96 protein-coding genes, 1 other RNA gene and 1 pseudogene (1 of these 98 running past the window's edge) are annotated in these 115,343 nt (G+C 70.6%); 36 read left to right on the top strand and 62 right to left on the bottom strand.

The window, feature by feature from the left end; all coding sequences use genetic code 11:
• The 10 genes and pseudogenes from AB0I32_RS11455 to AB0I32_RS11410 form a co-directional block, all read right to left on the bottom strand.
• Nucleotides 1-84: the beginning of a family 20 glycosylhydrolase gene (locus AB0I32_RS11455; RefSeq protein WP_357506006.1), read on the bottom strand. The gene continues 633 nt to the left of window position 1, outside the view; 84 of the gene's 717 nt are visible here — the first part of the coding sequence; its start codon is at nucleotides 82-84; its stop codon lies off the left edge, out of view.
• A gap of 115 nt (nucleotides 85-199) precedes the next feature.
• Nucleotides 200-1,051: pseudogene (locus AB0I32_RS11450) on the bottom strand (family 20 glycosylhydrolase); the annotation flags it as partial.
• 165 nt (nucleotides 1,052-1,216) lie between these two features.
• A complete protein-coding gene (locus tag AB0I32_RS11445; protein WP_357505912.1) occupies nucleotides 1,217-2,854 on the bottom strand; it encodes an alpha/beta hydrolase in 1,638 nt (545 codons plus the stop codon).
• An 89-nt stretch (nucleotides 2,855-2,943) separates the two neighbouring features.
• The gene (locus tag AB0I32_RS11440; RefSeq protein ID WP_357505910.1) at nucleotides 2,944-4,824 is read right to left on the bottom strand and encodes a propionyl-CoA synthetase; all 1,881 of its coding nucleotides are present in this window, start codon (nucleotides 4,822-4,824) and stop codon (nucleotides 2,944-2,946) included.
• An 883-nt stretch (nucleotides 4,825-5,707) separates the two neighbouring features.
• The gene (locus AB0I32_RS11435) at nucleotides 5,708-5,929 is read right to left on the bottom strand and encodes a hypothetical protein (RefSeq protein WP_357505908.1); all 222 of its coding nucleotides are present in this window, start codon (nucleotides 5,927-5,929) and stop codon (nucleotides 5,708-5,710) included.
• Between the two features lie 703 nt (nucleotides 5,930-6,632).
• The gene (locus AB0I32_RS11430; RefSeq protein ID WP_357505906.1) at nucleotides 6,633-8,318 is read right to left on the bottom strand and encodes a hypothetical protein; all 1,686 of its coding nucleotides are present in this window, start codon (nucleotides 8,316-8,318) and stop codon (nucleotides 6,633-6,635) included.
• Nucleotides 8,315-11,386, bottom strand: coding sequence for a glycoside hydrolase family 38 C-terminal domain-containing protein (locus AB0I32_RS11425; protein ID WP_357505904.1), 3,072 nt, complete (start codon nucleotides 11,384-11,386; stop codon nucleotides 8,315-8,317). Before AB0I32_RS11425 ends, AB0I32_RS11430 begins: the two co-directional genes overlap by 4 nt.
• 3 nt (nucleotides 11,387-11,389) lie before the next feature.
• Nucleotides 11,390-12,274, bottom strand: coding sequence for a carbohydrate ABC transporter permease (locus AB0I32_RS11420; RefSeq protein WP_357505902.1), 885 nt, complete (start codon nucleotides 12,272-12,274; stop codon nucleotides 11,390-11,392).
• Entirely contained in the window at nucleotides 12,268-13,215 is a 948-nt protein-coding gene (locus tag AB0I32_RS11415; RefSeq protein ID WP_357505899.1) for a sugar ABC transporter permease, read from the bottom strand. Before AB0I32_RS11415 ends, AB0I32_RS11420 begins: the two co-directional genes overlap by 7 nt.
• Nucleotides 13,216-13,240: 25 nt before the next feature.
• On the bottom strand, nucleotides 13,241-14,509 hold the full coding sequence (locus AB0I32_RS11410; RefSeq protein ID WP_357505897.1) for an extracellular solute-binding protein: 1,269 nt from the start codon (nucleotides 14,507-14,509) through the stop codon (nucleotides 13,241-13,243).
• Nucleotides 14,510-14,724: 215 nt separating this feature from the next.
• On the opposite strand from AB0I32_RS11410, the gene AB0I32_RS11405 reads away from it, so the two are divergent.
• The gene (locus AB0I32_RS11405; protein ID WP_357505896.1) at nucleotides 14,725-15,384 is read left to right on the top strand and encodes a hypothetical protein; all 660 of its coding nucleotides are present in this window, start codon (nucleotides 14,725-14,727) and stop codon (nucleotides 15,382-15,384) included.
• Nucleotides 15,385-15,418: 34 nt separating this feature from the next.
• Here the strand turns inward: AB0I32_RS11405 and AB0I32_RS11400 are convergent, their stop codons facing one another.
• The 4 genes from AB0I32_RS11400 to AB0I32_RS11385 form a co-directional block, all read right to left on the bottom strand.
• Complete coding sequence (locus AB0I32_RS11400) at nucleotides 15,419-15,760, bottom strand: metalloregulator ArsR/SmtB family transcription factor (RefSeq protein ID WP_357505893.1); 342 nt, start codon at nucleotides 15,758-15,760, stop codon at nucleotides 15,419-15,421.
• Nucleotides 15,761-15,834: 74 nt separating this feature from the next.
• Nucleotides 15,835-17,313: a hypothetical protein gene (locus AB0I32_RS11395; RefSeq protein ID WP_357505891.1), complete on the bottom strand. Its 1,479-nt coding sequence runs from the start codon at nucleotides 17,311-17,313 to the stop codon at nucleotides 15,835-15,837.
• Complete coding sequence (locus AB0I32_RS11390; RefSeq protein ID WP_357505889.1) at nucleotides 17,310-20,882, bottom strand: hypothetical protein; 3,573 nt, start codon at nucleotides 20,880-20,882, stop codon at nucleotides 17,310-17,312. Before AB0I32_RS11390 ends, AB0I32_RS11395 begins: the two co-directional genes overlap by 4 nt.
• 393 nt (nucleotides 20,883-21,275) lie before the next feature.
• Nucleotides 21,276-22,502: an MFS transporter gene (locus tag AB0I32_RS11385; RefSeq protein WP_357506004.1), complete on the bottom strand. Its 1,227-nt coding sequence runs from the start codon at nucleotides 22,500-22,502 to the stop codon at nucleotides 21,276-21,278.
• 506 nt (nucleotides 22,503-23,008) lie between these two features.
• Here AB0I32_RS11385 and AB0I32_RS11380 point away from each other — a divergent pair.
• Nucleotides 23,009-23,197, top strand: coding sequence for a hypothetical protein (locus AB0I32_RS11380; protein ID WP_357505887.1), 189 nt, complete (start codon nucleotides 23,009-23,011; stop codon nucleotides 23,195-23,197).
• Between the two features lie 86 nt (nucleotides 23,198-23,283).
• On the opposite strand, the gene ssrA is transcribed toward AB0I32_RS11380, so the two are convergent.
• From ssrA to AB0I32_RS11340, 8 genes are all read right to left on the bottom strand, one after another.
• Nucleotides 23,284-23,652, bottom strand: a transfer-messenger RNA (tmRNA) gene (gene ssrA / locus AB0I32_RS11375).
• A 122-nt stretch (nucleotides 23,653-23,774) separates the two neighbouring features.
• Complete coding sequence (smpB, locus tag AB0I32_RS11370) at nucleotides 23,775-24,248, bottom strand: SsrA-binding protein SmpB (RefSeq protein ID WP_116674061.1); 474 nt, start codon at nucleotides 24,246-24,248, stop codon at nucleotides 23,775-23,777.
• A 90-nt stretch (nucleotides 24,249-24,338) separates the two neighbouring features.
• Nucleotides 24,339-25,718 carry a peptidoglycan DD-metalloendopeptidase family protein gene (locus AB0I32_RS11365; protein ID WP_357505885.1) on the bottom strand — a complete coding sequence of 460 codons (1,380 nt, stop codon included), beginning with the start codon at nucleotides 25,716-25,718 and terminating at the stop codon, nucleotides 24,339-24,341.
• Nucleotides 25,718-26,629: a permease-like cell division protein FtsX gene (gene ftsX, locus AB0I32_RS11360; protein ID WP_357444885.1), complete on the bottom strand. Its 912-nt coding sequence runs from the start codon at nucleotides 26,627-26,629 to the stop codon at nucleotides 25,718-25,720. Before ftsX ends, AB0I32_RS11365 begins: the two co-directional genes overlap by 1 nt.
• 2 nt (nucleotides 26,630-26,631) lie before the next feature.
• Nucleotides 26,632-27,408, bottom strand: coding sequence for a cell division ATP-binding protein FtsE (gene ftsE, locus AB0I32_RS11355; RefSeq protein WP_357505883.1), 777 nt, complete (start codon nucleotides 27,406-27,408; stop codon nucleotides 26,632-26,634).
• Between the two features lie 146 nt (nucleotides 27,409-27,554).
• Complete coding sequence (gene prfB, locus AB0I32_RS11350; RefSeq protein ID WP_357505881.1) at nucleotides 27,555-28,664, bottom strand: peptide chain release factor 2; 1,110 nt, start codon at nucleotides 28,662-28,664, stop codon at nucleotides 27,555-27,557.
• A 69-nt stretch (nucleotides 28,665-28,733) separates the two neighbouring features.
• Nucleotides 28,734-29,138 (bottom strand): ankyrin repeat domain-containing protein, encoded by a 405-nt coding sequence (locus AB0I32_RS11345; protein ID WP_357505879.1) that lies wholly within the window; start codon nucleotides 29,136-29,138, stop codon nucleotides 28,734-28,736.
• 19 nt (nucleotides 29,139-29,157) lie between these two features.
• A complete protein-coding gene (locus AB0I32_RS11340) occupies nucleotides 29,158-29,682 on the bottom strand; it encodes a hypothetical protein (protein ID WP_357505877.1) in 525 nt (174 codons plus the stop codon).
• Nucleotides 29,683-29,898: 216 nt separating this feature from the next.
• Between AB0I32_RS11340 and AB0I32_RS11335 the strand changes: the two genes are divergently transcribed.
• Entirely contained in the window at nucleotides 29,899-31,215 is a 1,317-nt protein-coding gene (locus tag AB0I32_RS11335; RefSeq protein ID WP_357505876.1) for an endo-1,4-beta-xylanase, read from the top strand.
• 118 nt (nucleotides 31,216-31,333) lie between these two features.
• Here AB0I32_RS11335 and AB0I32_RS11330 read toward each other — a convergent pair whose 3' ends face one another.
• The 6 genes from AB0I32_RS11330 to AB0I32_RS11305 are packed head-to-tail and all read right to left on the bottom strand — an operon-like array spanning nucleotide 31,334 to nucleotide 35,521.
• On the bottom strand, nucleotides 31,334-31,774 hold the full coding sequence (locus tag AB0I32_RS11330) for a pilus assembly protein (RefSeq protein ID WP_357505874.1): 441 nt from the start codon (nucleotides 31,772-31,774) through the stop codon (nucleotides 31,334-31,336).
• Nucleotides 31,771-32,154, bottom strand: a complete 384-nt coding sequence (locus AB0I32_RS11325) for a TadE/TadG family type IV pilus assembly protein (protein ID WP_357505872.1) — start codon at nucleotides 32,152-32,154, stop codon at nucleotides 31,771-31,773. The genes AB0I32_RS11330 and AB0I32_RS11325 overlap by 4 nt, the downstream gene beginning before the upstream one ends.
• On the bottom strand, nucleotides 32,151-32,339 hold the full coding sequence (locus tag AB0I32_RS11320) for a hypothetical protein (protein WP_357505870.1): 189 nt from the start codon (nucleotides 32,337-32,339) through the stop codon (nucleotides 32,151-32,153). Before AB0I32_RS11320 ends, AB0I32_RS11325 begins: the two co-directional genes overlap by 4 nt.
• A 37-nt stretch (nucleotides 32,340-32,376) precedes the next feature.
• Nucleotides 32,377-33,294 (bottom strand): type II secretion system F family protein, encoded by a 918-nt coding sequence (locus AB0I32_RS11315; protein WP_357505868.1) that lies wholly within the window; start codon nucleotides 33,292-33,294, stop codon nucleotides 32,377-32,379.
• Nucleotides 33,291-34,148: a type II secretion system F family protein gene (locus AB0I32_RS11310; RefSeq protein WP_357505865.1), complete on the bottom strand. Its 858-nt coding sequence runs from the start codon at nucleotides 34,146-34,148 to the stop codon at nucleotides 33,291-33,293. The genes AB0I32_RS11315 and AB0I32_RS11310 overlap by 4 nt, the downstream gene beginning before the upstream one ends.
• On the bottom strand, nucleotides 34,148-35,521 hold the full coding sequence (locus tag AB0I32_RS11305) for an ATPase, T2SS/T4P/T4SS family (RefSeq protein ID WP_357505863.1): 1,374 nt from the start codon (nucleotides 35,519-35,521) through the stop codon (nucleotides 34,148-34,150). The genes AB0I32_RS11310 and AB0I32_RS11305 overlap by 1 nt, the downstream gene beginning before the upstream one ends.
• 179 nt (nucleotides 35,522-35,700) lie before the next feature.
• Here AB0I32_RS11305 and AB0I32_RS11300 point away from each other — a divergent pair, with 179 nt between their 5' ends.
• Nucleotides 35,701-36,948 carry an aminotransferase class I/II-fold pyridoxal phosphate-dependent enzyme gene (locus AB0I32_RS11300; protein ID WP_357505861.1) on the top strand — a complete coding sequence of 416 codons (1,248 nt, stop codon included), beginning with the start codon at nucleotides 35,701-35,703 and terminating at the stop codon, nucleotides 36,946-36,948.
• A 26-nt stretch (nucleotides 36,949-36,974) separates the two neighbouring features.
• On the opposite strand, the gene AB0I32_RS11295 is transcribed toward AB0I32_RS11300, so the two are convergent.
• Entirely contained in the window at nucleotides 36,975-37,592 is a 618-nt protein-coding gene (locus AB0I32_RS11295; protein ID WP_357505859.1) for a LysE/ArgO family amino acid transporter, read from the bottom strand.
• A 90-nt stretch (nucleotides 37,593-37,682) separates the two neighbouring features.
• Here AB0I32_RS11295 and AB0I32_RS11290 point away from each other — a divergent pair, with 90 nt between their 5' ends.
• Nucleotides 37,683-38,609, top strand: a complete 927-nt coding sequence (locus tag AB0I32_RS11290) for a LysR family transcriptional regulator ArgP (protein ID WP_357505857.1) — start codon at nucleotides 37,683-37,685, stop codon at nucleotides 38,607-38,609.
• Nucleotides 38,610-38,705: 96 nt separating this feature from the next.
• Nucleotides 38,706-39,314: a LysE/ArgO family amino acid transporter gene (locus AB0I32_RS11285; protein ID WP_357505855.1), complete on the top strand. Its 609-nt coding sequence runs from the start codon at nucleotides 38,706-38,708 to the stop codon at nucleotides 39,312-39,314.
• Between the two features lie 19 nt (nucleotides 39,315-39,333).
• Here the strand turns inward: AB0I32_RS11285 and AB0I32_RS11280 are convergent, their stop codons facing one another.
• The 4 genes from AB0I32_RS11280 to AB0I32_RS11265 form a co-directional block, all read right to left on the bottom strand.
• Entirely contained in the window at nucleotides 39,334-40,647 is a 1,314-nt protein-coding gene (locus AB0I32_RS11280; RefSeq protein WP_357505853.1) for an LCP family protein, read from the bottom strand.
• A gap of 179 nt (nucleotides 40,648-40,826) precedes the next feature.
• Complete coding sequence (locus AB0I32_RS11275; protein WP_357505851.1) at nucleotides 40,827-42,092, bottom strand: LCP family protein; 1,266 nt, start codon at nucleotides 42,090-42,092, stop codon at nucleotides 40,827-40,829.
• 54 nt (nucleotides 42,093-42,146) lie between these two features.
• Nucleotides 42,147-44,393, bottom strand: coding sequence for an esterase-like activity of phytase family protein (locus AB0I32_RS11270; protein WP_357505849.1), 2,247 nt, complete (start codon nucleotides 44,391-44,393; stop codon nucleotides 42,147-42,149).
• Nucleotides 44,394-44,457: 64 nt separating this feature from the next.
• Nucleotides 44,458-45,717 carry a multidrug effflux MFS transporter gene (locus AB0I32_RS11265; RefSeq protein WP_357505846.1) on the bottom strand — a complete coding sequence of 420 codons (1,260 nt, stop codon included), beginning with the start codon at nucleotides 45,715-45,717 and terminating at the stop codon, nucleotides 44,458-44,460.
• Between the two features lie 116 nt (nucleotides 45,718-45,833).
• Between AB0I32_RS11265 and AB0I32_RS11260 the strand changes: the two genes are divergently transcribed.
• Complete coding sequence (locus tag AB0I32_RS11260; protein WP_357505844.1) at nucleotides 45,834-46,589, top strand: SOS response-associated peptidase; 756 nt, start codon at nucleotides 45,834-45,836, stop codon at nucleotides 46,587-46,589.
• 110 nt (nucleotides 46,590-46,699) lie between these two features.
• Here the strand turns inward: AB0I32_RS11260 and AB0I32_RS11255 are convergent, their stop codons facing one another.
• Together AB0I32_RS11255 and AB0I32_RS11250 are read right to left on the bottom strand one after the other, a co-directional pair.
• Nucleotides 46,700-47,371, bottom strand: a complete 672-nt coding sequence (locus AB0I32_RS11255) for an HAD family hydrolase (protein ID WP_357505842.1) — start codon at nucleotides 47,369-47,371, stop codon at nucleotides 46,700-46,702.
• Between the two features lie 20 nt (nucleotides 47,372-47,391).
• On the bottom strand, nucleotides 47,392-48,132 hold the full coding sequence (locus tag AB0I32_RS11250) for an SDR family oxidoreductase (protein WP_357505841.1): 741 nt from the start codon (nucleotides 48,130-48,132) through the stop codon (nucleotides 47,392-47,394).
• Nucleotides 48,133-48,233: 101 nt separating this feature from the next.
• Between AB0I32_RS11250 and AB0I32_RS11245 the strand changes: the two genes are divergently transcribed.
• The 3 genes from AB0I32_RS11245 to AB0I32_RS11235 all read left to right on the top strand — a co-directional run bounded on the left by AB0I32_RS11245 (nucleotide 48,234) and on the right by AB0I32_RS11235 (nucleotide 51,808).
• Entirely contained in the window at nucleotides 48,234-49,070 is an 837-nt protein-coding gene (locus AB0I32_RS11245) for a helix-turn-helix transcriptional regulator (RefSeq protein ID WP_357505839.1), read from the top strand.
• A gap of 194 nt (nucleotides 49,071-49,264) precedes the next feature.
• On the top strand, nucleotides 49,265-50,977 hold the full coding sequence (locus AB0I32_RS11240) for a lysyl oxidase family protein (protein ID WP_357505837.1): 1,713 nt from the start codon (nucleotides 49,265-49,267) through the stop codon (nucleotides 50,975-50,977).
• A gap of 54 nt (nucleotides 50,978-51,031) precedes the next feature.
• Nucleotides 51,032-51,808 (top strand): crotonase/enoyl-CoA hydratase family protein, encoded by a 777-nt coding sequence (locus AB0I32_RS11235; RefSeq protein ID WP_357505835.1) that lies wholly within the window; start codon nucleotides 51,032-51,034, stop codon nucleotides 51,806-51,808.
• 34 nt (nucleotides 51,809-51,842) lie between these two features.
• Here the strand turns inward: AB0I32_RS11235 and AB0I32_RS11230 are convergent, their stop codons facing one another.
• The 3 genes from AB0I32_RS11230 to AB0I32_RS11220 form a co-directional block, all read right to left on the bottom strand.
• On the bottom strand, nucleotides 51,843-52,910 hold the full coding sequence (locus tag AB0I32_RS11230) for an adenylate/guanylate cyclase domain-containing protein (protein WP_357505833.1): 1,068 nt from the start codon (nucleotides 52,908-52,910) through the stop codon (nucleotides 51,843-51,845).
• A 66-nt stretch (nucleotides 52,911-52,976) separates the two neighbouring features.
• Entirely contained in the window at nucleotides 52,977-53,273 is a 297-nt protein-coding gene (locus AB0I32_RS11225) for a hypothetical protein (protein WP_357505831.1), read from the bottom strand.
• A gap of 130 nt (nucleotides 53,274-53,403) precedes the next feature.
• Nucleotides 53,404-54,252 carry a biotin--[acetyl-CoA-carboxylase] ligase gene (locus AB0I32_RS11220; RefSeq protein ID WP_357505829.1) on the bottom strand — a complete coding sequence of 283 codons (849 nt, stop codon included), beginning with the start codon at nucleotides 54,250-54,252 and terminating at the stop codon, nucleotides 53,404-53,406.
• A 119-nt stretch (nucleotides 54,253-54,371) separates the two neighbouring features.
• On the opposite strand from AB0I32_RS11220, the gene AB0I32_RS11215 reads away from it, so the two are divergent.
• Genes AB0I32_RS11215 through AB0I32_RS11205 form a run of 3 tightly spaced genes read left to right on the top strand, consistent with a single transcriptional unit; the run spans nucleotide 54,372 to nucleotide 56,773 of the window.
• Nucleotides 54,372-55,970 carry an acyl-CoA carboxylase subunit beta gene (locus AB0I32_RS11215; RefSeq protein WP_357505827.1) on the top strand — a complete coding sequence of 533 codons (1,599 nt, stop codon included), beginning with the start codon at nucleotides 54,372-54,374 and terminating at the stop codon, nucleotides 55,968-55,970.
• 42 nt (nucleotides 55,971-56,012) lie between these two features.
• A complete protein-coding gene (locus tag AB0I32_RS11210) occupies nucleotides 56,013-56,537 on the top strand; it encodes a hypothetical protein (protein WP_357505825.1) in 525 nt (174 codons plus the stop codon).
• Nucleotides 56,534-56,773 carry an acyl-CoA carboxylase epsilon subunit gene (locus AB0I32_RS11205; protein WP_357505823.1) on the top strand — a complete coding sequence of 80 codons (240 nt, stop codon included), beginning with the start codon at nucleotides 56,534-56,536 and terminating at the stop codon, nucleotides 56,771-56,773. The genes AB0I32_RS11210 and AB0I32_RS11205 overlap by 4 nt, the downstream gene beginning before the upstream one ends.
• Before the next feature lie 192 nt (nucleotides 56,774-56,965).
• Here AB0I32_RS11205 and AB0I32_RS11200 read toward each other — a convergent pair whose 3' ends face one another.
• A complete protein-coding gene (locus AB0I32_RS11200) occupies nucleotides 56,966-57,778 on the bottom strand; it encodes a hypothetical protein (protein WP_357505821.1) in 813 nt (270 codons plus the stop codon).
• A gap of 917 nt (nucleotides 57,779-58,695) precedes the next feature.
• Here AB0I32_RS11200 and AB0I32_RS11195 point away from each other — a divergent pair.
• From AB0I32_RS11195 to AB0I32_RS11170, 6 genes are all read left to right on the top strand, one after another.
• Complete coding sequence (locus tag AB0I32_RS11195) at nucleotides 58,696-60,378, top strand: DUF885 domain-containing protein (RefSeq protein WP_357505819.1); 1,683 nt, start codon at nucleotides 58,696-58,698, stop codon at nucleotides 60,376-60,378.
• A gap of 147 nt (nucleotides 60,379-60,525) precedes the next feature.
• On the top strand, nucleotides 60,526-61,242 hold the full coding sequence (locus tag AB0I32_RS11190) for a nucleoside triphosphate pyrophosphatase (RefSeq protein ID WP_357505817.1): 717 nt from the start codon (nucleotides 60,526-60,528) through the stop codon (nucleotides 61,240-61,242).
• A 176-nt stretch (nucleotides 61,243-61,418) separates the two neighbouring features.
• On the top strand, nucleotides 61,419-63,224 hold the full coding sequence (locus AB0I32_RS11185) for a biotin carboxylase N-terminal domain-containing protein (protein WP_357505815.1): 1,806 nt from the start codon (nucleotides 61,419-61,421) through the stop codon (nucleotides 63,222-63,224).
• 124 nt (nucleotides 63,225-63,348) lie between these two features.
• A complete protein-coding gene (locus AB0I32_RS11180; protein ID WP_357505814.1) occupies nucleotides 63,349-63,813 on the top strand; it encodes a hypothetical protein in 465 nt (154 codons plus the stop codon).
• A gap of 51 nt (nucleotides 63,814-63,864) precedes the next feature.
• Nucleotides 63,865-64,365 carry an NUDIX domain-containing protein gene (locus AB0I32_RS11175; protein ID WP_357505812.1) on the top strand — a complete coding sequence of 167 codons (501 nt, stop codon included), beginning with the start codon at nucleotides 63,865-63,867 and terminating at the stop codon, nucleotides 64,363-64,365.
• A gap of 9 nt (nucleotides 64,366-64,374) precedes the next feature.
• The gene (locus AB0I32_RS11170; RefSeq protein ID WP_357505810.1) at nucleotides 64,375-64,839 is read left to right on the top strand and encodes a hypothetical protein; all 465 of its coding nucleotides are present in this window, start codon (nucleotides 64,375-64,377) and stop codon (nucleotides 64,837-64,839) included.
• A 49-nt stretch (nucleotides 64,840-64,888) separates the two neighbouring features.
• Here the strand turns inward: AB0I32_RS11170 and AB0I32_RS11165 are convergent, their stop codons facing one another.
• Nucleotides 64,889-66,451 (bottom strand): NAD(P)H-quinone dehydrogenase, encoded by a 1,563-nt coding sequence (locus AB0I32_RS11165; RefSeq protein ID WP_357505808.1) that lies wholly within the window; start codon nucleotides 66,449-66,451, stop codon nucleotides 64,889-64,891.
• Nucleotides 66,452-66,540: 89 nt separating this feature from the next.
• Here AB0I32_RS11165 and AB0I32_RS11160 point away from each other — a divergent pair, with 89 nt between their 5' ends.
• Together AB0I32_RS11160 and AB0I32_RS11155 are read left to right on the top strand one after the other, a co-directional pair.
• Complete coding sequence (locus AB0I32_RS11160; RefSeq protein WP_357505806.1) at nucleotides 66,541-67,380, top strand: purine-nucleoside phosphorylase; 840 nt, start codon at nucleotides 66,541-66,543, stop codon at nucleotides 67,378-67,380.
• A 74-nt stretch (nucleotides 67,381-67,454) separates the two neighbouring features.
• Nucleotides 67,455-69,167 carry a phospho-sugar mutase gene (locus AB0I32_RS11155; RefSeq protein WP_357506002.1) on the top strand — a complete coding sequence of 571 codons (1,713 nt, stop codon included), beginning with the start codon at nucleotides 67,455-67,457 and terminating at the stop codon, nucleotides 69,165-69,167.
• Nucleotides 69,168-69,281: 114 nt separating this feature from the next.
• On the opposite strand, the gene AB0I32_RS11150 is transcribed toward AB0I32_RS11155, so the two are convergent.
• Entirely contained in the window at nucleotides 69,282-70,337 is a 1,056-nt protein-coding gene (locus tag AB0I32_RS11150; RefSeq protein ID WP_357505804.1) for an LCP family protein, read from the bottom strand.
• 20 nt (nucleotides 70,338-70,357) lie between these two features.
• Here AB0I32_RS11150 and AB0I32_RS11145 point away from each other — a divergent pair, with 20 nt between their 5' ends.
• Genes AB0I32_RS11145 through AB0I32_RS11100 form a run of 10 tightly spaced genes read left to right on the top strand, consistent with a single transcriptional unit; the run spans nucleotide 70,358 to nucleotide 82,133 of the window.
• Entirely contained in the window at nucleotides 70,358-71,788 is a 1,431-nt protein-coding gene (locus AB0I32_RS11145; protein WP_357505802.1) for a glycosyltransferase family 4 protein, read from the top strand.
• On the top strand, nucleotides 71,788-73,518 hold the full coding sequence (locus tag AB0I32_RS11140; protein ID WP_357505800.1) for a glycosyltransferase family 4 protein: 1,731 nt from the start codon (nucleotides 71,788-71,790) through the stop codon (nucleotides 73,516-73,518). Before AB0I32_RS11145 ends, AB0I32_RS11140 begins: the two co-directional genes overlap by 1 nt.
• A complete protein-coding gene (locus AB0I32_RS11135; RefSeq protein ID WP_357505798.1) occupies nucleotides 73,515-74,417 on the top strand; it encodes an ABC transporter permease in 903 nt (300 codons plus the stop codon). Before AB0I32_RS11140 ends, AB0I32_RS11135 begins: the two co-directional genes overlap by 4 nt.
• Entirely contained in the window at nucleotides 74,407-75,534 is a 1,128-nt protein-coding gene (locus tag AB0I32_RS11130; protein WP_357505796.1) for an ABC transporter ATP-binding protein, read from the top strand. Before AB0I32_RS11135 ends, AB0I32_RS11130 begins: the two co-directional genes overlap by 11 nt.
• A 14-nt stretch (nucleotides 75,535-75,548) precedes the next feature.
• The gene (gene wecB, locus AB0I32_RS11125; protein WP_357506000.1) at nucleotides 75,549-76,742 is read left to right on the top strand and encodes a UDP-N-acetylglucosamine 2-epimerase (non-hydrolyzing); all 1,194 of its coding nucleotides are present in this window, start codon (nucleotides 75,549-75,551) and stop codon (nucleotides 76,740-76,742) included.
• On the top strand, nucleotides 76,739-78,466 hold the full coding sequence (locus AB0I32_RS11120) for a DUF6270 domain-containing protein (protein WP_357505794.1): 1,728 nt from the start codon (nucleotides 76,739-76,741) through the stop codon (nucleotides 78,464-78,466). Before wecB ends, AB0I32_RS11120 begins: the two co-directional genes overlap by 4 nt.
• Nucleotides 78,467-78,470: 4 nt before the next feature.
• On the top strand, nucleotides 78,471-79,148 hold the full coding sequence (locus AB0I32_RS11115; protein ID WP_357505793.1) for a sulfotransferase: 678 nt from the start codon (nucleotides 78,471-78,473) through the stop codon (nucleotides 79,146-79,148).
• A 20-nt stretch (nucleotides 79,149-79,168) separates the two neighbouring features.
• Nucleotides 79,169-80,230: a GSCFA domain-containing protein gene (locus AB0I32_RS11110; protein WP_357505791.1), complete on the top strand. Its 1,062-nt coding sequence runs from the start codon at nucleotides 79,169-79,171 to the stop codon at nucleotides 80,228-80,230.
• Complete coding sequence (locus tag AB0I32_RS11105; RefSeq protein WP_357505789.1) at nucleotides 80,227-81,015, top strand: hypothetical protein; 789 nt, start codon at nucleotides 80,227-80,229, stop codon at nucleotides 81,013-81,015. The genes AB0I32_RS11110 and AB0I32_RS11105 overlap by 4 nt, the downstream gene beginning before the upstream one ends.
• Nucleotides 81,016-81,026: 11 nt before the next feature.
• Nucleotides 81,027-82,133 carry a hypothetical protein gene (locus AB0I32_RS11100; RefSeq protein ID WP_357505787.1) on the top strand — a complete coding sequence of 369 codons (1,107 nt, stop codon included), beginning with the start codon at nucleotides 81,027-81,029 and terminating at the stop codon, nucleotides 82,131-82,133.
• A gap of 85 nt (nucleotides 82,134-82,218) precedes the next feature.
• On the opposite strand, the gene AB0I32_RS11095 is transcribed toward AB0I32_RS11100, so the two are convergent.
• From AB0I32_RS11095 to AB0I32_RS11080, 4 genes are read right to left on the bottom strand one after another with little or no spacing between them, the layout of a single operon-like run.
• Entirely contained in the window at nucleotides 82,219-83,625 is a 1,407-nt protein-coding gene (locus AB0I32_RS11095; RefSeq protein ID WP_357505785.1) for a hypothetical protein, read from the bottom strand.
• The gene (locus AB0I32_RS11090) at nucleotides 83,622-84,683 is read right to left on the bottom strand and encodes a glycosyltransferase (RefSeq protein ID WP_357505783.1); all 1,062 of its coding nucleotides are present in this window, start codon (nucleotides 84,681-84,683) and stop codon (nucleotides 83,622-83,624) included. The genes AB0I32_RS11095 and AB0I32_RS11090 overlap by 4 nt, the downstream gene beginning before the upstream one ends.
• Nucleotide 84,684: 1 nt before the next feature.
• Nucleotides 84,685-86,238, bottom strand: coding sequence for a polysaccharide pyruvyl transferase family protein (locus AB0I32_RS11085; RefSeq protein WP_357505781.1), 1,554 nt, complete (start codon nucleotides 86,236-86,238; stop codon nucleotides 84,685-84,687).
• A complete protein-coding gene (locus tag AB0I32_RS11080) occupies nucleotides 86,231-89,149 on the bottom strand; it encodes a glycosyltransferase (protein WP_357505779.1) in 2,919 nt (972 codons plus the stop codon). Before AB0I32_RS11080 ends, AB0I32_RS11085 begins: the two co-directional genes overlap by 8 nt.
• A gap of 193 nt (nucleotides 89,150-89,342) precedes the next feature.
• On the opposite strand from AB0I32_RS11080, the gene AB0I32_RS11075 reads away from it, so the two are divergent.
• Complete coding sequence (locus AB0I32_RS11075) at nucleotides 89,343-91,778, top strand: polysaccharide lyase 8 family protein (RefSeq protein WP_357505777.1); 2,436 nt, start codon at nucleotides 89,343-89,345, stop codon at nucleotides 91,776-91,778.
• Between the two features lie 13 nt (nucleotides 91,779-91,791).
• Here the strand turns inward: AB0I32_RS11075 and wecC are convergent, their stop codons facing one another.
• The 3 genes from wecC to AB0I32_RS11060 all read right to left on the bottom strand — a co-directional run bounded on the left by wecC (nucleotide 91,792) and on the right by AB0I32_RS11060 (nucleotide 95,434).
• On the bottom strand, nucleotides 91,792-93,045 hold the full coding sequence (gene wecC / locus AB0I32_RS11070) for a UDP-N-acetyl-D-mannosamine dehydrogenase (protein ID WP_357505775.1): 1,254 nt from the start codon (nucleotides 93,043-93,045) through the stop codon (nucleotides 91,792-91,794).
• A 10-nt stretch (nucleotides 93,046-93,055) separates the two neighbouring features.
• Entirely contained in the window at nucleotides 93,056-94,864 is a 1,809-nt protein-coding gene (locus AB0I32_RS11065; RefSeq protein ID WP_357505998.1) for a glycosyltransferase, read from the bottom strand.
• Between the two features lie 354 nt (nucleotides 94,865-95,218).
• Nucleotides 95,219-95,434, bottom strand: coding sequence for a hypothetical protein (locus AB0I32_RS11060; RefSeq protein ID WP_357505773.1), 216 nt, complete (start codon nucleotides 95,432-95,434; stop codon nucleotides 95,219-95,221).
• A 138-nt stretch (nucleotides 95,435-95,572) separates the two neighbouring features.
• Here AB0I32_RS11060 and rfbA point away from each other — a divergent pair, with 138 nt between their 5' ends.
• On the top strand, nucleotides 95,573-96,436 hold the full coding sequence (rfbA, locus tag AB0I32_RS11055) for a glucose-1-phosphate thymidylyltransferase RfbA (RefSeq protein WP_357505771.1): 864 nt from the start codon (nucleotides 95,573-95,575) through the stop codon (nucleotides 96,434-96,436).
• A gap of 9 nt (nucleotides 96,437-96,445) precedes the next feature.
• Here rfbA and rfbD read toward each other — a convergent pair whose 3' ends face one another.
• Entirely contained in the window at nucleotides 96,446-97,318 is an 873-nt protein-coding gene (gene rfbD, locus AB0I32_RS11050) for a dTDP-4-dehydrorhamnose reductase (protein WP_357505769.1), read from the bottom strand.
• Between the two features lie 67 nt (nucleotides 97,319-97,385).
• On the opposite strand from rfbD, the gene rfbC reads away from it, so the two are divergent.
• Nucleotides 97,386-98,000, top strand: coding sequence for a dTDP-4-dehydrorhamnose 3,5-epimerase (rfbC, locus tag AB0I32_RS11045; protein ID WP_357505767.1), 615 nt, complete (start codon nucleotides 97,386-97,388; stop codon nucleotides 97,998-98,000).
• Between the two features lie 9 nt (nucleotides 98,001-98,009).
• Here rfbC and rfbB read toward each other — a convergent pair whose 3' ends face one another.
• Both rfbB and AB0I32_RS11035 read right to left on the bottom strand, forming a co-directional pair.
• Nucleotides 98,010-99,005: a dTDP-glucose 4,6-dehydratase gene (gene rfbB, locus AB0I32_RS11040; RefSeq protein ID WP_357505765.1), complete on the bottom strand. Its 996-nt coding sequence runs from the start codon at nucleotides 99,003-99,005 to the stop codon at nucleotides 98,010-98,012.
• Nucleotides 99,006-99,033: 28 nt separating this feature from the next.
• Nucleotides 99,034-100,200, bottom strand: a complete 1,167-nt coding sequence (locus tag AB0I32_RS11035; RefSeq protein WP_357505763.1) for a nucleotide sugar dehydrogenase — start codon at nucleotides 100,198-100,200, stop codon at nucleotides 99,034-99,036.
• Nucleotides 100,201-100,351: 151 nt separating this feature from the next.
• Between AB0I32_RS11035 and AB0I32_RS11030 the strand changes: the two genes are divergently transcribed.
• Nucleotides 100,352-101,155, top strand: coding sequence for a siderophore-interacting protein (locus tag AB0I32_RS11030; RefSeq protein WP_357505761.1), 804 nt, complete (start codon nucleotides 100,352-100,354; stop codon nucleotides 101,153-101,155).
• 48 nt (nucleotides 101,156-101,203) lie between these two features.
• Here the strand turns inward: AB0I32_RS11030 and AB0I32_RS11025 are convergent, their stop codons facing one another.
• A complete protein-coding gene (locus tag AB0I32_RS11025) occupies nucleotides 101,204-101,821 on the bottom strand; it encodes a DUF402 domain-containing protein (RefSeq protein WP_357505759.1) in 618 nt (205 codons plus the stop codon).
• Nucleotides 101,822-101,904: 83 nt separating this feature from the next.
• Between AB0I32_RS11025 and AB0I32_RS11020 the strand changes: the two genes are divergently transcribed.
• The gene (locus AB0I32_RS11020; protein ID WP_357505757.1) at nucleotides 101,905-104,661 is read left to right on the top strand and encodes a glycosyltransferase; all 2,757 of its coding nucleotides are present in this window, start codon (nucleotides 101,905-101,907) and stop codon (nucleotides 104,659-104,661) included.
• Nucleotides 104,662-104,748: 87 nt separating this feature from the next.
• Here the strand turns inward: AB0I32_RS11020 and deoC are convergent, their stop codons facing one another.
• From deoC to AB0I32_RS10970, 10 genes are all read right to left on the bottom strand, one after another.
• Nucleotides 104,749-105,501, bottom strand: coding sequence for a deoxyribose-phosphate aldolase (gene deoC / locus AB0I32_RS11015; RefSeq protein ID WP_357505755.1), 753 nt, complete (start codon nucleotides 105,499-105,501; stop codon nucleotides 104,749-104,751).
• Nucleotides 105,498-106,646, bottom strand: coding sequence for an adenosine deaminase (locus AB0I32_RS11010; RefSeq protein ID WP_357505753.1), 1,149 nt, complete (start codon nucleotides 106,644-106,646; stop codon nucleotides 105,498-105,500). Before AB0I32_RS11010 ends, deoC begins: the two co-directional genes overlap by 4 nt.
• 36 nt (nucleotides 106,647-106,682) lie before the next feature.
• Nucleotides 106,683-106,895, bottom strand: a complete 213-nt coding sequence (locus AB0I32_RS11005; RefSeq protein WP_357505751.1) for a hypothetical protein — start codon at nucleotides 106,893-106,895, stop codon at nucleotides 106,683-106,685.
• Nucleotides 106,892-107,785 (bottom strand): hypothetical protein, encoded by an 894-nt coding sequence (locus AB0I32_RS11000; RefSeq protein WP_357505749.1) that lies wholly within the window; start codon nucleotides 107,783-107,785, stop codon nucleotides 106,892-106,894. Before AB0I32_RS11000 ends, AB0I32_RS11005 begins: the two co-directional genes overlap by 4 nt.
• 152 nt (nucleotides 107,786-107,937) lie before the next feature.
• Entirely contained in the window at nucleotides 107,938-109,326 is a 1,389-nt protein-coding gene (locus tag AB0I32_RS10995; RefSeq protein ID WP_357505747.1) for a thymidine phosphorylase, read from the bottom strand.
• Nucleotides 109,323-109,766: a cytidine deaminase gene (locus AB0I32_RS10990; protein ID WP_357505745.1), complete on the bottom strand. Its 444-nt coding sequence runs from the start codon at nucleotides 109,764-109,766 to the stop codon at nucleotides 109,323-109,325. Before AB0I32_RS10990 ends, AB0I32_RS10995 begins: the two co-directional genes overlap by 4 nt.
• A complete protein-coding gene (locus AB0I32_RS10985) occupies nucleotides 109,763-111,061 on the bottom strand; it encodes an ABC transporter permease (RefSeq protein ID WP_357505743.1) in 1,299 nt (432 codons plus the stop codon). The genes AB0I32_RS10990 and AB0I32_RS10985 overlap by 4 nt, the downstream gene beginning before the upstream one ends.
• On the bottom strand, nucleotides 111,058-112,407 hold the full coding sequence (locus tag AB0I32_RS10980) for an ABC transporter permease (RefSeq protein WP_357505741.1): 1,350 nt from the start codon (nucleotides 112,405-112,407) through the stop codon (nucleotides 111,058-111,060). Before AB0I32_RS10980 ends, AB0I32_RS10985 begins: the two co-directional genes overlap by 4 nt.
• Nucleotides 112,404-113,927 carry an ABC transporter ATP-binding protein gene (locus AB0I32_RS10975; protein ID WP_357505739.1) on the bottom strand — a complete coding sequence of 508 codons (1,524 nt, stop codon included), beginning with the start codon at nucleotides 113,925-113,927 and terminating at the stop codon, nucleotides 112,404-112,406. Before AB0I32_RS10975 ends, AB0I32_RS10980 begins: the two co-directional genes overlap by 4 nt.
• 121 nt (nucleotides 113,928-114,048) lie before the next feature.
• Entirely contained in the window at nucleotides 114,049-115,125 is a 1,077-nt protein-coding gene (locus AB0I32_RS10970; protein WP_357505737.1) for a BMP family ABC transporter substrate-binding protein, read from the bottom strand.
• Nucleotides 115,126-115,343 lie beyond the last annotated feature (218 nt).

The following is a 115,343-nucleotide window of genomic DNA, read 5'->3' as shown; positions in this document are numbered from 1 at the left end:
CGACATCGCCTCGTCCCAGACGACGGCGCGGCGCCCGGCCTCGGACACGTGCTCCGCGAGCCGGGCGACGAACCAGCCGTGCAGCTGGTCGACGTCGGGGGCTCCGTCCTTGCCGACCAGGCCGAGCGCCTTGGCCCTTGGCCCGCTCGACGATCCGTGGCGACTCGCGCCAGAGGGTGGGCGGGACCTCGTCGCCGCCGAGGCCTATCCAGGGTGCGTCGAAGACGTCGAGCACCTCGTCCAGCACGTGCCGGAAGAACGCGAGCGAGCCCTCGGACGGGTCGAGCACGTCCTGGCTGATGCCCCACGTGGTGCGGACCGTGCTGCGGTCCTTGCGCGTGCCGAGCTCCGGGTAGGCGGCGACGGCGGCCTCGACGTGGCCCGGGACGTCGATCTCTGGGACCACCGTGACGCCCCGGTCGCGGGCGTAGCCGACGATCTCGCGCAGGTCGTCCTGCGTGTAGAACCCGCCGTGCGGCCGGCCGTCCTTCGAGCCGGTGCGCCAGGTGCCGACCGTGGACTCGTGGCGCCACGCGCCGGTCCGCGTCAGCTCGGGGTAGCGGTGGATCTGCACGCGCCAGCCCTGGTCGTCGGTGAGGTGCAGCTGCAGCACGTTGAGCCGGTGCGCGGCGGCGAGGTCGATGAACCGCAGCACGTCGTGCTTGGGCAGGAAGTGGCGTGCGACGTCGAGCAGCACGCCGCGCCACTCGAAGCGCGGGTGGTCCTCGATGCGGGCCACCGGCAGCTCGAGCGGGCCGGTGCCGCTGCGGCGGTAGGCGCCGGGACCGGCGAGCTGACGCAGGGTCTGGGCGGCGGCGTGGGCGCCCGCGAGGTCAGCGGCCTCGACCCGGACGAGGCCCGCCGGGTTCACGTCCACCCGGTAGCCACCGGCCAGCAGGTCGGCCGCGAGCGCGAAGACGACGGAGCTGCGGTCGGCCGCCGAGGGGACCAGGTCGAGGCCGAACGCCTCCTCCGTGACACGCCGCCACCAGCGCGCGGCGGGCCGCAGCGCGGGGTCGGCGGCGATGCCCGCGCCGTCTGTCAGCAGCACCGATCCGCCCGGCACCTGCGTCGACGCAGGTGCCGGGACGAGGCCAAGCTCTCCGGGGCGTTGCACGCGGTCACACTAGCGCGGTGCCGGTGCCGGTGCCGGTGCCCTACGGCGACGGGAGCACGCGATCCCGGAGGACCCCGCGCTCCCGCCTGCCACGACCCGTCAGCCCGCCGGGCAGGCGACGTCGCGCCGGGGCATCTTCCCCTCGACGAGGTAGGTCGTCCCGATGTTCAGGGCGCACGCGTTGTCACCCAACGCGTAGACGCCGTGACCGCTGCCGTCCACGGTCACGAGCCGGGACCGGTCGCCGAACTTCTCGCGCAGCCGCTGGCCACCCGCCAGCGGGGTGACCGGGTCACGGCGGTTCTGCAGGATCAGCACGTTGCGCGGGCCCTCGTCGGAGATCCGCACCGGCGGCTCGACCGGCTCGGACCAGTACGCGCACGGCAAGATGTTGGCCGACGCCGCGCCGAACATCGGGAACTTCTCGCGGTCCTCGGCCACGGCCCGGCGGTAGGACCTGAGGTCCTCGGGCCAGTCGCTGTCGTTGCAGGTCGAGGCGATGAACACCGACAGCGCGTTGGAGAGCGGCGACGCCACGTCCCCGGCGGCGGCGCCGTCCGACAGGACACCGTCGAGGAGGTTGCTGTCGAGCAGGCCGCGCACGGCAGCCGCGTCGCCGTCCCGGAGCGACTGCCAGGTCTGCGCCGTCCGGCCGTAGCTCAGCGGGCTGTAGAGCCCGCCGAAGACGACCTGGCGGAACAGCGCGCCGTCGATCCCCTGCACGGGGTCGCGGTCCAGCCGCTCGGCGGTCTCGAAGTACGTGGCGCGCACCTGCGCCGGTGTCCTGCCCAGCCCATAGGCGGTATCCCGCTTGGCCGCCCACTTCGCGAAGTCGGGGAACGTCTGCTCGACCCCCTGAGCGAACCTGCGCAGGCCTTCCTGGTCGAGGTGGGTGTCGCCCACGTTGCTGTCGAGCACCACCCGGTCCGCCGTCTCGGGGAACATCGACGCGTACGCGGCGCCCAGCGCGGAACCGTACGAGTAGCCGAGGTAGCTGGCCTTCTCCTCGCCCAGCGCCGCCCGGATGCTGTCCAGGTCGCGAGCCATGTTGGCCGTCGACACGTGGCGCAGCAGCCCGTTCTCGTCGTTGGCCGCGCACTGCTCGGCCGCGGCCTTGACGACCTCCGCGTGCTCGGCGACCGCGGCGTCGTCGACCGCGTACGGCGGGACGTTGCTGAAGTAGCCGCCGCCTGCGGTGAACCCGCAGTCGATACGGGTCGAGTGGCCCACCCCGCGAGTGTCCATGCCGATCAGGTCGTAGGCGTCCAGCACGCTGTCGGGGACGCCCCGCGACATCAGGAGCGTGGACTGCGTGAGCCCGGAACCGCCCGGCCCGCCCGGGTTGAGCAGGAGCACCCCGCGGCGCTCGGCCGGGTTGTCGCTGGCCAGCCGGGAGATCTGGAGCTGGATCTGCTCGCCGTCGGGTTCGGCGTAGTCCAGCGGCACGGGCACCTTGGCGCAGGTCAGGACGTACGGAGCCGCCTCGGTCGCGACGTCGGCGGGGCACTCGCCCCACTCGACCTGCGCCGCCGGCGCGCTGTCAGGATCGGCACCGTCCGGCCGGACGGCGGCCGCGGCGGGCACCATGAGCGCACCGGCCAGTGCCACGGCCAGCAGGGCGACACCCCCGCCGCGCGTTCGTAGTGGTCGGACGCGCTGCTGCGCGTCGTCGGACGTGCCGCGGTACGGCACGCCGGTCGGGTCCGGATGTGGGGAGCTGACGTGGGTTCGCCTCATGTACCCACCCTCGGACGACGCGCGTGTGCCGGTAAGTGTCGCCGATCACGACCTTGCCCGGAGGAATGCCCGGCGACGCATGACAGATGTCATTCCCGCCGCAGCACCGGCTCCAGGGCGGTCAGCACTGCCGGGTCCTCGATGGTCGACGGCACGGCCGGGTGCTCGCCGTCGGCCAGCTGGCGCATGGTGCGCCGCAGGATCTTGCCCGAGCGGGTCTTCGGCAGCCCTGCGACGATCTCGACGTCCTTGAACGCCGCGACCGGGCCGATCTGGTCGCGCACCGCTGCGACGAGCTCCGCCGTGACGCCCTCGGCGTCGGTCCCCGCCTTGAGCACCACGAACCCGCGCGGCACCTGGCCCTTGAGCGCGTCGGCGACGCCGATCACCGCGCACTCCGCCACGGCGGGATGGGCCGCGAGCACGCCCTCGATCACCCCGGTGGACAACCGGTGCCCTGCCACGTTGATGACGTCGTCGGTGCGGCCCATGACGTGGACGTACCCGTCGTCGTCGATGTAGCCGCCGTCGCCGGAGAGGTAGTAGCCGTCGTAGGCCGCGAGGTACGAGGCCACGTAGCGGGCGTCGTCGCGCCACAGCGTCTGCAGGGTGCCCGGCGGGAGCGGCAGGCTGATCGCGATGCTGCCCTCCTGCCCCGGCCCCGCGACGGTGCCATCAGGCAGCAGCACCCGCACGTCGAAGCCGGGCACCGGGACCGACGGCGAACCGGGCCGGGTGGGCATCGGGTCCAGCCCGCGCAGGTTGGCGACGATCGCCCAGCCGGTCTCCGTCTGCCACCAGTGGTCGATCACGGGCACGCCGAGGATGCTCCCCGCCCACTCGTACGTGCCGGGGTCGAGCCGCTCCCCCGCGAGGAACAGGTGCCGCAGGGAGGAGAGGTCGTGGCTCGCCACGAGGATGCCCTCCGGGTCCTCCTTCTTGATCGCCCGGATCGCCGTCGGGGCGGTGAACAGGGCCTCGACGCCGTGCTCGGCGACGACCCGCCAGAACGCCCCGGCGTCGGGCGTGCCGACGGGCTTGCCCTCGTAGAGCACGGACGTAGCGCCCGCGATCAGCGGCCCGTAGACGATGTAGGAGTGGCCGACGACCCAGCCGACGTCGGACGCCGTCCACCAGACCTGGCCGGCCCCGATGTCGTAGATGTTGCGCATCGACCAGGCCAGGGCGACGGCGTGGCCGCCGTTGTCGCGCAGGATCCCCTTGGGCTTCCCCGTGGTGCCCGACGTGTACAGGATGTAGAGCGGGTCGGTCGCCGCGACCTCCGTGCACGGCGCAGGGTTGGTCCGCCCGGCGTGCATGGCGGTGGCCCAGTCCAGGTCCCGGCCTTCGACGAGCGTCGCGACGGCCTGCGGCCGCTGCAGCACCACGCACGACGACGGCTCGTGGGTCGCCAGCTCCAGGGCCCGGTCGAGCAGCGGCTTGTACTCCACGACCCGGGTGGGCTCGATGCCGCACGATGCCGACACCACCACCTTCGGCTGCGCGTCGTCGATCCGCAGGGCCAGCTCGTTCGCGGCGAACCCACCGAACACCACGGAGTGCACGGCGCCCAGCCGCGCGCAGGCCAGCATGGCGACGACGGCCTCCGGCACCATCGGCATGTAGATCACCACCCGGTCGCCCTGCTCCACGCCGAGGTCGCGCAGGGCGCCGGCGAACGCCGCGACGTCCTGCAGGAGCGTGGCGTAGGTGATCGTCCGGGAGGTGCCCGTGACCGGGCTGTCGTAGATCAGCGCCGCCTGGTCCCCGCGGCCCGCGATGACGTGCCGGTCCAGCGCGTTGTAGCAGGTGTTCAGCCTGCCGTCGGGGAACCAGCGGTAGAACGGCGGGCTGTCGGCGTCGAGCACGCGGGTGGGCTTACGGAACCACGAGACCAGCGCTGCCTGCTCGCCCCAGAACCCCTCGGGGTCGGCGAGGCTGCGTCGGTGCACGTCCGCGTAGTCGGCCATGTGGTGCCCTTCCGCTCTAGCTGGCGGACCCCGGTGTCCCGCTCCGCTGCCACAGTGTGCCCCGGAGCTGCGGCGCCGTCGACCCGCGGCAGGCCGATCTCTCTCCCCGGCATCGGCTACGTACACGGCAAGCTACTCCGAGCGCGGGTGGCCTGCGCCGATCCAAGCAGCCCTCTTCGGGTCAGATCCACGTACACGCTCCCCAGGTCGGCCAGCCCGGTTAGCACATCCATGTCCCATGAGGGCGAATACCCGCGTTCGTACCGGGCTATCGCGTGGGCGGCGAGAGTGGAGTGCTGCCTGGTAGTGGCCCAGACCTGCGCGTTTACAAATCCGCGAGTTCCGAGCGCGAAGTGGGTTCACCGGGGCGCAGCCGCGAGGGTGTCGCCTCCCGCTGTTCACGGAGCACGTTGTTGCCCACCGCTGGAGTCCCCCTCGCAGACTTGGATTGCCCCGTTGACTCGCAGAGAACTCCAGTTCGTCCTGCAGTGGGACCACCTCCACGCGCTTGTGGCCTCCGATGAAGCGACTCCTTCGTCGGGTGAGAACGTAACGGCGGCAGAAGTAACCAACACCCCATTGACCACATTCGCCCAGTTCAAGGCCGGGGAATCGGCTTGACTTCTCAAGAACCACCTCCATGAGATGCCGGCCACACTCACAGCACAACGACAGCAAGACGGAGGACCTAGCTAAGACCCGATGGCTGTTTTGGCGTATGAACATCCTATCCAGGGTGTTACCCGGCGTTCGCTGGCGGTACAAATGGGGCTATCTTAATACGCTGAGACCGCGGCGGGAAAGTGTCTTGCCTCGGCCGTCTTTGATGCTGCTCTGATGGATTGCTGCAATCTGCCAGCGGGGCGAAGCAGGTCTGCCCTATTTATCTTTCATGGCGAACACTATTGCCATCATCGCGAATTCGACGAGTGTTTCGACGCGCGATGACCCCATAGGCCCCCATAAGCACCGCTACCGCCAAAATAGAGATGACGGTCGCGACAGTACCAAACTGCGATACCACCATCACCGCAGCCACTCCGATAACGAGCAGCAAGATTGGAATCAAGATTCGTACAATTTCCAGCATGGTTTCGCGACGCATGAATTCTCCTCATCGGCGTGAGTGTCGGTCGTGCGGCTCACAAGTGAGCCGCACGACCGACCTATCGGCACCCATCACCCCAGCATAAAGCTGGGTCTATCACTACGGGAACGTATAGGTGTTCACGACACACGTGCGCGGGTACGGTGTCGCGGTTCGGACCCTAAGATACGGCCTTGAACTCGGGCAGAGGCCGTAGCTGTCGAGGTACGAGCCAGCAACTGCGAGCATCACCGCAGCAACCGCGCAGAGCGGAACACTGACGGCACAGATTACCGCAGTTAGTGCTGCAATGTAGCCCGCATTGATTGCACGCTGGTCCGCCTGATTCAGGAAGAGATACGTCGCACAGACTCTCTGTCCGTTAGAGTTCCAGCAGTCCTGGCGAATAACCGCATTAGTGCAGTAGATCGGTAGCGGGATCGAATTCAGATTCGGTCTCGCCGGCAACGGCCGTCAGGGGGGTGACGGCCATTGCAAGCGCCGTGAAGAACGCTGTAGCGAGAGTCCCGAGGAGTGACCGGACTCGCTTCTGCTTCTGTGTGTCCATGAAAAGTCGCTGTCCAGCAGAGGGCACCGGGCGCCCAGTTCGCGCCGCAGCGCGGATCCAAGATGATGTGACACTCAGCGCATGCTGTCGCGATCACCGTGGTGGCGAGGCCGGACATCTGTTCGCCGCCCACCTGGACCTGCAGTGATGCCCTCAGACAGTGCGTATGAGAACCCGCACGACCCCAGGAGAGCTCCCGACGATGTACGCCCGGCTGCCGCCTACGGCATCGGTCGCCCCGAGGTAGGTGTAGTCCTCCCCGGGCTGGTAGCGGGCCGGGCCCGCCGCGCCGGTGCCGGGGCCGAACTCGACGGTGCTGTCCCCCACGCGGTAGCGAGCGGTCCCCGAGTCGAGCCGCACCACGTCGTCGAAGACCTCCGCCGCGCCCTCGAACGTACCGCCGGCGCGGAAGGCGAGCTCGAGCGCCCACGGCAGCTCGGGCCCGTCGGTGGTGATCTCGAGCTCGACACCGTCCGCGGTCGGCCGCGCGGCGATCCGCGTGCGCAGCACCACGGTCTCGGTCTTCCGGTCCGCGAAGGACATCGCCGCGGAGAACCGGCCCTCGTCGGCCAGGTCGTAGGCACCGTCGGCGCGCCGGTCATCTTCCGCGAGCGGCTGGTAGTAGCTCCCCTCCAGCCGCTCGACGAGCACGACAGCGTCGCCGTCGTGCTCGATCTCTGCCGCGCGGAACGGGCCGAGCCCGAAGAAGTCGCGGGACAGCCGCACCGAGTCGAGGACCACGTCACCCGCGAACAGACGCAGGAAGGTCGGGTTGTTCGCCAGCCCCGAGCGGATACGCCGCTGGCGGGGGTAGTCCGACCCGCCGTACAGCACCAGCGTCCGCGCCGGGTTCGCGTCGACGACGAGCCGCGACGCCGCCCACTCCGCGCGACGCGTCGCGGCGGGCGGTTCGACGTCGGGAAGACGTTCCGCGAGGCGCGGGTCGAGCAGCAGCTCGGTGAGCACCGTCTGGGGTTCGATGATGCCCTGCGCGGCGGCGTGCTCCGCCGCCCAGGCAAGATCACCACGTGCGCGCTCGATCGCGAACCGCCGGTACGCCACCAGGTACGGCGCGAGCGGGAACAGCTCGCCGCGCTGGTCCTGACGCCGCGAGTGGACCGTCTCGACGGTGCCGTCGGGGAGGATCAGCCCGAGCGTGGCCTCGAGGTTGCGCACCACCACGTCGTGCAGGTCCGGGCGGTCGAAGACGTCTCCGATCAGGGCGAGCGACGGGTTCGACACGAACACCGCGTAGACCGCGCTGCGCTCCGAGAACATCCCGTCGCTCTGCAGGTCGATGCCCTCGGCGAGCCAGAGCTCGGCCCGAGCACGCACGGCCGGGTCCGCGCGACGCCGGTGCAGCCTCGCGAGGACCGCCGTGAGCTCCCACCGGTGGTTGGGCGTGTGCACCCCGCCGGCGACCATGGCGGGCGCCGCCGCATCGGCGATCGCGCCGAGCACCTGGTCGAGCGACGCCAGCGCCGGTGCGGCGGCGCGGCGGATCAGCTCGAGCGTGTCGCACACGTCGTTGATCGCGAAGGCGGTGTCCGGCGGCGACTCGATGTTGTCCCCGCCGACGAACAGGCCGGACGCCGCCTGCATCCCCGCGAGCGCCTCCGCGTGCGTCACGGCGCGCGAGACGAGCGCGGCGTCCCCGGTGTGGCGCCCGCCGTCGGCGAGATACGCGCTGACGAGCAGCTTGATGTCCCGCATCGTGGCGCGGTACAACCCGATGTGCCCCAGGTCGACGTCGTCCGGCGCCGTGGCGAGCACCCCGTCCACCGCCGCGTCCGCCGCCGCGATCACCGCACGGCGAAAGACCTCGTCCACCTCGGTCATGTGTGGTTCCCTCTCACCCTCAGCGTCAGTACCTCGAACGGACGCAGCACGATGTCCGTGCCATCGCCCCCGTCGTCCACCACGGCCGTCGTCCCGCCGGCGAGCGGTGTCTCGACGAGGTCGCACTCGCGCACCTCGGCGACCGCGAAGTCGGCATGCAGCGTCGCGCGGGTGCGCGCACCGCGGCTCTCGTAGACCCGCACGACCAGGTCGCCGGAGCGGTCGTCGGCGAGCTTGACCGCCGAGATGACGGCGGAGGTCGGCGCACCGTCGACGCCGGTGACCGTGACGACGGGGACCGGCGCCGCAGCACCCGTGATCCGGCGCAGCGGGGCACCGAGCACGGCTCCCGCGCGCAGCGCCTCGTCGGTCGTCGGGGCCGGCGCGAGCACCGTGGTGAAGGCGTGCTTTCCCTGGTCCGCGTCCGGGTCGGGGAACGTCGGCGCGCGCAGGAGCGACTGCCGCACGGTGGTGACGACGTGGCCGTCGACGCTGTCGCGCGTGACGTCGTGCCCGTAGACGCCGTCGTTGGCCACGGCGACGCCGAAGCCGGGCTCGCCCACATGCACCCACCGGTGCGCGCACACCTCGTAGCGTGCGGCGTCCCACGACGTGTTGGCGTGCAGCGGACGGCGCACGTACCCGAACTGCGTCTCGTACGCGGCGTCCTGTGCGTGGACGTCGAGCGGGAACGCGAGCTTGAGCAAACGGCGGCGCTCGTGCCAGTCGACCTCGGTACGGATGCGCACAGCGGAGTCGACGACCGTCACCGTCTGCGTCAGGCGGCTGCTGCCGAACGCTCGCTCGATGCGCACGCTGCCGTCGTCGCGCAACGTCACCGTGCCGTCGACGAGGTCGACGGCGTTCGCGCGGTAGGAGCGGTCGAGATCCCACGCGTCCCACTTCGCCGGGGCGTCCACGTGCAGCTGCGGCAGGTTCGCGGCCAGGCCCTGCGGTACGAGATCCCGCCCGGACGCGAGGTCCACCACGTGCGTGATCAGCCCGTTCGCGGTGATCACCACCCGCAGGCCGGGCGAGGCCAGCTCGACGCCGCCGTCGGGCAGCGCCGTGGCGGCCACAGCCGCAGCCGCTGCGACGTCCGCGGCCCCGCCGAACGCGGGAACACCCGACGCCGCGAACGGTGCCGCGTTGACCGCGAGGCTGCGCGTCCCCTCGCCCGCGAGCGCACGCAGCGCGGTGTCTACGAGACCTTGCAGCCGCTCGGTGACGCGCTCGTGCGAGGCCTCGGCCTCACGGTGCACCCACGCGATGGCGGTGCCGGGCAGGATGTCGTGGAACTGCAGCAGCAGCACCTCCTGCCACAGCTCGTCGAGCTCGTCGTACGGATAGGGCGCGCCCGTGCGCACGGCGGCGCTCGCCGACCAGAGCTCGGCCTCCACGAGCAGCTGCTCGTTGCGCCGGTTGCCGCGCTTGGTCCGCGCCTGCGAGGTGTAGATGCCCCGATGGAACTCGAGGTACATCTCGCCCGACCAGACGGGCGGGCTCACGTACTCGCGCTCGATGGTGCCGAACAGGGCGGCGGCGGTGCCGAACCGTACCCGCGGCGAGCCCTCGAGATCGGCCTGCAGGCGCGCGTCCCACATCATCTCGCGCGTCGGGCCCCCGCCGCCGTCGCCGTACCCGAACGGCATGAGCGAGTGCGAGGCACCCGCGTGGTCGGCGAAGTTGCGCACGCTGCGGGCGAGCTCGGTGGGGCGCATGTCGCCGCTGTAGGTGTTGTTCGGCGGGAAGTGCGTGAGGATGCGCGTGCCGTCGATACCTTCCCAGAGGAATGTGTGGTGCGGCATCGGGTTGGCGTCGTTCCAGCACATCTTCTGCGTGAAGAACCAGCGCAGCCCCGCCTTGCGCAGCAGCTGCGGCAGCGCGCCCGGGTAGCCGAACGAGTCCGGCAGCCACCCGACGTCGCTGCGCGCGCCGAACTCGCGCTCGAAGAAGCGCGTCCCCTGCAGCAGCTGACGAGCCAGGGACTCCCCCGACGGCATGTTGACGTCGGACTCGACCCACATGTTGCCGACCGGGACGATGCGGCCCTCCGCGACGCGCTGCTTCACCCGCGTGTACAGCTCGGGCTCCTGGCGCTTGAGCCAGGCGAAGTGCTGTGCCGACGAGCTCGTAAAGACGGCGTCGGGGTCCCGGTCCATCAGGTCGACGACGTTCGCGAAGGTCCGGGTGACCTTCCGTACGGTCTCCCGGCTGGGCCACAGCCAGGCCGAGTCGATGTGCGCGTGGCCGGTGGCGACGATGCGGTGCGCCGTCGCGGCCGCCGGCGAGGCGAGCAGGGGGGCGAGCACCGCCCGTGCGGCGGGCGCCGCTGCCGCGGGGTCGCCCGGGTCGAGCGCGTCGAGCGCGTGGTCAAGGCCCGCCAGCAGCGCGGCCCGGCGCGGCTCGTGCTCGCTCAGCTCCAGCGCGAGGCCGCGCAGTACGGTGACCTCGCGGACCAGGCGTTCGACCTCGGTGTCGACCCGCCAGATCTCGAGCCGCCCCAGCCGGTACAGCGGCGCGTCGGGCGCACTCACCGGGTCGCCGAGCGACGTCGGCGCGTAGGCGCGTGGCCCCTTGAAGTCGTCGCCGCCCGACAGGTCCGGGTTGGCCGCGGCCTCGACGAGGAAGACGAACGACTCGCCGGGACCCGCCTCGAGCGGCACGTGATGGTTGCGGGGTTCGAGGCCCTTCACCACGCGCCCGGCCGGTGTGCGCACCAGCCCCTCGCACTGGAACCCGGGCTTGGCGCCGTCGAACCCGAGATCGAGGGAGAGCTCGACGCGGTGCCTGTCGTCAGGAGCCCAGTGCGCCGGTACGCGTGCGGACACCTGGAACCACGTGGTGCCCCAGGGCCGCCCCCACCCGTACCCGGGGGCGGCCGGCACGAACGTCGCGGGATCAGGTACGTCGGCGAACGCGACGGGCTCGCCCGTGCCGCCCGGCTTGCCCGGCACCGTCCATGCCGCGACATCGAGCGGCACGGACCCGGCGGTGACGGCGTCGGCCAGGTACTCGCCGAGCCACCGGTCGACCCTTCCCAGGATCGAGGACACCTGTACGTGCACTGCTCAGTCCTTGAGTCCGGCGTTGATGTTCGACGAGGTGATGTACTTCTGGAACACGAGGTAGAGCAGCACCAGCGGGATCATCGACAGCACCGAGGCCGCCAGCAGCACGCTCCAGTTGATGTTCTCGGCGCCGACGAGCGCACGCAGGGCGATCTGCAGCGTGAACTGGTCGGGATCGCCCAGGATGATGAGCGGCAGGATGTAGTCGTTCCAGCGCCAGTGAAACGACACGATCGCGAGCGTGAGCATGATGGGCCGCGCCAGCGGCAGCATGATGCCCCAGAAGATCCGGTACTCGCTCGCGCCGTCGATGCGCGCGGCATCCAGGAGCTCGTCGGGGATCGTCAGGAAGAACTGGCGGAACATGAACACGCCGGTCGGGGTGAGCACCGACGGCATGATGACGCCCAGCAGCGAGTTGTACATGCCGAGGTCGCGCACGACGATGAACAGCGGGTTGAGGATCACCTCGCCCGGCAGCATGGTCATCGACAGGACGCACAGGCCGAGCACGTGGAGCCACGGGTTCTTGTACTTGGCGAGCGCATAACCCGTCGACGCGCACAGGAACACCGTGATGGCCGTCGACACGGTCGCGACGACGAGCGTGTTGCTGAAGTAGCGCAGGAAGTCGACGCGCTCGAAGGCGTCCTCGTATCCCGCGAGCGTCCACTCACGCGGGAAGAACGACAGCGGGTAGGTGAACAGCTCCCCGCCCGGCTTGAACGACGACAGCAGGAACCACAGCAGGGGGAACGCCATGAGCACGGCGATGACCCACAGCATCGTGGTCGGGACGATGCTGCGGCGGATCTCGCCGAGCCGGCGCCCGCCCGGCTTCGCGTACTTCTTCGGCGCCACCGTGAGCGTGTCCGTCGTCACCATGCGTTGTTCCTCTTGCTGATACGGAGCTGGATGATCGCGATGACCATGAGGATGACCAGCAGGACCATCGATGCCGCGGCCGCATACCCGACGAGCGAGCGTTCGAACCCGGTCTCGTAGATGTACTGCACGACCAGGCGGTTCTGGGTGCCGGGCCCACCACCGTTGAGCGCCTGGATCATCGCGAACTCCTTCATCGAGCCGAGCGACGACAGCAGGATGACGAGCACGGAGGTCGGGGCGATGGACGGCAGCGTGATGTACCAGAACCGCTCCCAGCCGTTCGCGCCGTCGAGCTCAGCTGCCTCGTAGTAGGACTGCGGCACGTTGCTGATCGCCGCGATGAACAGCAGCATGTTGAAGGCCGCGCCGCCCCATGCCGAGGCGAGCACCGCGACGAACAGCGACAGGTCGGCGTTGCTCGCCCAGGGCACCGCCTCGCCGCCCAGCAGCCGGATGATGTAGTTGACGAACCCGAAACTCTCGCCGAACATCCACCGCCAGATGACACCGGCGATGATCGGCGACACCAGCCACGGCATGAAGAAGATGATGCGGGCCGGTGTCTTGCCCCGCGCACCCTTCGAGGTGAGGGCCACCGCCATGGCGAGCGCCAGGACGTAGCCGACAGGCACCGAGAACACGGCATACACCAAAGTCCGCCCGAGCGACTGGTAGAACTCGCTGTCCCGGAACAGCTCGAGGTAGTTGGCGAGCCCGACGAACTCGAGGTCTCCCCACCCGCGGTAGTCCGTCAGCGAGTACGACAGGCCGAGCACGCCGGGCCACAGGAAGAACAGCCCGAACAGCGCAGCCGTGCCGACCGTGAAGACGAAGGGGGCGAGCAGGTAGCGGCTGTGTCGGCGACGGCGGACGCGCCGCCCGTCCCCCTCCGCCACGGGGGCGGAGAAGGAGGACGGACCCGAGGTGGTGAGAGTCATGAGGAGCCTTTTTCGCGCGTCGCTATCAGTCGGCCATCTGCTCGGTCGAGGCCTTGTTGATGTTCTCCACGGTCTGCTCGAGCGTCTGCTCGTCGTTGATGAGCTTGACGGTCTCGTCGAGGAGCGGCTCGGAGTCGATCGCCTTGCCCTCGTAGCCGTTCAGCACGCCGTCGGTCGTTTGGACCGCCGAGATCGCCGGGGACTCGGCGATCTCGCCGTTGTACAGGTCGAACGCGTACGCGTCCTCCTTGTAGCTGACCTCGAGACCGTCCAGCACGGGCAGGCATCCGGAGATCTCGCAGTACTCGCGGTAGTTTTCCTCCGAGTACAGCCACTTGATGAAGGCGAGGGTCTCCTCCTCGACGCCGGTGCCGTCGAACGCCACGATCCACGACGCCGCACCGTAGTTGGTCGCGCGCACCGGCTGCTGCGGCAGCGGCACGGAGACCCACTCGAAGTCGGTGATGGTCTCCTGGAAGTCGGCGATCTGCCAGACGCCCGACATGTAGCCGGCGACGCGACCCGACTTGAACGTCGCGCTCGGGTCGTCGGCGGCGCCCCACACGGCCTGCGGCATGACGCCGTCCTCGTGCAGCTTCTTGAAGTAGCCGAGCGCCTCGGCGCCCTCCTCGTCGAGCGCCCAGGTGCCGTCGGGCTGCTCGGTGACACCTTCGCTGCCGAACTCGAACAGGAAGGAGCGCAGGCGGTGCGCGGAGGGGTCCATGACCGCGCCGTACTCCGCGTCGGTCGCCTCGACGACCTCGCTCGACTTCTGCACGTACTCGTCCCATGTCCACTGCTCTTCGAGCGTCGTCGGGTACTCGACGCCGGCCTCGTCCCACAGCGACTTGTTGAGGAACATGCCGACGGCGGTGAGGGTGGTCGGCAGCGCCTTGACCTTGTCGTCGGCGGGGTCGGCGACCGAGAGCGTGTCGATGACACCGACCTCGTCGAAGACGTCGGTCAGGTCGAGCAGGCGCTCGGTCCATGCCGGGTCGGTCGACGGCGACGCCGCCAGGGCGGGCAGGTCGTTCGCCTGCGCCGACGTACGCAGCCGCGTGCGCAGGTCGTCGTTGGGCACCTCGACGACCTCGACGCGCACGCCGGTCTCCTCGAAGTACTTCTCCGCCAGCTTGGCGTAGCCGCCACCCTGGTTGACGTCGCCCGACTGCATGAGCTGGAGCACGACCTCGTCATCGGAGCCACCGCCACCGCTCGAGCACGATGCGAGCACGAGCGCGCCGATCGTGATCGACGCGGTCGCGAGCGAGCGGGCCAGGTACTGACGCTTCATTGTGTCTCCTCGTCGGCGCTCAACCCTGAGCGCCTGAGCTGTGTAGCCGGGTGGATGCTGTGTTGCCGGTGGATCGCTGGAGGCCGTTTGATCTTATGTCTTGACATATTCTTGTGTGTACACGCTAGCCCTGGACCCGCGCATTGGGCAAGCGTTTACCGAGAATCTGGTGCACGAGCGTGCAAGTCCAGTGGTCACGCAAACATATGCAGAGTATGAAGCCGCGACGAGCACCACGCCGACTCCTCAGCACCGGCCTGGCCGGTGTGCTGCTGCTGACCGCATGCGCCGCCCAGGACGGTCCCGCGGGCTCAGCACCGGACGGTGACCAGCCGGACGACACGCCGACGGCGGCAGCGCCGCCCGCCCCGGCGGCGTCGGGCCAGGTCACGACCGTCACCACCGTCCTACAGGAGGGCGACGGTCCACCCGAGCTGTGCCTGGGCGGGGTGGCCGAGTCGTATCCGCCCCAGTGCGGCGGCCCGGAGATCGCCGGCTGGGACTGGGACGCCGTCGAGGCGGAGTCAGCGCAGGACACCACCTGGGGCCACTACGAGGTGGTGGGTTCCTGGGACGGCGAGACGTTCCGTCTCACCGAGGCCGCCGCGGCCCCGGCGGAACTGCCCGCACCGCCCGAGGACCCCCGGCTCGATCCCGCCAACGCGGGTACGGTCGAACCGGAGATATCCGAGTCCGAGGCCTTCGATCTCCAGAACGAGGTCCTCGACTATCTCGGCGGCCTGGGCAGCCGGATCGAGAACGGCTACGTCTGGGTGCCCGTCGCCTACGACGACGGCAGCATCCAGCGCTACGCGGACGACAGGTACGGCGCCGACACGGTGGCCGTGCAGTCGGTGCTGCGCGATATCGAGTAGGCGATATCGCGCAGCCGTACCGAGCCGGCCTGGGTTACAGCGAGCTTCCCAGGATCCGCACGAGCTCCTCGATCCGCTCCTCGTTGCGCCGGTAGTGGGTCCACTTGCCCACGCGCGTGGAGGTGACCAGGTTCGCGCGTTCCAGGGAGTTCATGTAGGCCGAGACCGTCGACTGCGCCGCGTTCACCTTCTCGGTGATGTGCGTGACGCACACCCCCACCACGTCGGGGTCGGCGATCGCACGCTCGACGGGAAAGTGCTCGCGCGGCTGCTTGAGCCACTGGAGGATCTGCAGACGCACAGGGTTCGACAGCGCCTTGAAGGCTTCCAGAGCCTCGTCGGCGATCTGTTCGTACTCCTCGACCTGCGCTGTCATATCCCCAGTTTATCGCTCACACCGCTCTCGACCAAGCAGCAGAATGCGTCACACCTTCCCTTTGTCGCTCCCCGTTACCGCTCTTCCCTCGCGGCGAAGCGAAACCTACCGAGCGCTCCCGGCTCGACGGCGCCCGCCGGCCGCAGGCGCAACGCCCAGCTGAGGAGCGCGTGGTCGACCATGTAGAGCCTGGCCTGCTCCGCACGAGCGCCGGGCGAGAGATGGTCGGCGAACCAGCGGAACGGGGTGCTGCCGCCGTACGCGTCGTGCGGCGTGTACAGCAGGTCCCCGAGGCCCAGCTCGGTCAGCACGTTGAGCACGTAGCTGAACGGGTAGGGCCGGTTGGCCCGGCTCTCGGCCGACCGTTCGAGCGACGGAAAAGCGGTGAGCATCCGCTCGACCATCGGCTCGGTGATGAGATCCTCCCTCCCGGTGAAGAACGCGAGCTGGGTGAGATATGCGTACGAGATCCCGTAGAGGAAGTAGTCCTGGCCGGGGTCGATGTCTCGCCACTGGGCGACCAGCGGCTCGACGAGGTCGACGAGCCGGGGTCCGTCCGCGGTGAGGTGCCCCAGGTTGTGCAGCGCGACCACGTGATAGAGGCCCATGTGCGTTCGTTCCACCGGGGCGACGGCAGCCATCAGCTCGGCGGCCTCCGCGAGCCGGTCCCGCCCGGACTCGAGGTAGGAGAGTCGCCCCGTGACGGCTACCGCGTTGAGCATGGTGAGGAGCGGGTAGACCTTGGCGAACGCCGGTGACATCGGGCTCGGGAACGACGGGTAGATCTGGAGCTCGTCCACCCGGTCCAGGTAGGACAGGGTGGCGGACAGGTAGTTCGTCGGCCCGTCGAAGATGTGGTCGTCGAACCCCAGCAGCATGGTGGCGGACAGGAGCATCGACCCGCCGCGACCGCGGAAGAAGGGCGCCGGGATGTTGTCGATCAGGGCCAGCGCCTCGGCCACATGGTCGTGCTCGGCCGACACGAGCCTGTCGTGCAGGTCCAGCTGCCCGAACGCGAGGAACACCGCCGTCCAGGCCGACAGCCGTTCGTAGTCGCCGTGCCGACCCCGGTTCTCGTCCTTGATGCCGTCCGGACGGATCTCACCGATCGTGGCGAGAACCTGTGCCGGGATGTCCCGGGCGCCGTCGACCAGGTGCGCCTTCGAGACGCCCAGCTTGGCCACCGCGCTGAGCAGCGCGCAGCCGGCCGTCAGCCGGTAGTAGGGGTTGGCGATCGCGAAGGCCGAGTCGGCGGCCGCGTTCATCAGGTCCTGGGTCTGCCGGTAGCCGAGCCGGACCGAAGGATCGGCGACCTGCAGGACGAGCTCGGCGAGCGCGCGTGCGAACCCGGTGTACATCCCGACACCGGGCGCCCGCTCGTCGAGCAGGGCGAACGAGTCGCGGATCCGGGACGCCGCCGTCGCGTCCCAGCCGATGGGGTGCTGACCCAGGCCGATCCCCCGCACGATGCGGCTCCAGGGGGTGGCGATGACGCGCGACTCGATCGAGAGGTCGTTCAGGCCGCGGACCGGTGGTGTCAGAAGAAAAGTCACTTGACCTCCTCCTTCCTGGCGACGCCGCCGGCGCTGTCGGCCGACGCGGAGAGAGCCGGGAGCATTGGCACCGGGACGCCCAGGAAGTCCGGCCGCGATCCGGTCAGCATCTGCAGCGCCCAGTTCAGCCACTTGATGCCCTCGCAGTAGATGGCGATCGGCCGACGCTGGATGTCGGGCGAGTCGACGACGGTCCCGTCGATCTCCGACGCGAAGTGGAACGGGGGCATCGCGGTGAAGTGGGTTCCCATGGTGAAGACGAACCGGATGATCCAGTACGGATCAGACTTGTACTGCTCCGCTGCGGGGTCGTCCAGGCCGTAGACGTCGGTCATCACCTGGGCGAAGTAGTCCTCGATGCCCCGCGGGGCATCAGGGGTCACGGCGAGGCCGCGCTCGGTGACGTCACGCACCCGGTAGGAGCGCTGGTAGGGGTTGCCGCGGTGAAAGTCGATGGTCACGTCCGGCGAACCGTCCGGGGCCCTCGAGACCACGAGGTCGAACGCCTCGTTGTGCATCTCGTCGTAGTGGCCGACGGAGTTGTGCCACGGCTTGTTGTCGTACATGGGGTCGTCGCTCGTCGTCGCGCCGTCGCTCCGCCAGCCGATCGCGCGCGGGTCGAGGAACTTCAGCCCGATCGAGGCGGAGGTGATGGCGGCCAGCGCCTCGCGGACCTCCGCGTGACCTGCCCCGCTCTCGATGACCGCCTGGGCACGGACCAGCGCCGCCGTGTCACCGATCTTGATGTTCTCGGTGTTCGTGTCCCCCACCACCAGCGAGTGGAACGACGGTTCGAGGACCTGCTGGAACATGGGCTCCCGGCGGAACTCCTCCAGGAGGCGGCGGTGGTTGAGGTAGCGGCGCCCGTTGATGACGATCTCGTCCGTGTCGAGCAGACCTGGGCCGAACGTGGCCGGCGCCGTGCGACGGCACAGGTCGAGCCGGTCCTCGATCTTGCGGAAGTACTGCTCCTCCAGCGTGCCGCGTGGCGACGGGACCCGCCGGGCCGTGTGGATGTTGCGGTGCACGAAGCCCGCTATCTCCTGGTAGAGCCGCGCGACGACGACCGGCGGCGGGACGCGGCTCGCGATGTACTGGCCCACCTCGTCGCCCGGCACGAAGCTCATCTCGTAGATGACCTCGCGGCGCACGGGATCGCCGTCTGCCGCGCCCAGCGGACGCACCTCCCGCTCGAGGACCGAGTACACCTGGGGAAAGTAGTCACGGACGGACGCCGGCAGCGCCATCAGGTACTCCGCCTGCTTCTTCGCCTTGGTGAACGGGGGAAGCATCGCCCCCTGCCCCTCCGGGTCCCACCGGGCGGTCGTGAGCGCCTCACTGAGGACCTTGCGCACCAGCAGCTCGTTCTCGCCACGGCGCCGGAAGAAGACGGTCATCGACTCGCTGCCGCCGTTGCCGAACCCGACGAGGACCTCCCCTGGATTCATGTACGCGCAGACCGTGCTGCACAGCAGGCTCCGCTGCTGGGCGTAGCGCATCACCGCCCGCTGTTCCGAGGACGCGGTCAGCAGCGCCCGGCGCTCCATGGCGTCCAGGTCGCGGTTGAGCCCCCGGCGCCACAGCTCCTCCGCGGTGCGCACGGTCAGGATGCGGTTCGCGTGCGGCGTGGTGTCCAGCGAGGCGATGCGGCTCGACGAACCGAGGGCGAGGATCGTGCACGAGGCGTTGAGCCTGATCGGGCGCTTCCCCCTGCGCAGCTCGCCGGGTCGGCAGATCGTGGCGGTCTCGGCGGCCAGGTCGTGCCTGGTCTCGACCGGAGCGCCCGTCGAGGACAGGACCGGGACCGTCGCATCGGTGAGCCGCGCGCCCAGCCGGCCGACGATGCCTTCGGTCAGGACGGTCTCGCCGAGCCTGCCGCTGACGATGTGCGCCCCGAGCTCGATGACGTCACCGGGGTCGGCCGCACCGGAGGCGACGAGCGCCACCAGCCAGCCGAACGCGTCGCCGCCCTCGAGGAACGCGTGGTTGTGCGCGAACAGCCCGGGCCGGTGCTGCTTCAGCAGCTCGAACATCGAGACCTGGTAGACGAGCAGGTCGATGGCCTCTGCCTCGGCGATCGCCGCCTTGAGCCCCGTGGAGTGGGTAGTGGCGCCGTTGTCGGCACGGAGCCGCTCGGCGATGCGGGCACGGATCCGCTGGGCGATCGGCTGGGACTCGACGAGCATCCGGGCGGCACGGGCGGCCTCGAGCAGCTGTGGCTTACGCGGCTTGCCGAAGTGGACGACGAGCGCCTCGGCGTCCTCGGCCGCCACCACCGTCCGGATGCTGATCCGGCCCTTGGCGTCGCGGATGCAGAGCTCGGTGAAGGCCTGCCCGACGGCGCCTGGGCCGACGTCGATCCGCTTCTTGAGCCGCGCCCCGACGACCAGCTCGCCCTCCAGGACGTGCCTGCGGTGCGCGAGGGTGTACTTGAGCGCCTCGCTCATCTCCAGGTACGAGGCCGAGACCGCCCCGTCCGGCTGGATCGGCAGCGTGCATGCCATCTCCAGCAGGTACTTCTCGAAGGCGGGCTCCGCCCTGGCCAGGTCGTTCACCCGGTGGAGCAGGTCGTAGTCCCACGGCTCGGGGCCTGCGCGCTCAGCCGACCGGAGCTCTTGCAGCGCCGCCCTCAGGCGTACCACGAGGCCCGCGCCGTCGAGCAGGGTCGACGCGTCGTGCGCGCCGGTGAACGCGATGGCCGGGGAGCGCGTCCAGTTGTCCTGCAACAGATCCAGCGACTTGCCGCCTCGCCCGATCTCGACCACCATGTCCGGCCGCAGCTCGTCGATCAGCTCGACCGTGCGCTGCGAGTCCATGACCTCGTTGGTCATCGCGAGCACGGCGCTGCGCACCTGGTCACCGGTGATCAGAAAGCTGCCGCCGCTGTTGGAGATCATCGGCGTGTGTGGGTCGGCGAACCGGACGCCCTGATCGTCCATGTAGTGGTCCAGCGACTCCCGCGCCTCGATCATCTTCCGCGAGTGGGCGAGGAACTTCGTCGGCTCCTTCAGCTCCTCGGCCTTGACGCCCGGAAACGCTCGGATGATCTCGGCGAACATCGAGATGAAGCCGGCGCGGACGTAGACGTTCGTCTGCTTCGGCGAGTAGCGCTTGTGGACCTCGACGTCGTCCCGGTAGCGCTCCCCGAGCTCGCCGAGGAGCCTGCGCAGCTCGTGGGGCTCGGCCTTGAGCGCGATGACGTGCGCCGGCTCGGTGATCGGCGGCCGCTCCCTGGAGTACCGCGGCAGGTACCTCGCCAGGCTCGCCCCCAGCGGGCCGCGCCCCTCCTGGTTCGACGCGGCCAGCAGCAGCGGGGTGAACGCGCGGGCCACCAGGACGCTGTCCTGGATCGACAGCGCGCCGCAGGCCACCGCCGATGCCAGCACGCCGAAGCTCTCGCCCGTGTAGGCGACGAAGTGAGCGACGCCGGTCTCTGCCGCGCGCTCCCGCAGCTCGACGTCGAGGGCCAGGTTGTGGACGAGGAAGCCCGCCCCGATGAATCCCTGGCGCTCGACCGGGTCCTCCGGCAGGTTGGCCGCCGTCAGCGACAACCCTTCGGGTCCGTTCACGATCTGGAGCGCGTCAGCGGCTTCCTGGTAGAGCTCGACGACAGACTCGGACGCCGAACCGATCGAGGTCCACCCGACCTCACGATACGCAGCTCGGCTCCCGAGCCCGGGAAAGAAGCCAGCCAGGTTGAAACCCTGGGCGACCGCCGTTTCCGGCATCGTTCCCGTGGACGAGCGACCTTGTTCCGCGTGGAGCACTGAGGGGTTCATGACGCACCTTTCACCAGTTTTGATCGTGGTGCAGGGCAGGCAGGGGAAAGCCCCCCGGCCACCTTTGGAAGTCAGTGCTGCAGCCGGGGGGCTGCTTGGTGCTGGATCTTGCTAGGACTAGCTGGATATCGCTGTATATCGCTGAATACTGCTGCTGGGTAGCGCGGCCCGAGCCGCTGGGTGTCAGGCGCGCTCCGCGGCCACCGGTTCGGTGGGTACGGGCTCGATCGCGGCGTCGGCGGGCGCCGCCGCCAGATCGGGCGCCGGGTCCTTTGCCTTCGTGGCGATGGCGGTGGCGAGGACGAGGGCCGCCGCCAGGGCAAGGCCCGCGCCGACCCACAGGGGCGACACGAACCCGAAGCCGGCGGCGATGGCCATACCGCCGAGCCAGGCGCCGAACGCGTTGCCGACGTTGAGCGCCGCGACGTTCGCGCCGGACGCCATGGTGGGTGCGTCCCCTGCGACCTCCATGATGCGCAGCTGCAGGCCGGGTGCCGTGGCGAAGCCGATGGCCCCGAGCAGGAACATCGCGACGAGGGCCGCCCACATGTTCGAGGCGGTGAGACCGAAGACGGCGAGCACCACCGCGAGCAGGCCGAGGATCACCAGGAGCGACTTGTCCATGGCCCGGTCGGCGGCCCGCCCGCCGACCAGGTTGCCGATGAAGGTGCCCACCCCGAACAGGAGCAGGAGCCACGGCACGGCCTCCGTTGCGAAGCCCGTGACATCGGTCAGGGTGAATGCGATGTAGGTGTATGCCCCGACGACCGAACCGAACGCGAGGATGCTGACCAGAGCGGACAGCAGCACCTGGGGTCGACGGAAGACGCGGACCTCGCTGCGCAGGCTGCCGGACGGCGCGGCGGGCGAGCTCGCCACCAGCAGCTGGATGCCGACGAGGGTGACGACGCCGATCACGGTGATGGCCCAGAAGGTGGACCGCCAGCCCAGCTCCTGACCGAGGAAGGTACCCAGCGGGACGCCCACGACGTTCGCGATCGTCAGCCCGGCGAACATCAGGGAGATCGCTCCCGCCTTACGGTTCGCCGCGACCATGTCGGCCGCGACGACCGCGCCGACCCCGAAGAACGCGCCGTGGCACAGCGCGGCGACGATGCGACCGAGGAGCATGATCTCGTAGGTCGGGGCGATGGCCGAGATCAGGTTGCCGAGGATGAACAGCACCATCAGGCTGACCAGGACCCGCTTGCGCTCGATTCGCGAGACCGCGCCGGTCAGGAAGATGGCCCCCACCGCGACGCTCAGCGCGTAGCCCGAGACGAGATAGCCGGCGGCGCTCTCGGTGACGGTGAAGTCGGTCGCGATCTCCGGGAGCAAGCCGACGATGCCGAACTCGGTGAGGCCGATGCCGAAGCCGCCCAGCGCCAACGCGATGAGGCCGGACGGCAGGGCCCTCGATTGCTGTGACATGACACATTCCCTTCAGGTCGCCAAGTGGGTAGATCGTTACATCGTATTATGACGATGTGACTGCGGCGACGTTAAGACTGGATGAACCACGCATCTCGGGCGGCGTCCAGGCGAGGGGCCACCCGCACCCGGCGCAGGGCGTCCCGGCGGAGCGGCCCGCACCCTCGACGACCCCCGGCCGGGTCGAGAACGGCACCACCCGGGTGCCCGTCGTCCACGATGACAGGCGGACCCGGTAGGTTTGCCCGAATTGCGCATAATAAGCAGCGCGTTGAGCAGGGTTAAAGAACTGCGCGAATTACCTTTGGATGAAAGGAAAATACATCCGCAGAAATGAAGGCCGGATGCCATAAAGCAACATTGCACATTCATCTTGACGCCGCACCAGAGCGCTGGCAGGCTCATGCACCCACCGAGCTGAGCGATGACCAGACGTACGTGAATTGATCGTCCCGGCCCGGACTGACGACAGAAAGAAGAAGGTTATGGGCGACGGGATCGCCACAGGCGTCATGGTGAAGGTCACCGGGGCGTCGAGCACGGAACGCGGCACAGAAGGCATCGTGAAGACCGTGCGGCCGGGCTGGGCCGGCAGAGAAGCAGTGGTCGTGGTCGACGGCGTCCTGCGGTCGCGCGAGGTAGCCATCCCCCTGACGGACCTGTCGAGGCAGTAGGCCGCGCTGCTTCCTCGCGCGCCGCTTGCTCACGCGCCGACAACACAGCAGGCCCGCCTCCGATGGAGGCGGGCCTGCTGTCATAGGGGTGGAGCTGCCGGGAATCGAACCCGGGTCCGGTGACGCTTTTCGAGTACTTCTCCGGGCGCAGTCTGCTATGGATTTTCTCGGCCCCCGCACTCGCGCAGACACGTTCGCGGACAGGCCCAGTCATCTAAGTGTTCCCGTAGCCCCGATGACGAGAGCTACGAGCAGTGGCTTCCTAGATGACGCCGGCTACTGGGACGGAAGCATCTCCCAGGCCGACGGACTTCGGGCTCGCTCAGGCGGCGAGGGCGAAGTCGTTGCGCGAGTTATCGGCAACTATGTGTTTGCAGGCATCGTTTACGAGATAAGCCTGCATCCTCGGCCCGCTTCTCCTCGAAGCACGACCACCGTCGAAACCGATCAGCCCCTATGTTGTTTTCAACTGCCCCGCCCGAGCTACGCCCGTGCGGAACATCTCCATCCTATGCGACAACTCCGCAGACCGGAACGTTATTTCCGTGACAGCCTGCGGACCCGTGGCCCCTACCGGTCAGCGGAGCTCCTTCTGCCGCATCGCCCGCTGCGCCTCGCGCATGTCCTGCTGCTCGCGCAGGGTCTGCCGCTTGTCGTACTCCTTCTTGCCTCGGGCCAGGGCGATCTCCACCTTGGCCCGGCCGTCCAGGAAGTACAGCGCCAGGGGGATCAGGGTGTGCCCCTTCTCCCGCGACTTCGACTCCAGCCGGAGGATCTCCTCGCGGTGCAGCAGCAGCTTGCGCCGACGCCGCGGCGCGTGGTTGTTCCACGTGCCCTGGAAGTACGCGGGGATGTGCACGTTCTCGAGCCACGCCTCGCCACGGTCGACGGTGGCGTAGCCGTCGGTGAGGGAAGCCCGCCCCATCCGCAGCGCCTTGACCTCGGTACCCGACAGCACGAGCCCGGCCTCGAAGACGTCCTCGATCACGTAGTCATGACGGGCTTTCTTGTTGTTCGCCACGATCTTGCGCGGATCGTCCTTCTTGGCCATGGTCTCCCTCCGGGATCTACTGGTGCGGCATGCCCCGTGCGGGCAGCGCGACGCCCCAGTTTACGCGCCCGACCTCGGTGGACCAGGCTTTTACAGCCAGCTCATCGGGTCCACCGTCGAACCGTTGATGTACACCTCGAAGTGCAGGTGGCAGGCCGTCGACGTGCCGGTCGTGCCCGAGTACCCGATCACCTGGCCGCGCGAGACCTGCTGGCCCGGCGAGACGGCGAACGAGGTGAGGTGGTTGGAGCTCGTCATCACGCTGCTGCCGCCGGACGAGTAGCCGTGGTCGATCAGCACCTGGTTGCCGAGTCCGTCCAGGTAGCGCGCGTACAGCACCGTGCCGTCCGCGGGCGCCAGGATCGGCGTACCGCAGTACGCCCGGAGGTCGGTCCCTGCGTGCAGGCGGTAGTACTGCAGCACCGGGTGGAACCGCATGCCGTACGAGGAGGTGACGACGGGGCTCGCCGTCGGGTAGCTGAGGAACGACACGGCGCCGGAGCCGCCGCCGGACGATCCGCCGCCCGAGGAACCGCCGCCGCCGGACCCGCCGCCCGTGCTCCCCTCCGCCTCCTGCTCGGCCTGCTCCCGGGCCAGGCGCTCGTCGCGCTCCCGCTGCTCGCGGATGATGCCCTTGAGGTCGGACTCGATGGAGCTGAGCTCCTGCTCGGTGTCCTGCATGTTCTGCACCGCGACGTGCTTGCGCCGTTCGATACGGGACTTGAGCCGCTCCTGCTCGGCGATCAGCTCGACGATCTCGGCCTTCCGCTCGACCGCCGACTGCTTGGCCTGCTCCTTGGACCGTACGTTCTCGTCCGCCAGGCGCTTGAGCTCCGTGACTACCTCGCGGATCGCGGTCAGCCGCGCCTGCAGGTTGCGTGCGGTCGCCTCGGCGCTCTGCAGCTCGGCGAGCGTGCGCGCCCGGATCCGCGCGGCCGACGACGAGACGGAGTACCCGTCGATGAACTCCTCGGTGCTCTGCGCACCGGTCACGAGGCCGATCGTCGAGGCGTTGCCCGCACCGCGGAACTCCTCGCGCGCCATCTGCGCGATGTCGTCGCGCGCCCCGTCGACCTTGCCGGAGCCGTCCTGGAGCAGCTGGGTGACCGTCGCCTCCTCCAGCTGCGCGTCGGCCAGGCGCTGGGCGAGGATCGCCGCCTCCCGCTCCGCGCGCTCCAGCTCGGCCTCGGCCACGGCGAGCTCGGCCTCCGCGACGGGCAGGCGGCCCTCCACCTGGTTCAGCTCGAGCACGGCGTCGGCCAGCTGCTTGTCCGTGTGCTCCAGCTCGGCCTCGAGGTTCTCGCGCTCGTCCTCCTTGGCCTGCTGCTTCCGCTCGGCGGCGGCGCGGCGGTCGTCGAGGTCGTCCGCGTACCCGACGGTGGCGCCACCCAGCAGAAGGACCGCCGCGAGCACCGCCGCGAGCGGGCCACGCCCGACAGCTCCGGACCGGAGGCTTCGTGAAGTAGGCATCAGATCCTCGTGTACCGGTTCAGGGTGAAGAAGGACGAGAGCGCGGCCAGGGCGACGGCCATGATCACGAGCAGAGGCGCGACGCGGAGCACGTCGACCTCCGAGACGTAGGCCACCCAGTCGACCGACCGTTCGAGCCAGTCGCTGACCATGAACCGGACGGCGAGCCAGAGCCCACCTCCGGCCAGCAGCGAGCCCAGCACTGCCGCCAGTGCCCCCTCCAGCAGGAACGGCAGCTGGATGAACAGGTTCGACGCGCCCACCAGACGCATGATCTCGGTCTCCTTGCGCCGCGAGACGGCGCTCAGCCGGATCGTGGTCGTGATGAGGAGCACGGCCGCGAGGAGCATGACACCGGCCAGCCCGGCCGCGAGCAGCGTGGCGACGTTGAGCGTCCGGAACAACGGTTCGAAGACGGCCCGTTGGTCCTCCACGATCTCCACGCCGTCCCGCCCCGACAGCACGTCGCTGACGACGGCGAACTGCTCGGCGTCGGCCAGCTTGAGGCGCAGTGAGGCCTGCATGTCGGCGGCGGTGAGCTGCGTGCCCTGGTAGCCGTCGGGATAGCGCTCGCTGAACGCCTCGAACGCCTGCTCCTTCGACTCGAAGTAGACGGCGCTGACCTCGTCGGACAGCTCGGTGTCGATGATCTGGCGCACGGCGTCGACCTGGGCGCGGGTGGCTTCGCCGCCCGCGCACGTCGGCACCACCGAGCCCTGCGGGCAGAGGAACACGGAGACCTCGACGAGGTCGTACCAGTCGTCCTTCAGCTTGCCGATCTGGGCCTGGAGCAGCGCTGCCGCGCCGACGAACGTCAGCGACACGAACGTCACGAGCACCACTGCCACGACCATCGTGGTGTTGCGGCGCAGGCCGGAGAAGACCTCACCCAGCACGAACTGGAAGCGCACGGTCAGATCCCCCGCACGGTCTGGACCGGCGCACGGGTGCCGCTCCCCGGGGAGTCGAGCACCGGCGACGCACCGACGTCGGGCAGGATCGCCTCGCGCTCGCCGTAGCCGCCCCGCGCCTCGTCGCGGACGACGACGCCGTCGGACAGCTCGACCACGCGCCGGCGCATCTCGTTGACGATCTCGTCGTCGTGCGTGGCCATGACCACTGTGGTGCCCGTCCGGTTGATGCGGTCCAGCAGGCGCATGATGCCCAGCGAGGTGGTGGGGTCGAGGTTTCCCGTCGGCTCGTCGGCCAGGAGAATCTGCGGCCGGTTCACGATCGCGCGGGCGATCGCCGCGCGCTGCTGCTCACCGCCCGACAGCTCGGTCGGCATGCGCTTGCCCTTGCCCGCCAGGCCGACCATCTCCAGCACCTCTGGCACGGTGTCCCGGATGACGTGGCGAGGCTTGCCGATCACCTGCAGGGCGAAGGCCACGTTCTCGTGGACCGTCTTGTTCTGCAGCAGGCGGAAGTCCTGGAACACCACGCCCAGCTGACGGCGCAGCGTGGGCACGCGCCACCCCGAGAGGTTCGCGACGTCCCGCCCTGCCACATAGACCCGCCCGCGCGTGGGCCGCTGCTCGCGCAGCACCAGCGACAGGAACGTCGACTTGCCCGAGCCCGAGGCCCCCACGAGGAACACGAACTCACCACGCTCGACGTCCACGGAGACCTGGTCGAGGGCAGGCCGTGCGCCCCGCGCGTAGACCTTCGACACGTTCTCGAACCTGATCACGAGCCCGAGACTAGGGGGGTGAACCCGTGGCGTGTCGGGCAGACACGCCGACAGAACTCACCCGGTCCGCAAACTCCGGGCGTCATACCGGTCAAAACGCTCGGCAAACCGGCAATTCGTCCAGGGCTACGTGCCCTGCGCGACCGTCAGCTCTCGCCGCCGCCACGGCGCCAGCGGATGCCGGCCTCGATGAAGTCGTCGATGGCACCGTCGAACACGGCCTGCGGGTTGCCCGACTCGTGCTCCGTGCGCAGGTCCTTGACCATCTGGTACGGCTGCAGCACGTAGGAGCGCATCTGGTCGCCCCAGCTGGCCTTGATGTCGCCGGCCATCTCCTTGCGCGTTGCCGCCTCCTCCGCCTTGCGCAGCAGGAGCAGGCGGGACTGCAGGACACGGTAGGCGGCTGCGCGGTTCTGGATCTGCGACTTCTCGTTCTGCATGGCCACCACGACGCCGGTCGGGATGTGCGTCATACGCACCGCGGAGTCGGTGGTGTTCACGGACTGGCCGCCCGGGCCCGAGGAGCGGTAGACGTCGATCTTGAGCTCGGAGTCCGGGATCTCGATGTGGTCCGTCTGCGCGATGAGCGGGATCACCTCGACCGCCGCGAACGACGTCTGGCGGCGGCCCTGGTTGTCGAACGGAGAGATCCGCACCAGGCGGTGGGTGCCCGCCTCGACGGACAGGTTCCCGAAGGCGTACGGCACGTTGACCTCGAAGGTGGCCGACTTGAGACCTGCCTCTTCCGCGTACGAGGTGTCGCCGACCTTGGTGGGATAGCCGTGCCGCTCCGCCCAGCGCAGGTACATGCGCATCAGCATCTCCGCGAAGTCGGCGGCGTCGACGCCGCCCGCGCCCGCGCGGATCGTCACGACGGCCTCGCGGGAGTCGTACTCACCGTTCAGCAGCGTGCGCACCTCGAGGGCCGCGAGGTCCTTGCGGATCTTGGCGACCTCCTCCTCGGCCTCGGTGAGCGAGTCGGCGTCGTCCATCTCGTTGCCGAGCTCGACGAGCGTCTCGACGTCATCGATCCGGGCGCGGAGCTTCTCCACCCGGTCGAGCTCGGACTGCGCGGCCGAGAGCGCGGAGGAGACACGCTGGCCCTCGTCCGGGTCGTCCCACAGGTTGGGAGCCGACGCCTGCTCGGACAGCTCGGCGATCTTCGCCTGCAGGGCGGTGGGGTCGCTCACTGCCTCGATGGAATCGAGGGTGGCGCGGAGCGCCTTGATCTCTGCGGGGAAGTCGTTGGTTGCCACGATGTTCAAGGTTACCCGCGCATCGTCGTGCCCGACGCCGGAAGAGCCGGTGCCTGCGCATGGGCCTGCTCAGCGAGCCCCAGGCTCCGGCAGCTCGCGGCCGAACATCTGAGCCGTCGCCCGGGCGCTCGGGTTCCCGGCGTCGGGGTCCGCACCGTGCTCGACGAGCACCCTGATCACGTCCGCCTCGTTCTTGAACACGGCCCCCGCGAGCGGCGCCTGGCTCTTCCCGTTCAGCCGGTTCACGTCCGCACCCCGCTCGGCCAGGCCGGCCGTCAGGTCGGCGTGCCCGTGGTAGGCGGCGAGCATCAGCAGCGTGTTGCCCGACTCGTCGGCCAGGTCGACGGGGAGCCCCGCGTCCACGAGGTCCAGCAGGACGTCGGCACCCTGCCGGGCGAGGTCGAAGATCTGCTGGGGCTCCAGGCGCGTGCCGGCCTCCGGGTCGTTGGTGCCGTGCTCGTTCAGGTCGCTCATGGCCACAACCTAACCTGGCTCACCACGCACGTGCCGTGGACGACGCCTTCACCATGATCCCGCCCCCGAACGCGTCGGTGAACCACCGCAGCAGCGGCGGCCGGGACACCGTCGCGAGGGACACCCGGGCCGAGCGACCGTCGGGCGACGACGCACCGGTCACCGTCAGCGGGATGCCCGGCGGGTGCTCCGCGAGGTACTGGTCGACGGCGGTGCGCACGTCGGCGTCGGACAGCGTGAGCGGCGCGCCGTCGGCGGGCACGCCGGCACCCGCGTAGAAGGCGTCGGGGGACATCGCGCTCGCGGCGTCGGCCGCGGCGAGGTCCGCCACGTCGTAGAGCGTCTTGCGGTCCAGGTGGACCGCGCTCGCCGAGGCGACCACCGCGACGAGCATCAGGGCGAACGCGACGAACGCCGAGGTCAGCAGCATGATGCGACCGCTCTCCCCGTCGGTCGGGCGGGCACCGGAGCGGGCCGGGGCGAGGGGCGCCGGCGCGTCGCCGGAGCTGTGCCCGGCGTCGGCGGCGTGGTCCGCGAGGCTCATTCCCTCATTGTCCGGCGGGTGACCGACACCTGCCGGGCGGAGGTGGCGGTTGTCCACAGCCCGCCCTGCCGAGTGCCCGAGCCAACCTAAACGTTTCACTTTCTCCGATCTTTGAAAACGTTTAGCAGAACCCCTTGACAGGCGACGCTGCGGATCGAAATCCTTTTCCACGTCCGACGGGCCAACGACGGCCCGTCCAGCACGAAGGGATCAACGATGACCCGAACGCTCACCCCACCCGCGCGGCGCAGGTTGCGAGCCATCTCGCTCGCCACCCTGACCGCGGTGGTCCTCGCCGGCGGTGTCGCAGCCACCACCGCACAGGCTGCCGGCAGCACGCTGCAGGCCGCGGCCGCGGAGTCGGGCCGGTACTTCGGCACCGCCATCGCGGCGAACAAGCTCTCCGACTCGGTGTACACGACCATCGCGAACCGCGAGTTCAACATGATCACCGCCGAGAACGAGATGAAGATCGACGCGACCGAGCCGAACCAGAACCAGTTCAACTACACCAACGGCGACCGGATCGTGAGCTGGGCACGCAGCAACGGCAAGCAGGTACGTGGCCACACGCTCGCGTGGCACTCGCAGCAGCCTGGCTGGATGCAGAACATGAGCGGCTCCGCCCTGCGGAACGCCATGCTCAACCACGTCACCCAGGTCGCCACCCACTACCGGGGCCAGATCCATTCCTGGGACGTGGTGAACGAGGCGTTCCAGGACGGCTCCTCGGGCGCCCGCCGTGACTCCAACCTGCAGCGCACCGGGAACGACTGGATCGAGGCGGCCTTCCGCGCCGCCCGGGCCGCGGACCCGAACGCCAAGCTCTGCTACAACGACTACAACACCGACGACTGGTCGCACGCCAAGACCCAGGCCGTGTACAACCTGGTGCGCGACTTCAAGGCTCGCGGCGTGCCCATCGACTGCGTGGGCCTGCAGTCCCACTTCAACGCGCAGAGCCCCGTGCCGAGCAACTACCAGACCACGATCTCGAGCTTCGCGGCGCTGGGCGTCGACGTCCAGATCACCGAGCTCGACATCGAGGGCTCCGGCACCGCGCAGGCGGACAACTATCGGCGCGTCGTCCAGGCCTGCCTCGCCGTCTCGCGCTGCACCGGTATCAGCGTCTGGGGCGTCCGGGACACCGACTCGTGGCGCGCCAGCGGCACCCCGCTCCTCTTCGACGGCAGCGGCAACAAGAAGGCCGCCTACACCTCCACGCTCAACGCTCTCAACGGTGGCGGCACCGGCAACCCCGACCCCGGCACCGGCTGCACCGTGACCGTCAGCAGGGCGAACGAGTGGTCCGACCGGTTCAACGTCTCGCTGGCCGTGTCCGGCAGCTCGACGTGGCGGGTCTCCATCCAGACGCAGGGCGGGCAGACCCTGCAGAACTCGTGGAACGCGACCGTCTCCGGCACGAGCGGAACCCTGACGGCGACACCGAACGGTGCCGGGAACAACTTCGGCATCACGCTCTACAAGAACGGCAACAACAACAACCCGACGGCGACCTGCACGGTCCCGTGACCCGCTGACCCGCCGTGACCTGCCACTGGGGGGCAGGTCAGAGCGAACGGCTTGGTTGTGAGCGTGACCGTTGCGCCTTTGTGCCCCTCATCGGCGCAACGGTCACGCTCACAACCGACTACGGGCGAGGTTCGGCATAGCGGTCCGTCGTGCCCGTGCGGGTTGCCTCGACCGGGACGGACAGCGGCACCCAGCCGCGGACGACGTCGGGCAGGAGGGGCAGCGGCACCTCGACCCGCACGATCGCGCTGACCGCGCCGCCCGGCGTCAGGCACGGGGAGGTGGAGCACTCCAGGCTGAGCGCGCCGCTCTCACGGGCGAAGCCCTGGTCCGTCAGGGCGATCCCGACAGCGGCCTCGGCACGCGCCGCGCCCGCCGCCGACGACTCGGCGGTGACCATCGCGCGGACGGCGTCCTTCGCGGCCCCCTCGGCGGCGAACGCGGCGGCCTGGACCCGTCCCAGGGTCACCACCAGGTAGACAAGAGGGATCAGCAGGATCAGCGCGACCCCGAGGAACTCGACCATCGCGGAACCGCGCTCCGGCTCCCCCACCGTCATCGTGCCTCCGCCAGCGCGTGGCCCCGCACGGTGAGCGTCCCGCCGGGACCGAGCAGGCCGACGACGGGCAGGGGCGTGCGCACCGTCACCTCGGTCACCACGAGGCCGTCGACCGTGGTGCTGCCCGCCGTGACGTCGCGGGCATAGGCCCCGGTCAGGGCCTTGGCCAGCAGCGCACGCGTACGCGCGACGCCGTCGGCAGGACCCCGGTCGGCGCGGGCCGCCACACGGGCACCCTCCGCCGCCGCGTCGATGGCGAGGGACCGCACGTGCACCGCGAGCGCCACCTGGACCACGCCGAGCAGCAGGGCCAGGACCAGCACGGACACCAGGAGGAACTCGACCGCGGCGGAGCCGTGCTCCGGCCGGCCGGAGCTCACCCCTGGCCCGTGACGCTGCTGATCGCCTGCCGGAACGCGTTCTCCAGCAGCGGGCCTGCCATGGCCCAGAGCGCGACGACCAATCCGGCCGTCATGAGAGTGATCAAGACCCAGCCCGGGACGTCGCCCCGTTCACTGTCCGGTTCGGAACCGGCCGCTCGGCCGGGATCATCGCCGTCGCGCATGTCATTTCCTTTCGTAGGGGTCATCCGGAGAGCCATGTCAGAGCCCGATCCGGAGGGTGGCCAGGCTGGGGAAGACCGCGAAGACGACGGTCACGGGGAGCACGAGGAACACGACCGGGACCATCATCAGGATCTCCTTGCGGCCGCCCGCCTCCAGGAGGGAGCGGCGGCCGGCCTCGCGGACGTCGCGCGCCTGCGCGCGCAGCACGTCGGCCAAGGGTGTTCCTCGCTCCAGCGCCACGACCACCCCCTCGGCGAACCGCGACAGGGGCGGCAGGCCCGACCGGTCCGCGAGCGCGGTGAGGGCGGTGGTGACGGGCGCGCCGGCGCGCACCTCGGCGACCATGCGCCGGATCTCGGCGGCGAGCTCGCCGCGGGCGGTCGAGGCCACACGTTCGAGGGCGGCGGGTGGGCTCTCCCCCGCTGCGACCGCGAGGGCCAGCAGCTCTGCGATGGTCGGCAGCTCGGCCAGCAGCCGTTCCTCGCGCCGCCGGACGCGAAGGGTGAGGGCCTGGTCGCAGGCCACGTAGCCGCACGCGCCTGCGACGACGACGAGTGCCAGCAGCGGCACGACTGCCGCGCCTCGGGTCGCGGCGAGCAGCAGCGCGAGCCCGAGCCCCGTGGCCAGCCCGGCGACCGTCCACACGACCTGCCTCGCCCGGAAGTGGTCCACCGACTCGGCGGATCCTGCCCGGTCGAGCCTTCGCCGTACCTCCACGCGGGGCGAACCGAACCGCTCGAGGCGGGCGCCGACGTCGTGCAGGCCGAGCAGGCGGACCACGGCCGAGGTGCGGCTGACCTCCCGAAGGAGCGTCGAGGTCGCGTCTCGCGGGCGGAGGTACGGCGCGAGCCGTTCGTCGAGGTTGACGGCGCGCGACCGCAGCCGCGCGAGCACGATCAGGAGTCCCAGCGCGACGCCGAGACCGGCGAGCGCCCCCGCCGTCCAGCCCGTCACCGCAGCACCCGGCGTTCGGCGGGCAGCCTGCCGATCCGGAGCATCATCCGGTAGGCGATCAGGGCACAGAGACCGCCGATGACCAGCACTGCGACGCCGGTGGGCGAGTCGTAGGCGCGCGCGGTCTCCGGCCGGGTGGCCAGCAGCGCCAGCACGACCCACGGCCCGGCGACCGCCACCCGGGCACCGTTCACCGTCCAGCTCTGCCGGGCCTCCAGCTCGCCGCGGGTGGCGGCGTCCTCCCGGAGGAAGCCGCTGAGCGTGCGGAGCAGCCGGCCCAGGTCCTGCCCGCCGACCTCGCGCGTGAGCCGGAGGGCCTCCACTATGCGGTCGGCCACCGGGTCGGCGAGCCGCTCCTTGAGCGCGTCGAGCGCGTCGCCGAACCGGCCGCCGGCCCGGTAGTCGTGGGCGAAGCGGCCGAACTGCTCACGCAGCTCGACCGGTCCGCGCTGCCCGAGCTGGGCGACCGCCTCCGGCAGGGACAACCCAGCGCGCACCCCGGAGGCGAGGTGGTCCACCACCTCCGGCCAGACCTCCCGCAGCGCCCGACGTCGGCGGCGGGCCCGCGCCCGCACCAGCACCACCGGACCGGGTGCCGTCAGGACGGCGAAGCACGCGGCGATCGCGGGCGAGCGGGTCAGGGCGAGCCCGAGCAGCAGCGTCACGAGGCCGAGTGCCGCGCAGGCGCCCACGAGCATCGCCGGCGTGACCGACGGCGCGCCCGCCTGGGTCAGCAGGTCCCGGGTCCGCATCTGCCAGGTGACCCGGCCAGCGGGTCGCGGTACCGGGGTCCAGAACGACCACCACACGCAGAACAGCCCTGCGCCAAGGAGCAGCCCTACGACGACACCCATCAGCGCGCCGTCCAGGGTCCGACGCCAGCGCGCGCTTCCGCCCGGGCGTCCGCACCCGAGCGGGCACCCGCGCCCGCCCACGGACCGGTGGCGCCGCCCGTCCCAGGACGCGTTCCGGCCGGGACGACCCGCGGGTCCGCGAGCAACGCCCGCACGTCGAACCCGGCACGCTCGAAGCGGTCCTCGCCGGGCGGCATGCCGTCGCCGCGCCGCAGGTCGCCGTCGGCATCCCTGTCGAAGATGCCCGCGGTCTCGATCCGGCCCTCCTCGACCCGCCCGGTGACCGCGACGATCTCGCGCACCTGGCGCCGGACCACGCCGTCGGCGGAACGGCTCAGGCCGAGGTGCACCACGAGGTCCACCGCCGAGGCGACGGTGGGCACCACGAACCGGTCGGACACGTTCTCGCCGGCCAGCAGGGGCAGCGTCGTCATCTTGGCCACCGCCTCACGCGCGGTGTTGGCGTGGAGCGTGCACATCCCGGGGATGCCGCTGTTCAGGGCGATGAGCAGGTCGAAAGCCTCCGCCTCGCGCACCTCGCCGATCACTATCCGGTCGGGGCGCATCCGCAGCGCCTCCTTGACCAGACGGCGCAGCGGCACCTCTCCCGTGCCCTCGAGGCTGGCCGGACGCGTCTGCAGGGCGACGTGGTCGCGGACCGGGAGGCGCAGCTCCCAGACCTCCTCGGCCGAGATGACCCGCTCGGATCCCGGGATCGACCCCGCGAGGGCGTTCAGCATCGTTGTCTTGCCCGCCTGGGTCTGGCCGGACACGAGGATGTTCAGGCCGGCCCGGACCGCGGCGTCGAGGAAGGTCGCGGCCTGTCCGGTCAGCGACCCGAGACGCACCATGTCGGCGAGGGCGCGGGCCCGCACCACGTGCTTGCGGATGTTCACGGCCATCCCGCCCCCGGTCATCTCGGGGAGGACCACGTGCAGCCGCTCCCCACCGGGCAGCCGCGCGTCGACGAATGGACTCGACAGGTCGAGCCGCCTTCCCGACGTCTTGAGCATCCGCTCCACCAGGTCGCTGACCTGCTCCGTGGTCAGCACGGTGCTGGTCAGCTCCGGCACCCCGCGCCGCGCCACGTACACGTGGGTCGGTGCATTGAGCCAGACCTCCTCGATCTCCGGGTCGTCGAGGTAGGGCTGCAACGGGCCGAACCCGCCGACGGCGTCGGTCACCGCCTGGGCCGCCGCCGCGGGATCGGCGAGGGGTGGCACCACGCCGACGCTCGCCCGGGTCGCGTAGTCACCCACCGCGTCGGTGACGAGGCTCGACAGCCCCGCCCGGTCACCGATCGGATCCAGTCCCCTGCGCCGCACCAGCTCGCGCACCTCGTGCTCGAGGATGCGCGCCCCCTCTTCGCCCATGGCCGATAACGCTAGGGCCAAATGTTCACCTTTGCAGGGCGCCCTGTGGATAACTTTCCCCGAGGCCCGGAGTTATCCACCACATCCACAGGGTTGTCCACATACGCGCAGGTAAAGAGGGTTGTCCGCCATGCCCGAGATGAACTCGGGGTGGACGCGGGATGGATATCGTCGACCCCATGAGCTCCCTCCATTCACCTGGCCGCGGCCAGGACCGCTGGCAGGACACCGCGAGCGCGGCGGGCCTCCTCGCCGACGACGGCACCGTCGCCGCGACGATCTTCGCCGAGATGTCGGCGCTCGCCGTCCGCACCGGCGCGATCAACCTCGGCCAGGGCTTCCCCGACGTCGACGGCCCCGAGTACGTCAAGCAGGCGGCGATCCGGGCGATCGAGGAGGGCCGCAACCAGTACGCGCCGGGCGACGGGGTGCCGGAGCTGCGCCGCGCGATCGCGGACCACCAGAAGCGGCACTACGGGCTGGACGTCGACCCCGACACCGAGGTGCTCGTGACCACGGGTGCCACGGAGGCGCTGGCCGCCACCATCCTGGCGCTGACCCGTGCGGGCGACGAGGTGCTCACGCTGGAGCCGTTCTACGACTCGCACGCGGCCTCGATCGGCATGTCCGGCGCCACGCACGTGACGGCTCCCCTGGTCCCCGGACCGGACGGCTTCCGGCTCGACGTCGAGGCGCTCCGCGCGGCCGCCTCTCCTCGCCTGCGGATGATCGTGCTCAACTCCCCGCACAACCCGACAGGGGCGGTGCTCACCGGGGACGAGCTGGCCGCGGTCGCCGCGGTGGCTCAGGAGCGTGACGCGATCGTCGTGACCGACGAGGTCTACGAGCACCTCACGTTCGGCGCCGAGCACCTCCCGATCGCCACGCTGCCGGGCATGGCCGAGCGCACTCTCACCATCTCCTCGTCGGGCAAGACGTTCTCGTTCACCGGCTGGAAGGTCGGCTGGCTGCACGGGCCCGCCGACCTGGTCACCGCCGTCCGGACGGTCAAGCAGTTCCTCACGTACACGTCCGGCGCACCGTTCCAGCCCGCCATCGCCCAGGCCCTTGCCGACGACGACACCCCCCGCGCCCTGGCCGCTGCCCTCGCCGAGCGTCGGGACCTCCTGTGCGCGGGACTGGAGGCGGCTGGTTTCACGGTGAACCGCCCGGCCGGCACGTACTTCGTGATGGCCGATGCGTCGAACCTGCTCGGTCGCCTCGGGCTGCGCGACGGCGTCGAGCTGTGCCGCCGTCTGCCCGAGCTCGCCGGCGTGGTGGCGATCCCGGCGGCGGCGTTCTGCCGCGCGGGCTCGCCGACGGCGGGGGCGCTCGCCTCGCACGTCAGATTTACCTTCGTCAAGAAGGAGTCCGTGCTGCGCGAGGCGGCGACCCGCCTGGCCAGACTGGGGGTCCCGCTGAGCTAGCCGGCCACGCCTGGTCGGTCAGCCCGTCAGCCCGCGAGCAGCGAGACCGCAACGGCCAGCATGATGAGCGCGATCACGCCGTCGACCACGCGCCAGGCGCCCGGACGCTTGAGCACCGGCGCGAGCAGACGGGCGCCGTAGCCGAGGCCGCAGAACCAGATGACGCTCGACACCATCGCCCCGGCGGTGAAGAGCCAGCGGTCGTCGCCGTAGGTGGCCGCGACCGAACCCTGCAGCAGCACGGTGTCGAGGTAGACGTGCGGGTTCAGCCAGGTGAGCGCGAGCGTCGTGAGGACCACCGGCCGCAGGCGCCGGCCCGGGGCGTCGCCCAGCGCGCCGTCCTCGGCCGCCGCGAGCCTGGTGTCGCCGCGCACGGCGCGCCAGGCGGCCATCGCCCCGTAGCCCAGCACGACGGCGGCGCCCAGCCAGCGCATCACCTCCACCGCGTCGGGCCAGCGCTCCACCAGCGGCCCGAACCCCGCACCGCCCGCCGCGTAGAGCAGCGCGTCGGAGACCGCGCAGATCGCCGCGACGACGGCCACATGCTCACGACGCAGCCCCTGGCGCAGCACGAACGCGTTCTGGGCACCGATGGCGACGATGAGCGAGAGACCGAATCCGAGTCCGGCGAACAGGGTGAGCATGTCCTCCACGCTAGGCAGCGGAGCGAGTGAAGACCAGTTCATGTTTCTCAGGCCACATAAGCAGAACTGAAGATGCGGCAGACTGGCGGCATGCGATGGGACTCCCGCCAGCTCGAAGCACTGGCCGCCGTGGTGGCCGAGGGTTCGTTCGACGCGGCGGCACGGGCACTGCACGTGACGCCCTCCGCCGTGAGCCAGCGCATCCGTGCGCTGGAGAACGCGGCGGGCAGCGTGCTCGTGCGGCGTGCCCGGCCGGTGGTCGCCACGGCGCCGGGCCAGGCGCTGCTGCGCCTCGCCCGCCAGACGGAGCTGCTCGGCGCGGAGGTCGCGGCCGAGCTCGGCGCGGACGATCCGCGTGAGCACCCGGACGACCAGGGGGCCGACGGCGGCACGGCCGGCCACTTCGTGACCGTGCCCCTCGCCGTCAGTGCCGACTCGCTGGCCACCTGGGTACTGCCGGCCCTCGCCCAGGTCGAGGGGGTCACGTTCGACCTGCACCGCGCGGACGACAGCCGCACCGCGGACCTGCTCCGCGAGGGCGTCGTCATGGCAGCTGTCACCTCCCAGACGGCGCAGGTCCAGGGCTGCCGCAGCACCCCGCTCGGCATCATGCGGTACCGGCCGGCCTGCACCCGCGCCTTCGCGCGGCGCTGGTTCCCCCACGGCCCGACGGCGGAGGCCCTGGCCGCCGCACCGGTGGTCGTCTTCGACCGGACGGACGACCTGCAGGACATGTTCCTGCGCGAGCGGGCACCGGGGGCCAGGCCACCGCGACACCACGTGCCGAGCACCGTCGAGTACGAGGAGAGCATCTACCTCGGCCTCGGCTGGGGCATGCTCCTGGACACGCCCTCCCTCGGCGGGCGCGCCGCCGGGGACGACATCGCACTGCTGGAGCCCGCCACGACGGTCGACGTCCCGCTCCACCTGCAGCAGTGGAAGCTGCGCTCAGCCGTGCTGGACAGGGTCACGACAGCACTGCGAAAAGAAGCAACACGAGAGCTACTACCTGCGTGAAATCTGGACGTACCCCCATCATTAACCGTGATTCAGTCTTCTGCACTTCCGAATCATGAACCGGACATCCCGCGCCCAACTTCTTACCGTTCAGCCATGCTCTCCGCCCTCGCAGGCATGGCCTTCGGTCTATCGCTCATCGTCGCCGTCGGGGCGCAGAACATCTTCGTTCTCCGCCAGGGGCTGCGCCGTGAGCACGTAGGGCTCGTCGCAGGCATCTGCGCCGTGAGCGACCTCTTGCTGATCACGGCAGGGGTCGGCGGGCTGGGCTCCATGATCCAGAGCGCGCCGCTCGTCGTCGAGATCGCACGCTGGGCAGGCGCCCTCGTCGTCCTCGTCTACGGGGGCATGGCCGGGTACCGCGCCGTCAAGGGTCAGCGGGTGGTCATGGGCCGGCACAGCGTCACGAACCGGACAGTGGGTGCCGCCGTCGCCACGACGCTCGCCCTCACCTGGCTGAACCCCCACGTCTACCTCGACACCGTGGTGCTCGTGGGCGGGCTCGCCGCGACGCACGGCGACGACCGCTGGTGGTTCGGGCTCGGCGCCTGCGTCGCCAGCACCGTCTGGTTCGTCGCGCTCGGCTACGGGGCGCGCTACCTCGCGCCGCTGCTGGAGAGGCCGGGCGCGTGGCGCGTCCTCGACAGCATCGTCGCGCTGACCATGGTGGTCGTGGCGGCTTCGCTCGTCCTCGGCGGGGCCTGAGCCGTCAGGCCCTGAGCCGTCAGGCGCAGACGCCCTCGAGCAGGACCTCGGGGCTCGGGCTGGGCTTCGGTGTCACGGGCTTCGTCGTCCCGTCGGACGTGCCCGTCTCGTCGGCCGAGGGGTCACCGGCGTCGCCACCGGTCTCGGTCCCTCCACCAGCGTCTCCGGTACCCGCGTCGGTCTCGCCGGTCCCGGCGTCACCGCCACCGCCGCCGCCCCCCGAGCCGCCCTCGGTCCCACCGCCGCTCGCGCTCGGCGAGCCCGACGGCTCCGCCTCGGGAAGCACCACGCTGTCGGGCGGGGTGTCCGACGCCATGCGCTGGAAGATCTCGGCAGCCTCCGGACCCCAGGCGATCCCGCTGGCGGCCCCCTCGGTGGTGTCGTAGACCGGAATCTTCGTCATGACGATGTTGCGCTTCTCGATCTCCCGGAGCGACCAGGCGAGGCCGGCGACCTTGCCGGGGTCGGCGATGTCCGGGTCCGCGCTCAGCGAGCCCAGCGCGGCGTTGATCAGGCGGAAGGTCTTGGTCGGGTCGGCGAGCGTCTCGGCGGACAGGATCTGGCGCAGCGTGGCGTTGATGAACGACTGCTGGCGCTCGATACGAGTCAGGTCGCTGCCCATCTCCAGCCCCATGCCGGTGCCCTTGCGCACCCGGAGGAACTGGATCGCCGTCTTGCCGTCCAGCCGGTTCTCGCCGGCCTCGAGGTCGATCCGGGCCGACCTCGGGTCACCGTGCATCGCCTCGGGCAGGCACATCTTCACGCCGCCGATCGCGTCGACGACGTCGATCACGCCGTTCATCTTGACCACCGCGTGATTGGTGACGGTCACGCCCGTGATCGCGTTGACCGTGTTGATCGTGCACGCGGCGGCATGCTTGAGCGACGTGTCGCCGCTGCCGACCTCGAACGACGCGTTGAACTTGTCGCGGTACGGCTGGGTCTGGCTGCCGTCGGGCAGCTGGCACGACGGGATGTCCACGAAGGTGTCGCGTGGCAGCGACACGATCTCGATCCACTCCCGGTCCGCCGAGATGTGCACCAGCATCGTGGTGTCGGACCGCATGCCGCTCACGGTCCCGCCGATGTCGGCGTTGCTCCCGTCGCGGATGTCTGTGCCCATGAGCAGCAGGTTGACCGGCTCGTCCTTGAACGGGTCCGACGGGTCCTTCGGCTTGACCTGCTCGGCCACCAGGCCGTCCAGATCCTGGACATCGATCTGCGCGATCGCGTTGTGGTACGCCGTCGCCGCCGCGGCAGAACCGAACGCCATCACCCCCACGACGCTCATCGTGACGCCCCGGAGCACGAACATCTTGCGCCAGCTACGCACGTGACGGGGCTGGCGTTCGCCCGATCGAGCGTGCCGGGGTACCCCTTGGATAATCTCGCCGACAGGTCGGACTGCCGTCCAGAAGTCACTCGCCACGCACCGGAGACTATGGCCTCAGTGCAACAATCGTGTAAATAAGTCCTGGGCTTCCCAGGCAGGTTCCAGCTCGCGCCATGACTTCAGTCGGCGCAGACGCCGGGCAGCAGCGAGGGCGACGGAGACGGGTCCGGCCGGTCCGACGGCGTCGTCGTGCCACCTGAGCCACCTGAGCTGCCCTCCGAGCCGCTCTCCTCGCCCGCGTCCGGGCCGTCCGCCGGGTCTGCCGACCCGCCCGACGGCTCCTCCGGCTCCTTGCCACCGCCGGCAGCGCCCGGTGCGGGCGTCTCGTGCCCCGGCGGCGGTTCGTCGGCAGCCAGCCGCGCCCAGATCGCCGCGGCATCCTCGGTCCACACCACCCGGTTGGAGTCCGTCGGGGCGGCCACGACGGGCAGCTCGGTGAAGACGATGTTCGCCGGGTCGATGTCCCGGATGCTGAAGGCGAGGCCGGCGAGCGCCGCCGGGTCGGCCAGGCTGGGGTCCGCGGAGATCGCGTGGAGCACCGCCCGGATGGTGCGGTAGAGCTGCGGCGAGTTGGTCACGACGTTCTGGTCCAGCACCTGGCGCACCAGAGAGTCGACGAACGCCTGCTGCCGCGCGATCCGCGTGAGGTCGCTGCCCTGCTCCAGGCCGAGGCCCGTGCCGTGGCGGGCCCGCAGGAAGCCGATGGCCTGGCGCCCGTCGAGGGTCTGCTCTCCGGCGGGCAGCTCGAAGCGCCCGTACGCCGGGTTCTGCACGAGGGGCTCGGGCAGGCACATGCGCACCCCGCCGAGCGCGTCGACGACCTCGACCACGCCGTCCATCTGCACGACCATGTGGTTGGTGACGGGAACGTCGGTGAGGCTCTGCACCGCGGAGATGGTGCAGGCGGCGGCGTACGTGAGGTCCTCCTCGGCGCCGCCGCCGATGGTGAACGCGCTGTTGAACATGCCGTACGACGCGCCGGACTCGCTGCCGTCGGGCAGCTTGCAGGAAGGGATGTCGACCAGCGAGTCACGCGGGATGGACACGACCTCGATGCGTGACCGGTCCCCGGAGATGTGGACGAGCATCGTGGTGTCCGACCGCATGCCCCCGTCGCCCTCGCCGGCGATCTCGGTGTTCTCGCCGCCGCGCAGGTCGGTGCCGAGCACGAGGATGTTGAGGCTGCGCCCGGTGAACGGGTCGTCGGGATCCGCGGGCTTCTGCACCTGGACCAGGCCGGAGACGTCGCTGACGCCGACCTGTTCCTTGAGGTCCAGGTACACGGCCGCGCCGGCGACGGCCACGAGAGTGACCGCACCGACGACGAAGAGCGTCACGGCTCGCGCGACGCGGTGACTGCGCTGGTTGCTGAGGTGCCGGGGCACATGCGGAGCATAGGCATGTACCCCGGCACGGGGCCCGTTAAGTGGGGGTGCTGGTCAGCGGACCGCGGCGACGCCGAGGTCCGGGTTGTCGGTGAAGAAGCCGTCCAGGCCCGCCTTCATGAAGACGCGGATCTCGGCCACGAGGTCGCCGATCCCGTTCGGGTCGGTCGAGGACCGGAACTCGGCGGACATGAACTGGTTCTCCCGCCGGAACGTCCACGTGTGCACCTCGAGCCCGACACGGTGCGCGTCGCGGATCACGGTGCTCGGGGCGCCGAGCGTGCCGTCGGCCTCACGCGGGATCAGCACGTTCTTCTCCGCGCCGATGCCGTCGGCGTAGGACGCGATCTCGCGCAGCCCGCTCCGGGTGACCATGTCCGCGTAGGTGCGCGGGTCGCCGTCGGCCACGAAGTCGTAGGGCGCGCCGCTGCTGCTGATGAGCTGGCCGAGCGGGACATCGGTCAGGTCGTCGAGGTCCTGCAGGTTGCCCACCTCGAAGGACTGCACGATGACCGGGGCGTCGGCGCGGTCGAATCCGTTCCGGCCGAGCTCCCGCACGAGCGGCTCCTCGAGCGACAGGCCGATCGAGTCGAAGTACGTCGGGTGCTTGGTCTCCGGGTAGACGCCGACGGGCGCGCCGTCGCAGCTGCGGCTGTTGCGGGCCAGGTCGAGGACCTCGTCGAGGGTCGGGATGAGGTAGAGCCCGTCGAACGGGACGTTCTGCGGCCGGACCTGCGGCAGGCGCTCCTTGGCGCGCAGGGTGCGCAGCTCGGCGAGCGTGAAGTCCTCGGTGAACCAGCCGGTGATCGACGTGCCGTCGATCGTCTTCGTGGTGCGCCGGTCCGCGAACTCGGGGTGGGTGGCGACGTCGGTCGTGCCGCTGATCTCGTTCTCGTGCCGGGCGACGAGCACGCCGTCCTTGGTGGAGACCACGTCGGGCTCGATGTAGTCCGCGCACTGGTTGATGGCGGTCTCGTACGCCGCGAGCGTGTGCTCGGGCCGGTAGCCGGAGGCGCCGCGGTGCCCGACGACGGTGACGCCGTCGTCCGTCACGCGCTTCTTCCTGAGGTCGACGAGGGCCATCTCGGTGTCGTCCGGCGTGCCGGTGACGCGCGCGTCGTTGCCCGGGTAGTTGTTGTCGTTGCCGATCAGCAGCGTGTCCCGGTCGACGAACAGGACCGTCTCGAAGGACTGCACCGGCAGGCTGAAGGTCCCGCCGAGGCCGTAGCCCTCGCCCTTGTCGATGCCGCGCGGGTTCGCGATCCGCAGGGCGTCGACCACGAGCTCCTTCTTGACGAAGCCGTCGCGGTCCTTCCGGCCCAGGTCGATCTCGTACACGCGCTTGGTGACCGCCTGGTCACCCTCGAAGTCGTCGCGCTCGATGACCAGCATGGTGTCGCGGCCGGTCGCGAACGCGTCGCCGATGACGTTGGCCTGCTGGTCGGTCTGGTACGCCCAGCGCTTGCCCGTGTACTCGCCGCGGCGGGTGTCGAACTCGTAGATCCAGCGGCGGCGGACGTCGGCGTCGTCGGCCAGGGCGCCCTCGACCACCGGGTAGAGGTAGCGGCCGACCGAGGCCATCGCCTCGAAGCCGCGGCTCCCGCCGACGTTCGGCTTCTCACCGGGCTCCAGGTACGGGTTCCCGGGCGACTTGCCGTCCGGGAACTCGAACGGGGCCTCCAGGAGCGTGCCGTCCTCGTCGAAGTGCAGCAGGAACGGGCCGAACTCCTCGCCCACCCAGAACGTGCCGTCAGCGGCGCGGACGAGGGACTCGATGTCGAAGTCGGCGCCCGTCAGCAGCCGCTCGTCGGTGTCCTCGTTGACGATGTCGAAGTCGAGGACGTCGTTGCGGTCGTTGTACTCGACGAAGTCGAGCACCTTGATCGCGCCGGATCCCTTGCTGCCGGTGTTCCACTGGGGGCGCACCAGGTAGTTGCGCAGGAGGAAGTCGGCAGAGTTGCCCTTGGCCCCGAAGCCGTTGTCCGGCTGGGCCCAGAAGGTGCCGTCGTGATTGTCGACCATCGCGGAGAAGCCGGGGATCACCTGCCCGTCCCATGGACCCTGCCGCCCGTTGCCGGGCGATGCCGCGGCGCCCGACGGCGGGCCTTCGGCCAGGTAGTCGGCCGACAGCGTGGCGCGACCGGCAAGGGTGGCGGCGAGGTAGGTGCCGCCGTGGTGCTCAGAGCTCGGACCGGGGCCCTGCTGGGGCGCTGCGACGGCGACGGCCGCGGGGAGCAGCAGCGAGGCGGCCGCGGCGGCGGCCACCGCGCGCGAGGCGCGGGTGCGCATGGGTGTACTCATGCGTGCGAGCCAAGTCTGCGGAGCCGACGTCCTGGTGAATCCCGCCCGACCTCGGGATGAACACTCAGATCGGCGCGTGCCAGCCGCCCTTGCGGTACGCGGGGGTGGCCGAGGCCAGCACGACGAAGGCGAGCAGGCCCGCGCCGAGCATCACCGAGGACATGGCGACGGTGTCGCTGCCGAGCAGGCCGACGATCGGCGACACGACGCCGGCCAGCAGCGACTGGATGGCGCCGATCATCGCCGCCGACGTCCCGGCGATCTCGCCGTGCCTGGACATGGCCAGGGCCGACGCGTTGGCCGGGATGAGGCCCTGGAACGCGAGCACCAGCCACAGGGCCACCAGCAGGCCGATCAGTCCGCCGAACTCCGTGATCGCGACCGCGAGCAGCACCAGGGACATCACGAGCTGCGCCACGAGGGCCGTGCGGAGCAGGCGGATGGGGGCGACCCGCCGCACCAGCGCCGCGTTGACCTGCGCGGAGAGCACCAGGCCGAGCCCGTTGATCGCGAACAGGAGCGAGAACTGCCCGTGCGTCAGGCCGTATCCCTGCTGGAACACGAAGGGCGAGCCCACCACGTAGCTCAGGAGCGCACCCATCGCGAGCCCCGGGATGAGCGCCAACGCCATGAAGTGCTTGTCGCGGAGCAGCGTGCGATAGCCGCGCACCACCGACGACGCGCCGCCGGTGGTGCGACGTGCCACCGGGTTCGTCTCCGGCATCACGAAGAACACGATCACCGCGAGCGTCGCGCCGATCAGCGCGAGCACCACGAAGATCCAGCGCCACTCGAACGCCTCCAGGACGATCGAGCCCAGCGACGGCGCGAGCATCGGTGCCACACCGATCACGAGCATGAGGCGCGACAGGATGCGGGCGGCCTCGGCGCCGACGAACCGGTCCCGCACGGTGGCCATGGCCGCGACGCTCGCCGCCGAGTTGAAGAACCCCTGCGCCAGGCGGAGCCCGATGAGCAGGTGGATGTCGTCCACGATGGCGCAGGCCAGCGAGACCAGGACGTGCATGCCGATGCCGATCATCAGCGGCAGCCGACGGCCGAAGCGGTCGGTCAGGGGGCCGATGACCAGCTGGCCGAGCGCACCGCCGATGAGCATGCACGAGACGGTGAGCTGAGCGAGCGCGTCGGAGGTGCCGAGGTCGGAGGCGACCTGCGGCAGCGCGGGGAGGTACATGTCGACGGTGAGGGCGGGCAGGCACGCCAGCGCACCGAGCATGATCACCCACTTGAGGGCCGATCGAGGCGACGGAGCGCGGCGCGCGGGCATGACTGAGGGCACGCTCGACGGCGCTTCGGATGGCATGGCTCCCATTCTATCGAATCGATACGACCCTGAACAGAGTGATCTCGATCTCCCGCCTCGTGCGCGCCCCGTTCACCGGGCCCGCGAGTGTCAGTGGCTCAGGGCATGCTGGTCCTATGTGCGGACGCTTCGCCTCTTTCACGGACACCCAGGACCTCGCTGACGAGCTCGCGATCGCCGAGCTCGCCGAGGACGCGCGGCTCTTGCCGCCGTCCTGGAACGTCGCGCCCACCGACCCGGTGCGGATAGTGGTCGAGCGCGCCGCCAAGGGCTCGACGGAGGTGGCGCGGTCCATGCGGCTGGCCCGCTGGGGGCTCGTGCCGTCCTGGGCCAAGGACCCCGGCGTGGGCGCGCGCATGATCAACGCACGGTCCGAGTCCTTGCTCGACAAGCCGGCGTTCGCCAAGCCGTTCGCGGCCCGGCGCTGCCTCGTGCTCGCCGACGGCTACTACGAGTGGCGCAAGCTCTCGCTGCCGACGACCGGCTCGAAGAAGGTCCCGAAGCAGCCGTACTGGATCCACCCCGCGGACGCCGGCGTTGCCGCCCTCGCCGGCCTGTACGAGTTCTGGCGCAACCCCGCGGCGAGCGAGACCGACCCCGACCGCTGGCTGGTGTCGGCCACCGTGGTGACCCGGCCGGCGTCGGATGCCATGGCGGCGATCCACGACCGCATGCCGCTGGTGCTGCCGCGGGATGCCTGGGACACGTGGCTGGATCCGACGGTCCGCGACGCGTCCGAGCTGCTGACGGTGGACAACACACCACTGACCACACGGCCGGTGGGTGACGCCGTCGGGAGGGTGCAGAACAACGGGCCGTCGCTGATCGAGCCGGACCCGGAGCCGCGGGACCCGGAGCCGGTACTGGTCTGAGGCGATCGGCGTCGATGCAACTGGTCAACAGCACGTTGACCGGGCCCACGGACCACTGTGCCGAACAGTTCGGCTCAGCCGAACAACGCCGCCTCGAGGGATCAGGCCGTCTAACCAGCCAGCGGTACGTCAGCCAGGGTTCGGATCCGGTCCGCGACGTCCGGGTGCCGGTCGTGCCGGTCCAGCAGCACGGCGCCCAGCCCGGCGTCGAGCGGACCCTGGAAGTCCTTCTCGACGTCGTTGCCGACCATCAGCACGTCCCCCGGCACGACGCCGAGGATCTCGCACGTCGCGGCGTACGCGCGGGGGTCGGGCTTGCCCGCCGGGAGGTCGTCCGACGCGACGACGACGTCGAGGTGCTCGGCCAACCCCGTCCGGTCGAGCTTGTGCCGCTGGTGGGCCGAGTCGCCGTTGGTGAGCAGTGCGACGACGAGGCCCGCGTCGCGCACCCGGCGCAGCGCGGGCACGGCGTCGTCGAACGCGATCCAGGCACGCTCGTAGCGGGACAGGTACCCCGAGAAGAGCTCGTCCGCCTCGGCGTCGGTGGCATCAGCGCCCAGGAACTCGCGGACCCGGACCCGCCGCTGGTCCTGGAAGGTGATCTCCCGGCGCTGGTACCGCGCGTACGCCTCCTCCGCGATGGCGAGCCACGCGGCGACCAGCTCTTCCACGTCGTCGAGGCCAAGCCCCAGCTCGGGCAGCCAGTCAAGGAGCGCCGTGCGCGAGGCGCCCTCCTGGTCCACGAGTGTGTCGTCGAGATCGAAGAGAACGACTTTCAGCACGTTCGCATCGTGTCATACGGCTACGCCCCGCCGGTCAGTCCGACCACCTGACCGTTGACCGCGGTGTTCGCAGAGGAGCCCAGCCAGACGACGGCGGTCGCCACCTCCGCCGCGTCCAGCAACCGGCCGAGCGGGGATCGCTCCGCGTACAGCTGCCCCACCTGGTCGACGATGTGGGTGTTCGTGGCCGTCCGGGTGAGGCCCAGCATCGCCACGTTGGACAGCAGGTCGCCGTCCTGCCCGAGCGAGAACGCGACCGACCGGCTGAAGCCGTGCAGCGCCGCCTTGGCCGCGGTGTAGTACTCGCCGCCTGCCACGCCGTCGGTCACGAGCGACGACGAGAGGTGCACGAGCCGCCCCCAGCGCGCCTCACGCATCAGCGGTGTCACGGCGCGCGTCAGCCGGATGGCGCCCTCGACGTTGCTGCGGAGCAACGCCGTCCACTCCTCGTCGGGCACGGTGTCGAAGGGCACCATGTCTCCCCAGGCCACCGCGTTGTTGACCAGCACGTCCACCCGCCCGGTGGCCTCAACGGCCGCTGCCACGAGCGCCGCGGGCGCCGCCGGGTCCGCCTGGTCGTACCGCACGACGACGGCGCGGTCGCCGATGTCGTCGGCCACCTTCTGCGCCTCGTCACGGGCGTCGCGGTAGGTGACCACCACGTTCGCGCCCTCCGCCGCGAACGCGGTGGCGATCCGCCGCCCGACGCCGCCCGACGCGCCGGTCACGATGACTGTCCGATCCTGAAGTCCGATGTCCATGGCTCAACCGTGCGCGGACCGCCGTCGGTCAACCAGACCGCCCGGAGACTGGCCCTGAGCGGGCCACCCTCCGCGTACCCCGCCCGTCTAGGGTGATGTGCATGACCAGTGAGCTCGGTGCGCTCCTGCGCGCTCATCGCGAGGCCCTCGCACCGGAGGATGTCGGCCTGCCGCGCGGCACCCGACGCCGGACCCCGGGCCTGCGCCGCTCCGAGCTGGCCACTCTCGCCCAGGTGAGCGTCGAGTACCTGACGCGCCTGGAGCAGGGCCGGGACAAGCATCCGTCCCCGGAGATCCTCGGCGCGCTGGCTGATGCGCTCCGGCTGGCCGCAGCGGACCGCTTCCTCCTGCTCCGCGCCAGCAAGGGAACCAACGGGGCCTGCACCACCGACCCGCCGGCGGACTCGGTGCGGCCGCCCGTGCGTGCGCTCCTCGACCGGCTGGAGCCGTCACCGGCCATGCTGCTCAACCGCGTGGGCGACGTCCTGGCAGCGACAAGCACGTACCGCCGTCTGCTCGAACCGTTCGGCCTGTTCGACGACAGCCACCCGAACCTCCTCCGGTTCGTCCTCACCGAGCCCCGCGCCCGGGAGGCGTTCCCGGACTGGGCGAACGAAGCCGACCGACAGGTCGCGGCGCTCCGGATGGAGTCGCTGCCGGGCGACCCGCACGTCGCGGAGCTCGCCGAGGCCATGGCCGTGCTGGCGGGAGCGGAGTTCACCGACCGGTATGCCGCACCGTTGATACCGCGCCACCGCACCGGCACGGAACGGATGCGGCACCCGCAGGCCGGAGAGCTCCGGCTGGACCGCGAGACCCTCGCGCTGCCCGACGCGGACGGCCAGCGCCTGGTCGTGCTCCTCCCGGCGGACGAGGCGACGTCGGACGCGCTCGGCGGGCTGGCCGGCAGGCGGCCCGGTGCGCTGCGCGCCGTCTGACCGCCGGGTCCGCGCCGACCCTGACCAACCCACCACGTCAGCCCTCTAGGTGACTACGGCGGGTGAACTCATCCAGGACGCCAACGTTTCCGCAGGCCCGAGCGTCCATAGGTGCGACAGGTTCCTCTGTCCTCACCCCTGGGGGATTCATGACCGCTCGCAGTTTGTCCCGTCCATCGCCTCGCTTGCTCACGATGGGCGTCGCCGCGACACTCGCGCTCGGGCTGCTCGGAGAGGGAGCCGCGGCCCACGTCGTGCCCGCCTCCGCAGCCACGCAGCCGGCCACCACCACCGCGGCGACGACCGTCGCCGACACCACCACGGAGTCGGCCGGGTCCGCACCACGGCGTGGTCTCAACCTCGTCCCGACGGGTGACACTGCGCAGGCCTACGCGTACGACGGGTTCGTCTACATCGACTCGCCGGTCTGGCTCGGCGCATACGGCCAGGGCTACGAGTTCCAGGCCAAGCGCGCGACGGCGTCCGCTCCGGTCAAGCTCACCAAGACCGTGATCCGCGGTAACAAGCGCACCACCACGCAGGCCCCCGCCGCCATCGTCGACGGGCTCAACGGCTTCAAGGGCGGCCTCACCGTCAAGATCGCCACGTCCAAGGGCAAGGTGCTCCTCGAGGAGACCCGCAGCCTCTGCACCGGTGGTGGCGAACGCCAGCGCATCCAGCCGACCGGCCGCACCGAGCCGCTCTACCCGTCGTTCTGCGGTGGCAACTGGTTCACGAAGTCGACGGTGTTCGGCGTCGAGGAGGGCTGGGCCGCCAAGCTCGACGCGTACTTCGAGGTCAAGACGAAGCGCACCGACCTCGTGATGACGACCACCATCAACGGCACGGTGGCGGACTTCCTCGGCCTGCCCGCCAAGGGGCGTTCCGTGACACAGCAGATCGAGATCGTCGACGAGTGCCAGATCTGGGGGTGCGAGGGGATCGCGAGCGAGCTCCTCGGCGAGCCCGCCGAAGGCTTCAGCACCCTCGCGGAGGACGACGCGCTGACCACCCGGGCAGAGAACCTGCGCGCGCAGGGCGGCGCCCACGGCAGCCACTCCGAGAGCTCGGGCAGCGAGCACCGCACGAACCTCTTCACACTGGACACCCAGGAGCACACCGGCGACGTCCCGTCGCTCGGCCAGGCTGGCAGCACGCCCACGACGAAGAAGCCTGCCAAGGACAGCCTCCCGGACCTCGTGTCCGTACCGGCGTGGCAGATCGGCAACGAGGTGGACGAGGCGGGCATCGACCGGCTCACCTTCCACGCCCACGAGTGGAACGCAGGACCCGGCCCGCTGGTCGTCGAGGGCTACCGTCGCGGCTCGGCCGAGGTCATGGACGCCTACCAGATGTTCTACCGGGACGGTAAGGAGGTCGGCAGCACCAAGACCGGCACCATGGAGTACCACGAGGCGCCCGAGCACGACCACTGGCACTTCCTCGACTTCGCGAGCTACGAGCTCGTGACCCCGAAGGGCAAGCTGGTGACGACCAGCGGCAAGCAGTCGTGGTGCCTCGTGCCGACCGACCCCGTAGACCTGTCGGTGAAGGGCGCCGTCTGGCGGCCCGAGGCCACCGGCCTCGACAGCGCCTGCGGTGACAGGTCCGCCCTGTGGCTGCGCGAGGTCCTGCCCGCGGGCTGGGGCGACACCTACAGCCAGTACCAGACCCAGGCGTTCGACCTGACCGGTGTGCGCAACGGGACCTACCAGATCAAGATCACCGTGAACCCGAACGGCAACCTGCACGAGCGGACGGCGTCGAACAACGTCAGCTACCGGACCATCGTCCTGGGCGGCAAGCCCGGTGCGCGCACGGTGCAGGTCCCGCCGTACGAGGGCGTCGACACGGAGATCCCGGAGGTCCCGGAGGACCCGGAGGACCCGGAGCAGGTGGAGGACTGACCAGCTCGACCGGCACGACGTCGCTGACCGGCGGCGGTGCGTAGGCTGCGCCCCATGAGCGCCAGCGCCACGCAGTCGACGGTCCCGTCCGGGAGCCGCATCACCTGCAGCATCTCGGACGGGATCGCCGACGTCCGTCTCGACCGGCCCGACAAGCTCAACGCGCTGTCGCTCGACATGCTCGGCGAGCTCAGGACGACCGCGCGCAGGCTCGGGCGGACCCCGGGGCTGCGCGCGGTGGTCGTCTCGGGCAACGGCCGCTCGTTCTGCGCGGGGCTCGATCTCGGCGCCGCGGCCCGCAACCCGGCGGCGGTGGCGCGAGCCTTCGTGCCGACACCCCGCGGCACCAACCTGTTCCAGGAGGCCTGCTGGGCGTGGCGGCGTCTGCCGGTGCCGGTGATCGCCGCCGTGCACGGCCACGTGTTCGGGGCCGGCGTGCAGATCGCCCTCGCCGCCGACCTGCGCCTCACGACCCCGGACGCCCGCTGGTGCGTCAAGGAGGTCGAGCGCGGCCTCGTCCCCGACATGTCGGGGATCCGCGCGCTGACCCAGCTGGTGGGCATCGAGACGGCGAAGCGGCTCACCTTCACCGCCGAGGAGTTCACGGGGGCCGACGCCGGCCGGCTCGGCCTGGCGGGGACCGTCACCGACTCGCCGCTGGACGAGGCCTTCGCGCTGGCCGGCCGGATCGCCGAGCGGCGACCCGAGGCCGTCGCCGCCGCGAAGCGGCTGTTCGACCGCCGCTGGTCGTCGGGCGACCGGCGCACGTTCGCCGCCGAGCGGTGGGCACAGCTGAGGCTGCTACCAGGCGCGATGCGCTCGCTGCGCTGAGTGCCCCTGACTGCTCCGAGCTGACTGCTTCGAGTCAGCCCCTGTAGGCGTGCTGGAGACGCACCGGCGCCATCGGGCCGATGCCGGGGATCTCCCGGACGGGCTGAGCCGTGAGCGCGTAGCGGGAGCTCGTCGCGAGCTTCGCGGCGGTGTCCTTGTCGACCAGGACCGTCGAGGGGTCCGACTGCTCGGTGAGGCGGGACGCGAGGTTGACCGTCGGACCGAAGATGTCGCCGAACCGGGACAGCACCCGCCCCCACACCAGCCCGACCCGCACCGGAATCTCCGGATCACCCGGAGCCGCGGTGCCGAGGGCCGCGCCGGAGGTCTCCGCCAGGCCGAGCGCCACCTCCGCGCCGGTGGAGATGTCGTCGGTCACGAAGAGGACCGCGTCACCGATCGTCTTCACCACGCGGCCGCCCGCGTTGACGATGATGTCGCGCGCGCCGGCCTCGAACCGCTGCACGAACTCCGCGAGCTCCTCCGAACCGAGCCCGGCGGTGCGCTTCGTGAACGAGACGATGTCCGCGAACCCGACGGCCCGCAGCAGGGGCAGCTGGTGGGTGTCGCTGCGGTCGTCCGAGTGCGCACCCGCGAACTCGATGGCCATGCGCCCGGTGAGCGCCGCGAGCTGACGCCGCCACGCGTGCTCGAGCTGCCCCTGCAGCATCTCCGTCATCTCCGGGAGCTTGTCCAGGGCGAGCAGGCGGGCCGAGGTCTCGTCCAGCTCGTAGCGCCGCGCGAGATGCTCCACGAGCGCCTCGACCTGCCACAGCGCCAACCGGTCAGCCGTGTGGCCGACGGAGCGGATGAACGTCATCTGGGCGCGCTCGTCCATCTGTTCCTCGTCGAACAGGCCGGCAGCGTCCTTGAGCGCCTCGACGTCGGCGTCGGTGAACCACGTCTCGGTCGGGTGCGTGACGGGCAGGCCGATCCAGCGCCAGTACCGGGTGACGAACTGCTTGTCGAGCCCCGTCAGCTCCACCACCTGCGACAGCGTGTACCGGCGGGCGCCGCCGAGCAGCGTCTCGTCGAGCCGGGCCGCGGTGTCAGCACCCGGTGCGTCGTGGTGGGTGTGAGAGGTCTCGGAATTGTGGAGCACGTCACCACTGTAGGCGCGCGAGCCTCATGCACCCGCATGGATCCGCGGGATGTCAGGCCGTGAGCGTCAGGCCATGAGCGTCAGGACGAGCGGGATGCCCATGAGCACGAGCAGCATCCCGACGACCGTGACGACGTTCCACAGTCCCAGCTGCACACCGCGCACGCCGTCGTCGCGGGAGAGCAGGACCCAGACGACCAGGAGCCAGGCGATACCGGCAGCGACGAGGCCCGCCGTCGGAGTTCCGTCGGTCTGGACGATTCCCCGGTCCAGGCGCACCGTGCTGATCAGGTACACCGCGACGATGGCCGCCGCACAGACGATCGCCTTGGCCACCCCGGCCGTGGCTCGACCTGCCTCCATGGCGTCTCCTGCCGTCGCACGCCCGTTCCTGCCTGCCATCGCTCCGGCGGACATTACCCGAGGCGCTACGGCACGCGGCAGGGATTGCCGCCGACTTCACCCCGTCTGACCGGCCAGTTCACCCGGAGGGTTACCGCAGGTGCCAGATGTCGCCGGCGGTCACCGTGCGCTCGTCGCCGGACTCCGTACGCACCACCAGCGCCCCCGACCGGTCCAGACCGACCGCCTCGCCCGACAGCGTGCCGGCTCCCCCGGCGAGCTCGGCGCGGACGCGGGTGCCGAGCGTCGCGGACACCGCCGTGTACTCGTCCAGCAGACCGGCCGCCGCGGCGTCGCCCCCCGCCTTCTCCCACCGCCGGACGACGGCGTGCACCTCACCCAGCAGCCGCACGAGCACGTCGGTCCGGTCAGGCCGTGGGTAGCCCGCGAGCGCCAGCGACGTCGCCGTCGGCACGGGCAGCTCCTCCGCGGACTGCGAGACGTTGAGGCCTATCCCGAGCACCACCGCCGGTGCCTCCGGCCCCGGCGTGCGCTGTGCGCCCGGCACCTCGGGCACCACCTGGGCGAGGATGCCCGCGACCTTGCGGTAGAGCCCCAGCCCGGCGACCGTGTCGACGGCGGGCAGCAGCACGTCGTTGGGCCACTTCACGGCGGCGGTGACCCCGCCGTCGGACACCGTGCGCACCACCGCGAGCCCCGCCAGCAGCGGGAGCCAGCCCAGCGCCTCGGCAGGAACCCGCGGACGCAGCAGCACCGACACGGTGAGGCCGGCGCGAGCCGGCGTCTCCCAGGAGCGCCCGGCGCGTCCCTTGCCCGCGGTCTGGTGCTCCGCGACGAGGGCCGACGGCGCCGGCCAGCCGGCCGGGTCGGACCGGACCGCCGTGACGAGCTCGGCGTTGGTGGAGGGGGAGGTCTCGACGACCTCGACCCTCGCGAACCCCGGGACTGTCAGCTTGTCGCGATACAGGGACTGGCGCATCCCTCCATACTCTCCCCTCGCCCCCGAACCTGCCCTTGGAGGAAACCCACAACGGAGCAGCGTGACCCGCTGGATGCTCACGCATCGAGCGGGAGGCATCCGACAACTACGCTCGAACTGTGAACGACGCCATCACCACCCTCGCCGGCACGCGCGCCAAGCTCGACGACCTCGACGCGCGCCGGGCAGCCGCCATCGACGTCCCCGAGCAGACGGCCCAGGAGAAGCAGCACAAGCGGGGCAAGAAGACCGCCCGCGAGCGCATCGACGCCCTGCTGGACGAGGGCAGCTTCACCGAGCTGGACGCGCTCGCCAAGCACCGCAGCCGCAACTTCGGTCTGGAGAAGAAGCGGATAGCCGGCGACGGTGTGGTCACCGGCTACGGCACCATCGACGGCCGCCAGGTGTGCATCTACTCCCAGGACTTCACGGTGTTCGGCGGGAGCCTCGGTGAGGTGCACGGCCAGAAGATCACCAAGGTGCAGGACCTCGCGCTCCGCACGGGCGTGCCACTCATCGGCATCAGCGACGGCGGCGGTGCCCGCATCCAGGAGGGCGTCGCGGCCCTCACGCAGTTCGCGGAGATGTTCCGGCGCAACGTCGCGGCGTCGGGCGTGATCCCGCAGATCTCCCTGATCCTCGGCCCGAGCGCGGGCGGCGCGGTGTACTCCCCCGCGCTGACCGACTTCATCGTGATGGCCGACCAGACGTCGAACATGTTCATCACCGGCCCGGACGTCATCCGCACGGTGACGGGCGAGGACGTCGACTTCGAGACCCTGGGCGGCGCCCGGACGCACAACTCGAAGTCCGGCGTGGCGCACTACATGGGCAGCGACGAGGACGACGCCATCGATTACGTGCGGCACCTGATCGGCTACCTGCCGCAGAACAACCTCTCCGACGCGCCGGCGTTCCCGCCGGAGGACGACGCGCCGCTGGAGGTCACCGCCGACGACGAGGCGCTCGACGAGCTCATCCCTGACAGCGACAACCAGCCGTACGACATGCGCACGGCCATCGAGGCAGTCCTGGACCCGGAGTCGTTCCTCGAGGTCCAGCCGATGTTCGCGACCAACGTGCTGGTCGGGTTCGGCCACGTGGAGGGGCAGTCGGTCGGCATCGTCGCCAACCAGCCGCAGTCCATGGCGGGCACGCTCGACATCGACGCCGCCGAGAAGGCCGCGCGGTTCGTGCGGACCTGCGACGCCTTCAACGTCCCCGTCCTGACGTTCGTGGACGTGCCGGGCTTCCTCCCCGGCGTCGGGCAGGAGCACCAGGGCATCATCCGCCGCGGCGCCAAGCTGATCTACGCGTACGCCGAGGCCACCGTGCCGCTGGTCACGATCATCACGCGCAAGGCGTACGGCGGCGCCTACATCGTCATGGGCTCCAAGCAGCTCGGCGCCGACGTCAACCTGGCCTGGCCGACCGCCCAGATCGCCGTCATGGGCGCGAGCGGCGCGGTGAACATCCTGCAGCGCGGCGCGCTGAAGACGGTCGCGGAGGCCGGCGGGGACGTCGAGGCCGAGCGGACCCGGCTGACCGCCGAGTACGAGGACGCCATCGTCAACCCGTGGGACGCCGCCGAGCGCGGATACGTCGATGCGGTCATCCGCCCGTCCGAGACCCGTGTGCAGGTGGTGCGTGCGCTTCGCGCGCTGCGCACCAAGCGATCTACGCTTCCTCCGAAGAAGCACGGCAACATCCCGCTCTGACGGCGGGAGGACCGAGGCAGTTCGGACGGGATGAGGAACTAGATGAGTCACGAGGACGCCACCCACGGCCCGGCGCCGATGGGCCGCGTCGACACGGAGCCGATGCACCGTGCCGTCGACGCGCTGGCGGCTGCGCTGCACGACTATGTGGGGACGGCCGTTGGCGTGCGCGCCGAGTTCGGCGCGGCGGAGGCGGACGAGGACCCGCGGGTGCTGGCCCTCGAGTCGAAGGTGGGGCACCTGAACGCCGCCCTGTTCGACACGCTGCACGGCTCGCTCGGCATGCACCCGGACCTCACGTCGTCGGTGTGGGAGCCGGAGGACGGCACCGACCCCGACGAGATCATCGAGTCCGAGCTGCCAGAGGGCGGCGAGTCGTTCTACCTGGGCTTCGTCGTCGCGGCGCGCGGCGGTGACGCCAGCCTGGACGGCGTGATCGACCTGCTCGACGCGGCCGGCGAGTCCGTCGCGACGCACCTCACCGAGGGCGGCTACGACATCGCCGAGTGGGCCGCCTCGCGCGGCGAGGCGCCCGGTTTCGGTTTCTACGAGGAGGACGACGAGTGAGCCCCGAGGTACGTGTTGTCCGCGGCGAGCCCGACGACGTCGAGGTGGCCGCCCTGGTCGCGGGCCTGGCCGCCGTGGCCGCGGCGGGCACTGAGCCCGACGACGCGGCGCCGCTCGACGAGTGGGTCAACCACGCCCGGGCGCTGCGCGGGAACGGGGCCTCGACGGCCAAGAACTTTGGTGGGCGGTCGGGGCGGCACAACGCGGACGCGTGGCGCTGGAGCTTGCGGTCCTGACGCCGACGGCTCGATCGCCGTCGAGCAGTTCGGCTTTGCCCACGTACCTTTAACGACCCGCTTGGACATGCTCTTCCGCTTTTCCTTCCTCGGCGGGTAAAGCGTGAGAATTCCAAGAATTTCGGGCAGTTGATTCGACGATTCTTACGCGGCGATATTCGCTGCGTGCCAGCTTCGTTCGCAGTCTTCAGTTCAGCCAGGAAGCGAATTGACCATGTCGGTCGCGACGTCACGCACGAGGCCCTCTTCATCCCTCCGCAGACGCTGAGCGAACGGCAGCGCCCGACTCGGATCGACCCGCCACATCGCGCTCAGAGCATGCAAGCGCGCAAGCCAGTCTTCAGAACCAACATGGCGTTCCAGCACCGGCCACACCTTCACATACGCGCTCCCGTCGACCAGGCCATAGGCTTCGTCACGCACCTCCTCGACGGGGTCATCGAGCAGACTCACGACCGCATGGATGACGCGCGGGTCATCAGCACACCGCCCCAGCCCGGACGCCGCACGCGACCGCTGCTTCGCCGTCTTAGAGACATCCAACGCCGCCGTTAGCAACCGTTCCACATCCAAACCGGGAACAGGCGCCTCCCCACGCGCTCTCGAACGCGTCCTTGAAACAGGAGAGTCCGAACTCGCGCTCCGGCGGGCCCGACGCTGGCGCCGCAGCTCCCATTCCCCCGTTTCATCGCGCCACCGCGGCGGCACCAGGAACGTCGGCCGATTGAACCAGATGACCAACTGCTGCAAGCCAAAGCCCACCACTGCCGTCGATACACTCGCGAGCACTCCCGGCATAAGCAGGTCGTCGTCGTTAGCAAAGCCGCCCACCGTCATCAACGCGGCGAGGAGAGCAGCTACTGCAAACGCCCAGCCCCAAATCAAGACGGGCACGAATGCACGTTCGCCGCCGGGGTGCCTCCCGATCTGCCCCGCCATACCTTCTGCACGATCGGCAAACCAGCCGTCCCCTCCACGCCAGTACGCGGGCAGGAAGAGTGTCATAAAGGCCGTTCCCGCGATAAGAGCGAGCGCGCAAATCCAGACAAGTGGTGCGAGCGGACCATCGAAGAGCCCTGAGTACCCCATTACTACTCCCACCACTTGCGGCCGGAGGCAGTGTTTGCCCGGGCATTTCGCCCGATCGCATTGTTCGCGCCGCTGGCGAACGCCACCCCGACGATGCCCCGACAGCCTCGCCTATGAATGTCCCGAGCTCCAAAGACCCAGATCACCCAGAGAACAAAAGAATCCAGGTGTCGCCCGCCATCCTCTTGTCGCCTCTCTTTGCCTACGGCCCACGATCTTCGTCCTGGATCAGGAAAAATTATTCGCCCCCCTCCCCTCGGGAGAGCGAACGGCGGACAGCCAGGAGACCCGGGTCGTTTCGCATCCCTCGCGGCGACAGAATCTTAGGCACATTGAAATAGACAAGTAGAAGATAGATCGCAATACCCGTGCCCGCAAGAAAGATAGCGAAGAGCTCGACGAAGTTTGGGGCACGGTCAGAAAATGGCGAACGTGAGGCGCTCCAATCCCAGGTCGCGACAACGTCAACAATCTGGGGCGCGAGGTACAACGGTAAGGACCAGACGCCAATCATTACCGCCAGCGGAGAGCGAACACGAGCCCTTTGCAGGTTTGAATCCGTGGTTGTCATTCCCGACGCGGCAGCCATTTCGACGCGCTCGAGCGCGCCCCACGGATCCCGGTAATTCCTCCAGAGCGCGACACTAACCCGAGCCACTCCTCCGAACAGCACGCAGAAAACCACTACGACCGCAATATTTTCATTCAACACTGATCACCCAACTTCCGACGCCCCCGTTGAGATATTGCTATTGGCCGCCGACCTTAGCTGGTGGTCCGCCAGACCGGAAAGGACCTGCGCGACGCCGACGGCGCATCGTAGGCTCCGCTTCATGGTCAGCCCTACACGCACCCCCACGCCGATCGACGCGGTCGCGGACGACTACGTCACCCGCCTCACCGAGCTCTCCCCGCTCTCCGCCACGGGCATGGGCCTGCCCGGCCACGACCACGAGATGGACGACCTCTCACCGGCCGGGCATGAAGCCACCGCCCAGGCCAACCGCGAGGTCCTCGCGAAGCTCGAAGGACTCGAGCCCGCGGACGACGTCGACCGGGTGACCCTCTCCGCCATGCGCGAGCGCGTGGGGCTCGACCTGGAGCTGCACGAGGCCGGCGAGTACCTCCGCAAGCTCAACAACATCGAGTCGCCGGTGCAGGGACTGCGCGAGGTCTTCGACATCATGGCCACCGACTCGGTGGAGGCATGGGAGAACATCGCCTCCCGGATGAGCGGCCTCCCGGGCGCCGTCGACGGGTACGTCGAGTCGCTCACCGCCGCCGCGGCCAAGGGCGACGTCGCCGCCATCCGCCAGGTGCGTGAGTGCGTCGCGCAGGCGCGGGAGCTGGCAGCCGGCGACTCGTTCTTCACGTCGTTCGTGACGGGCGAGGCCGCGAGCGCCGCGCTCGGCGAGGGGCACGCGCTGTCCGGTGACCTGGCGCGGGCGGCCCAGGGCGCACAGGCCGCCTACGGCAAGCTCGCCGACTTCCTGGAGCACGACCTCGCACCGCAGGCACCGGAGGCCGACGCCGTGGGCCGGGACCGGTACACCCTCTGGTCGCGGTACTTCCTGGGTGCGAAGGTCGACCTCGACGAGACCTACCAGTGGGGCCTGGAGGAGCTGGCCCGGATCGTCGCCGAGCAGGAGTCGGTGGCGGCCAAGATCGCCGGCCGGGGCGCGACGGTCGAGGAGGCCGTAGCGGTGCTCGACGCCGACCCGTCGCGCAAGCTCATCGGCACGGCGGCCCTGAAGGCCTGGATGCAGGAGACCTCCGACGACGCGATCACCGCGCTGAACGGCACCCACTTCGACGTGCCGGAGCCCGTGCTCGACCTGGAGTGCATGATCGCGCCGACCCAGTCGGGCGGCATCTACTACACCCCGCCGAGCGACGACTGGTCCAGGCCGGGCCGGATGTGGTGGTCCGTGCCGTCCGACGTCACGGAGTTCAACACCTGGCGCGAGAAGACGACCGTCTACCACGAGGGCGTTCCGGGCCACCACCTGCAGTGCGGTCAGGCGGTGTTCGCGCGCGCGACGCTCAACAACTGGCGCCGGCTCGCCTGCTGGGTGTCCGGCCACGGTGAGGGCTGGGCCCTGTACGCGGAGCGGCTCATGGCCGACCTCGGCTACATGGACGACCCCGGGGACCGCCTCGGCATGCTCGACGCCCAGCGGATGCGCGCCGCCCGGGTCGTGTTCGACATCGGTGTGCACCTGGGCCTCGAGGCGCCGGAGCAGTGGGGCGGCGGCACCTGGACCGCCGAGAAGGGCTGGCCGTTCCTCCTGGCCAACGTGAACATGCCCGAGTCGTTCATCCGCTTCGAGTTCAACCGGTACCTCGGCTGGCCGGGGCAGGCGCCGTCGTACAAGGTGGGCCAGCGGCTGTGGGAGCAGACGCGCGACGCCACCAAGGCTGCGGCGGGCGAGAGCTTCGACGCCAAGGCGTTCCACGCGCGGGCGCTCAACCTGGGCTCGGTGGGCCTGGACACCCTGCGCGAGGCCCTGGCCTGACCTGCCCGTCACGGGTGTGACCGTTGCGACTCTGCGCCCGTTCCAGGCGCAACGGTCACGCCCGTGACAGAAGGGTGACGTGGGTCACGTCGTGGGGTTTTGGAATTTGCCGTTTCGCGCGGCCACTTTCTCGTTACTGTGGCGCGCGTGCCTCGCTTGGTCCTCGCCTCACAGTCCCCCGCCCGACTCGCGACGCTGAAGTCCGCCGGAGTCATCCCGGAAGTAGTCGTGTCCGGCGTGGACGAGGACAAGGTCCTCGCCGACGCCACCGAACGGTTCGGTGAGCTCGATCCCGCCGACGCCGTGCTCGTGCTGGCGCAGGCCAAGGCCGAGGAGGTGGCGTCCCGGCTGGAGGACGCCCGCGACAACGCCGAGGCCGGCGCGTCGGACGGCGACGACACCGACGGGACGCCGTCCGAGCCCGCCGAGGACCCTGCCGACGTCATAGTCGTCGGCTGCGACTCCATGCTGGAGTTCGACGGCGCCGTCGTGGGCAAGCCTGCCGACGCCGAGGTGGCGCGGGAACGCTGGCGGTCGATGCGTGGCGGCAAGGGTGTGCTGCACTCGGGCCACTGGGTGGTCGACCTGCGCGACGACGACGCCGGGGGCACCGGAGGCACGCTCGGCTCCACGAGCTCGACCACCGTCTGGTTCGCCGACATCGACGACGACGAGATCGACGCCTACATCGCCACCGGCGAGCCGCTGCACGTGGCGGGGGCGTTCACCATCGACGGCCTCGGCGGCCCGTACGTCGAGCGCATCGAGGGCGACCACCACGGCGTCGTCGGCCTCAGCTTGCCGCTGCTGCGCGAGCTCCTGGCCGAGCTGGGCATCCCCTGGCGCTCCCTCCGCACGAGTTGACCGGTAAGGGATCTGCCGGATACCCACAACCAGATCGGTCCCATCCGACGGATCTAGCCGAACGCCATGTCTGAACCCTCCAAACGGCCCGCGTCGGGGTTGGTCTGCTCTCCAGACTTTTCGCTGGGTGCCCGGGGGCGGTACTTCGGTCGCTTATCACCGGGTTACGGTGAGCCGTGCCCAGTACCAGCCTGCCCCGAACCATCTCGAAGGTGCTCATCGCCAACCGCGGTGAGATCGCCGTCCGCGTGGCCCGTGGATGCGCCGACGCGGGGCTGACGTCCGTCGCCGTCTACGCCGACCAGGACCGCGAGTCACTGCACGTCCGCCTCGCCGACGAGGCGTTCGCGCTGGGTGGTGCCCGCGCCGCGGACACGTACCTCGACCCGGCCAAGCTGCTCGACGTCGCCCGCCGCTCCGGCGCCGACGCCGTGCACCCCGGCTACGGCTTCCTGTCGGAGAACGCCGAGTTCGCCCAGGCGGTCATCGATGCCGGGCTGACCTGGATCGGCCCGCCGCCGTCCGCCATCAGGTCGCTCGGCGACAAGGTGAGCGCGCGGCACATCGCGCAGCGCGCGGGCGCCCCCCTGGTCCCCGGCACGCCGGACCCGGTCAAGGACAGCAGCGAGGTCAAGGCCTTCGCCGAGCAGTTCGGGCTGCCCATCGCCATCAAGGCGGCGTTCGGCGGCGGCGGCCGCGGCCTGAAGGTCGCGCGAACGTTCGACGAGATCGACGAGATGTTCGACTCGGCGGTCCGCGAGGCGGTCGCCGCGTTCGGCCGGGGCGAGTGCTTCGTGGAGCGCTACCTGGACAAGCCGCGCCACGTCGAGACCCAGTGCCTCGCCGACACCCACGGCAACGTCGTCGTGGTGTCGACCCGGGACTGCTCCCTGCAGCGCCGCCACCAGAAGCTGGTCGAGGAGGCGCCCGCGCCGTTCCTCACGCCGGAGCAGGAGAAGTCCCTGTACGCGGCGTCGGAGGCCATCCTGCGGGAAGCCGGCTACGTCGGCGCGGGCACGTGCGAGTTTCTCGTCGGGGTCGACGGCACCATCTCGTTCCTCGAGGTGAACACACGCCTCCAGGTCGAGCACCCGGTGACCGAGGAGGTCACGGGCATCGACCTGGTGCGCGAGCAGCTGCGTATCGCGGCCGGCGAGGCGCTCGGCTACCACTCCCCGGTGGTGCGCGGGCACTCCATCGAGTTCCGCATCAACGGTGAGGACCCGGCGAAGGGCTTCCTGCCGGCGCCGGGCCGCCTGAACACGATCGCGTGGCCGACCGGCCCGGGCGTACGCGTCGACACCGGCGTCGTCGCCGGCGACTCGGTCTCCGGCGCGTTCGACTCCATGATCGCCAAGCTCATCGTCACGGGGGCCACGCGCACCCAGGCCGTCGAGCGAGCCCGCCGTGCACTGCGCGAGCTCGTCGTCGAGGGCATCCCCACGGTGGTCCCGTTCCACAAGGCCGTCCTCGAGGCCGACGCGTTCGTCCCCGCCGACGGCTCGCCGTTCCGGGTGCACACCCGCTGGATCGAGACGGAGTTCGCCGACACCCTCAAGACCCTCGCGCCGGCCAAGCCCGCGGCCGCGCCGGAGGACGAGGAGGAAGAGGTTGCCGCCGAGCGCGTCGTCGTCGAGGTGGGCGGACGTCGCCTCGAGGTCGTGCTGCCCGCCGGTCTGGGGGTCGCCGCCGGTCGAGCACGTACCGCGAACGCCGCCCGTCGTCCTGCCCGGCGGGCCCCCGGAGCCAAGACGTCGGGGACCGCTGGGAACACGCTGGCATCGCCCATGCAGGGCACCATCGTCAAGGTGGCCGTCGAGGACGGCGCGACGGTGGCCGAGGGCGACCTCATCGTCGTGCTGGAGGCCATGAAGATGGAGCAGCCGATCCTGGCGCACCGCGCGGGGACCGTGCGATCCCTGACTGCCGAGCCCGGCGCCGGCGTGTCGGCGGGTGCTCCCATCTGCGAGATCGTCGACTGAGGCCCGGATTCCACCGCGCCTGCCGGGTGAATTCTCGAAGCAGGCGGGTGAAAACGGCTCAGCGGGTCGGTTTGCCTCCGGACCGCGGCCAGAAGGTCCCTTGCGATCGGCTAAGTTCTGCGACGTGACACACGTCGTAGTACTGAGCCCCGAAGAGGCCATCGCCCTTGTCCGCCCGCGCAAGACGCTTCCGTCGTTCGTCAGTGACCTGACCTGCGACGAAGGGGTCATCTCGCTGACCGGTGACCTGCGCCGCCTGACCTATGCCCCGTTGCCCGTCAAGATCGCGGCCAAGGCCGTCCCGGTCATGCACGGCTCGGCCCGGATCACGTCGTTCCACGAGAACATCGCGGTGCTGCAGGTCGACGCCGACGCCGCCGGCCTGCCCGCCACGAAGCTGCTCCCGCTCGCTTCCGGGACCATCGCGAAGATGGCCCGCAAGAACGGGCTGCCGGAGAACGCCGTGCAGCTCCGCAAGGACGGCACCATCTCCCTCGACGTGCGCGCCCTGATGCGCGGCTCGTTCGCCGAGGTGACGGACTTCCGTTTCGAGGACGGCAACGTCGTCGTCGAGGGTGTCGCCTCCTGACCGCAGGAGGAATCGCTGACACGCACCGCCCAGACCTGTCAGACTGACGCAGTGCCGAACGCGACCGTACCCCCGACCGACCTGCACCGGCATGGCGGGGACGGCTGGGTGACCTGCGGGGACCACCGGCACTGGGGTCTGTTCGGGGCGGCCGGGCTGCTGCTCGTCCGCCGGGACGCCGACGGGGCGCCGTCGGACGTGGTGCTCCAGCACCGAGCCCTGTGGTCGCACATGGGCGGTACCTGGGGCATCCCCGGCGGCGCGCTGGCGCCGGACGAGAAGCCGGCGGCCGGCGCCCTGCGCGAGGCCGCCGAGGAGGCGGCGATCGACCCGGCCGCCGTGCACGTCGTCGGCACGCACGTGCTGGAGCACCCGGCCTGGACGTACACGACGGTCGTCGCCGACGTCGCCCCCGGGTACCGCATCGAGCCGCGCGCGGCCGATCCGGAGAGCCTCGAGGTCCGCTGGGTCGCCCTGGCGGACCTCGGCTCGCTGACGCTGCTCCCTGCGTTCGGCGAGGCCCTGCCGCGGCTGCTCACGATGCTGGGTTAAGGTCGATTCGTGCATATCCGGATCGCGCCCGAAGAGGTGCTCGGCCTGGCGAGGATCGCCAAGCAGGCCCCGCCCATCATCACCTCCGTCGTCGGCGACGGAGACGTGATCCGCGTGGTCGCGGACCTGCGCCGGCTGGACGACCTACCGGGCCCGCTCAAGCTGGCCGTGAAGATCGCGCCGATCGTGCGGGCCGACGTCAAGCTGGCATCCTTCGAGCGCGGCGTCGCGACGCTCACCGTCGAGGTGAACGCCGCCGGCCTGCCGGCGCACCGGCTGCTCAGCCTCGCCGCCGCGCCGATCGAGAACGAGGTCGCGAAGCAGGGTCTGCCGCCGGGCGTCGTGGACGTGCAGCCGGACGCGCGGATCGCGGTCGACGTCGAGCGCCTGCTCGAGGCCAAGGTCCCTGGCCTGACGGTCTCGCACGTGAAGATCGAGGACGGCCGCATCATCCTCGACGCCTCCGTCGCCTGAGCCGGAGCGGAACCGCAGGCTCAGGCGACGGACAAGCAGAGCCTGAGACCTACTTGCCTACCCGCGCGTCCAGGACCCGGGCGCCCTCGGCGATCGAGCCCGACAGCGACGGGTAGATCGTGAACGCGGAGGCCACGTTCTCGACCGTCAGCCGGTGCTGCACGGCCAGCGTGATCGGGAAGATCAGCTCGGACGCACGCGGCGCCACCACGACGCCGCCCAGCACCACGCCCGCCTCGGGGTGCGCGAAGAGCTTCACGAACCCGTCCCTGATGCCGAGCATCTTGGCGCGCGGGTTGCGCGCGAGCGGCAGCGTCGTGGTGATGAACTTGGAGTTCTGCGCGCGCAGCTTCTCCTCGCTGTAGCCGACGGTGGCGATCTCGGGCGCGGTGAAGATGTTGGACGCGACGGTGCGCAGCGCGAGCGGCTGGACGGCGTCGCCCAGGGCGTGCGCGACGGCGATCCGACCCTGCATCGCGGCCACCGAGGCGAGCGGCAGCACGCCCGTGCAGTCCCCGGAGGCGTAGACACCACGCACGGAGGTGCGCGAGACCCGGTCCACGACGACGTGCCCCGACTCCGAGAGCCGCACCCCCGCCTCCTCGAGCCCGAGGCCCGACGTCGAGGGCACCCCGCCGACCGCCACGAGCACGTGCGAGCCGTGCACCACGCGACCGTCGGACAGCGTCACCTCGACGCCGTCGTCCGTCCGCACGGCGCCGGCGGCGCGCGAGCGGGACAGCACGGTCATGCCTCGCGAGCGGAACACGCCCTCGAGCAGCTCGGCGGCGTCCTCGTCCTCGCCGGGCAGCACCCGGTCGCGGCTGGAGACGAGCACCACGTCCGACCCGAGCGCGTTGTACGCGCCCGCGAACTCGGCGCCCGTCACACCGGAGCCCACGACGATCAGCCGCTCGGGCAGCTCGCGCAGGTTGTACATCTGGGTCCAGGTGAGGATGCGCTCGCCGTCCGGCACCGCGGTGGGCAGCGTGCGCGGGGTCGCGCCGAGGGCGAGGAGGATCGAGTCCGCCTCGAGCACCTCCGTGGTGCCGTCGGCCTGCTCCGCGACCACGCGCGCCGGCCCGTCCAGGCGGCCCTTGCCGTGCACGATCCGGATGCCCTCGCGCTCCAGCCGGCCGCGGATGTCGGCGCTCTGCGCCCGCGCGAGCGCGAGCACGCGCTTGTTCACGGCCTGCAGGTCCACGAAGTGCTTGCGCTTCTCCTCGGCCGTCCCGGCAGCTGACGCGGCCGCCTGTACGCCCGCGCCGCCCAGCGCCTGCGCCGGTGCGGGAGCCGCGTACGCGGACACCACGGGGATGCCGCCGGTCGCCAGCGAGACGTTGACGTCGGACAGCGGGTCCACCACGTCGTCGGGCATGCGGATGCCGAGCTCCGGGGCGCGGTCCGCGATCGTCATCCACTCGGCGGTGGCGATGAGGGTCTTGGAGGGGACGACGTCGGTCAGGACCGCCGCACCGCCCATGCCCTGCTGCTCGACCACGGTGACCTGGGCGCCGTGGCTGCGTGCGACGAGCGCAGCCTCGTAGCCGCCGGGCCCACCTCCCACGACGACGACATGGGGCGGGACAGCTGTGGGATCGAGGGGGGTCACGATCTCATTCTCGCATCGTCCACGGCTGTGGCGGATTCGCCGGGGGTCGTGGGCGCGTGCCACGGTGAAAGTGGCGTTAACCTCGGACCATGAGCACGGACCTGGATCTTGACGACCCGACGACCGACCCGTTCGACGTCGCTGCGGCGGCCGCGGAATACATCGCGGCCAAGACGGGGGTGCCAGGGCACGACATCGCGCTCGTCCTCGGCTCCGGCTGGGGCGGTGCGGCCGAGCTGATCGGTGACGTCGTCGCCGAGATCCCCACCGCCGAGATCCCCGGCTTCCTCAAGCCCGCGGTCAAGGGCCACCTGGCCACCACGCGGTCCATCCGCTTCGAGCGGCCCGACGGCGCGGTACGGCACGCGCTCGTCCTCGGCTCCCGCACGCACCTCTACGAGGGCCTCGGGCCCCGTCGCGTGGTGCACGGCGTCCGCACCGCCGCGGCCGCCGGCTGCGAGACCCTGATCCTCACGAACGGCTGCGGCAGCGTGCACATCGGTTGGCGCCCCGGCCAGCCCGTCCTCATCAAGGACCACCTGAACCTCACCGGGCAGACACCGCTCGTGGGCGCCAAGTTCGCCGACATGACCGACGTGTACACGCCGCGCCTGCGCGACGTGGCCCGCAGCGTGGACCCGGACCTGCCCGAGGGCGTGTACGCGCAGTTCCACGGCCCGCAGTACGAGACGCCCGCCGAGGTCAAGATGGCCTCCCTGATGGGCGCCGACCTCGTCGGCATGTCGACGGCGCTGGAGGCCATCGCCGCCCGGCACTGCCGCATGGACGTGCTCGGTATCTCGCTGGCCACGAACCTCGCGGCCGGGATCAGCCCCCACCCGCTCTCGCACGAGGAGGTGCTGGAGGCGGGCCGGGAAGCCGGGCCGCGGATCAGCGACCTGCTCGCTCGGGTGATCAAGCAGATCTGACGCCCGTGACCACCAACCTGCCCACCACCGAGGCGCTCTCCGTGCCCGATCTCGTCGCGCGCGCCGAGGCCTGGATGGCCGCCGACGTCGAAGCGGCCGACGTCGCCGAGCTGCGCAACCTGGTCGCCCGCACCACCGATGCCAACGTGGGCGAGCTGGCCGTCGCCGAGCTCGCCGACCGGTTCTCGGGCCTGCTGCAGTTCGGCACGGCCGGCCTGCGCGGCGCCATGGCCGCCGGCCCGAACCGGATGAACCGCGCGGTGGTGATCACCGCCGCCGCAGGCCTCGCCGCCTTCCTCACCAAGGAGTTCGGCCACGGCACCCCGCGTGTCGTGGTCGGGTTCGACGCCCGGCACCGCTCGGCCGAGTTCGCGCGCGACACCGCGGCGGTGCTGGTCGCCGCCGGCGCCGAGGTGCTGCTCATGCCCGCACCGGGCCCCACGCCCGTCCTCGCGTTCGCGGTGCGGCACCTGTCCGCGGACGCCGGCGTCATGGTCACCGCGAGCCACAACCCGGCCGCCGACAACGGCTACAAGGTGTACCTCGGCGGTCGCGTCGTCACCGACGCCGGTCAGGGCGCGCAGATCGTCCCGCCGTACGACGCCCTGATCGCCGGTGAGATCGCGCTCGTGCGCGCCGCCAAGGACGTGCCGCGCGCCGAGTCCGGCTGGACCGTGCTCGGCCGCGAGATCACCGAGGACTACCACGCAGCGGTGGCCACCCTGCACGACGGCGAGCCGCGCAACAAGCTCCGTATCGTCACCACGTCGCTGCACGGGGTGGGCGGCGTGGCTCTCGCGCGGGCGCTGGCCGAGGCCGGCTTCACCGACGTCGTACCGGTGGAGGAGCAGGCCGAGCCCGACCCGGACTTCCCCACCGTGGCGTTCCCCAACCCGGAGGAGCCCGGCGCCATCGACATGGCGCTCGCCCTCGCCCAGGACGCCCACGCGCAGCTCGTCATCGCGAACGACCCGGACGCCGACCGCTGCGCCGTCGCCGTCCTCGACCCGCAGTACGGGACGTACCAGGGTGCGGAGACCGCGTCCTCGCAGGGCTGGCGGATGCTGCACGGGGACGAGGTGGGCATGCTGCTCGGCTGGGACGCGGCCGAGCGTGCGGCCCGTGCGGGTACCGGCGGCACGCTGGCCTGCTCGATCGTGTCGTCGCGCGCGCTGGCGGCGATCGCCGCCCGGCACGGCCTGGCGCACGCCACGACGCTCACCGGCTTCAAGTGGATCTCGCGCACCCCGGACCTCGTGTTCGGGTACGAGGAGGCCCTGGGCTACTGCGTCGACCCCGAGCATGTGCGGGACAAGGACGGGCTCTCGGCGGCGATCGCCGTCGCCCAGCTGGCCAACCGCCTCGCGGCAGAGGGCCGCACGCTCCTGGACCGCCTCGACGACGTCGCCCGCGCCTGCGGGCTGCACGTCACCGGTCAGGTGTCGGCCCGGTTCGAGGACCTCGCGCTGATCGAGTCGACGATGGCGGCGCTCCGCACGTCGCCGCCGTCCGTCCTGGCGGGTTCGCCGGTGGACTCGGTGCGCGACCTCGCGGAAGGCCTCGACGGCCTGCCGCCCACCGACGGCGTGGTGCTCCTGACGGCCGACGACACCCGCGTGATCGTGCGGCCCAGCGGCACCGAGCCCAAGGTCAAGTGCTACATCGAGGTGGTGTCGCCGGTCGATCCGGACGCCTCGGCCAACACCCTGTCCGCGGCGCGGGTGGCCGCGCGCGACCGCCTGGCCCGGGTCCAGGCGGACGTCCGAGCGGCGGCGCTGGGCCTCTGACCCGAGCGGCGACTGCCGAAGTAGAGCGCCTGTCCCCGTTCCGCGTGAGGCGAGCCTCGAGGGGAACGGGGACAGGCGCTCTACTTCGGCGTCCCGGGACGGGTCGGACGGGTCCTATTGCACCACCGCAGGAAGCACGTCCATGGCGTCCGGGTTGGCCTCCACGAACTCCGGCACCTCGTCCTTGGCCACCGCCTGCATGAGCGGGTCGAACACCGCCCGGTCGAGCACGACGATGGACTGCCCGTCGGCGCTGCGCCCGGTACCCGAGTACGGCGCGGTCATGAACGTGATGTCGTTGGTACCCATGCTCTGGGCGCCCATGACGAGATCCTGGATCTTGTCGATCGTGAGGCCCTCGTCGACGGCCACCGAGCTGGTGATGGCCTCGAGGAAGTTGGCCATCTTCAGGGGCTCGCTCATGCTGTTCTTCGCCTTGGCCACGATCGCCCGCATCCAGGCCTGCTGCCGCTGCACGCGGCCGAAGTCGCCGTTCGCCAGCGCGTACCGCTCACGCGCGAACTCAAGTGCTTCCTCGCCGGTCATCGCCTGCCGGACGGAGCCGCCGTTGCCGTCGGGCACCGTGATCTCGACGCCGTCCAGGGAGTCGGTCAGAGCCTCGAACGACTCGAAGTCGGTCACCGCGAAGTGGTCGATCCGGACGCCCGTCAGGTTCTCGACCGTCTGGATCATGAGGGCAGGGCCGCCGTAGGAGAACGCGGCGTTGATCTTGGCCTCGCCGTAGCCGGGGATGGGTACCCAGGAGTCACGGGGGATGGAGATCGCCGCCGCCGACTTCCGGTCCGCTGCCAGGTGCACGAGCATGATCGCGTCGGTGCGCTGCGCACCGGCTTCCCATTGGGTCGGGTCGCCGGCGGAGATCCGGCTGTCGGAGCCGAGCACCAGGATGTTCACCGGTGCGGTCGGGCCCTCGACCGCGGGAGCGCTGGGCCGCGTCGAGGGATCGACGTCGGCGAACGGGTCCTCGATCCGCTCCAGGTTGTCGTCGAGCGACATCCGGTACGCGTAGTAGGCCGCGACACCTCCCCCGCCCACGAGCAGCAGAGCACCGACCACCAGGCCGGCGACGAATCCGCGGCTCCGAGGTGCGCGCCGGGCGTGACGGAGATCGCCGTCCACCGGGTTGGGCGGGGCGAGAAGATCGCTCATTCGATCAGGTGCGGCCATAGATGTTGATCATAGTGGCGAACGCGACTACTACTCTTGAGCCTGGCCCGCAACCGGAGCGTCGTTTCAGGGGTGAATCTCGGTGCCCGCCCAGGTGGCACCGAACAGTGAGGGGAGTCGCAGTGAACGCTGCAGCGAAACAGCCGCAGGACCGCTCGATCCTCCTGGTCACACACCATTTCGCACCGGAGACGGGAGCCCCGCAGCGACGCTGGGGAGCACTCACGGAACACCTGGTCACCGCGGGTTTTCCGATGACCGTCCTGACGCCTCCGCCACACTACCCGTCGGGAAAGATCACCCACTCTTCACCTTCATACCTGCCTGGTTCCGTGCAGACGGGCACCCACGGCGAGAAGATCATCCGGGTGAATTTTCGCGAGCATTCTCATGGGCTCGGTTCCCGGGCCGCGGACCAGACGGTCGCCGCGATCAGCTCCGTCCTGTACGGCATCCGGCCCGCCGCCGGCCGGCCCGCCGTGGTGATCGCGACGGTCCCCGGGATCCCGAGCGTCGTCGCCGGCTGGGCGCTCGCCCGCTGGCACCGGGCCCGGTTCGTCGTCGAGATGCGGGACGCCTGGCCGGACCTCATCCAGCCCAGTGGCATCCTCCTGCGCCGGGACCGGCCCGGCGGCCTGCGCCGTCGCCTCCGTGATCTCGTGGCGCGCGTGGTGCACCGCACCGTCACGCGCCTCCAGACCCGGGCGGATCTCGTGGTCACGACCACCGCCGCCTTCGCCGAGATCCTGCGCGCACGTGGCGTCCGCAACGTGGCGGTGGTCCGCAACGGGACGGCCTTCGAACCGGTGCGGGGGAACGCTCCGGTGCGCCTTGCCGGCCGCCCGCTGCGGGTCGTCTACGCGGGCACCGTCGGCCGGTCGCAAGGGCTCGACGTCGCCGTGCGCGCCGCCGCCCTGGTCCAGGAGCGCGGTCACGCGCTGGACGTCCGCATCGTCGGGCACGGCAACGAGCTGGAGCCGCTCCGGCGCCTGGCGGCCGAGCTGGGCGCGCCGGTACGCGTCGAGCCGTCGGTGCCGTCCACCCAGGTGCGCGAGCTGTACGCGTGGGCGGACACCGTCGTCGTGTCCCTGCGGGACTGGGAGCCGTTCGAGTGGACGGTCCCGTCCAAGCTGTACGAGGTGATGGCGTCCGGCGTCCTCGCCTCGGCGAGCCTGGCCGGCGAGGCGGCGAACCTGGTCACGCTGAACGGTGCGGGCGCCGTCGTGCGCCCCGGCGACGTCGAGGGCCTCGCCGACCTGTGGTGCGGCTGGCTGTCCGACGGCGTGGTGCCCGCGGCGTCGGCCGACGCCGTGGCCTGGGTCGCCGAGCACGCGAGCGACGGGGTGCTGGGCCACCGGTACGCCGAGCTCCTCGCCGCCCTGTTCCCGAGCCCGGTGCCGGACGCCCCGCTCGACCGGGGGGCCCGGGTCTGATGGCGCTGCCGTTCCAGCGCGCGGGCGAGCTCGCGCGCCATCTTCGTTTCACCGCGTCGTTCGTGGCGCGCACGCTCGTCGAGGACCCGCTGTGGCTCGCCGTCCAGGCGGCCCGGCGGGCTCCGGAGCCGCTGCGCCGTCCCCTGGTGCGCGCCCTCGGGTTCGCGCCGTCGCCGTCGGCCCCGCACGCGCTGGGGCGGATGCTGGCCGGCGACACGGCACGCGCGGCGGACGAGGCGGAGCAGCTGCTGGAACGGCACGGCGGCCGCGGCCGCCGGGTCGCGGCGGAGGTAGCCGTCGCGGTGGGCAGGCCTGAGCTGCTCGACGACGTCGACGGGGCCGGACCCGCGCACTACCGGGCGGCCTGGCTGCTGGGCGACGCCGACTCCATCGGACCGGACGCACCCGCCGGCCTCCGCGCCCAGCTGGCCGTGCTGCAGCCGGAGCCCCTGGACGACGGAGACAACCAGGCATCCGGCGCCGCGCCGGCGCCACCGGGCCCTGGCGGCATCACCGTGCTGCACCACCTGACCAACTCCCTGCCGCACACGCAGAGCGGCTACACGCTCCGCTCGCACGCGATCCTGATGGCGCAGCGCGCCGCGGGGACGCCGGCGGTCGCGACCACCCGCCCCGGCTACCCGTTGACCATCGGGTCGCTCACGGCCCGCGGGACCGACGTCGTCGACGGCGTCACCTACCGCCGTCTGGTCCCGGACCGCGTGGCGTCCGACGTCGCGCGCCGGATCGCGCAGGAGACGGACCTGCTCACCGAGGCCGCGCGGGACGCGGGCGCGGACGTCCTGCACACCACCACGCCGTCGACCAACGGGAGCCTGGCGCGTGCCGCCGCGCGGCGGCTCGGGATCCCGTGGGTCTACGAGGTGCGCGGGCTGCCCGAGGAGACCTGGGTGGCGTCGCACGGCACGCCCGCGGCGCGCGCCCGGGCGGCGTCGTCCCGCCGCCGGGCGCTGATGCAGGCCAAGGAGACCGAGCTCGCGCTCGCGGCCGACGCCGTGGTGACGCTCAGCGGAACCATGCGCGACGCGCTGGTGGCGCGCGGCGTCCCCGCCGACCACATCACCGTGGTGCCGAACGCCGTACCGGACAGCCTTCTCGCCGCCCAGCACCCGTCGCCGGAGGCGGCGCGGGCCGCGCTCGGCCTGCCGGCCGGGCCGGCGATCGGGACGGTGAGCAGCCTCGTCGACTACGAGGGTCTGGAGACGGTGGTCCGCACGGTGGCCACGCTGCGCGCCCGCGGGCACGACGTCACGGGCGTGCTGGTGGGCGACGGCGTCTCGCGGCCCGGGCTGGCGCGCCTCGCGGACGAGCTGGGCGTCGCCGACCACGTGGTGCTCCCTGGACGGGTACCGCCCGGTGTGGCGCAGACCTGGCTGGCCGCGCTCGACGTCGTGCTGGTACCGCGCCACGACCACGAGGTCACGCGCCTGGTGACCCCGCTCAAGCCCGTTGAGGCGATGGCAGTGGGCCGCCCGGTGGTCGCCAGCGCGCTGCCCGCGCTGGTGGAGGCCGTGGGCGGCGCGGGGCTGCACGTCGGCGCGGACGATCTGGCGGGCTGGGCCGATGTGGTCGCTACCCTCCTGGACGACGCCGGACGGCGTGCCGAGCTCGTCGAGCTGGGCCGGGCGGTGGCCGCCGAGAGGACATGGGTGAGGAACGCGGAGACGTATCTGGGGATCTACCGGGAGTGTCTGGGGGTCAAGGCATGAGCTCGGGCCCGGAGACCGGGTCGTACGCGGCCCTGTTCGACGCGTCGCCGACGACCACCAAGCTCGTGACGCTCGGCAACCTGTCCCGCGTCGGCGCCAGGCCCCCGCTGGGGCAGTACGTGCGCCTGCTGTGGGCACGTCGGCACTTCCTGTGGGCGGACGCGCGGGCCAAGGTCACCAGCGGCACGCGGCAGAGCCTGCTGGGCCAGGCCTGGCTGATCCTGGACCCGCTGATCAACGGTGCCGTGTACTACCTGGTGTTCGGCCTGCTGATGAAGAACGCGCGGGGCATCGAGAACTTCCTGGGATACCTGCTGATCGGCGTGTTCCTGTTCCAGTTCACCACCGCATCGATCAACGGTGGGGCGCGCTCCGTACAAACAGGCAAGAACCTGATCCGTGCGTTCACGTTCCCGCGGGCGGCGCTGCCGATCTCGGTGGTGCTGCGCAACCTGCTCAACCTGGGCCCCACGCTCGTGGTGCTCGCCGCGCTGATCCACTTCATCCCCCCGGTCGAGGAGTACACCTGGCGCCTCGCCCTGGTGCCCGCGGCCCTGGTCCTGCAGGTCATCTTCACGACCGGGCTCGCGCTCCTGGTGGCCCGGTGGGCGGCCGCGCTGCCCGACGTCGCGAACCTCATCCGGATGTCGATGCGGATCTGGCTGTACGCGTCCGCGGTGTTCTTCTCGTTCGACACCCTCCTCGAGGACCGGCCCGACATACAGATGGTGCTCGAGACCAACCCGATGTTCATCGTGCTGGACATCGTGCGGGACTGCGTCCTGTACGCCACCACACCCGACCCGATGCGCTGGGTGTGGCTCGGCGGCTGGGCCGTCGGCATGCTGCTGATCGGGTTCATCAGCTTCTGGCAGGCGGAGGAGAGCTATGGCCGCTGACCTCGACTACCCGATGCCGCCGCAGCTCAGCCAGGGCCGCCCCGCATCGATGCCGCTGCCGGTACAGCGCCCGCTGACGGGGGCGATCCCGATGTCGGTGCAGGCCCCGCCGCACACCGGTCAGATCGCCGCCGTCGCGCCACGGTCCGGGAGCACCCCCGTGCTGTGGCCGACAGTCGCCGTCCAGGGCCTGCGCATGTTCTACCGGACGCCGTCGACGGACACCTCCAGCGGCCGCCGCGCCAGGCTCAAGCGGACGGTGCTCAACGCCCTGGGCCAGGAGCCCAAGGTGACGGTGCGCGCGCTGACCGACATCTCGTTCGTCGCCAACTCCGGCGAGCAGATAGGCATCGTCGGCCAGAACGGCTCCGGCAAGAGCACGCTCCTGCGGATCATCGCGGGCCTGGAGAAGCCCACGAAGGGCCAGGTGCTGGCCGAGAGCACGCCGGTGCTCATCGGCGTGAACGCCGCGCTGGTCCCCGACCTGCCCGGCGAGGAGAACGTGCGGCTCGGCTGCCTGGCGATGGGCCTGTCCCCCGCAGAGGCGCAGGCCGCCATCCCCGACGTCATCGAGCTCGCCGGCCTCGGCAAGTCCATCTACCTGCCCATGCGCACCTACTCCTCGGGTATGGCGGCACGCCTGCGCTTCGCCATCGCGACGGCGGCACGCCCCCACATCCTGCTCATCGACGAGGCCCTTGCCACCGGTGACGCCGCGTTCAAGGAACGCAGCGAGGTCCGCATGGAGCGCCTACGGAAGGAAGCGGGGACGGTGTTCCTCGTGAGCCACGCCGCACAGACCATCGAGGAGTCGTGCACCCGCGCCATCTGGCTGCACCACGGCCGCCTCGTGCTCGACGGCGAGGCCCAGGACGTCGCGGTCCGGTACCGCAAGTGGGCGTGGGCCCACGCGAAGGACAAGCCGGACGACGCCAAGCAGATCCTCGAAGAAGCCTTCGCCGAACGACGGGAGACAGAGGTGCGGTTCGACACGCCCGAGCCGGCCAAGGGACCGGTACGCGAGCGGCATGCCCGCCCCAGGGGGCGCGACGCCAAGCAGGCGAAGGCCAGGGCGGCGCGTATCGCGGCGCTCCAGGCAGAGGCGGGCGACCTGTGAACCGGCCCCTCGTCATGACCGTCTACGGGACGCGTCCGGAGGCCATCAAGGTCGCCCCGGTCATCGCTGCCCTCGAGGCCGACGACCGGTTCGACTCGCTGACGGTCGTCACCGGCCAGCACCGGGAGATGCTCGACCAGGTCAACGAGGTCTTCGGCATCGTGCCGGACCACGACCTCGACATCATGAGCCACGGCCAGACGCTCGGTCAGATCTTCGCCCGCGTCATGAGCCGGCTCGACCCGATCCTCGCGGAGCACCGGCCCGACGCCGTCATCGTCCAGGGCGACACGTCGACGTCGGCGGCCGCCGCGCTCGCCGCGTTCTACCGGCAGATCCCGGTGGTGCACCTGGAGGCGGGCCTGCGCAGCGGCGACATCATGTCGCCGTTCCCGGAGGAGGCGAACCGCAAGATCACCTCGCAGATCGCCGCGCTGCACCTGGCGCCGACCCTGCGGAGCCTCGCCAACCTCGTGGCAGAGGGCGTCCAGCTGGAGAACATCGTGGTGACGGGCAACACGGTCATCGACGCCCTGTACCTCGCGGTGCAGCGCCGGACGGCGTTCACGGACCCGGCGGTCGCGCGGGTGGCGTCGTCGGGCCGCCGGGTGGTGCTGGTGACCACCCATCGCCGGGAGAACTGGGGCGACGCCATGGAGGGCGTCGGCCGGGCTCTGGCGCGGATCGCCGGACGGTTCCCCGACGTCGAGGTGGTGCTGCCCGTGCACCGCAACCCCGTGGTGCGTGACGCCGTGCTGCCGCACCTCGCCGGGCTGTCGAACGTCACGGTGACCGAGCCGCTGGGCTACGGCGAGTTCACCCATCTGCTGTCGCTCTCCACGCTGGTGCTCACCGATTCCGGCGGGCTCCAGGAGGAGGCGCCGAGCCTCGGCAAGCCGGTGCTGGTGATGCGGGACAACACCGAGCGCCCCGAGGCCGTCGAGGCAGGCACGGCCCGCCTGATCGGTACCGCCGAGGAGCGTGTGGTGGCAGAGGTGAACCGGCTGCTGACGAACGAGGCCGCCTACGCAGCCATGGCGCAGGCCGTCAACCCGTACGGGGACGGGCACAGCGCCAAGCGGGTGCTTGACGCGACGGCGCGCGTGCTCGCGCCGGTGCTGCCCGACGTGCTGCCCGACTTCGACCTGGTGGACGAGCAGTTCAGCACTGTCTCGGCAGAGGCAGTTCCAGCAGAGGGTGGGGTATGAGCAAGAGCAAGACCAGGGTCTTCATCTACGGCTCGTGCGTGTCGCGGGACACGTTCGAACATCTGGATCCCGAGCAGTTCGAGCTCGTCGCGTACGTGGCACGCCAGTCGGCGCTGAGCGCGTACACCCGCCCGGTCGAGCTCATGGCGCCACCGACCCTCGAGTCGCAGTTCCAGCAGCGGATGCTCTCCGGTGACTTCGCGTCGAGCCTGCGGCCGCAGATCGCCTCGGCCGCTGCCGGCACCGACCTCGTGCTGGTCGACCTGGTCGACGAGCGCCTTGGCGCCTACCTGCTGCCCGACGGCTCGGTGGTCACCCGCTCGCTGGAGCTCATCCAGTCCGGCTCCGAGCAGTACCTGCCCCAGGGGTCCCAGTACCTCGCGTTCGGCACGCAGCAGCACTTCGAGTACTGGCAGACGGCGATCAGCTACATCGGGGAACGCCTGCGGCACTACATGCCGCAGGCCAATGTGGTGCTGCTGGACATCCCGTGGGCGGAGCGGTCCGAGACCGGAGAGAAGACGCCGGACTCCTTCGGCGTCTCGGCCCGGGACGCGAACCCGGTGTTCCAGTCGTACGCACAGTTCGCGGCGCAGACACTGGCCAGACAGGTGATCTCGCTGGACCCGTCCGAGGTCGTGTCCAGCGCCACCCATCCGTGGGGCGACGCGCCGTTCCACTACGCGGAGAACGTGTACCTGAACATCGTGCGGCAGCTCACGGGCGCCGAGGGCCGGGTGATCTGGGGGACGGGCGCGACCCGGACGATGACCGCGGACCTGCCGGTGCAGCAGGACGCCGGTGGCACGGCTCCGGCGGCGGCGCCGGGCGCTGCCCTACCTGAGCGCGTCACCGTCCAGGAGCGGGTGGCCGGTGCTGGGGAGGGCGCACAGGGCTCCGTCGCCCCGCTGCGGCGTCTGGAGGGCGGTCCGAACTTCCTCATCGCGGGCACCCAGCAGGGCGGGACGCAGTGGCTGCAGCACCAGCTCAGCCGTCATCCGCAGGTCGACGTGGCCAAGGACGCCGCTCCGTTCTTCAGCCGGCCCGCGCGGCTCACCAAGGACGAGGAGATCCAGAAGTTCCTCGAGCCCTTCGCGGACGGCGGAAAGCCGCTGCGGGGCCACCGCTCACCCGGTTACTTCTGGGTGGCCGACCCCCGGAGCGAGTTCTCCCCGCCACGGAAGCACGACACGGCTGCCGCGATCCGGGACATGCTGGACCCGGACGCTCCCGTCCTGCTCAGCTTGCGCAACCCCGTCGAACGAGCGATCTCGGCGTACTGGCGGCACTTCTCGAACGCCGAGATCGAGCTGGGCGCCGGGATCTTCCAGACCCCGGCCCGGCTGGGGATCGTCGACCGCGGCTTCTACCGGCGGCACTACGAGGCCTGGGCCGGCACGCTCGGCCCGGAACGCCTGCGGGTGCTTGTCTTCGACGACCTCGTCGAGCGTCCGCGCGTCTACCTGCAGGAGGCGCTCAGCACCCTGCGGGTCGACGACGCGCCGGAGTTCTGGGAGTCCCTCAAGCCCAAGGCGAAGGTCGGTAACGTCGGCTGGCTCCCGCAGTTCAAGAAGCAGAGCCCGATCACCGCCCAGGAGATCGCCGCGCTCCATGCGCTCTACGCCGACGACATCCGGTTCATGGAGGAGCTGCTCGGCCGCAAGCTGCCGAGATGGCACGACGTCAGGCGCCTCGTCAAGCAGTACACCGCCGAAGGAAAGTAGAACCGTGTACGACTCAGCCGCCGCACGCGACCCTCTCGGTTGCGTCTTCATCGTCACGTACGGACGATCCGGTTCGACCCTGCTGCAGGGGGTCCTCAACTCGATCCCCGGCTACGTGATCCGCGGCGAGAACGGCGACTCCCTGTACAGCCTGTTCGCGTACTTCAACACGCTCGACAAGGCGAGCCGCGAGCACACGGACCCGAAGAAGAAGTCTCCGGACACGCCGTCGCACCCCTGGTTCGGGATCAACCAGTTCTCGCCCGAGACGACCCTCGCTCTCCTGCGCTCACTCGTGCTGGCCTCGCTGCTGCAGCCTCCGGCAGGAACCCGCGTGACGGGCTTCAAGGAGATCCGCTGGGTGCACTCCAACTGGCGCCCTTACGCGGACTTCCTGGTCCGCCTCTTCCCCCGGGCACGGTTCGTCATCAACACCCGTGACCACGCCGACGTGCTGGCGAGCAAGTGGTGGAAGGAGCGGGAGAACGGCGCCGCCATCCTCGAGCGCGCGGAAGCTCAGTTCAACGAGCTGGAGGCCGCCTATCCGAAGCGCACCCACCGGGTGCACTACAACGACTATGTCGCCGACCCCGACACACTCAAGGGGCTCTTCGAGTGGCTCGGCGAACCGTTCGACAAGGAGAGCGTGAATGACGTCTTCACGCGCAAGCACTCTTACTGATTCCCCGGAAGAAAGTTGACATGCACCCCTATCAGGAGCTTCCAAGTCGCGCCTTCTGGAAGCAGGCGGTTGCGCAGCGCAACCCGATGGAGCTCGCGGACGTGTACATTCCGCGCTTCGACATCGCACGAACGACTCGGATCACCGCAGCCGGAAGCTGCTTCGCTCAGCACATCGGCAGGCAGTTCAAGAGTCGGGGCTACGGTTTCATCGACGTCGAGCCGGCCCCTGCATCCCTACCCGAGGAGGCACACAGCAAGTTCGGCTTCGGGATCTACTCCGCTCGATACGGGAACATCTACAGCGCGCGGCAGCTCGTGCAGACCTTCGCGCGTGCGCGCGGCGAGCACACACCCGTCGACGAGTACTGGACCGACGGCAAGCGTTTCTATGACCCTTACCGACCTTCGATCGAGCCCCGTGGGTACTCGAGCCTCGAGGAGCTTCGCATCCACCGCGACGCACACCTGAGAGCCGTGAACTCGCTCCTCGCCCGGACCGACCTCTTCGTCTTCACGTTCGGACTCACCGAGGCGTGGGAGAACCTGGAGGACGGGACGATCTACCCGACGTGCCCGGGCACGGTCCACGGCGATTTCGACGAGACAAAGCACCGATTCGTCAACTTCACGTTTCGACAGGTACTCGAGGACTTTGAGACCTTCATCGCCTACGCGCGGTCGATCAACCCGGCAATGCGATTCCTGATCACGGTGTCACCGGTTCCACTGACCGCTACGGCGTCTGGTCACCACGTTCTCCCCGCCACGGTCGCTTCGAAGTCGATCCTTCGTGCTGTGTGCAGCGAGCTGTACGACACGTACGACTTCGTCGACTACTTCCCCTCCTACGAACTCGTCTCCTCGCATCCGATGCGAGCCCTGGCTTACGAGCCCAACCTGCGGTCGGTCTCCGCCGCAGGCGTTGCACAGGTGATGGATGTCTTCTTTTCGGCGCACGGCGACGCCGGCGAGCCGAAACCTGTTCGAGAAGCGGATACGGCCGCAGCCCCGACGAGGCCTGAGCGAACTGCGGACGACGTCGTCTGCGACGAGCTGATCCTGGAGGCTTTTGGACGATGACGGCATATATTGCGGGCAACTCCCACGTCATCTGCCTCGTCGGCGCGGCCCGACAGTCCGTCGCCGGCCGTGCGAGACACCTCAACGCCAAGCGGGTCGCACCACGCCACTTCGCGGTTGGTGACGCCGAGATCTTCTTCACCGGCATCACGAAGGACCTGCTCACACCGGGCATCTTCGGCGCTGTCGATCAGGGGTCGCTCACGTTCACCGACCAACGCTTCCAGCAGGACCTTGCCGAATGGACCGGTGAGAAGACGGTCCCCGCGACGAGCCCGTGGGGCTTCTGCAACGTCGCAAACACCTCGCGGCGGCTCTACCGTGACGCGATGTGGCGGACCTTCGCGCCGACTCACCTGGCGCGGGGCGGACTTACCCCCATGACGGACGACGCGATCAGAGCCATGCTCGAATGGGATCACCGAGGCACACGGATGGTCTACGAACGGCTCGCCGTTCTCGGCATTCCCGCCTTCGCGATCTCCGGGCCACCGCCTCGACGCAATCACCCAGCCATGACCGAGGACGGCTACCGACCCGAACTCCTGCAGCATCTTGACTCGCTCTCGCGGGAAGTGTGGCGCGATTGGCTCGCCGACCGAGATCTCGCGCTGATCGAGCCTCCCGTCGAAGCGGCCGACGCCGACGGCTTCCTGCGACCCGAGTTCGAGAACGTGCGGGAAGAGGGCGAGGCCGACCGCATCCACGCGAACGAGCTGTACGGGGAGCTCATGGTTGCCCGTATCGCCGAACACGTAGTCCGCATCGGGCCCAAGAACCCATGATTCCTGCGCCCATGGCCGCCGACACGGTCGATCCCATCCCGCCTGGTGCTCGCCTGCTGCACATCGGCCTGCCGAAGACCGGGTCGACCGCGTTGCAGTACGCGGCCTCACGACTCAAGAAGAGGCTCCGCAATGAGGGTGTCATCTACCCGGGCCGGGGCGAGAACCACCACAAGGCGACCTCATGGCTCGCCGGGCTGCGGGTCGGGTATCTCTCCGACCCGACACCGCAGGAGCAGTGGTGGCTGAACCTCAAGCAGGAGCTCGACCAGCACGAGGCCAGGCGCGGTCTCGTCTCCTTCGAGATGATCTGCACGACGAACCTGGACGGGGCGCGCCGCACCGTCGACGCCCTCGGGGACCTGGGGCGGGTTCCCGTGCACGTGACGCTGGTCCTGCGTAACTTCGGCACGTTCGTGCCGTCCTACTGGCAGGAGAGCCTCAAGCGGGGCAACACGGAGTCGCTCGACACGTACCTCCGGCGGGTGCTCAAGGATCCCGCGACGGTGGAGGCGTCGGGCGCTTTCCACCGGCGTGACGGCTACGGCCTGCTCGAACGGTGGTCCGCTGCGGTAGGCCCGGAGAACATCACGGTCATCGTCCTCGAGAAGGACCGTCCCACGCGCCTGCTCGACACCTTCGAGTCGATGCTTGACCTCCCGGCGGGGATCCTACGGTCCGAGCCTCCGGTCGGCACCGGCGCCAACCGAAGCATGTCCGCAGCGGAAGCGGCACTCGTCCACCGGCTCAACCAGCAGGTCATCGGCGAGTGGCAGGCTTCGTCGCGCGAGCACCGGAACCTCGTGCACAACGGCGTCGTCCACCGCCTGCTGTCCAGCCGCGAGCCCGAGGAGTCCGAGGGCAAGCTGCGGATCCCGGTGTGGGCCGCCGAGTCGTGCGTCGAAGCAGGGCGCATCCTGGCCGACAGCGTGCGGTCGACGGGTGTGCGGGTCGTCGGGGACCTGGCGGAGCTGGAGCGTCCGGTACCCACCGCCGACGACGCGGCGCTGGCGGCCCCCGACGTCGTCCCCTTCGACTTCGCGGTCCAGGCGCTGCTCGGCATGTTCGCCCGCTCCACGGGCTGGTCGGCAGACCACACGAAGCCGCTGGCGCGATAGGAAGGGCTTGGTTGTGGGCGTGACCGTTGCGCCTAGAACGGGTACGTAGTCGCAGCTATCCCGCCCACAACCAAGAGGTTCACCCTCAGGTGAGCCGCTGTGCGCCCTCGTAGACGCCGATGACGGCCTGCAGCGCGAGCTCGCTCGGGATCCGCTCCGGCCGGGTCGGAGCCGTTCCCGGGAGCGGTGCGGCAGCCGGATCCGCGACGTCACCCTCCGTCCGCGCGCCGACGATCCGCCGGACGGCGGACGCACGCAGCCTGCGCACGTCGGCCTCGTCCAAGGTCCCGGCGCCCGTCAGGTGCTCGTCGAGGGCGGCGAGGAACTCGGCCTCGGCAGCGCTCAGCCTGCTGTCGGGGACCCCGTCGGACTCGTCGGGCGGGTCGACGGCGGCCGTCGTGGCGCCGTCCGCTCCTGCCCCGCGGAGCTGGACGGCGCGGCGCGCCAGGCCACCTGCCGCGATCAGAGCGAGGTCGCTCGGCACCTGGTCCGGCAAGGGTGCCTCGTCACCGACCCGTCCCGCTGCCGCAAGATCGGAGAGGTCACCGACGACGCGGACGCCGGCGGACTCGATCTGCTCGGCGATCCGGATCGCGGCGGTCGCCGCATGTGTGGTCACCCGTTCCGGCACCCGCAGCGAAGGTTCGTCGGCCCGCCGCGGCCGCCCAGCGATGACGGCGTTCACCGCACCGCCGTGGAAGAGTCCCCGACGGGCGCGGGACCCTGTCTCCTGGAAGATCCGCTCCGCCGCCTGCCTGAAGAACTCGGTCTCGACCGCGCTCATGCCCGAGTTGGCGGTGACCCGCTCCAGCGTCCCGCGGCGCTGTCCGAGCAGGTCCTCGAAGACCCGGAAGATGTGGTCGCGATCCGTGGGATCGAGCACGACCACCGTCATGTTCTCCGGGCCGAAGGCGTCCGCCCACCGTCCCACGAGGTTCGTGCCGTCGCTCTCCTTGAAGACGTCGCCGCCGGGCATGCGCAGCATCGGCAGCTCACGGAAGGCAGCGTTCAGCCAGGTGTCGAAGGTCTCGGACTCCCCGTTCTTGACACACTGTTGCCACGTGGACAGGAGCATCCCGGGCAGTGGCCGAAGTGTCAGTACGACATGGGTTGGCATCGTGAACTCCGCTCGAACCCGCGCGACGTCGCGCGCGCCGGCGGTCGAGAAGGCCTCGCTGCTCACCAGCGCGTAGTCGCGTTCGTTGTTCACGAGCTGCGCGAGGATGCCCGTCGACCAGTGGGCCGGTGCGCGCTCCGTGAGCCAGGGTTCCTTGGCGTAGCCGAGCAACGACCTCGCGAACCGGCGGTGGTTCTCGTACCGGCCGGGGTACATCACCCCGCCTTCACGGAGCCGCGCCCGAGACCCGGCGGCCGACTGCTGCAGCGACGTCGTGCCGGTCTTGGGCGCGCCGATGTGGAGCACCGTGGTGCCCCTTGGCAGTGCGGCTACCTCGTTCACGGTGCCCTCCGGCTTCCGAGCTTCGACGGTCATCTCGGCAGCAGCTCCGCGAAGTCCACGGACATGTCGTGCATCGTGTAGGACGCCGCGAACTGCTCCGCGGCCCGTGCCCGTGCGCCGTTCTGCCGGTCCAGGCCGCGTTCGATGGCCTCGGCCAGCGCATCCACCCGCGAGGTGGCCTCGGTGTCGAAGAACTCGATCCACTGCTCGTCGCCGTACTCCGCGAGCAGGTGCGGTTCGCCCGGAACCACGCACGGGACGCCGAGGGTCGCGGCCAGCAGCATGCTCCCCGAGTTCAGGATCCGCGTGTACGGCAGCGCGAACAGGTCGCACGCGGAGGCCCAGGTGACCACCTCCTCGTCGGTGAGCTGGCCGTGGCGCCGGTGCACCGTGACGTTCCCCGGCATCGCCGCCTCGATCTCCGCCATCGCCTCGGCGGTGGTGCCACCGGCGAGCAGCATCGAGACCCGGGGGTTGCGCTCGGCAAGGAGGCCCGCCGCTCGCAGCAGGTCCCCGAGGCCCTTGTACGGGCGGATCCCGCCCACTATCCCGATGACCAGGTCACCGGGAGGGATGGTGCCGATCCGCCGTCGTGCCGCTCGCCGCCCCGGTGACGGCTCGTAGACGCCCCGGTAGCTCGCGTGCCGCACGCGGGACACCTTCTCGGCCGGGAGCTCGTAGTACTCCGAGACGACCTCGGCGGTCTGCGCGTTGAGCACGATGATCCGGGACGACCGGCGGGCGAGCACCTTCGCGAGCTCGACCTCCTCCGCGTGGTAGCCCGTGTCGTGGGAGATGGTGTTGTGCACGGTCCAGAAGACCTCCACGCCACGGGACCGGGCATCGGACAGCGCGCCGTCGAGCCGCGTGATGCGCGACCGGAGCTCCGCCGCGTTCTTGACGTTCTCCGCGACCGGGCTCGTCCAGTGGATGTGCAGGATGTCGCCGGCCTCGAGCGCCTTGAGCTCGTTCAGCAGCTCGTGGTAGCGCCACTTCCCGTCGACCCGCCAGCCCTGCGAACGGGCCTCCATGTAGAGCATGTTCAGATAGGGGTTCGTGGTCCAGTAGGGGAACACACTGATCCTGGCCACGTCATCGCTCCTGTTCCTGGGCGCCGACCGGGGTCGACGGCGGCACGTGCACCGGTTCCGGCGCGAGCCGGGGCAGGTCCTCGGACCAGGCCAGCTCCGTCGTCCGGACCGTCCCGTCGTCGTACCGGACGGAGACCAGGCACCGCATGGCCTCGGGTGCACCCCAGGCGGACGGCAGGACGACGTCGAGGTCCAGCTGCGCGGTCCTGGGCGGCAGCATGTGGTGCGGCACGGCGACGTGCTCGCCGAGCGCCTCGTTCGTGAGCCGCACCTCGCCGATCGGGGTCTGCGTGTCGGCCAGCAGCAGCGCGAGGCTCAGCACGGTCCCCCGCGGCCGGGACACCGCCGCGTACGCCACGGCGCGCAGCCCGTCCCGGACCCGCCGGGCGGCCTCCTCGATCCGTGCGACGGAGCACGTGCGCACCGCTGCGTCAACGCTCCTGAGATCGGCCGGCAGGGCGTCCGGCGCGACCTCGGCGTAGTGCCACTGCCGCAGGTCCGCGAGCTCGGCCGCGCCGGTGGTGCGTCCGACGTCGTCGGTGAGGGCGCGCAGGAGGCCCTCGTACTCGGCCCGCACACGGTCGAGAGCCGCGCCGTGGGAGTCCTCCATGGCGGCGATCCATACCCGGTCCCGGTCGTCGGGGTCGGTTCGCCCTCGTTCCGGATCCGCCCACGGCGTTCCGTCGCCCGACGACCACAGCTCCCAGGGGAACGCCTCGAGCAGCGCGTCGGCGTCGAACCTCGGCTCGGGCTGGCCGCCCAGCACGAACGCCTCCTCGACGGTCTCGGCGATCGGCTCGAACGCCCGGCCCGTGCCTGCGAGGTAGTCGCGGTACTTGAACGGGTGCTCGTGAGCCGACCGCACGAAGCGGGCGGGGATCCCGAGCGCCTCCGCGACGATGACGGCATGCAGCGACGTGCTGATCACGAACCGGCTCGAGGCGATCTGCAGGAGCACCGAGTCGACGTGGTCCTGCGAGTCGAGCGTCTCCAGCTCGTGCTCACCGGCCACCGCGGAGACGTCGTCCTTGTCGTTGAAGTTGGGCACGAAGAGCACGTCCCGCACCGGAGCGCGGCTCACCCGGAGCAGCTCCGGCATGACGTCGGCGAGGAGAAGGACCGGGTCGCCGTAGACCTCCGGCACGTCGAACCCGTTGCCGGACAGGAAGCGGCGGGTGAGCGGGCCACGGACGGCCCGGAACGTCACCCCGTCCGGGATCTCCTTGGTCGCCGCGAGCATCTTGCCGTTCACCCCTGAACCCCAGACGACGGACCGCTCCGGCGCGAGGTGCAGGATGGAGCCGACCGACAGGAGCGCCGGTCCGTCGGGCGCGGCGGTGCGTGCGGAGGATCCCACCAGGCGGGACACTATCGCCGGGCCCAGGACGTCGCCGAAGTTCGCCACCGGTGCACCCGAACGGATCGGGTTCCAGTGCACCACCGGTACCCCTGCGATCCGGGTGATGGCCCGGTCTCCCCCGAGCGCACCGGCCGTGGCGGCAGCAGCGGGCACGGCGGTGCCCGGCTCTGCGAGCAGGCCGCTCACGTCAGGCATCGTTCCTCCGAGACGCAATCTGAAGCTCAGCCTTCTTCCGGTTCCTGCGGTTCTTGGCGGCTCGCTGGATCCGCCACTCGACGGCGCGATAGGCGCGCAGCTTCTTGGCGCGCCGACCGACCCGGACACCGCGCCAGCGAACAGCGGTGGCGACGCGTGCCGTACCGGAGGCGAACGTGCGCAGGCCGAGCTCGTCGCCGTCCGCCAGCCTCATGGGCCGGACCACGCTCAGCGACGAGGCTCCACCCGGCCACTCGATGCGGACCGGCAGCTCGAGCTCGCCGAACGCGTCCTGGACGATCACCCGAATCCGCCAGTCGTACCCTGGCTCGAGGGCCGTCAGGTCCGCGTCGACCGACCAGCCCTTCTCGTCGACCGAGACACGGCCGAAGAGCCGCTGGCTGTGCACGTCCCGCTGCTTGCCCAGGGAGCCGAGCGCGACGAGCCGGAGCACCCGCACGCCCGGGCGGACCGGTCCGCTGCCCCGCAGGTGCAGCACGCGGCCTCTGACCCCCGTGACGGAGGCGGCGAACTTCGGCCGGTACTTGTACGGGTTGTACTGGGACTCGCGCCAGACGTCGTTCAGCTCCCCGTGCAGCAGGGCCTCCGCGACGCGGACCTCCCTGGTCGCAGGGGTCGCGGTCGACCGCAGCGAGATCTCCGGATCGAGCTTGCTCGCGAAGACCATCATCCGCTCGCCGAGCTCGTCGTCCCAGGCATGGGACACGTCGATGAACGGGCGCATCACGTCGTTGCGCCAGAGCTTCCCGGCCAGACGACGGTCGAGCCCGTCGGCCATGGCGGTCGAGAGCGCCTCGGCGAACGTCGTGATCGTGTCCGAACCGCCGGCGAAACTCTTGCCCGTCTCGCGTTCCCACACGGTGCGTGCCAGGTCGAGGTGACCGTGGGCGGCCAGGTGGAAGACCAGCGCGCGTCGGGCACCGATCCGCTCCAGCGCCTCGAAGGGCGCGAGCGAGACCAGTCCGGCGACGGCGGCCGAGACCGCGACGAGGTCTTCCTTCTCGAGGTGGTCGAACCCGTCCTGCAGCAGCTTCCCGAGCGTCGCCCACGCGTCGGAGCCGAGCGCCGCATGCCAGTACTCGCGCGCGAGCTCGCTCCGGTCGTCCTCCGCCACCAGCACCGCACAGAGGCGTTCCTGCACGAAGTAGCCGATCAGCGACCGCACGTCGCCGAGGCGCGCGGTCATCGAGCTCGTGCCGGGGCGCGCACGGTAGTGGTAGACCACCTCCGGCGTCACGGCGATGCTCCGCGCGAACCGCATGGCTGCGGTCATGGGGAGCATGTCGTTGCCACGCGGCGTGGTCGGGAAGTGCAGCTTGTGCTCCACCCAGAAGTCCCTGCGGACGAGCCGGTTCCAGCAGGTCCGGTTCCGGATCAGGCGGGGGTTGAGGTCGAGCGTCGTCCGTTCGAGCCGTGTCTCCAGCCCGTACTTCGTCGGGTCGCTCCACGTCGTCGAGGTCCACACCCGCTGAAATCCGCCGACGGTGACGTCGGCCGCGCTGCTCTCCGCGAGGTCGAGGAGCGTCCGGTACGCGTGCCGCGGCACGAGGTCGTCGCCGTCGCAGAAGATCACGTACGTGCCGGTGGCCAGCTCGAGCCCCGCGTTCCTGGCCTGCGCACCTCCGCTGCCGGGGTTGCGCACCGGCACGACCCGGGCATCCCGGCGCGCCCAGTCGAGGACCTTCTCCCACGTACCGTCCGTCGAGTGGTCGTCGACGACGATCAGCTCGAGGTCGCCCATCGTCTGCTCCAGCACGGAACGGACGCACGCGTCGATCCACGGGTCCACGTCGAACGTGGGCATGACCACCGAGACCATCGGTCCCGTCCGCGCGGCCGGGCCGGAGCCGGGGTCGTCGGCGGTCAGGCCGAGCACCTCCAGCAACGCCGCGGGCAGCCCGTCGTGCCGCGCCTCCGGCTCGGGGCCGGCCAGGAGACCGAGGACAGCCATGAGCGTCGGCGTCGGCACCCGGCGCAGCGTCGCGGCCTCGCTCGCCTCGAGCAGCTCCGTCACCAGTGTCGTGGCCATCAGCCGCGTCTCGCCGTCGACCTCGTCGAGCGGCTTGACGCGCGAGGCGACCTCGTAGCGCATCACCTTCTCCACGAAGAGCTGGACGGCTTCCGGGGCGCCCGCGCCTTCGACCACGCGGAGTGCCTCCCGGACCTGGACCGCCCAGTCCAGGATCGTCCGGGACGACGCCAGCGCGGTCGTGATGGACCCCGGCCGGCGCCGGTACAGGTACATGCAGAGGGGCACGACGTCGAAGGCCGACGCCGCCGCGTAGGCGCGCACCGACGGCACGACGTCCTCGCACTTGGTGGCCTCCGGCCAGCGGACGTCCTCGTGCACCAGGAAATCGCGCCGGAACACCTTGGTCCAGGCGGTGTGGTCGTACACCAGCTCCGGGAGGTCGGCCAGGGTCGCGCCCTCCGCACCCGTCGCGTACACCTCGGGGCGCGTGGTCCAGTACCGGTGCCGGCCCGACGACGTGCCGAACTCGTCCGCGTAGGCGGTGGCGAAGTCCGAGCCGGACCGCTCGAGCGAGGCGACCAGCGACGCGTACGCCCCCGGAACGACCATGTCGTCGCTGTCCGGGAAGGTCACGTACTTTCCCCGCGCGTGGCCCAGGCCTACGTTACGAGCGGCGCCCAGCCCGATGTTCACGGGGTTCTCCACCACGCGGACCTGCTCGTAGGCGGCCTCGAACTCGCGCGCGATCGCCACCGAGCGGTCCGGCGACGCGTCGATGACGACGATGATCTCCTGCGAGACATCCTGGTCGACGAGGCTGTTCAGACAGTCGTCGAGGTACCTCTCCACCCCGTAGACCGGCACCACGACCGACAGGAGCGGTATCTGCTCGTCCCGTATCCCGGGAGTCCCCGTCAAGATCTTCTGCTCCCCTTCGTGATCCAGCTTCCAGCGTGGAAAATCACAGTTTCAAGATGCGCCGTTGGTCGGCCCATGCTAACGGCTGACCAGCACGGAAATGTGTCCAACCGGCGAAAGCAGCCAACTCCCCCGAAGGTGAAGAAGCTCGCCGTGAACCGAACGTTCGCGGCACGGGTACCCTCGCACGTTGATGACCTCCACCGACGGCGAACAGCCGAACCGCCGCCTGATCATCGGCCGCCGCCAGCTACTGCTCGTCGGCGGTCTCGCCGTGGCCGGGGCAGGCATCGGCGTCACGTATCTGCGCCGGGGCGAACCTGACCCGACGAGCAGTCCGACACCACCCGCCGAGGCTACTGCGACTACCCCGTACGCGCGGTTGCGGGCGCGCTGGTACGCCCAGCTCACCGGCGGTGACGTCGATCTGTCGGTGCCGGAGATAGCCCAGGCCGTAGCAGGCGTCGACGCCGCTGCCAGGAAGGCCCTCGCCGAGATGTCCCCCCGCGGAGACAGTACGGGCGTCTGGCCGGACCTTCCGCTCGACGGCACCGGCCGCACGCGCGCCGTGGCGCTGCGCCACACGTCGGGCCGCCTCAACTCGATGGCCCTCGCCTACGGGACGGCAGGCGGCACGCTGTACCGGGACCCCGAGCTGCGGACCCGCCTCGTCGACGGGCTCGACCTCCTGCACGAACGCTACGCGGGCTACGAGACCACGCTGGAGGAACCCTGGTTCGACCGGGAGATCAGCGTCCCGCTCGCACTCACCTCGATCTGCCTGCTGCTGCGTGACGACCTGGCGACGGACCGCCTCGAGCGGTACCTGGCCCCCGTCGACTCGTTCACGCCGGAGCCATCGAAGGAGGGAGCCAACCTGGTCTGGACCTCTCAGGTCGTCGCCGAACGCGCGATGCTCCTCGACGACGGCGCCAAGCTCGACGCCGCACGCGAGGGCCTGCAGCGCGCGCTCCGCACCGTGACGTCAGGCAACGGCGTCTACCCTGACGGCTCGTTCATCCAGCACCAGCATCACCCGTACACCGGTGGATACGGGACCTCGTTCCTCAGGAGCTCGGTACGGCTCGCGGAGCTGCTGCACGGTTCCCCCTGGCAGGTCGACGACGCGCAGCTCGACTTCCTCGTGAACTTCGCCGTCGACGGCGTGGCGCCGTGGCTGCACAAGGGTGCGCTCATGAGCCCCGTGCGCGGGCGCGAGATCTCGCGCCGGCCGGCCACCGACCACAACGCCGGCCATATCGCGATGGGCGCGTTCCTCGCCCTGACCGAGCTGGCCCGGCCGGAACGACGGGACGTGCTCGCGGGCATCACCCGCCTCGTGATCGAGCAGGACACGCTCACACCGTTCCCCGAGACGAACAACGTGCCCGCGGTCGCGGCCGCCCATCGCCTGCTGAGTTCCGCGGTGCCCACCGCGACTCCGGAGGAGGGGACCAGGGTCTTCGCCGGGATGGATCGCGTGGTGCACCGGCGCCCGGGGTTCACGTTCGCGATAGCCATGTCTTCCTCCCGGATCGCGACCTACGAGGCGATCAACGGCGAGAACCAGCACGGCTGGTGGACGGGCAGCGGCGCGACCTACCTGTACGACGACGACCTCGCCCAGTTCGACGACGGCTACTGGCCGACCGTGGACGCGACCCGCATCCCCGGCACGACCGTCCCCACCGGAGAGCCGGCGCCGGGGAGCGGGGCGGAGGCGCTCAGCGACGCCGCACTGGTCGGTGGTGTCTCGCTCGGTTCGAACGGTCTCGCCACCATGGCGTTCCGTACCCCCGCCAGCTCCCCCGGTGCCGTGACGGGACGCAAGACCTGGTTCCTGCTCGGGGACGAGATCGTGGCGCTCGGCGCCGGGATCACCGGTCCCGGCGGCCGCCCTGTCGAGACCGTCGTCGAGAACCGCAGGCTCTCCGCCGGCGCTACCCAGCCGTTCGTCGTCGACGGGACCGACCTCGGGACCGCACCGACGGACCGGTCGTTCGACAACCCCGGCTGGGCGCACCTCACGGGTCCCGCCGGAGGGTCAGACATCGGCTACGTCCTGCTGTCGGACGCGCACGTCCGCGCGTCGCGGGAGTCGCGGACCGGGCGCTGGTCCGACATCAACCGGAGCACGGCGTTCGACTTCGACGACGAGATCCGGCACGACTACGTGACGCTCCGCATCGACCACGGGCACGGACCGCAGGGCGATCGGTACGCCTACGTCCTGCTGCCCGGCGCCTCCCGTGAGACGGTCCGCGCCTACGCGGCGGACCCGCCGGTGACGGTGCTCTCCAACACGCTCGGGCTGCAGGCCGTCCGCAAGGGCGACACGGTCGGCGCCAGCTTCGGGTCCACCGGCGAGCAGTCAGTCGCCGGCATCACCGCCCGTACCAGGGTGTCCGTGCTGCTCGTCCGGGACGGGAAGACGCTGTCGGTGGCCCTGAGCGACCCGAGCCAGACCGTGCAGGGCACGGCACGGGTCGGGCTCGACCACCGCATCCTTCAGGTGGTCAGCGCCGACCCGCGGATCCAGGTACAGACCGAAGGCACCGCCTCGACGCTGCTCGTCGACCTGTCCGACGCACGCGGCCAGACGTTCACGGCGGTCCTCGAGACCGCCTGACCACCGGCGGCGGTCAGGCGCGCCTGGCCACCGTCATGCCCCGCGTGTCCACGAGCCGCTTGGTCGTCAGCCTCTCGGCCAGGGCGCGGAACACCGTGTGGTCCACGAGCAGCGCGTGTGCGTCGGCGCGCGCGAGCGCCTCCTCGGCGTCGACGAGCCGGACGTTGGGCAGGTCCGCCAGAGCGGCGGGCAGCTCGTCGATGTGCGGCTCGACGGCCAGCACCGTCATCTCCGGGGAGGTGGTCGCCAGCTCACGCACGATCTCGGCGGCCGGCGACTCGCGCAGGTCGTCGATGTTCGGCTTGAACGCCAGCCCGTAGGCGGCGACGACCGGGGCCTCGACCCCGGCGACGGCGTCGAGCACCTTGTCCAGCACCCAGCGGGGCTTCGCGTCGTTCACCTCGCGGGCCGTCCGGATCAGCCGGGCCTCCTGCGGCGCGGCGTCGACGAGGAACCAGGGGTCGACGGCGATGCAGTGCCCGCCCACGCCGGGGCCGGGCTGCAGGATGTTCACGCGCGGGTGGTGGTTCGCGAGCCTGATGAGCTCCCAGACGTCGATGCCCAGCCGGTCAGCGACGAGGGACAGCTCGTTGGCGAAGGCGATGTTCACGTCGCGGAACGAGTTCTCGACGAGCTTGGCCGCCTCGGCGGTCGCGGCGTCGGTCAGCAGGATCTCGCCCTGGCAGAAGACCTGGTACAGGTCGCGCGAACGCTGCGCGGCTTCCGGCGTGATCCCGCCGACGATCCGGTCGTTGGTGACCAGCTCCACCATGATCTTCCCCGGCAGCACCCGCTCCGGGCAGTGCGCGACGTAGATGCGGGGCCGGCCGGCCGAGCCGTCGAGGCTGAGGTCGGGGCGCTCGGCGAGGATCCAGTCCGCCATGCGCTGCGTGGTGCCAGGGGGCGAGGTCGACTCGAGGATCACCAGCTCACCGCCGCGCAGCGTGGGCGCCAGCGCCTCGGCGGCCGACCTGATGTAGGAGAGGTCGGGCTTGTGGTCGTTCATGAACGGCGTGGGCACTGCGACGATGTACGCGTCGGCGGGCTCGGGGGTCGACACCGCACGAAGCTTGCCCGCCGACACCGCCTCCGCGACGTACCCCGCCAGGTCCGGCTCCACGAACGGCACCCGTCCGCGGTTCACCGCGGTGACCGTCGCGGGACTGATGTCCACGCCCGTGACCGCCACGCCGTTCGCGGCCAGGATCGCCGCCGTCGGGAGCCCGATGTACCCGAGCCCGATCACGCTGACGCTGCTGATCCCCATGTTCCCCGTCTCAGAAGATGACGTGCGTCGCCGCACGTCCGTAGTGCCTGACCTCGCCGCTCGCGAGCAGCTCGGCATCTGTCACGTCCCAGGAGTGCCCGCCGACGGCGGACCGCACCTGGACGAAGTTGAACCGGTCGGCGGAGTAGACGACCCCGCCGGCCGTCACGATGTCCTCGAGGAACGCCGTGTCCTCGCCGCGGGCCAGCTCGCGGAAGCGCACGTCGGCGGCGACGGCACGCGCGGCGACGATCGTCGGCCCCATCACGCGGTCCGTGTACCGGTGCTCGCGGTCCGCGAACCGCATGATCGTCGCGTCCGGCCCCTCGAGGTACATGTAGTGCGCCTGCTTGCCGACCACGTCAGCGCCCGAGTAGGTCAGGGCGTGCAGCTGGTCCGACAGGTACTGCGGGCCGTACAGGTCGTCGTCGTCGATCTTGGCCACGACGTCGCCATCCGCGGCGTCCAGCAGCAGGTTCAGGCAGGCGCCCAGCGGCACGTCGGACGGCGCCGACAGCAGCTCGAACGTCTCGACGCCGGCTTCCTTCGCCCGCGCCCGCAGTTCGGCGTCGTCCACCTCGAAGCCGTGCGTCAGCAGGGCGACCTGGAGGTCGACACCCTGCTGGGCCCCGAGCGTGGCCAGGACGTGGTCGAGCTGGTGCGGGCGGTTGGTCGAGACCAGGGCTGTCACGCGGGGTCGTGGCACCACCTCCGATGCGGCGAGACCCACATCGTGCAGCACCCGCTGGGACCGCGCGGCGTAGGTGTGCTCGCGCCAGATGCGACGCTGCCCCTTGTGCACCGCCCGGTCGCGCAGCTCCGGAGAGCGCACCAGCGCGCGGATGGTGTGCGCCGCGTGCTCGCGGGTGGCCGCCACGAAGACCTCGTCGGCGGGGAAGTACTCCCCCACCGCTGCGCTCGGCGTGGAGACGACCGGTGTGCCGCTCGCGGTGATCTCGAAGATCCGGCGCGCGCACATCGACGGCGAGCCGACCACCGAGTTCACGTTGAGGAAGACCTTGTACTCGCGGTACGCGGTCAGCATGCGGTCGTAGTCCAGCGAGCCGACGACGCGGCCGTCCAGCGGCGCGGGGAACTGGTACTTGTGGTCCTTGCCGCGGAACCGGCTGAAGATCTCCAGGCCGTGCTCCATCCTGGGCGACACGTCCAGCGCCGCGCCGAGGAGCAGGTCCATCTGCTCGCGCCGCTCGGGATACTTGTGCGCGAAGTACATGCCGGCGAACGCGACGTCGCGTTCCGGCCCGCGCCCGTGCAGCCGGACGGGGTTGTGGATCGCCGGCTGTGCGGCGAACTCCAGCACGCCGACCCGCTCGTGCCCGAGGGCCACGACATAGGCGGGCACGCGGTCGACGTCGGTCGTGTAGACGCGGTCGAACAGCCGGGCGGTGTCGAGGAAGTCCTCGAAGTGGACCGGGTCCTCCTTGTTCCAGAAGACCGTCGGCACGCCTGCGGCCCGGCAGGCCTCGACGAGAGAGACGAACGCCGGGCGCGGGGCCGACGTGCCGGTCAGGTGGTACTGCCAGGCGCCGTCGTTCCCGTTCCAGGCCGACTCCACGAACAGCAGGTCCAGTCCGGCGGCGAGCTCGTCACGCCAGGTCGACGGCGTCAGCGCCACCTGGTTCCACTCGGGCGCGAACGCGAGGCGCGAGAAGTCGTCGAGGACGACGCCGACGCGCAGGTCTCGCCGGTCGGGCGCGACGGACGTCGTGGTTCCCGTTCCGGACGTGGGGCGGGCGGGCCACGGGTCGAACGTCAGACCGTCCTTCGTCCGGCGGGCTCCGCCGGTCTGCGCCGCCATCGGCACCCGCTGCCTGCGGAGATAGGTCCGCAGCTGGGCGGGTCCCCCGTGTCGGAGGTGCCACAGCGCGCGACGAAGCGTGCCCACCATGCCCGGCGCGCGATCCTTCACGGCAAGAATGTCCCTGTCTGCTCGAAAGCCTGCTTGCATGCAACAAGCCAGAAAGAGCACCCTGCCAGGCGCTGGATGAAGGTGCCAGAAGTCCAGGATGCGCCATTGGTGGCCTCATGCTACAAGCGGAGTCCGCTCAGATCTCCGATAGTGGGCGCGCAGCACTCAGGTTCACCCGGGCAACTCTCCGAGCGGCTGACCGGCAGCGTTCCCCTGGACATCCTGGCACGCCAGGCCCCAGCGTCAGCGGACGCGCTCGACACCCCCGGCCTTCTCGTCGAGCGAGATCCGGTAACCGTAGTAGGCGACGGCGCCGTTGGCGCAGAGGAGCACCACGGCGCCGGCCACGAGGGCCGCGACGAATCCCTTCCCCCGTCGCGCGCGGCGCGCAGGGCGCGACGCCGGGTCGGGAGGCTCGGGCCGGGCGAGGATGCCTGTGCCGCCATAGGTTTCATGCATACCCATGTACCTACAGGCCGCGGGACTGCCTCCGCATCAATAGCGGCAGGAGATCACCCCCGGTTCACCCGCCCCCCCGCCCCGGGAGGAGGCCCGCTGCCCGCCCCCTGACGACCCGGGCGTGGGAGGATCCGGCACATGCGCGGAATCATTCTCGCCGGCGGCTCGGGCACTCGCCTCCACCCGATCACCCAGGGCATCAGCAAGCAGCTCGTGCCGGTCTACGACAAGCCGATGATCTACTACCCGCTGTCCACCCTGCTCCTGGCCGGGATCCGCGACGTCCTGGTCATCACGACGCCGCACGACGCCGACCAGTTCCACCGGCTCCTCGGCGACGGCTCGCAGTTCGGTGTCTCGATCAGCTACACGACGCAGCCTTCACCGGACGGGCTCGCGCAGGCCTTCGTGCTCGGCGCCGAGTTCATCGGCGACGACTCGGTAGCGCTGGTGCTCGGCGACAACATCTTCTACGGCCCAGGCCTGGGCCAGCAGCTCACCCGCTTCGCCGACATCGACGGCGGCGCCGTCTTCGCCTACCGCGTCGCGGATCCGACCGCGTACGGCGTCGTCGAGTTCGACGCCCACGGCAAGGCGCTGTCGCTGGAGGAGAAGCCCGTGCGGCCCAAGTCCAGCTATGCGGTTCCCGGCCTGTACTTCTACGACAACGACGTCGTCGCCATCGCCAAGGGGCTGGAGCCGTCGGCCCGCGGCGAGTACGAGATCACCGACGTCAACGCCGAGTACCTGCGCCAGGGCCGGCTCCAGGTCGAGGTGCTTCCCCGTGGCACCGCCTGGCTCGACACCGGGACGTTCGACTCGTTGCTGGAGGCCTCCGACTACGTCCGCACCATCGAACGACGGCAGGGCCTGAAGATCGGCGCCCCGGAGGAGGTCGCCTGGCGGCGCGGCTTCCTGTCCGACGACGAGCTGCGCGCCCGCGCGGAGAAGCTCACCAAGTCCGGCTACGGCAGCTACCTGCTGAGCCTGCTGGACGAGTAGCCCGCCCCGCTAGAGCCCAGCCAGCACCGTGGGCGCCGCCGCCTTCCAGCGGTCGGCCCAGTCGCCGATCGGCTCGACGCCGACCGCGCGGAGCCGGTCGTGTCCGAGCACCGAGTACGCGGGCCGCGGCGCGGGCAGCTGGTACGCGACGCTCGTCGTCGTGTCGACAGGCGTCACGCGGCCGGACGCCGCGACCACCTCGCACGCGAACCCGTGCCACGTGACCTGCCCCGATGACGTGCCGTGGTAGATCCCGCCCGGTGCCCCCACGCCGACGAGCCGCACGATGAGGTCGGCCAGGTCCGCGGTCCAGGTCGGCTGCCCGGTCTGGTCGTCGACCACGCTCAGCCGGTCCCGCTCCCCCGCGACGCGCGCGATCGTCCTGGGGAAGCAGCGTCCGCCCGCCCCGTACAGCCAGGCGGTCCGCACCACGAGGGAGTCCGCCGCGAGCGCCCGGACCGCCCACTCGCCGGCCACCTTCGTGCGTCCGTAGGCGGAGCGCGGCGACACCGGCGCGTCCTCCGGATACGGCTCGGTCCCGTCGCCGTCGAACACGTAGTCCGTGGAGACGTGCACCATGCGGGCGCCCGACGCCGCGGCGGCGCGCGCGACGTGCGCGGCGCCCGTCGCGTTGGCGGCGAACGCGTCGGCCTCGTGCGTCTCGGCGTCGTCCACGGCGGTCCAGCCCGCGCAGTTGACGACGACGTCGTGGCCGGCGACCGCGTCCCGGACGGCCGAGGCGTCGGTGATGTCCAGGTCGGCCCTGCGCAGGCCCGTCACGTGGTGCCCCGCCGCCTGGGCGACCGCCACCACGTCCTGGCCGAGCATGCCTGCCGCGCCGAAGACCACCCACCGCTGCGTCGTGCTCTGTCCGCTGGTCACCCTAGGATCCTAGCCAGGGTCCACCGGGCCTCCGACGACCACACCCGAGCCCTCATGGAGAGACCCCATGGAGTACCGCGAGCTGGCTGTGCCGGGCGCGTTCGAGATCGCCCCGAAGCAGTTCGGCGATCCGCGCGGCGTCTTCCTCGAGGCCTTCAAGGCAGGGCCGTTCGCCGACGCCGTCGGGCACTCGTTCGACCTGCAGCAGGTCAACACGTCCGTGTCGGCCGCCGGCGTCCTGCGCGGGATCCACTTCGCCGACGTGCCGCCCGGCCAGGCCAAGTACGTCATGTGCGCCAAGGGGGCGGTGCTGGACGTCGTGGTGGACATCCGCGTCGGCTCGCCCACCTTCGGCACGTGGGACGCGGTGCTGCTGGACGACGTCGACCGCCGCGCCGTCTACCTGTCGGAGGGCCTCGGCCACGCGTTCATGTCCCTGGAGGACGGCTCGACGGTCCTGTACCTGTGCTCCACCGGTTACGCGCCGGGCCGCGAGCACGGCATCCACCCCCTCGACCCGGCCCTGGACATCGAGTGGCCCACGACAGCCCGCGACGGCACCCCGCTCACCCCGCAGCTCTCGGAGAAGGACGAGGCGGCCCCCACCCTCGCCGAGGCTCGCGAGCAGGGGCTCCTGCCCACGCTGGACGAGGTGCGGAACTACGTGAGCTCCCTGGCCTGAGTCACCGTGTCACTGTCCCGAGGCCGCGTACCTGGCCTCGGTGGCAGCCTTCGCGCCCCTCCACCAGGACTCGTTCTCCCGGTACCAGCGCACCGTCGCCTCCAGCCCCGCCCGGAAGTCGGTGTACCGCGGCGCCCAGCCCAGCTCCGTCCGCAGCCGGCTCGCGTCGATCGCGTACCGCAGGTCGTGCCCGGGCCGGTCGGCGACGTGGTCGAAGTCGTCGGCGTCGCGCCCGAAGATCTCCAGGAGCGTCCGCACGACGTCGAGGTTGCTGGTCTCGCCGTCGGCCCCGATCAGGTACGTCTCGCCGACCTGACCCTTCTCGATGATGGTCCACACTGCCGAGTTGTGGTCCTCGACGTGGATCCAGTCGCGCACGTTGAGCCCCGCGCCGTAGAGGCGAGGCCGGACGCCGTCGATCAGGTTGGTGATCTGGCGCGGGATGAACTTCTCGATGTGCTGGTACGGGCCGTAGTTGTTGGAGCAGTTCGAGATCGTTGCCTGCACCCCGAAGGACCGGACCCACGCCCGGACCAGCAGGTCGGAGCCCGCCTTCGTCGAGGAGTACGGCGACGACGGGTTGTACGGCGTCTCGGGGGTGAACCGCTCGGGTGAGTCCAGCGGGAGGTCGCCGTAGACCTCGTCGGTCGAGATGTGGTGGAACCGCACCCCGTGCTTGCGCACGGCCTCCAGCAGCGTGAACGTGCCCACGAGGTTGGTCTGCACGAACGGTGACGGGTCGTCCAGGGAGTTGTCGTTGTGCGACTCCGCCGCGAAGTGCACGACCAGGTCCGACTCGCCCACGAGCCGGTCGACGAGCGGCGCGTCGGTGATCGAGCCCTCGACGAGCTCCACCCGGCCGGCGACGTCGCCGAGCGAGGAACGGTCGCCCGCGTAGGTGAGGGCGTCCAGCACGGTGACGCGCGCGTCGGGGCGTTCCCGCACCGTCTGGTGCACGAAGTTGGCGCCGATGAACCCGGCGCCGCCGGTGATCAGGACTCGCATCGTGTTCTCCCTGCGGTAGGACACCGGCTCAGTCACGACCGTAGATGTCGCGCGTGTAGACCTTGTCGGCGACGTCGTCGAGCGCCTCGGTCCGGCGGTTCGCGATGATGACGTCGGCCCGGGACTTGAGCTCGTCGAGGTCGCGCACCACCTCGGAGTTGAAGAACTGGTCCTCCTCCAGGGTGGGCTCGTAGACGATCACCTCGACGCCCTTGGCCTTGATGCGCTTCATGATGCCCTGGATGCTGGAGGCCCGGAAGTTGTCCGAACCCGCCTTCATCACCAGCCGGTACACACCCACCGTCCGCGGGTTGCGGCGCAGGATGTCGGCGGCCACGAAGTCCTTGCGGGTGGTGTTCGCGTCGACCACCGCGTTGATCAGGTTCTGCGGCACGTCCGCGTAGTTGGCCAGGAGCTGGCGCGTGTCCTTGGGCAGGCAGTAGCCGCCGTACCCGAAGGACGGGTTGTTGTAGTGCGACCCGATCCGGGGGTCCAGGCCCACGCCCTCGATGATCTGTGCGGTGTCGAGGCCGCGGGTCACGGCGTAGGTGTCGAGCTCGTTGAAGTAGGCCACCCGCAGCGCGAGGTAGGTGTTGGCGAACAGCTTGATCGCCTCGGCCTCGGTGGGATCGGTCATCAGCACGGGGACGTCCTTGGTGATGGCGCCCTCGAGCAGCAGGTCGGCGAACTGCTTGCCGCGCTCGGACCGGTCGCCGACGACTATCCGGGAGGGGTGCAGGTTGTCGTACAGCGCCCGCCCCTCCCGCAGGAACTCCGGGGAGAAGACGATCGCGGCACCCTCGTGCTCCTCGCGCATCCGCTCGGTGAAGCCCACGGGGATGGTCGACTTGACCACTATCGTCGCCCGAGGCGCACGCTCGAGGACAGTCGTGATGACCTCCTCCACCGACGACGTGTCGAAGAAGTTGGTGACCTCGTCATAGTTCGTCGGGGTGGCGACCACGACGACCGCCGCCCCCGCGTACGCCGCGTCCTTGTCGAGGGTCGCGGTCAGGTTCAGCGGCTTGTCCCGGAGGTACTCCTCGAGCTCGTCGTCGGCGATCGGGGAGAGTCCCTTGTTGACGAGGTCGACCCGTACCGAGTCGATGTCGAGCGCCCACACCTCGTGGTTCTGCGCGAGCAGCACCGCGTTGGACAGACCGACATAACCAGTGCCGGCAACAGCGATCTTCACGACGGGACTCCTGACAGGAAAGGTCGATGACGGACCAATGCTAGAGCGCGGCCCCCATCCGCCCCGGCCGCCCGGCGATGACCGGGACCTTTCATCCGTGACGCACGCCACACCGGCGCTCGCCAGGCGCGGAGGTTAGGCTTACCTCACAATGACTACGCAGACCACGAACGCACCGACAGGCAAGCCCCGCAAGGCAGCTCGCACCACGGCGACCGTGACTGCGGTCCGGCACCTGACGCCGCACATGATCCGGGTGACGATCGGCGGCGAGATGCTCGCCACGGTCGACCCGACGTCGCAGACGGACCGCTACGTCAAGCTCGTCATGGCCGAGTCCCCCGAACCCGAGGGCCGTCCGGTGCTGCGTACCTACACCATCCGCAACGTTGCCGAGTCCAGCTGGGACATCGACATCGTGACCCACGGCGACGTCGGCTACGGCGGCCCCTGGGCGCAGCGCGTCCAGCCCGGCGACGAGGTCTCGTTCGTGGGACCGGGCGGCGACTACGCGCCGTCTCCCGATGCCCCATGGCACCTCATGGCCGGGGACGAGTCAGCCCTGCCGGCCATCGCGGCCGCGTGCGAGGCCCTGCCCGACGGCGCCGTGGCCCACGTCTTCGTCGAGGTCTCCGACGCGTCGGAGGAGCAGCCGATCGCGAGCGCCGGAGACCTGCACCTCACGTGGGTGCACCGGTCCACGGGGGCGAGCGTGGCCGACGTCGTACAGGCCGCCGAGCTGCCCGACGGTGTGCCCCACACGTTCCTGCACGGCGAGGCGGGCTGCGTGCGCGACCTGCGCCGCTGGGCACGCGCGACGCTCGGCGTGCCGCGCGACCTGCTGTCCGCATCGGGCTACTGGCGCCGGGGGCGCGACGACGAGCACTGGCGTGCCGAGAAGGCCGAGTGGCGCGCGGCGGTGGAGCAGGACGACCTGGTGCTCAGCGCGCACTGAGGCGCGCCGCAGGACGTGTGCGCGGACGCGGCGGATTCCCGCGTCCGCTCACAGGGCGTCGAGCACCGCGAACCAGCGCTTCTGCGTCGCCTCGTCGTAGGGCGGGTCTCCCGCGCGGACGGCGGTGAGCAGCGCGTCGGCGTCCGCGCGGACCTGGGCGACCACCGAGGCCGGGTAGCCGTACTTCACGGCGTGCTCCGCGAACTCGTCCTCGTCGTCGATGAAGTACTGGCCCCGCGGTTCGTCCGCGCCGGACTCGAAGGCGATGACGTCGAGGTCCAGGTCGACGGCTGAGACCTCGAAGCGCGCGCGGCCGCGGGCCGCGAAGAGGCCGGCCGGCAACCGCCGCCACTGCGGCACCGTGCTGAGGTCGCTGTAGACCCGCATGCCCTCCGGGTGGTCGCGGTAGAACGCCGGGGTCCAGCCGACGTCCCCGAAGAACCCGACGCCCGGCCCCGAGGACCGGTACCTCGCACCCGGCCGCGCGAACCGCGTCCCGGCCGGGAAACCGACCCACCGGCCGTGCTCGTCCGAGCCCAGGTACCGCCCCTCGAAGACCCAGTGCGGCGTCTCGTCCCACTTGCGATAACGCACCCGCACACGGGTCCCCGGCTCGGTCGGCACCGACGGCAGAAACCCCTGGTCAGCAGGTTGTTGCGCAGACATGTCCGGGAGCCTACCCAGACGTCGTCGGGGCGTAACCCAGTGGCACTACGCTCTGGCCACCGCCTACCCCACGAGGAGCCTTCATGTCCCCTGCAAGCCGCCGTCTCGCCGCGTCCGGTGAGACTGCGCACCCGGTCCAGACCGCTGACGAGATGATCGCCGAGGCGCTGCTCACCGCCGCCGCGGATCCCCTCCACAACCCGCATCCGGACCGGCCTGGCCCGGTACCGGAGGCCCGACCGCTGCCGACGCCCGACCAGGAGACCTGGGCGTCAGCCAAGGAGGCGAACCGTCAGCCGCGAGAGGTGTGGTCCGCCCCGGACCGCGCCGCGGACCGCCCCTTCCAGGAACGGCCGGAGCCGCTCTCCGGCGACGCGGTGCTCACAGCGGCCCTCCGGAGTGGCCTCCCCATCGACGAGGCGGTCACCACCTCCATCCGTGGCACCCGCAGCCTGGACACCGCCCAGTGGCGGTCGCTGTGCCACTCGCTGATGGCACATCCGGAGACGCGCCGTGCCGGTGTCGCCGGCGCCGCGCTCGTCGCGCAGCGGGTGGGCCTGCGCGAGCTCGCCTGGGACCTGCTGCGCCAGCTCGGGCCCGACGACGCCGCGCGCCTCGCCCCCGCGGAGTACCTCCGGGCGGGCATCGCCATGGCCAACCCCGACGTCGCCCGGACGGCGACCACCTGGGTGCGCCACGGGTTCGTGACCGACGCGGCCGTGCTGCTCGAGATCGCGAAGCTCCTGTTCATCGGGGACGAGCCCGAGGCGTCGGCCGAGGTGCTCGAGGCCGCCCGGCTCGGCACGGGCCGCACCGAGCAGGTCGGCGCGTCGATCGACTACCTGGCTCCCTGGGTCGAGAAGGCGCTGAGGCCGGCGAAGCCCGCACGAGTGCCGACCGGCCATGTCTCGTTCGCCGTCATCGACTACAAGGCACCCGACGAGAACGTGGCGTCGAGCAACATCGGCGATGCCGTGCAGACCATCGCGAGCCTCGGCCACCTGCTGCGGCACGAAGGCCTACGCCTGCACGGCGACGACGCCGTCACGGAGCCCGTGCGGTTCCTCGCCGATCGCGTCCGCCCCGATCAAAGGGTGGCCGGACCGGGTGCCGACGTGGAGCTGACGGTCGTGCAGCGCGACATGTCCCACCTGGACGCCGTCCCGGAGAACACGTGGATGCTCGCGTTCGGCTGGTACATGCACAGCCAGTTCGACCTGCGCTTCGACTTCCCGTTCCACGAGAACCTCCAGCCGCTGTTCGTCTCGTTCCACGTCAACAAGCACGCCATCCTCACGCCCACCGCCGTCGACTACCTCAAGGCGCACGGGCCCATCGGCTGCCGCGACTGGACCACCGTGCACCTGCTGCTCAACGCGGGTGTCCCGGCATTCTTCAGCGGCTGCCTCACGACGACCATCGACACGGTCTTCCCGGCGGACTTCACGCGCGCGCCCGCCGGGGCCCCTGCCGTGTACGTGGACACCCCGGTCCCGGAGCACGACGCAGGGAGCGAGCTGGTCACGCACCTGCACCCCTCCGTACGCCGGCAGGACTTCGGCCAGAACCTGCACACCGCCGTCGAGCTGCTGGACGCCTACCGGAGCCGGTTCTCCCGGGTCGTCACCTCGCGGCTGCACGCCTTCCTGCCGTCGTGGGCCATCGGGGCCGACGTCGACTTCCGGCCCCGCAACGACGCCGACATCCGGTTCGCCGGCCTGCTCGACGCCGACGAGGGCGGCCGGCGTGCCATGCAGGAACGGATCCGGGGCGTCGTCGCGCCGGCTATGGCCAAGATCCTCGCCGGGGCCTCCCGCGACGAGGTCTACGCCACGTGGCGCGCGTCCGTGGCGGACGAGGTCGAGCACGCGCTCGCGGTGCACGAGGCGCCGGTGCCCGCGCCGTCCGGCAGCTGCTCGGTGGACGACGTGGTCGCGGGCGTTCGCGCCACGCGCGTCGTCGTGGAGGCCGTCCGGCCGCGCAGGATCCCGGCTTCGGGCAGAGCTGACGCCCTCGCCGTCGCAGTGGCCCTGGACGGAAACCTGCGTTCGCAGATGGAGGTGGTGGTCGCCGGGGTGGTGCGGCACACCGACCGGCCGGTGCGGGTGGTCGCGCTCACGCGTGACCACACGCCGGCGGACCACGACCGGCTCGCGGGGCTCTTCCCCGAGGTCACGTTCGAGTGGTACGCGTGCGACGGGATCGACTACGGGGCCGTGCTCGGCATGCTCAAGCACATCACGGTCGCCACGATGGACCGGCTGCTCCTGCCCGAGCTGCTGCCGCACCTGGACCGCGTGATCTACCACGACCTGGACGCGCTGTCCGTGGTCGACCTGGCCGAGCTGTACGACGCCGACCTCGGCGGGGCACCCCTGGCGGCCCGCCCGTCGATCTCGTACAACTACCGGCACGGTATCGGGAACGTCATCCGGTCCACCAGGCTGCTCGGGCACGACCCCGGCGCCGCACGCGACCTCGTGCGTGCCATGACCCAGCGGCACCGGTACGGGTACCGCGGGTTCAACGCGGGCATCCTGCTGCTCGACCTGGCGGTCATGCGCGCCGACCGGTTCACTCACGAGTTCGTGCCGTACGCCGAGCGGTACGGGCTGAACGACCAGGACGTGCTCAACGCCTACGCGGGTTCGCGCTACCAAAAGCTGGACGAGCGCTGGAACGCGTGGCCCACGCAGGAGGTGGTCGCCGAACCCGCGCTGATCCACTGGGCGGGGCCGGTGAAGCCGTGGCACGACGACCGGTACATCCTCCTGAAGGAGCACTGGACGGCAGCGGAGGCCTGGCTCGCCCCCCGCCGAGGTAGAACAGCAGCGAGGTAGAACCAGGGCGAGATAGAACCGCAGCCCGGCTGCGGTTCTATCTCGCCTCAGTTCTACGTCGCCCTGGTTCCACCTCGGCGAGAGGGGTCAGTAGGTGTCGGTGGAAGGGGCCTGAGCGGCAGCGGTCGCGTCGAAACCGTTCAGGACCGACGCCGTGCTCGACAGGCCGAGCCGGGTCGCGCCCGCCTCGATCATCGAGAGCGCAGCGTCGAGGTCCCGGATCCCGCCAGAGGCCTTGACCCCGAGCCGGCCGCCACCCGCCGCACCGACGGTCCTGGCCATGAGCGACACCGCGTGCACCGAGGCGCCGCCGGCGGGGTGGAAACCCGTCGACGTCTTCACGAAGTCCGCGCCGGCCGCCTGCGCCGCCTTGCACGCGCCCACTATCTGCTCGTCGGTGAGCGCCGCCGACTCGATGATCACCTTGAGGATGCGGTCGTTCGGCACCGCTGCACGCACGGCCGCGATGTCGGCCTCCACGGCGTCGAACCGGCCGGTCCGCGCGATCCCGACGTCGATCACCATGTCGATCTCGTCCGCTTCGTCGGACACGGCGCGGGCCGCCTCGAAGGCCTTCACGTCACCCATGTGCTTGCCCGACGGGAATCCGCACACCGTCGCGACGGCGAGCCGTCCAGCGGCCACCTCCACCGCGAGGGACACGAACGACGGGGACACGCACACCGAGAACACACCGAGCGCGGCGCCCTCCTCGACGAGCGTGGCGACGTCGGCCGCAGTGGCCTCCGGCTTGAGCAGCGTGTGGTCGACGTACGCGGCGAGCGCCGCCCTGTCGTGCGGCACGGCCGGGGTCCGGGGCGCTTCGGGCTGAGCGGTCATACGAGTGCACCTTCAACTTTCTGGATTCCGGGCAGGATTACCTGCTCCACGAGGTCACGCCGCTCGTCGTGGTGCATGAACGCACCCCAGGCGGCGGTGACCGTCACGTCGACGAGGTCGTCGAGCGTCCATCCCGCCTCGTCGACGAGCAGCTTCATCTCGTGCGTCATCGACGTACGAGACATCAGGCGATTGTCCGTGTTGAGCGTCACGGCGAAGTCCAGCTCCTTGAGCCGGGTGATCGGATGCTTCGCGATGGACTCGGCGGCTCCGGTCTGCAGGTTCGAGACCGGGCACAGCTCGAGCGGGATCTGGTGGTCGCGCACCCAGTGCGCGAGGCGGCCGAGGTCGGCTGATCCCCCGCGCCCGTCACCCGTGAGGCCGCTCTGGGCGGGGTCGCCGGGTACGAAGGCGATGTCCTCGATGATCCGGGCTCCGTGACCCAACCGGTCGGCGTGCCCGAGGTGCACCGCCTGCCCGATGGAGTCGAGGCCGTCGGCCTCGCCCGCGTGGATCGTCACGGGAATGTCGTGCTCCGCGAGGTAGCGCCAGATGCCGAGGTGGCGCGACGGCGGGAACCCCGCCTCGGGCCCCGCGATGTCGAACCCGGCCACGCCGTGGTCCCGGTACGCGACGGCGAGCTCCGCGATCTCCTGCCAGCGGTCCAGGTGCCGCATGGCCGTGACCAGCTGCCCCACCCGGATGATGTGCCCGTCCGCTGCGGCCAGGGCGATGCCGTCGTCGATCCCGGACTGCACGGCCTCAACGGTCTCCGCGAGCGACAGCCCGCCGGCCAGGTGCTGCTCCGGCGCCCAGCGCTGCTCCGCGTACACGACGCCGTCCGCTGCGAGGTCGAGCACGGCCTCGCGGGCGACGCGCGCCAGGTTGTCGGCCGTCTGCATGACGGCGATGGTGTGCTCGAAGGTCTCCAGGTACCGGACGAGCGAACCGGAGTCGGCAGACTCACGGAACCAGTCGGCGAGGGACTCGGCGTCGGCCGCGGGCAGGGTGTGCCCTGCGGCGTCGGCCAGCTCGAGGACGGTCTGCGGTCGCAGCCCTCCGTCGAGGTGGTCGTGCAGGACAACCTTGGGCAGGGCGCGCAGCAGCGCCTCGTTGGGGCGCGCCCCGGGGTCTTGCGTGGTCATGCTGACAACCTACCGTCCGGCACCGACAGCCGGCCGTCAGCCGGCCCCGGGGCTCTCTTCCTCGTCTGTGTCGGAGGGCACGTCCAGCGCCTGCTCGACGACGTCCGCCTCGGCGGCTGCGCCGTCGCTGTCGGGACGCGGCGCATCAGGTACGTACTCGTCGGGGTCGTGCGTGGCGTCCACCTCGGTGTCCTTGAGCGGATCCAGGCCGGCGTCACGCCAGGAGTCGGGACCAGGGAGTGTGCTCATCGGGCCTCCTCGTCGGGTGCTTCCATCGTCACCCCGGTCTCGTCACCGTGCCACCGGCCGGCGCGCTCGGGCAGCAGCACCCAGACCACGTGCGGCCAGCCGCCGAGCGCCGCGGTCAGCGCCTTGCGCACACGTGCGGCCGTCCGGTCGCCGGTCGACTGCGACATGTCCCCCCTGCCCGACGGCGCCGGTGGCGGGTCGAGCAGAGCAGCGACGGGAACCGTGTGCAGCCCGGCGCCCGACGGCTCGTACAGGACCGCGCTGCCGTCCGCGCCCTCGCCGTCGGCGAGCGTGAGCAGCACCACGTGACGCGGGACGGCGGAGTCCCAGCCACCCGTGACGTCGCCACCCGTGTACAGCGGCACCGGGACACCCGCACGCGCGCTCGCCACCGCTGCCTCCAGCACGGCCCGCGACCCGGCCACCCGGTGGGTGTAGCGCACGCCGCCGTAGGTGGCGAACCGGGCGGCACCCCACGGCGGCGTGCCGTAGCTGCGCGGCCAGCCCGCGACAACGAGTCCGCGCCGGTTGGTCGCGGCCTGGACGGCATGCTGCAGCCGCGCGAACCGCTCGGCCGGGTCGCCGCTCGCGAGCCGCAGGGCCGCCCGCGGGTCGCCTGCCAGCCCGAGCATCGCCAGCACCGCCGACCCGCACGTCCGCTCGTCGACCTGCACGGCCGCTGCGGTGGTCCCGTCGAGCGACGGCAGGTTCAGCCGCCGTGGAAAGCCGACCGTCCCGGTGCCGCGCTCCCGTGCCAGCGGGTCCAGGACCGAACGCCGCGCGCGGGACGTCACCGACTCGAGGCGCTGCTCGACGTCCTCGGGCACGACAGGACGGGCGAAGCGGCCCGGCGGCGGCGGGGCCGGTACCGGCCCCGCGAAAGCACGCACAGCGCCGAGCATGGACGAAAGGTGCAATGTCGACGGCACATTGCCCAGGCTAAGCCGGGGCGGCGCGACTCGCCGGTTCGCCACGCTGGGGTGCGCGCGCGATACGGCGCACCCCAGAAGCGCAGGTCAGCCCGCAGAACGGGCCCGCAAGGTCAGACGATCCGGTCCAGGACCACCGACTCGTCGGACGCCAGCGTGGCCCCGACCAGCGCCCCGGCGCCCACGTCCACCATCGACAGCGCGCTCGCCGCGCCGGCCAGTGCGCCGCCGAGCCCACCGGCGCCCACGCCCTCGGGCTCCACCGTCCAGCCGCCCTGGAGCGCCTCGCGCGCCCGGGCGAACCGCTCGGGGGTGTCGGTGTGCAGGGTGAACAGCGGCTGACCGGCGGCCACGCTCTCCCCCGGCTTCACGTGGATCTCGATGCCCGCTGCGGCCTGGACGGCGTCCTCCTTGCGCACCCGGCCCGCGCCCAGCCGGTGCACGGCCACCCCGACGGCGTACGCGTCGAGCGAGGTCAGCACGCCGGACTCGGGCGCGACGACGGTCTCGGACTCCTTCGCGACCGGTAGTGGAGCGGAGACGTCGCCGCCCTGCGCCGCGATCATGGCCCGCCACTTGTCCATGGCCCGGCCGTCGGCCAGGGCCTCGCGCACGTCCGCCTCCGAGGCGGGACGGTCGGCCGCGGCGAGCATCTCGACGGCGAGCGCGACGGTCAGGTCGACGACGTCGGACGGCCCGCCGCCCGCGAGGACTTCCAGGGACTCGCGGACCTCCAGGGCGTTGCCCGCCGTCCGCCCCAGCGGCACCGACATGTCGGTGACCAGGGCGACGGTACGCACCCCGGCGTCGGTCCCGAGGTCGACCATGGTGCGGGCGAGCTCGCGCGCGCTCTCCAGGGTCTTCATGAACGCGCCGGAGCCGACCTTCACGTCGAGCACGAGGGCACCCGTCCCCTCGGCGATCTTCTTCGACATGATCGAGCTCGCGATGAGCGGGATCGCCTCGACCGTGCCGGTGACGTCACGCAGCGCGTAGAGCTTGCGGTCGGCGGGCGCGAGGCCCGCCCCGGCGGCGCAGATGACGGCGCCGACGGACTCGAGCTGCGCCATCATCTCGTCGTTCGACAGGGACGCGCGCCAGCCGGGGATGGACTCGAGCTTGTCGAGCGTTCCGCCCGTGTGGCCCAGCCCGCGGCCGGAGAGCTGCGGTACCGCCACGTCGAACGCCGCGACGAGCGGCGCAAGGGGCAGCGTGATCTTGTCGCCCACGCCGCCGGTGGAGTGCTTGTCCGCCGTCGGCCGGGAGAGGTCGGCGAACGACATGCGCTCGCCGGACGCGATCATCGCGTGGGTCCACCGGGAGATCTCCGCGCGCGACATGCCGTTCAGCAGGATCGCCATGGTCATCGCGGACATCTGCTCGTCGGCCACCACACCACGGGTGTAGGCGTCGAGGAGCCAGTCGATCTGCTCGTCGGTGAGGGGTTCGGCGTTGTCGCGCTTCGTCCGGATGATGTCGACTGCGTCGAACTGCTCGGTCATCGGCTTGCCTCTCGCACATGGTTCAGGTCGCCCGGCCCGAAGGCCTGTGGCAGTACTTCGGTCATCGGCACCACGCCCTGCGGGGTGTCGACGAGCAGCTCCGGCCCGCCGTGCTCCCAGAGGATCTGCCGGCACCGGCCGCACGGCATGATCGTCTCGCCGAGCGCGTTCACGCACGTGAACGCGGCGAACCGGCCACCTCCCGACATCACCAGGGCGCTGACCAGCGAACACTCGGCGCAGAGCGTCACACCGTACGCGGCGTTCTCGACGTTGGCGCCGACGAGCAGGCGGCCGTCGTCGGCGAAGGCCGCCGCGCCGACCGGGAAGCCCGAGTACGGCGCGTACGCCTTGTCCACCGCGTCCCGGGCCGCGGCCCGCAGGCCGTCCCAGTCCACCGCACCTGCCGGATCCACAGAGCTCACGTCCACCACTCTCATCCCTTGATGTACGGCTCTCCCGACGCGGCCGGGGGACGAGACCGTCCCACCAGGCCCGCGACGGCGAGCAGCGTGACCACGTACGGGATCATCAGCATGAACTGGCTGGGCACGGGCGAGCCCACCACGGACAGCACGTTCTGCAGGTTCGACGCGAAGCCGAACAGCAGGCCCGCGAACGCGGCACGCACCGGGTCCCACTTGCCGAAGATCACGGCGGCCAGCGCGATGTAGCCGGCGCCCCCGGTCATGTTCTCGCCGAACTGGCTGAGCTGCACCGTCGTGTAGAACGCGCCGCCCAGGCCGGCCACGGCACCCGCGACGAGCAGTGCGTTGTACCGGGTGCGCACCACGTTGATGCCCACCGTGTCGGCGGCCTTCGGGTGCTCGCCCACGGCACGCAGCCGCAGGCCCCAGCGGGTCCGGTTCAGCGCGTACCAGACGGCGGGCACGGCGAGGAACATCAGGTAGATCAGCAGCGGCTGACGGAACAGCACCGGGCCCAGCACGGGGATGTCCGAGAGGATCGGGATCGGGATCGACGTGAAGCGCGTGGTCGAGTTCAGGCTCTCGGCGCTGGGGACGAGCACCTGCGAGTACAGGAAGCTCGTCAGACCCACGACCAGCACGTTCAGCACCACACCGACGATCACCTGGTTCACGTGGTACGTGATCGCGAACAGGCCGAGGACGAGCGACACGAGCGCTCCGGCGAGCACCGCTGCGGCCAGGCCGACCACCGGGCTGTTGGTGATCGACGAGACGATCGCAGCGGTGAACGCGGCACCGAGCAGCTGTGCCTCGATGGCGATGTTGACGACGCCCGCGCGCTCGCCGATCACGCCGCCCAGCGCGCCGTACACGAACGGGACCGACCACAGCACGGCACCGCCGAGCAGGCCGACGATCGACAGGTCACGGGGGCTGCCCGCCCCTGCCCACGCCAGGAAGCCCGTCAGGCCGGCGAGGGCGAACACCACGACCACCCAGAGCGGCGTCCTGGTGCCGCGCGCCGTGAGCACGGCGGCGAACGCCGTGGCGGCGAGCAGCACGGCACCGCACACCCAGGCGAGCGGCGCCGACGGCAGCACGATCACCGGGATCTGGAAGAAGTCGCTGCGCTGCGAGAGCAGGAACCGCGTGTCACCGGAGTGAGGTACGGCCACGAGCAGCAGCGCGTACAGCACGGTCACGGCCAGCAGCACGCCCGCCGTCTTCCATGACACGACGGTCACGGTGCGCGCCGTCTCCGAGAGGGGTGCGTCCAGCTGTGTGGTCCTCTGGTCGGCGCTCACGCGGCCGCCTCCTTCCGGTTCCGGGTCGCCTTCGTCTTCTTCGCTGCCCGACGCCGGTTCGGGTCCGGCAGCCGGAAGATCGCCCTGACCAGCGGCGGCGCCGCGATGAACAGCACGATGAGCGACTGGACCACGAGCACGATGTCGCTCGGGACGCCCTCGGCGGCCTGCATGGTCGTGCCACCCGCCTTGAACGCGCCGAACAGGATGCCCGCGGCGAGCACGCCCCACGGGTTGGACCCACCGAGCAGGGCCACGGTGATGGCGTCGAACCCGATACCGGCGTCGATGTCGGAGCTGAAGCCGGTGGTGACGCCACCCAGCACCTGCGACGCACCGGCCAGGCCGACGAGACCGCCGGCCACGAGCATCGAGCTCACGGTGGCACGGCCCGTGTCGATGCCGGCGACCCGCGCGGCGCGCGGGTTCTCACCGACGGCGCGGAATGAGAAGCCCGCGGAGGACCGGTTGAGCAGCCACCACACGCCGACCACGGCGAGCAGCGCCAGCACGAAGCCCCACGTCAGGTTGAACCGGTCGCCCAGGAGGCTGGGCAGCTGCGCCGACTCGGGCGTCGGCGGTGTCTTCGGGTTGTTCGATCCCGGCGCCTGCAGCAGGCCAGGTGTCGCAAGGAAGTAGGAGATCAGGTAGAACGCCACGTAGTTGAGCATGATCGTGACGATCACCTCGTGCGCACCGGTGCGGGCCTTGAGCAGACCCGCCAGCCCGGCCCACAGCGCACCCGCCGCGATGCCTGCCACGAGCGCCATCAGCAGGTGCAGCGGGAACGGCACGCCGCTGACGCCGAAGCCCACCCAGCCGGCCGCCGCCGCTGCGACGAGCATCTGTCCCTGGCCACCGATGTTGAACAGGCCTGCCCGGAACGCGAGCGCCACACCGAGGCCCGCCGCGATGAGCGGCGTCGCGTAGCTGAGCGTCTCCGTCAGCGGCCGGATGGCGGTGACGAAGTCCGGCGCCTCCAGGTTGACCACGGAGCCCCGGAACAGCGCCGAGTACGCGCCGCCGATCGCCTGACCCAGCGCGACGAAGGTGTCGCCCGGCCGCGCGAAGAAGTACGTCGAGGCCTCCTTCACGCCCTCGTTGGTGAAGGCGATCATGATCGAGCCCGCGACGACGGCCAGCAGCACCGCACCCACGGACACGGTCCACGAGCTGCTCATGGTCTGCTGCAGCGCCTTTGCCAGGCGGCTCTCCGTGTCGGGACCGCCGTCGACGACCGGTCCTGCCTCGCGGGCTCGCTCCTGCTCCAGCTCCTCAGCCGTGCCGGGGTCGAGACCAGGCTCCTGCTCCGGGTTGGACCCGGAGCTCGATTCGGGCGCGCTCACGCGACCTCTCCCTTCGCGTCCTCCGGGGAGATCCCCGCCATCATCAGGCCCAGCACGTCACGCGGGGTGTCCGCGGGTACAACACCGACCACCGTGCCGCGGTACATCACCATGATGCGGTCGGCCAGGGCCACTGCCTCGTCCAGCTCGGTGGAGACCACCACCACCGGCACGCCGGCGTCGCGAGTCTGGATGATCCGCTTGTGGATGAACTCGATGGAGCCGACGTCCACGCCGCGCGTCGGCTGGGCCGCCACGAAGAGGCGCAGGTCGCGCGACAGCTCGCGCGCGAGCACCACCTTCTGCTGGTTGCCGCCCGACAGGCGCCCCACGGGCGTGGTGATGCCCTGCGTGCGGACGTCGAACTCGGCGACCTTCTCCTGCGCGAACTTGTCCCGGAACCCGAGCTGGAGCGCGCCGCCCTTGACGAACGGCCGGCCGTCGGAGCGGTCGAGCATGAGGTTCTCGGCGATGGTGAACTCGCCGATCAGGCCATCGTGCGTGCGGTCCTCGGGGACGAAGCCCACGCCGGCGTCGAGGATGTGGCGCACCGACCGGCCCACCAGCTCCTTGCCGTCGAGCGTGATGCTCCCCGACACGTCGCTCTCCAGCCCCAGCAGGGCCTCGGTGAGCTCGGTCTGCCCGTTGCCCTGCACCCCCGCGATGGCGAGCACCTCGCCGCCGCGCACCTCGAAGCTGACGTTGTCGACCACCACGGTGCCCGACTCGCTGGTCACCACCAGGTCGGTGACCTTCAGCCCGTTGTCCCGCAGGGTCGGCGCGTCCTTCTGGACCGTCAGCTCGACGGCGCGACCCACCATGAGCGAGGCGAGCTCGGCGTCCGACGCGGTCGGACTGGCCTCGCCCACCACCTTGCCGTGGCGGATCACGGTGATGCGGTCCGCGACGGCGCGCACCTCACGCAGCTTGTGGGTGATGAACACGATCGCGGAGCCCTCGTCGCGCAGCTGGCGCATGATCGCCATCAGCTCGTCGGTCTCCTGCGGCGTGAGCACGGCCGTCGGCTCGTCGAAGACCAGCACGTCCGCGTTGCGGGAGAGCGCCTTGATGATCTCGACACGCTGCTGGACGCCCACGGGGAGGTCCTCGACGACGGCGTCAGGATCCACATGGAACCCGAACCGGGCGGAGATCTCGCGCACCTGTGCGCGGGCAGCCTCCAGGTCGAGCCGACCGCCGCCACGGGTCTGCTCGTGACCGAGCATGACGTTCTCGGCGACGGTGAAGACCGGGACGAGCATGAAGTGCTGGTGCACCATGCCGATGCCCGCGCCCATCGCGTCGCCGGGGCCGGAGAACTGCTGGACGACGTCGTCCAGCAGGATCTCGCCCTCGTCCGCCTGGTACAGGCCGTAGAGCACATTCATCAGGGTGGACTTGCCCGCCCCGTTCTCGCCCAGGAGCGAGTGGATCTCACCCGGCTGAACAACCAGGTCGATGTGATCGTTCGCGACGAGCGCGCCGAAGCGCTTGGTGATGCCGCGCAGCTCGAGCCGCATAGGAATCCTTCCCGAAAGGGGTCCTGCTCATGACAGGTCCCGGGACGCACGGCGTGAACCGTGCCCCCCGGGACCATCTTGCGTCAACTTGTCGACAGCTACCGATCAGCCTGCCGGGCCGTCACTCGGCGAGGTACGACTTCACCTCGACGTCGCCGGCGATGATCGACTCCTTGAGGGTCTGGACCTCTTCCCACAGGGCCGGGTCCACCTTGTCCTCGAAGTTGTGCAGCGGCGCGAGGTCCACGCCACCGTTCTCGAGGGTGCCCACGTACGGCGTCGGGTCGAACTCGTCGTTACCCGAGGCGACGACCGCCTCCTTCGTCGAGACGTCCATCCCCTTGAGGATCGAGGTCAGGACGAGGTCCTGCGTGGTCGGGTCCGACTCGTAGAAGTCGGCGTCGACCCCGATCAGGGCGACGTCCTCGCCCGAGTCGGCGATGGCGTCCATCGCCGACTGGTAGATCGGGCCACCCACCGGGAGGATCACGTCGACACCCTGGTCCAGGATGTTCTGGGCAGTGGTCTTCGCCGCCGGGTCGGCCGCGAAGCCGCCGGTGAACGAACCCTTCTTGCCGTCCCAGCCGACGAGCTCGACGCTCTCGCCCTTGGTCTCGTTGTAGTAGTCGACGCCCTGCTTGAACCCGTCCATGAAGATGGTCACGGTCGGGAAGTCCATGCCGCCGAACGTGCCGACCTTGCCGGCCTCCGAGTAGCCCGCGGCGAGGTAGCCCGCGAGGAACGCGGCCTGCGCCGTGTCGTACAGCAGGGGCTTGATGTTCTCGGCGTCAGCCTTGCCGTCGAAGTCTGCATCCGCGGCGTCGTCGACGAGGATGTAGTCGATGTCGGGGTTGGCGGTGGCCGACTCGACGGTCGTGGCGGACAGCGCGAAGCCGACCGTGACGATCGCGTTGCAGCCCTCGCTGACGAGCGACTCGATGTTGCCCTTGTAGTCGCTCTCCGACGTGGACTGCACGTCGACCAGCTCCGTACCGAGCTCCTCCGCGGCTGCGGTGGCGCCCTCGAAGCTGAGCTGGTTGAAGCTCTTGTCGTCGAAGCCACCGGCGTCCGACACGATGCAGGGCTTGAAGTCGCTGGTGGCCTCGCCACCGGTGGTCTCCTCAGGGGCGGCGCCGCACGCCGAGAGCGCGAGCGCCGCTGCTCCCGCGAGGGCGGTAAGCCGAACAGCCTTCTTCACTGGTGCTCCTTCGATGGTCCAGACGGGCCTATCCAAACAGATCTGGGGCCCTATACCGCACCGAGGGTAGCCAGCGCATCCCGCATTTCGCGTTTCGAGACGGTAACCGGAGGAAGTCGTTACCGAAGCGTCATCGGCAGGAACATCCTGCGGTCAGCTCGCCGCAAACTGGGCAAGGACCCGCACGCCGACGCCGATCGCGCGCTCGTCCACCACGA

Origin of the sequence: Promicromonospora sp. NPDC050249 (assembly GCF_040656015.1) — a bacterium.
Classification (GTDB): Bacteria; Actinomycetota; Actinomycetes; order Actinomycetales; family Cellulomonadaceae; genus Promicromonospora.
Note: the sequence above shows the minus strand (reverse complement) of the source record. Positions and strands in the feature narration are given on the sequence as shown.

Bases quoted from the DNA above. Each gene is read 5' to 3' on its own strand.
- AB0I32_RS11445 (WP_357505912.1), bottom strand. From the start codon at position 2,854: ATGAGGCGAACCCACGTCAGCTCCCCACATCCGGACCCGACCGGCGTG.
- AB0I32_RS11440 (WP_357505910.1), bottom strand. From the start codon at position 4,824: ATGGCCGACTACGCGGACGTGCACCGACGCAGCCTCGCCGACCCCGAG.
- AB0I32_RS11435 (WP_357505908.1), bottom strand. From the start codon at position 5,929: ATGCGTCGCGAAACCATGCTGGAAATTGTACGAATCTTGATTCCAATC.
- AB0I32_RS11430 (WP_357505906.1), bottom strand. From the start codon at position 8,318: ATGACCGAGGTGGACGAGGTCTTTCGCCGTGCGGTGATCGCGGCGGCG.
- AB0I32_RS11420 (WP_357505902.1), bottom strand. From the start codon at position 12,274: ATGGTGACGACGGACACGCTCACGGTGGCGCCGAAGAAGTACGCGAAG.
- AB0I32_RS11415 (WP_357505899.1), bottom strand. From the start codon at position 13,215: ATGACTCTCACCACCTCGGGTCCGTCCTCCTTCTCCGCCCCCGTGGCG.
- AB0I32_RS11410 (WP_357505897.1), bottom strand. From the start codon at position 14,509: ATGAAGCGTCAGTACCTGGCCCGCTCGCTCGCGACCGCGTCGATCACG.
- AB0I32_RS11405 (WP_357505896.1), top strand. From the start codon at position 14,725: ATGAAGCCGCGACGAGCACCACGCCGACTCCTCAGCACCGGCCTGGCC.
- AB0I32_RS11400 (WP_357505893.1), bottom strand. From the start codon at position 15,760: ATGACAGCGCAGGTCGAGGAGTACGAACAGATCGCCGACGAGGCTCTG.
- AB0I32_RS11380 (WP_357505887.1), top strand. From the start codon at position 23,009: ATGGGCGACGGGATCGCCACAGGCGTCATGGTGAAGGTCACCGGGGCG.
- smpB (WP_116674061.1), bottom strand. From the start codon at position 24,248: ATGGCCAAGAAGGACGATCCGCGCAAGATCGTGGCGAACAACAAGAAA.
- AB0I32_RS11365 (WP_357505885.1), bottom strand. From the start codon at position 25,718: ATGCCTACTTCACGAAGCCTCCGGTCCGGAGCTGTCGGGCGTGGCCCG.
- AB0I32_RS11345 (WP_357505879.1), bottom strand. From the start codon at position 29,138: ATGAGCGACCTGAACGAGCACGGCACCAACGACCCGGAGGCCGGCACG.
- AB0I32_RS11340 (WP_357505877.1), bottom strand. From the start codon at position 29,682: ATGAGCCTCGCGGACCACGCCGCCGACGCCGGGCACAGCTCCGGCGAC.
- AB0I32_RS11335 (WP_357505876.1), top strand. From the start codon at position 29,899: ATGACCCGAACGCTCACCCCACCCGCGCGGCGCAGGTTGCGAGCCATC.
- AB0I32_RS11330 (WP_357505874.1), bottom strand. From the start codon at position 31,774: ATGACGGTGGGGGAGCCGGAGCGCGGTTCCGCGATGGTCGAGTTCCTC.
- AB0I32_RS11320 (WP_357505870.1), bottom strand. From the start codon at position 32,339: ATGCGCGACGGCGATGATCCCGGCCGAGCGGCCGGTTCCGAACCGGAC.
- AB0I32_RS11310 (WP_357505865.1), bottom strand. From the start codon at position 34,148: ATGGGTGTCGTCGTAGGGCTGCTCCTTGGCGCAGGGCTGTTCTGCGTG.
- AB0I32_RS11305 (WP_357505863.1), bottom strand. From the start codon at position 35,521: ATGGGCGAAGAGGGGGCGCGCATCCTCGAGCACGAGGTGCGCGAGCTG.
- AB0I32_RS11300 (WP_357505861.1), top strand. From the start codon at position 35,701: ATGAGCTCCCTCCATTCACCTGGCCGCGGCCAGGACCGCTGGCAGGAC.
- AB0I32_RS11295 (WP_357505859.1), bottom strand. From the start codon at position 37,592: ATGCTCACCCTGTTCGCCGGACTCGGATTCGGTCTCTCGCTCATCGTC.
- AB0I32_RS11290 (WP_357505857.1), top strand. From the start codon at position 37,683: ATGCGATGGGACTCCCGCCAGCTCGAAGCACTGGCCGCCGTGGTGGCC.
- AB0I32_RS11285 (WP_357505855.1), top strand. From the start codon at position 38,706: ATGCTCTCCGCCCTCGCAGGCATGGCCTTCGGTCTATCGCTCATCGTC.
- AB0I32_RS11270 (WP_357505849.1), bottom strand. From the start codon at position 44,393: ATGAGTACACCCATGCGCACCCGCGCCTCGCGCGCGGTGGCCGCCGCC.
- AB0I32_RS11265 (WP_357505846.1), bottom strand. From the start codon at position 45,717: ATGCCATCCGAAGCGCCGTCGAGCGTGCCCTCAGTCATGCCCGCGCGC.
- AB0I32_RS11260 (WP_357505844.1), top strand. From the start codon at position 45,834: ATGTGCGGACGCTTCGCCTCTTTCACGGACACCCAGGACCTCGCTGAC.
- AB0I32_RS11250 (WP_357505841.1), bottom strand. From the start codon at position 48,132: ATGGACATCGGACTTCAGGATCGGACAGTCATCGTGACCGGCGCGTCG.
- AB0I32_RS11245 (WP_357505839.1), top strand. From the start codon at position 48,234: ATGACCAGTGAGCTCGGTGCGCTCCTGCGCGCTCATCGCGAGGCCCTC.
- AB0I32_RS11240 (WP_357505837.1), top strand. From the start codon at position 49,265: ATGGGCGTCGCCGCGACACTCGCGCTCGGGCTGCTCGGAGAGGGAGCC.
- AB0I32_RS11235 (WP_357505835.1), top strand. From the start codon at position 51,032: ATGAGCGCCAGCGCCACGCAGTCGACGGTCCCGTCCGGGAGCCGCATC.
- AB0I32_RS11225 (WP_357505831.1), bottom strand. From the start codon at position 53,273: ATGGAGGCAGGTCGAGCCACGGCCGGGGTGGCCAAGGCGATCGTCTGT.
- AB0I32_RS11220 (WP_357505829.1), bottom strand. From the start codon at position 54,252: ATGCGCCAGTCCCTGTATCGCGACAAGCTGACAGTCCCGGGGTTCGCG.
- AB0I32_RS11210 (WP_357505825.1), top strand. From the start codon at position 56,013: ATGAGTCACGAGGACGCCACCCACGGCCCGGCGCCGATGGGCCGCGTC.
- AB0I32_RS11200 (WP_357505821.1), bottom strand. From the start codon at position 57,778: ATGACACTCTTCCTGCCCGCGTACTGGCGTGGAGGGGACGGCTGGTTT.
- AB0I32_RS11195 (WP_357505819.1), top strand. From the start codon at position 58,696: ATGGTCAGCCCTACACGCACCCCCACGCCGATCGACGCGGTCGCGGAC.
- AB0I32_RS11160 (WP_357505806.1), top strand. From the start codon at position 66,541: ATGAGCACGGACCTGGATCTTGACGACCCGACGACCGACCCGTTCGAC.
- AB0I32_RS11155 (WP_357506002.1), top strand. From the start codon at position 67,455: ATGGCCGCCGACGTCGAAGCGGCCGACGTCGCCGAGCTGCGCAACCTG.
- AB0I32_RS11150 (WP_357505804.1), bottom strand. From the start codon at position 70,337: ATGAGCGATCTTCTCGCCCCGCCCAACCCGGTGGACGGCGATCTCCGT.
- AB0I32_RS11145 (WP_357505802.1), top strand. From the start codon at position 70,358: ATGTTGATCATAGTGGCGAACGCGACTACTACTCTTGAGCCTGGCCCG.
- AB0I32_RS11140 (WP_357505800.1), top strand. From the start codon at position 71,788: ATGGCGCTGCCGTTCCAGCGCGCGGGCGAGCTCGCGCGCCATCTTCGT.
- AB0I32_RS11135 (WP_357505798.1), top strand. From the start codon at position 73,515: ATGAGCTCGGGCCCGGAGACCGGGTCGTACGCGGCCCTGTTCGACGCG.
- AB0I32_RS11130 (WP_357505796.1), top strand. From the start codon at position 74,407: ATGGCCGCTGACCTCGACTACCCGATGCCGCCGCAGCTCAGCCAGGGC.
- wecB (WP_357506000.1), top strand. From the start codon at position 75,549: ATGACCGTCTACGGGACGCGTCCGGAGGCCATCAAGGTCGCCCCGGTC.
- AB0I32_RS11120 (WP_357505794.1), top strand. From the start codon at position 76,739: ATGAGCAAGAGCAAGACCAGGGTCTTCATCTACGGCTCGTGCGTGTCG.
- AB0I32_RS11110 (WP_357505791.1), top strand. From the start codon at position 79,169: ATGCACCCCTATCAGGAGCTTCCAAGTCGCGCCTTCTGGAAGCAGGCG.
- AB0I32_RS11105 (WP_357505789.1), top strand. From the start codon at position 80,227: ATGACGGCATATATTGCGGGCAACTCCCACGTCATCTGCCTCGTCGGC.
- AB0I32_RS11100 (WP_357505787.1), top strand. From the start codon at position 81,027: ATGGCCGCCGACACGGTCGATCCCATCCCGCCTGGTGCTCGCCTGCTG.
- AB0I32_RS11095 (WP_357505785.1), bottom strand. From the start codon at position 83,625: ATGACCGTCGAAGCTCGGAAGCCGGAGGGCACCGTGAACGAGGTAGCC.
- AB0I32_RS11085 (WP_357505781.1), bottom strand. From the start codon at position 86,238: ATGCCTGACGTGAGCGGCCTGCTCGCAGAGCCGGGCACCGCCGTGCCC.
- AB0I32_RS11075 (WP_357505777.1), top strand. From the start codon at position 89,343: ATGACCTCCACCGACGGCGAACAGCCGAACCGCCGCCTGATCATCGGC.
- wecC (WP_357505775.1), bottom strand. From the start codon at position 93,045: ATGGGGATCAGCAGCGTCAGCGTGATCGGGCTCGGGTACATCGGGCTC.
- AB0I32_RS11065 (WP_357505998.1), bottom strand. From the start codon at position 94,864: ATGGCGGCGCAGACCGGCGGAGCCCGCCGGACGAAGGACGGTCTGACG.
- AB0I32_RS11060 (WP_357505773.1), bottom strand. From the start codon at position 95,434: ATGCATGAAACCTATGGCGGCACAGGCATCCTCGCCCGGCCCGAGCCT.
- rfbA (WP_357505771.1), top strand. From the start codon at position 95,573: ATGCGCGGAATCATTCTCGCCGGCGGCTCGGGCACTCGCCTCCACCCG.
- rfbC (WP_357505767.1), top strand. From the start codon at position 97,386: ATGGAGTACCGCGAGCTGGCTGTGCCGGGCGCGTTCGAGATCGCCCCG.
- rfbB (WP_357505765.1), bottom strand. From the start codon at position 99,005: ATGCGAGTCCTGATCACCGGCGGCGCCGGGTTCATCGGCGCCAACTTC.
- AB0I32_RS11030 (WP_357505761.1), top strand. From the start codon at position 100,352: ATGACTACGCAGACCACGAACGCACCGACAGGCAAGCCCCGCAAGGCA.
- AB0I32_RS11025 (WP_357505759.1), bottom strand. From the start codon at position 101,821: ATGTCTGCGCAACAACCTGCTGACCAGGGGTTTCTGCCGTCGGTGCCG.
- AB0I32_RS11020 (WP_357505757.1), top strand. From the start codon at position 101,905: ATGTCCCCTGCAAGCCGCCGTCTCGCCGCGTCCGGTGAGACTGCGCAC.
- deoC (WP_357505755.1), bottom strand. From the start codon at position 105,501: ATGACCGCTCAGCCCGAAGCGCCCCGGACCCCGGCCGTGCCGCACGAC.
- AB0I32_RS11010 (WP_357505753.1), bottom strand. From the start codon at position 106,646: ATGACCACGCAAGACCCCGGGGCGCGCCCCAACGAGGCGCTGCTGCGC.
- AB0I32_RS11005 (WP_357505751.1), bottom strand. From the start codon at position 106,895: ATGAGCACACTCCCTGGTCCCGACTCCTGGCGTGACGCCGGCCTGGAT.
- AB0I32_RS10995 (WP_357505747.1), bottom strand. From the start codon at position 109,326: ATGACCGAGCAGTTCGACGCAGTCGACATCATCCGGACGAAGCGCGAC.
- AB0I32_RS10990 (WP_357505745.1), bottom strand. From the start codon at position 109,766: ATGAGAGTGGTGGACGTGAGCTCTGTGGATCCGGCAGGTGCGGTGGAC.
- AB0I32_RS10975 (WP_357505739.1), bottom strand. From the start codon at position 113,927: ATGCGGCTCGAGCTGCGCGGCATCACCAAGCGCTTCGGCGCGCTCGTC.